At 42.9% G+C, this 115,343-nt stretch carries 116 protein-coding genes, 1 tRNA gene and 1 pseudogene (2 of these 118 cut by a window edge); 33 read left to right on the forward strand and 85 right to left on the reverse strand.

The window, feature by feature from the left end; all coding sequences use genetic code 11:
• The 19 genes from C505_RS0108130 to C505_RS23565 all read right to left on the reverse strand — a co-directional run.
• A protein-coding gene (locus C505_RS0108130; protein WP_211215064.1) for a hypothetical protein crosses the window boundary here: on the reverse strand, positions 1-419 show its 5' portion. The gene continues 238 nt to the left of window position 1, outside the view; the window shows 419 of its 657 coding nt (coding positions 1-419); its start codon is at positions 417-419; its stop codon lies off the left edge, out of view.
• 14 nt (positions 420-433) lie between these two features.
• A complete protein-coding gene (locus C505_RS0108135; protein WP_018692107.1) occupies positions 434-1,009 on the reverse strand; it encodes a hypothetical protein in 576 nt (191 codons plus the stop codon).
• 9 nt (positions 1,010-1,018) lie between these two features.
• Positions 1,019-1,615, reverse strand: a complete 597-nt coding sequence (locus C505_RS0108140) for a hypothetical protein (RefSeq protein ID WP_157368914.1) — start codon at positions 1,613-1,615, stop codon at positions 1,019-1,021.
• Positions 1,616-1,745: 130 nt separating this feature from the next.
• Positions 1,746-2,486, reverse strand: a complete 741-nt coding sequence (locus C505_RS0108145) for a hypothetical protein (protein ID WP_157368916.1) — start codon at positions 2,484-2,486, stop codon at positions 1,746-1,748.
• 79 nt (positions 2,487-2,565) lie between these two features.
• On the reverse strand, positions 2,566-3,852 hold the full coding sequence (locus C505_RS0108150; RefSeq protein WP_018692110.1) for a hypothetical protein: 1,287 nt from the start codon (positions 3,850-3,852) through the stop codon (positions 2,566-2,568).
• Entirely contained in the window at positions 3,849-4,406 is a 558-nt protein-coding gene (locus tag C505_RS0108155) for a hypothetical protein (RefSeq protein WP_018692111.1), read from the reverse strand. Before C505_RS0108155 ends, C505_RS0108150 begins: the two co-directional genes overlap by 4 nt.
• 57 nt (positions 4,407-4,463) lie before the next feature.
• On the reverse strand, positions 4,464-6,419 hold the full coding sequence (locus C505_RS0108160) for a hypothetical protein (RefSeq protein WP_018692112.1): 1,956 nt from the start codon (positions 6,417-6,419) through the stop codon (positions 4,464-4,466).
• Between the two features lie 88 nt (positions 6,420-6,507).
• Positions 6,508-7,437, reverse strand: coding sequence for a hypothetical protein (locus C505_RS0108165; protein WP_018692113.1), 930 nt, complete (start codon positions 7,435-7,437; stop codon positions 6,508-6,510).
• A 19-nt stretch (positions 7,438-7,456) separates the two neighbouring features.
• Positions 7,457-9,271, reverse strand: a complete 1,815-nt coding sequence (locus C505_RS0108170; protein WP_157368918.1) for a hypothetical protein — start codon at positions 9,269-9,271, stop codon at positions 7,457-7,459.
• Between the two features lie 373 nt (positions 9,272-9,644).
• Entirely contained in the window at positions 9,645-10,730 is a 1,086-nt protein-coding gene (alr, locus tag C505_RS0108175; protein ID WP_018692115.1) for an alanine racemase, read from the reverse strand.
• Between the two features lie 5 nt (positions 10,731-10,735).
• Positions 10,736-12,115, reverse strand: coding sequence for a replicative DNA helicase (gene dnaB / locus C505_RS0108180; RefSeq protein ID WP_018692116.1), 1,380 nt, complete (start codon positions 12,113-12,115; stop codon positions 10,736-10,738).
• Positions 12,116-12,264: 149 nt separating this feature from the next.
• A complete protein-coding gene (rplI, locus tag C505_RS0108185) occupies positions 12,265-12,717 on the reverse strand; it encodes a 50S ribosomal protein L9 (protein WP_018692117.1) in 453 nt (150 codons plus the stop codon).
• Between the two features lie 42 nt (positions 12,718-12,759).
• On the reverse strand, positions 12,760-12,987 hold the full coding sequence (gene rpsR / locus C505_RS0108190) for a 30S ribosomal protein S18 (protein ID WP_018692118.1): 228 nt from the start codon (positions 12,985-12,987) through the stop codon (positions 12,760-12,762).
• A gap of 12 nt (positions 12,988-12,999) precedes the next feature.
• Positions 13,000-13,308, reverse strand: coding sequence for a primosomal replication protein N (gene priB, locus C505_RS0108195; RefSeq protein WP_018692119.1), 309 nt, complete (start codon positions 13,306-13,308; stop codon positions 13,000-13,002).
• A gap of 3 nt (positions 13,309-13,311) precedes the next feature.
• On the reverse strand, positions 13,312-13,731 hold the full coding sequence (gene rpsF, locus C505_RS0108200) for a 30S ribosomal protein S6 (protein WP_018692120.1): 420 nt from the start codon (positions 13,729-13,731) through the stop codon (positions 13,312-13,314).
• A gap of 183 nt (positions 13,732-13,914) precedes the next feature.
• Positions 13,915-14,655, reverse strand: a complete 741-nt coding sequence (gene rlmB, locus C505_RS0108205; protein WP_018692121.1) for a 23S rRNA (guanosine(2251)-2'-O)-methyltransferase RlmB — start codon at positions 14,653-14,655, stop codon at positions 13,915-13,917.
• Between the two features lie 3 nt (positions 14,656-14,658).
• Positions 14,659-17,097 carry a ribonuclease R gene (rnr, locus tag C505_RS0108210; RefSeq protein WP_018692122.1) on the reverse strand — a complete coding sequence of 813 codons (2,439 nt, stop codon included), beginning with the start codon at positions 17,095-17,097 and terminating at the stop codon, positions 14,659-14,661.
• An 86-nt stretch (positions 17,098-17,183) separates the two neighbouring features.
• The gene (locus tag C505_RS0108215; RefSeq protein ID WP_018692123.1) at positions 17,184-17,837 is read right to left on the reverse strand and encodes a tetratricopeptide repeat protein; all 654 of its coding nucleotides are present in this window, start codon (positions 17,835-17,837) and stop codon (positions 17,184-17,186) included.
• A gap of 15 nt (positions 17,838-17,852) precedes the next feature.
• Positions 17,853-19,133: a S41 family peptidase gene (locus tag C505_RS23565; RefSeq protein ID WP_018692124.1), complete on the reverse strand. Its 1,281-nt coding sequence runs from the start codon at positions 19,131-19,133 to the stop codon at positions 17,853-17,855.
• Positions 19,134-19,325: 192 nt separating this feature from the next.
• Between C505_RS23565 and C505_RS0108225 the strand changes: the two genes are divergently transcribed.
• A complete protein-coding gene (locus C505_RS0108225; RefSeq protein ID WP_018692125.1) occupies positions 19,326-20,033 on the forward strand; it encodes a substrate-binding periplasmic protein in 708 nt (235 codons plus the stop codon).
• 36 nt (positions 20,034-20,069) lie between these two features.
• Here the strand turns inward: C505_RS0108225 and C505_RS0108230 are convergent, their stop codons facing one another.
• From C505_RS0108230 to C505_RS0108290, 13 genes are all read right to left on the reverse strand, one after another.
• Entirely contained in the window at positions 20,070-21,575 is a 1,506-nt protein-coding gene (locus C505_RS0108230) for a S41 family peptidase (protein WP_018692126.1), read from the reverse strand.
• 184 nt (positions 21,576-21,759) lie between these two features.
• Positions 21,760-23,130 (reverse strand): S41 family peptidase, encoded by a 1,371-nt coding sequence (locus C505_RS0108235; protein ID WP_018692127.1) that lies wholly within the window; start codon positions 23,128-23,130, stop codon positions 21,760-21,762.
• A gap of 141 nt (positions 23,131-23,271) precedes the next feature.
• Complete coding sequence (locus tag C505_RS0108240) at positions 23,272-24,570, reverse strand: adenylosuccinate synthase (protein ID WP_018692128.1); 1,299 nt, start codon at positions 24,568-24,570, stop codon at positions 23,272-23,274.
• A 345-nt stretch (positions 24,571-24,915) separates the two neighbouring features.
• The gene (locus C505_RS0108245; protein ID WP_018692129.1) at positions 24,916-25,122 is read right to left on the reverse strand and encodes a DUF2065 family protein; all 207 of its coding nucleotides are present in this window, start codon (positions 25,120-25,122) and stop codon (positions 24,916-24,918) included.
• A gap of 68 nt (positions 25,123-25,190) precedes the next feature.
• Entirely contained in the window at positions 25,191-26,069 is an 879-nt protein-coding gene (gene hflC / locus C505_RS0108250; RefSeq protein ID WP_026317830.1) for a protease modulator HflC, read from the reverse strand.
• A gap of 10 nt (positions 26,070-26,079) precedes the next feature.
• Entirely contained in the window at positions 26,080-27,240 is a 1,161-nt protein-coding gene (gene hflK, locus C505_RS0108255; RefSeq protein WP_018692131.1) for an FtsH protease activity modulator HflK, read from the reverse strand.
• A 117-nt stretch (positions 27,241-27,357) separates the two neighbouring features.
• Positions 27,358-28,647, reverse strand: a complete 1,290-nt coding sequence (gene hflX / locus C505_RS0108260) for a ribosome rescue GTPase HflX (RefSeq protein ID WP_018692132.1) — start codon at positions 28,645-28,647, stop codon at positions 27,358-27,360.
• 14 nt (positions 28,648-28,661) lie between these two features.
• Entirely contained in the window at positions 28,662-28,934 is a 273-nt protein-coding gene (gene hfq, locus C505_RS0108265; protein WP_018692133.1) for an RNA chaperone Hfq, read from the reverse strand.
• A gap of 79 nt (positions 28,935-29,013) precedes the next feature.
• Positions 29,014-29,904 carry a tRNA (adenosine(37)-N6)-dimethylallyltransferase MiaA gene (gene miaA, locus C505_RS0108270; protein WP_040439634.1) on the reverse strand — a complete coding sequence of 297 codons (891 nt, stop codon included), beginning with the start codon at positions 29,902-29,904 and terminating at the stop codon, positions 29,014-29,016.
• Positions 29,905-29,930: 26 nt separating this feature from the next.
• Positions 29,931-31,733, reverse strand: coding sequence for a DNA mismatch repair endonuclease MutL (gene mutL, locus C505_RS23570; protein ID WP_018692135.1), 1,803 nt, complete (start codon positions 31,731-31,733; stop codon positions 29,931-29,933).
• 38 nt (positions 31,734-31,771) lie between these two features.
• On the reverse strand, positions 31,772-33,079 hold the full coding sequence (locus C505_RS0108280) for an N-acetylmuramoyl-L-alanine amidase (protein ID WP_018692136.1): 1,308 nt from the start codon (positions 33,077-33,079) through the stop codon (positions 31,772-31,774).
• 4 nt (positions 33,080-33,083) lie between these two features.
• The gene (gene tsaE, locus C505_RS0108285) at positions 33,084-33,539 is read right to left on the reverse strand and encodes a tRNA (adenosine(37)-N6)-threonylcarbamoyltransferase complex ATPase subunit type 1 TsaE (RefSeq protein WP_018692137.1); all 456 of its coding nucleotides are present in this window, start codon (positions 33,537-33,539) and stop codon (positions 33,084-33,086) included.
• A complete protein-coding gene (locus tag C505_RS0108290) occupies positions 33,536-35,041 on the reverse strand; it encodes a bifunctional ADP-dependent NAD(P)H-hydrate dehydratase/NAD(P)H-hydrate epimerase (protein WP_018692138.1) in 1,506 nt (501 codons plus the stop codon). Before C505_RS0108290 ends, tsaE begins: the two co-directional genes overlap by 4 nt.
• A 15-nt stretch (positions 35,042-35,056) precedes the next feature.
• Between C505_RS0108290 and queG the strand changes: the two genes are divergently transcribed.
• Complete coding sequence (queG, locus tag C505_RS0108295) at positions 35,057-36,196, forward strand: tRNA epoxyqueuosine(34) reductase QueG (protein WP_018692139.1); 1,140 nt, start codon at positions 35,057-35,059, stop codon at positions 36,194-36,196.
• A 12-nt stretch (positions 36,197-36,208) separates the two neighbouring features.
• Here queG and C505_RS0108300 read toward each other — a convergent pair whose 3' ends face one another.
• The 6 genes from C505_RS0108300 to rpmB all read right to left on the reverse strand — a co-directional run bounded on the left by C505_RS0108300 (position 36,209) and on the right by rpmB (position 41,274).
• Positions 36,209-37,327, reverse strand: coding sequence for a response regulator (locus tag C505_RS0108300; protein ID WP_018692140.1), 1,119 nt, complete (start codon positions 37,325-37,327; stop codon positions 36,209-36,211).
• 56 nt (positions 37,328-37,383) lie between these two features.
• Positions 37,384-39,372 (reverse strand): hybrid sensor histidine kinase/response regulator, encoded by a 1,989-nt coding sequence (locus C505_RS0108305; protein WP_018692141.1) that lies wholly within the window; start codon positions 39,370-39,372, stop codon positions 37,384-37,386.
• A gap of 51 nt (positions 39,373-39,423) precedes the next feature.
• Positions 39,424-40,242 carry a bifunctional DNA-formamidopyrimidine glycosylase/DNA-(apurinic or apyrimidinic site) lyase gene (gene mutM, locus C505_RS0108310; RefSeq protein ID WP_018692142.1) on the reverse strand — a complete coding sequence of 273 codons (819 nt, stop codon included), beginning with the start codon at positions 40,240-40,242 and terminating at the stop codon, positions 39,424-39,426.
• Between the two features lie 3 nt (positions 40,243-40,245).
• The gene (locus C505_RS23575) at positions 40,246-40,734 is read right to left on the reverse strand and encodes a hypothetical protein (protein ID WP_018692143.1); all 489 of its coding nucleotides are present in this window, start codon (positions 40,732-40,734) and stop codon (positions 40,246-40,248) included.
• Positions 40,735-40,870: 136 nt separating this feature from the next.
• The gene (gene rpmG / locus C505_RS0108320) at positions 40,871-41,026 is read right to left on the reverse strand and encodes a 50S ribosomal protein L33 (protein ID WP_018692144.1); all 156 of its coding nucleotides are present in this window, start codon (positions 41,024-41,026) and stop codon (positions 40,871-40,873) included.
• Positions 41,027-41,037: 11 nt separating this feature from the next.
• Positions 41,038-41,274, reverse strand: a complete 237-nt coding sequence (rpmB, locus tag C505_RS0108325) for a 50S ribosomal protein L28 (RefSeq protein ID WP_018692145.1) — start codon at positions 41,272-41,274, stop codon at positions 41,038-41,040.
• 351 nt (positions 41,275-41,625) lie between these two features.
• Between rpmB and coaBC the strand changes: the two genes are divergently transcribed.
• The 3 genes from coaBC to slmA are packed head-to-tail and all read left to right on the forward strand — an operon-like array spanning position 41,626 to position 43,922.
• Complete coding sequence (gene coaBC / locus C505_RS0108330; protein WP_018692146.1) at positions 41,626-42,837, forward strand: bifunctional phosphopantothenoylcysteine decarboxylase/phosphopantothenate--cysteine ligase CoaBC; 1,212 nt, start codon at positions 41,626-41,628, stop codon at positions 42,835-42,837.
• Complete coding sequence (dut, locus tag C505_RS0108335; RefSeq protein WP_018692147.1) at positions 42,834-43,289, forward strand: dUTP diphosphatase; 456 nt, start codon at positions 42,834-42,836, stop codon at positions 43,287-43,289. The genes coaBC and dut overlap by 4 nt, the downstream gene beginning before the upstream one ends.
• Before the next feature lie 45 nt (positions 43,290-43,334).
• A complete protein-coding gene (gene slmA / locus C505_RS0108340) occupies positions 43,335-43,922 on the forward strand; it encodes a nucleoid occlusion factor SlmA (RefSeq protein WP_018692148.1) in 588 nt (195 codons plus the stop codon).
• A gap of 26 nt (positions 43,923-43,948) precedes the next feature.
• On the opposite strand, the pseudogene C505_RS21825 reads toward slmA, so the two are convergent.
• The 3 genes and pseudogenes from C505_RS21825 to rph form a co-directional block, all read right to left on the reverse strand.
• Positions 43,949-44,330: pseudogene (locus C505_RS21825) on the reverse strand (diacylglycerol kinase).
• Positions 44,331-44,352: 22 nt separating this feature from the next.
• Positions 44,353-45,000 carry an orotate phosphoribosyltransferase gene (gene pyrE, locus C505_RS0108350; protein WP_018692149.1) on the reverse strand — a complete coding sequence of 216 codons (648 nt, stop codon included), beginning with the start codon at positions 44,998-45,000 and terminating at the stop codon, positions 44,353-44,355.
• Between the two features lie 9 nt (positions 45,001-45,009).
• On the reverse strand, positions 45,010-45,723 hold the full coding sequence (rph, locus tag C505_RS0108355; RefSeq protein WP_018692150.1) for a ribonuclease PH: 714 nt from the start codon (positions 45,721-45,723) through the stop codon (positions 45,010-45,012).
• Between the two features lie 152 nt (positions 45,724-45,875).
• On the opposite strand from rph, the gene C505_RS0108360 reads away from it, so the two are divergent.
• Positions 45,876-46,739, forward strand: a complete 864-nt coding sequence (locus C505_RS0108360; RefSeq protein WP_018692151.1) for a YicC/YloC family endoribonuclease — start codon at positions 45,876-45,878, stop codon at positions 46,737-46,739.
• Between the two features lie 924 nt (positions 46,740-47,663).
• On the opposite strand, the gene C505_RS0108375 is transcribed toward C505_RS0108360, so the two are convergent.
• Positions 47,664-47,957: a hypothetical protein gene (locus tag C505_RS0108375; protein WP_018692154.1), complete on the reverse strand. Its 294-nt coding sequence runs from the start codon at positions 47,955-47,957 to the stop codon at positions 47,664-47,666.
• A gap of 20 nt (positions 47,958-47,977) precedes the next feature.
• On the reverse strand, positions 47,978-48,421 hold the full coding sequence (locus C505_RS0108380; protein ID WP_018692155.1) for a hypothetical protein: 444 nt from the start codon (positions 48,419-48,421) through the stop codon (positions 47,978-47,980).
• 385 nt (positions 48,422-48,806) lie between these two features.
• On the opposite strand from C505_RS0108380, the gene C505_RS0108385 reads away from it, so the two are divergent.
• On the forward strand, positions 48,807-49,682 hold the full coding sequence (locus C505_RS0108385) for a hypothetical protein (protein WP_018692156.1): 876 nt from the start codon (positions 48,807-48,809) through the stop codon (positions 49,680-49,682).
• A gap of 74 nt (positions 49,683-49,756) precedes the next feature.
• Positions 49,757-50,224 carry a DUF3592 domain-containing protein gene (locus C505_RS0108390; protein WP_018692157.1) on the forward strand — a complete coding sequence of 156 codons (468 nt, stop codon included), beginning with the start codon at positions 49,757-49,759 and terminating at the stop codon, positions 50,222-50,224.
• A 6-nt stretch (positions 50,225-50,230) separates the two neighbouring features.
• Here the strand turns inward: C505_RS0108390 and C505_RS0108395 are convergent, their stop codons facing one another.
• On the reverse strand, positions 50,231-50,599 hold the full coding sequence (locus C505_RS0108395) for a YbaN family protein (RefSeq protein ID WP_018692158.1): 369 nt from the start codon (positions 50,597-50,599) through the stop codon (positions 50,231-50,233).
• Positions 50,600-50,712: 113 nt separating this feature from the next.
• On the opposite strand from C505_RS0108395, the gene C505_RS0108400 reads away from it, so the two are divergent.
• Positions 50,713-50,788: transfer RNA gene (locus tag C505_RS0108400), tRNA-His, on the forward strand.
• Between the two features lie 168 nt (positions 50,789-50,956).
• On the opposite strand, the gene C505_RS0108405 is transcribed toward C505_RS0108400, so the two are convergent.
• Both C505_RS0108405 and yihI read right to left on the reverse strand, forming a co-directional pair.
• Complete coding sequence (locus tag C505_RS0108405; RefSeq protein ID WP_018692159.1) at positions 50,957-51,400, reverse strand: DUF2489 domain-containing protein; 444 nt, start codon at positions 51,398-51,400, stop codon at positions 50,957-50,959.
• 12 nt (positions 51,401-51,412) lie between these two features.
• Positions 51,413-51,970 carry a Der GTPase-activating protein YihI gene (yihI, locus tag C505_RS0108410; RefSeq protein WP_018692160.1) on the reverse strand — a complete coding sequence of 186 codons (558 nt, stop codon included), beginning with the start codon at positions 51,968-51,970 and terminating at the stop codon, positions 51,413-51,415.
• Between the two features lie 249 nt (positions 51,971-52,219).
• Here yihI and C505_RS23580 point away from each other — a divergent pair, with 249 nt between their 5' ends.
• Complete coding sequence (locus tag C505_RS23580; RefSeq protein ID WP_018692161.1) at positions 52,220-56,512, forward strand: methyl-accepting chemotaxis protein; 4,293 nt, start codon at positions 52,220-52,222, stop codon at positions 56,510-56,512.
• A gap of 81 nt (positions 56,513-56,593) precedes the next feature.
• On the opposite strand, the gene C505_RS0108425 is transcribed toward C505_RS23580, so the two are convergent.
• The 5 genes from C505_RS0108425 to C505_RS0108445 all read right to left on the reverse strand — a co-directional run bounded on the left by C505_RS0108425 (position 56,594) and on the right by C505_RS0108445 (position 62,278).
• The gene (locus C505_RS0108425) at positions 56,594-57,007 is read right to left on the reverse strand and encodes a hypothetical protein (protein ID WP_018692162.1); all 414 of its coding nucleotides are present in this window, start codon (positions 57,005-57,007) and stop codon (positions 56,594-56,596) included.
• Positions 57,008-57,123: 116 nt separating this feature from the next.
• Complete coding sequence (locus C505_RS23585) at positions 57,124-58,788, reverse strand: hypothetical protein (protein ID WP_018692163.1); 1,665 nt, start codon at positions 58,786-58,788, stop codon at positions 57,124-57,126.
• 2 nt (positions 58,789-58,790) lie between these two features.
• The gene (locus tag C505_RS0108435) at positions 58,791-59,972 is read right to left on the reverse strand and encodes a c-type cytochrome (protein ID WP_018692164.1); all 1,182 of its coding nucleotides are present in this window, start codon (positions 59,970-59,972) and stop codon (positions 58,791-58,793) included.
• Complete coding sequence (locus C505_RS0108440) at positions 59,969-60,853, reverse strand: hypothetical protein (protein WP_018692165.1); 885 nt, start codon at positions 60,851-60,853, stop codon at positions 59,969-59,971. The genes C505_RS0108435 and C505_RS0108440 overlap by 4 nt, the downstream gene beginning before the upstream one ends.
• A 162-nt stretch (positions 60,854-61,015) precedes the next feature.
• On the reverse strand, positions 61,016-62,278 hold the full coding sequence (locus C505_RS0108445) for a hypothetical protein (RefSeq protein ID WP_018692166.1): 1,263 nt from the start codon (positions 62,276-62,278) through the stop codon (positions 61,016-61,018).
• Between the two features lie 365 nt (positions 62,279-62,643).
• Here C505_RS0108445 and C505_RS0108450 point away from each other — a divergent pair, with 365 nt between their 5' ends.
• Complete coding sequence (locus C505_RS0108450; RefSeq protein WP_026317832.1) at positions 62,644-64,119, forward strand: hypothetical protein; 1,476 nt, start codon at positions 62,644-62,646, stop codon at positions 64,117-64,119.
• Between the two features lie 83 nt (positions 64,120-64,202).
• Here the strand turns inward: C505_RS0108450 and C505_RS0108455 are convergent, their stop codons facing one another.
• Entirely contained in the window at positions 64,203-64,577 is a 375-nt protein-coding gene (locus C505_RS0108455; RefSeq protein ID WP_040439612.1) for a hypothetical protein, read from the reverse strand.
• 320 nt (positions 64,578-64,897) lie between these two features.
• Here C505_RS0108455 and C505_RS0108465 point away from each other — a divergent pair, with 320 nt between their 5' ends.
• Positions 64,898-66,610 (forward strand): alkaline phosphatase D family protein, encoded by a 1,713-nt coding sequence (locus tag C505_RS0108465; RefSeq protein WP_018692170.1) that lies wholly within the window; start codon positions 64,898-64,900, stop codon positions 66,608-66,610.
• A 45-nt stretch (positions 66,611-66,655) separates the two neighbouring features.
• Here C505_RS0108465 and C505_RS0108470 read toward each other — a convergent pair whose 3' ends face one another.
• On the reverse strand, positions 66,656-67,315 hold the full coding sequence (locus tag C505_RS0108470) for a class I SAM-dependent methyltransferase (RefSeq protein WP_018692171.1): 660 nt from the start codon (positions 67,313-67,315) through the stop codon (positions 66,656-66,658).
• Positions 67,316-67,493: 178 nt separating this feature from the next.
• Between C505_RS0108470 and C505_RS21845 the strand changes: the two genes are divergently transcribed.
• Positions 67,494-67,931 carry a MarR family winged helix-turn-helix transcriptional regulator gene (locus tag C505_RS21845; RefSeq protein WP_018692172.1) on the forward strand — a complete coding sequence of 146 codons (438 nt, stop codon included), beginning with the start codon at positions 67,494-67,496 and terminating at the stop codon, positions 67,929-67,931.
• On the opposite strand, the gene C505_RS21850 is transcribed toward C505_RS21845, so the two are convergent.
• Genes C505_RS21850 through C505_RS0108490 form a run of 3 tightly spaced genes read right to left on the reverse strand, consistent with a single transcriptional unit; the run spans position 67,921 to position 71,311 of the window.
• Positions 67,921-69,888, reverse strand: coding sequence for a methyl-accepting chemotaxis protein (locus C505_RS21850; RefSeq protein WP_018692173.1), 1,968 nt, complete (start codon positions 69,886-69,888; stop codon positions 67,921-67,923). The genes C505_RS21845 and C505_RS21850 overlap by 11 nt on opposite strands.
• 12 nt (positions 69,889-69,900) lie before the next feature.
• Positions 69,901-70,776, reverse strand: coding sequence for a 4-hydroxybenzoate octaprenyltransferase (gene ubiA / locus C505_RS0108485; protein ID WP_018692174.1), 876 nt, complete (start codon positions 70,774-70,776; stop codon positions 69,901-69,903).
• A complete protein-coding gene (locus tag C505_RS0108490; RefSeq protein WP_026317833.1) occupies positions 70,763-71,311 on the reverse strand; it encodes a chorismate--pyruvate lyase family protein in 549 nt (182 codons plus the stop codon). Before C505_RS0108490 ends, ubiA begins: the two co-directional genes overlap by 14 nt.
• A gap of 108 nt (positions 71,312-71,419) precedes the next feature.
• Between C505_RS0108490 and C505_RS0108495 the strand changes: the two genes are divergently transcribed.
• The 6 genes from C505_RS0108495 (at position 71,420) to C505_RS0108520 (ending at position 79,230) form a co-directional block, all read left to right on the forward strand.
• The gene (locus C505_RS0108495) at positions 71,420-72,598 is read left to right on the forward strand and encodes an FAD-dependent oxidoreductase (RefSeq protein WP_018692176.1); all 1,179 of its coding nucleotides are present in this window, start codon (positions 71,420-71,422) and stop codon (positions 72,596-72,598) included.
• Positions 72,599-72,632: 34 nt separating this feature from the next.
• Entirely contained in the window at positions 72,633-73,043 is a 411-nt protein-coding gene (locus C505_RS0108500; protein WP_018692177.1) for a flagellar basal body-associated protein FliL, read from the forward strand.
• A gap of 337 nt (positions 73,044-73,380) precedes the next feature.
• The gene (locus tag C505_RS0108505; RefSeq protein ID WP_018692178.1) at positions 73,381-75,357 is read left to right on the forward strand and encodes a hypothetical protein; all 1,977 of its coding nucleotides are present in this window, start codon (positions 73,381-73,383) and stop codon (positions 75,355-75,357) included.
• Positions 75,358-75,526: 169 nt separating this feature from the next.
• On the forward strand, positions 75,527-76,219 hold the full coding sequence (locus tag C505_RS21855) for a queuosine precursor transporter (protein ID WP_018692179.1): 693 nt from the start codon (positions 75,527-75,529) through the stop codon (positions 76,217-76,219).
• A 180-nt stretch (positions 76,220-76,399) separates the two neighbouring features.
• Positions 76,400-78,763, forward strand: coding sequence for an aminotransferase class V-fold PLP-dependent enzyme (locus tag C505_RS0108515; RefSeq protein WP_018692180.1), 2,364 nt, complete (start codon positions 76,400-76,402; stop codon positions 78,761-78,763).
• 119 nt (positions 78,764-78,882) lie between these two features.
• Complete coding sequence (locus tag C505_RS0108520) at positions 78,883-79,230, forward strand: hypothetical protein (RefSeq protein ID WP_018692181.1); 348 nt, start codon at positions 78,883-78,885, stop codon at positions 79,228-79,230.
• Positions 79,231-79,316: 86 nt separating this feature from the next.
• Here C505_RS0108520 and C505_RS0108525 read toward each other — a convergent pair whose 3' ends face one another.
• Positions 79,317-80,123, reverse strand: coding sequence for a DNA polymerase beta superfamily protein (locus tag C505_RS0108525; RefSeq protein ID WP_018692182.1), 807 nt, complete (start codon positions 80,121-80,123; stop codon positions 79,317-79,319).
• 86 nt (positions 80,124-80,209) lie between these two features.
• Between C505_RS0108525 and C505_RS0108530 the strand changes: the two genes are divergently transcribed.
• Positions 80,210-81,142 carry a M61 family metallopeptidase gene (locus C505_RS0108530; RefSeq protein ID WP_018692183.1) on the forward strand — a complete coding sequence of 311 codons (933 nt, stop codon included), beginning with the start codon at positions 80,210-80,212 and terminating at the stop codon, positions 81,140-81,142.
• Between the two features lie 33 nt (positions 81,143-81,175).
• Here C505_RS0108530 and C505_RS21860 read toward each other — a convergent pair whose 3' ends face one another.
• On the reverse strand, positions 81,176-83,476 hold the full coding sequence (locus C505_RS21860; RefSeq protein ID WP_018692184.1) for a S8 family serine peptidase: 2,301 nt from the start codon (positions 83,474-83,476) through the stop codon (positions 81,176-81,178).
• Between the two features lie 90 nt (positions 83,477-83,566).
• Entirely contained in the window at positions 83,567-84,349 is a 783-nt protein-coding gene (locus C505_RS0108540; RefSeq protein WP_018692185.1) for a tryptophan 2,3-dioxygenase, read from the reverse strand.
• A 93-nt stretch (positions 84,350-84,442) separates the two neighbouring features.
• On the opposite strand from C505_RS0108540, the gene C505_RS0108545 reads away from it, so the two are divergent.
• On the forward strand, positions 84,443-85,594 hold the full coding sequence (locus tag C505_RS0108545; RefSeq protein WP_018692186.1) for an aminotransferase class V-fold PLP-dependent enzyme: 1,152 nt from the start codon (positions 84,443-84,445) through the stop codon (positions 85,592-85,594).
• A gap of 369 nt (positions 85,595-85,963) precedes the next feature.
• Here C505_RS0108545 and C505_RS0108550 read toward each other — a convergent pair whose 3' ends face one another.
• The 24 genes from C505_RS0108550 to sctW form a co-directional block, all read right to left on the reverse strand.
• Entirely contained in the window at positions 85,964-86,818 is an 855-nt protein-coding gene (locus C505_RS0108550; protein ID WP_018692187.1) for a DMT family transporter, read from the reverse strand.
• Entirely contained in the window at positions 86,815-87,267 is a 453-nt protein-coding gene (locus tag C505_RS0108555; RefSeq protein WP_018692188.1) for a GNAT family N-acetyltransferase, read from the reverse strand. The genes C505_RS0108550 and C505_RS0108555 overlap by 4 nt, the downstream gene beginning before the upstream one ends.
• Positions 87,268-87,321: 54 nt before the next feature.
• Positions 87,322-87,900 (reverse strand): Crp/Fnr family transcriptional regulator, encoded by a 579-nt coding sequence (locus C505_RS0108560; protein WP_018692189.1) that lies wholly within the window; start codon positions 87,898-87,900, stop codon positions 87,322-87,324.
• 6 nt (positions 87,901-87,906) lie between these two features.
• Positions 87,907-88,530 (reverse strand): HrpE/YscL family type III secretion apparatus protein, encoded by a 624-nt coding sequence (locus C505_RS0108565; protein ID WP_018692190.1) that lies wholly within the window; start codon positions 88,528-88,530, stop codon positions 87,907-87,909.
• Entirely contained in the window at positions 88,509-89,156 is a 648-nt protein-coding gene (locus C505_RS0108570) for a SctK family type III secretion system sorting platform protein (RefSeq protein ID WP_018692191.1), read from the reverse strand. The genes C505_RS0108565 and C505_RS0108570 overlap by 22 nt, the downstream gene beginning before the upstream one ends.
• Complete coding sequence (sctJ, locus tag C505_RS0108575; RefSeq protein ID WP_018692192.1) at positions 89,149-89,919, reverse strand: type III secretion system inner membrane ring lipoprotein SctJ; 771 nt, start codon at positions 89,917-89,919, stop codon at positions 89,149-89,151. Before sctJ ends, C505_RS0108570 begins: the two co-directional genes overlap by 8 nt.
• A gap of 6 nt (positions 89,920-89,925) precedes the next feature.
• The gene (locus C505_RS23590; protein ID WP_018692193.1) at positions 89,926-90,315 is read right to left on the reverse strand and encodes an EscI/YscI/HrpB family type III secretion system inner rod protein; all 390 of its coding nucleotides are present in this window, start codon (positions 90,313-90,315) and stop codon (positions 89,926-89,928) included.
• Positions 90,316-90,318: 3 nt separating this feature from the next.
• The gene (locus C505_RS0108585) at positions 90,319-90,696 is read right to left on the reverse strand and encodes a hypothetical protein (RefSeq protein WP_211215065.1); all 378 of its coding nucleotides are present in this window, start codon (positions 90,694-90,696) and stop codon (positions 90,319-90,321) included.
• 19 nt (positions 90,697-90,715) lie between these two features.
• Positions 90,716-90,937 carry an EscF/YscF/HrpA family type III secretion system needle major subunit gene (locus tag C505_RS0108590; RefSeq protein ID WP_018692195.1) on the reverse strand — a complete coding sequence of 74 codons (222 nt, stop codon included), beginning with the start codon at positions 90,935-90,937 and terminating at the stop codon, positions 90,716-90,718.
• A 13-nt stretch (positions 90,938-90,950) separates the two neighbouring features.
• Complete coding sequence (locus tag C505_RS0108595; protein ID WP_018692196.1) at positions 90,951-91,184, reverse strand: EscE/YscE/SsaE family type III secretion system needle protein co-chaperone; 234 nt, start codon at positions 91,182-91,184, stop codon at positions 90,951-90,953.
• Positions 91,132-92,478, reverse strand: a complete 1,347-nt coding sequence (gene sctD / locus C505_RS0108600) for a type III secretion system inner membrane ring subunit SctD (RefSeq protein ID WP_169337024.1) — start codon at positions 92,476-92,478, stop codon at positions 91,132-91,134. Before sctD ends, C505_RS0108595 begins: the two co-directional genes overlap by 53 nt.
• Before the next feature lie 8 nt (positions 92,479-92,486).
• Positions 92,487-94,136, reverse strand: coding sequence for a type III secretion system outer membrane ring subunit SctC (gene sctC / locus C505_RS0108605; RefSeq protein WP_018692198.1), 1,650 nt, complete (start codon positions 94,134-94,136; stop codon positions 92,487-92,489).
• Positions 94,137-94,150: 14 nt separating this feature from the next.
• Entirely contained in the window at positions 94,151-94,576 is a 426-nt protein-coding gene (locus C505_RS0108610) for a CesT family type III secretion system chaperone (RefSeq protein WP_018692199.1), read from the reverse strand.
• Between the two features lie 8 nt (positions 94,577-94,584).
• Positions 94,585-94,998, reverse strand: coding sequence for an ATP-binding protein (locus tag C505_RS0108615; protein ID WP_026317837.1), 414 nt, complete (start codon positions 94,996-94,998; stop codon positions 94,585-94,587).
• Positions 94,999-95,117: 119 nt separating this feature from the next.
• Positions 95,118-95,552 (reverse strand): hypothetical protein, encoded by a 435-nt coding sequence (locus C505_RS0108620; protein WP_157368920.1) that lies wholly within the window; start codon positions 95,550-95,552, stop codon positions 95,118-95,120.
• Positions 95,515-97,095 (reverse strand): SpoIIE family protein phosphatase, encoded by a 1,581-nt coding sequence (locus C505_RS0108625; RefSeq protein ID WP_018692202.1) that lies wholly within the window; start codon positions 97,093-97,095, stop codon positions 95,515-95,517. The genes C505_RS0108620 and C505_RS0108625 overlap by 38 nt, the downstream gene beginning before the upstream one ends.
• A 234-nt stretch (positions 97,096-97,329) precedes the next feature.
• Positions 97,330-98,109 (reverse strand): hypothetical protein, encoded by a 780-nt coding sequence (locus C505_RS0108630; RefSeq protein ID WP_018692203.1) that lies wholly within the window; start codon positions 98,107-98,109, stop codon positions 97,330-97,332.
• Positions 98,110-98,187: 78 nt separating this feature from the next.
• A complete protein-coding gene (locus C505_RS0108635; RefSeq protein ID WP_018692204.1) occupies positions 98,188-98,796 on the reverse strand; it encodes an RNA polymerase sigma factor in 609 nt (202 codons plus the stop codon).
• Between the two features lie 121 nt (positions 98,797-98,917).
• The gene (gene sctV / locus C505_RS0108640; protein ID WP_018692205.1) at positions 98,918-101,011 is read right to left on the reverse strand and encodes a type III secretion system export apparatus subunit SctV; all 2,094 of its coding nucleotides are present in this window, start codon (positions 101,009-101,011) and stop codon (positions 98,918-98,920) included.
• The gene (gene sctY / locus C505_RS0108645; protein ID WP_018692206.1) at positions 100,992-101,354 is read right to left on the reverse strand and encodes a type III secretion apparatus assembly chaperone SctY; all 363 of its coding nucleotides are present in this window, start codon (positions 101,352-101,354) and stop codon (positions 100,992-100,994) included. The genes sctV and sctY overlap by 20 nt, the downstream gene beginning before the upstream one ends.
• A gap of 3 nt (positions 101,355-101,357) precedes the next feature.
• Positions 101,358-101,747 (reverse strand): type III secretion apparatus assembly protein SctX, encoded by a 390-nt coding sequence (gene sctX / locus C505_RS0108650; RefSeq protein WP_018692207.1) that lies wholly within the window; start codon positions 101,745-101,747, stop codon positions 101,358-101,360.
• An 84-nt stretch (positions 101,748-101,831) separates the two neighbouring features.
• Positions 101,832-102,182, reverse strand: a complete 351-nt coding sequence (locus C505_RS0108655; RefSeq protein WP_018692208.1) for an STAS domain-containing protein — start codon at positions 102,180-102,182, stop codon at positions 101,832-101,834.
• Positions 102,182-102,571 carry a type III secretion system chaperone family protein gene (locus C505_RS0108660; RefSeq protein WP_018692209.1) on the reverse strand — a complete coding sequence of 130 codons (390 nt, stop codon included), beginning with the start codon at positions 102,569-102,571 and terminating at the stop codon, positions 102,182-102,184. The genes C505_RS0108655 and C505_RS0108660 overlap by 1 nt, the downstream gene beginning before the upstream one ends.
• Positions 102,552-103,688, reverse strand: a complete 1,137-nt coding sequence (gene sctW / locus C505_RS0108665; RefSeq protein WP_018692210.1) for a type III secretion system gatekeeper subunit SctW — start codon at positions 103,686-103,688, stop codon at positions 102,552-102,554. Before sctW ends, C505_RS0108660 begins: the two co-directional genes overlap by 20 nt.
• Positions 103,689-103,946: 258 nt before the next feature.
• On the opposite strand from sctW, the gene sctN reads away from it, so the two are divergent.
• The 10 genes from sctN to C505_RS0108715 all read left to right on the forward strand — a co-directional run bounded on the left by sctN (position 103,947) and on the right by C505_RS0108715 (position 112,431).
• A complete protein-coding gene (gene sctN / locus C505_RS0108670; protein ID WP_018692211.1) occupies positions 103,947-105,266 on the forward strand; it encodes a type III secretion system ATPase SctN in 1,320 nt (439 codons plus the stop codon).
• 2 nt (positions 105,267-105,268) lie between these two features.
• Positions 105,269-105,736: a type III secretion system stalk subunit SctO gene (sctO, locus tag C505_RS0108675; protein ID WP_018692212.1), complete on the forward strand. Its 468-nt coding sequence runs from the start codon at positions 105,269-105,271 to the stop codon at positions 105,734-105,736.
• A 67-nt stretch (positions 105,737-105,803) separates the two neighbouring features.
• Entirely contained in the window at positions 105,804-106,424 is a 621-nt protein-coding gene (locus C505_RS0108680) for a type III secretion HpaP family protein (protein WP_018692213.1), read from the forward strand.
• Positions 106,405-107,421 carry a type III secretion system cytoplasmic ring protein SctQ gene (gene sctQ / locus C505_RS23595; protein WP_018692214.1) on the forward strand — a complete coding sequence of 339 codons (1,017 nt, stop codon included), beginning with the start codon at positions 106,405-106,407 and terminating at the stop codon, positions 107,419-107,421. The genes C505_RS0108680 and sctQ overlap by 20 nt, the downstream gene beginning before the upstream one ends.
• Positions 107,418-108,065: a type III secretion system export apparatus subunit SctR gene (gene sctR, locus C505_RS0108690; protein WP_018692215.1), complete on the forward strand. Its 648-nt coding sequence runs from the start codon at positions 107,418-107,420 to the stop codon at positions 108,063-108,065. The genes sctQ and sctR overlap by 4 nt, the downstream gene beginning before the upstream one ends.
• Positions 108,062-108,334, forward strand: coding sequence for a type III secretion system export apparatus subunit SctS (gene sctS, locus C505_RS0108695; RefSeq protein WP_018692216.1), 273 nt, complete (start codon positions 108,062-108,064; stop codon positions 108,332-108,334). Before sctR ends, sctS begins: the two co-directional genes overlap by 4 nt.
• Complete coding sequence (gene sctT / locus C505_RS0108700) at positions 108,335-109,123, forward strand: type III secretion system export apparatus subunit SctT (RefSeq protein ID WP_018692217.1); 789 nt, start codon at positions 108,335-108,337, stop codon at positions 109,121-109,123.
• Between the two features lie 22 nt (positions 109,124-109,145).
• Positions 109,146-110,207, forward strand: coding sequence for a type III secretion system export apparatus subunit SctU (gene sctU / locus C505_RS0108705; RefSeq protein ID WP_018692218.1), 1,062 nt, complete (start codon positions 109,146-109,148; stop codon positions 110,205-110,207).
• A gap of 325 nt (positions 110,208-110,532) precedes the next feature.
• Entirely contained in the window at positions 110,533-111,465 is a 933-nt protein-coding gene (locus C505_RS0108710; protein ID WP_018692219.1) for a lipase family alpha/beta hydrolase, read from the forward strand.
• 3 nt (positions 111,466-111,468) lie between these two features.
• The gene (locus tag C505_RS0108715; protein WP_018692220.1) at positions 111,469-112,431 is read left to right on the forward strand and encodes a lipase secretion chaperone; all 963 of its coding nucleotides are present in this window, start codon (positions 111,469-111,471) and stop codon (positions 112,429-112,431) included.
• A 356-nt stretch (positions 112,432-112,787) separates the two neighbouring features.
• Here the strand turns inward: C505_RS0108715 and C505_RS24280 are convergent, their stop codons facing one another.
• Positions 112,788-113,102 carry a hypothetical protein gene (locus C505_RS24280; RefSeq protein WP_157368922.1) on the reverse strand — a complete coding sequence of 105 codons (315 nt, stop codon included), beginning with the start codon at positions 113,100-113,102 and terminating at the stop codon, positions 112,788-112,790.
• Between the two features lie 147 nt (positions 113,103-113,249).
• Between C505_RS24280 and C505_RS0108730 the strand changes: the two genes are divergently transcribed.
• Positions 113,250-113,858 carry a DUF1287 domain-containing protein gene (locus C505_RS0108730; RefSeq protein ID WP_018692223.1) on the forward strand — a complete coding sequence of 203 codons (609 nt, stop codon included), beginning with the start codon at positions 113,250-113,252 and terminating at the stop codon, positions 113,856-113,858.
• Between the two features lie 99 nt (positions 113,859-113,957).
• Positions 113,958-114,824: a hypothetical protein gene (locus C505_RS0108735; protein WP_018692224.1), complete on the forward strand. Its 867-nt coding sequence runs from the start codon at positions 113,958-113,960 to the stop codon at positions 114,822-114,824.
• 136 nt (positions 114,825-114,960) lie between these two features.
• On the opposite strand, the gene C505_RS21875 is transcribed toward C505_RS0108735, so the two are convergent.
• Positions 114,961-115,343 carry the 3' portion of a GAD-like domain-containing protein gene (locus tag C505_RS21875; RefSeq protein WP_018692225.1) on the reverse strand. Its footprint extends 295 nt past the window's final position, so only the last 383 of its 678 coding nucleotides appear in the window; its start codon lies beyond the right edge, outside the window — the gene reads right to left on this strand; the stop codon is at positions 114,961-114,963.

A 115,343-nucleotide genomic window follows, 5' to 3' on the forward strand; every position in this document is an offset into this window, starting at 1 on the left:
CTACAGGTGACATGGACTGCCACCTCAAAAATAAACCTATTCCCTTTTTGATAACGCCATCTCTTTCCCCCGGGGAGACCATTTCTTGGTGGGTAAGGCATTCCCATCCTTTTTTTGTACTCATGATGACCTTTTCCCTCAACAATGACATCGACATCAAACATGAGTGACTGACCAAAATCTCCACTCATATCAAACTCTGCGGTAAAACCACCTTGTGGTGTCTTATCCATCTCGGCTTGAGTGATCCTTGTCCTTTCACCGGTCACATAAACCGTATGCTGGCTTCCATCAGCAAAAACTGTTGTCGTGGTGAAGATGAGTGAACAAGCGACAGCCAGGGAATAGAGGGTCCTCGCATGCACTGCTACAGAGATGTTCAAGCAGACACTTGCCAATATTTTATTGATTTTATTCATCATTCTTTCCTTATCTAGAATACTTCCAATACATGAACATCCAAGTTGATATTGCTGATGCTGGCCTTTTCACGCTGTGGTTGTCCTGTCGCAACATCTTTAAATTGTGAGGGGATCAATTCCACCTTTAACTTTTTGCAGCGTCCGCCGAAGTTTTTCTTTCCGTCCAGCAAAAAGTTTAATGAACGCCGTTTATTTTTTTCTACTTTGCCCACATCACGAAACGTGTTTGCATTCATCTTTTTATAGACAACAGGTATACCACTACAGCTGACTTTGGTTGCCACCTCAAAGTAGAATTTGCCAGACGGCAACGTGAAACACTTTTTGCCAAATAGTTTGATGCAATGCTTGAGGTACTGATTTTGTCCCATGCCGGAGAGGGCTACATCTACATCAAAAAGCAAGGTTTGGCCATTATCACCTGAAACATTGATATATGTGACATAGCCACCTGACCTGGTTTTCGTCATCTGATGTTGTGTTAATTTCGTGGATTGACCACCAACATAGACTGTTTTCGCAGTCACAGCACCTGAGGTCACGATCAGCGAACTGGCCAAAAGCATTTGGTTCAGTTTTTCTTTCATGACTCGCCTTTAGAACTTTTCTAATACATGAATATCTAGGCTGATAGCATCCAGAACTGTTTTTTCTTTCTGTACGCCATCACGATATAAATCAGCGACCTGGATCGGATTCACTTCAACTTTTATCTGCTGGCATGTTCCACCCATTTTTCGCTCATTATCTAATAGGAATTCCAATGTTCGATTTTTATCGTGGACCAGCTTCCCTCTTCTGTGTTGCTCGTTCAGATTTTTCTTCCCATAGGCAATGGCTTTACCATTACAGCTGATTGCGACTTCAATCTCGTAATAGAACATTCCCGTAGGGACGATGCTGCGACGAATTGGGTTCCAAGGTGTACTGTAATCTGTTTCAACTGTTATCTGATGCTGGTTATGCCCTCTGCCAGAAACTTTCGCATCAATATCAAAAATCAACAGATTCCCAATATCTCCTTCCATATCAATGTATGCTGTGTACCCACCTTGCGTGTTCATCTCCATTTGATCCATCGTCAAACGGGAGGACTGTCCGCCAACATAAATGGTGTCAACGGATTCACCTGCGATTGCTTGGGTGAAAGTCAATGGTGCACTAACCAACATCCCTAACATTAACTTTTTCATCTTATTTTCCTAGTTTCATTATTGTTTAAATGGCTTCCAGAATATGAACATAATCTATTTATTTGAGGCTGCCACAGTACTCTTTGACACCACTTATCCCAAGAGGAGGACACATAACAATTTTTTTCATTTAGAACCGTTCCAATACATGCACATCCAGGTTGAGTGTCGATAACACCGTTCGCTCCAAAGGACGATTGCTAGGCATAGGTCCAATAGGGGGGAATCCAACCAATGTCGGTTGAGCAGGGTTGATTTCGACCTTCAACTGACGACACTTTCCATCTGTTCGTTTCGTGGAATCCAATAGGAAGTTCATTTCACGATCGCGTGGTGTTACCAACTTTCCTACGGTCGTCATTTCGTTTTTATTACGTTTTTCGTAAGCGATAGGAATACCATTACATGTCACACTGACTTCAATTTCAAAACTGAACTTGCCTGTAGGATAAACTTTGCAGTTCCAATATCTTTCATCGAAATCAATGGGACGACGAGCAATTTCAATGGCAGCATCAGCAATTGAGCTTGCAGCTCGTGATAAAGGTAAAAAGTCTGGCCTCGGTCCATGGAATGGCTCTGGTCGCGGATTTATCCTTGGATCAAATCGAGGTCTGCATTTTCTTCGAAATTGATTGCTACCCTTCCCTGCTGTTTTTACATCAATATCAAAAATGAGATCTTCACCAATGTCACCTTCAACATCAATGATTGCGATATGATTCCCTTTGGGATCGCGGGGCAAATCTGCAATTGTTAATCGTGTTGCTTGTCCACCAACATAAACCGTACCTGACGACTCTGTGGCATGGAGTTGAGGCGCCACTGCCAACAGCCCACCAATCAGCCCAATCATCGATTGCTTTTTCATATAATTTTCCTTATTTGGCAATCCTAGATGTGCTGCATCAAACACAACACACCTGTTATTGAATGGCATTTGCCATCCACTATTCCTGATGCGCCAGTCGGGTTGAAGCAACTTCTTCAATTTGGCCTGTCGCGGTATCGAGAAAGTAAACCTTACGGAAATAGTCATCAAATGTGACTTCAACCCATAAACTCGACTCTCCAGTGAAAAATGGCTTGAGAACCGGCCAGAAATCATTGCGAATAATTCCAGGACAGGAATCAGGGTGCCGACTCAAACCATTTCGACAAAGTGTCCAGTTCCCGAAATAGTCAAGCTGTCTCGTGATGCGATTCAGTGGGTATCCATCCAAGAGGTATTGGCGATGTTGTTGGTCAGTGAGCTCATCAATATTGAGTGCAGCAAAGTCATCTTGGATAAATAGTGGTTTTTCTTCGCAACGTGAAGGCAGTGTTTTGATTGGCAGCGTGGATTGATAAAAGTCTTCATCCATTGAAAATCGTAGCTGAACAGGTCGGCATGTATCATTCCATTGTGGGATAAATGCCGATTCAATTTCAGCAGGGATCACCGCTTGTGCCAGTTCAGATACATCTGGTTCTTTGACTCGCCAACGTAACGAAAACCAGCTTCCATCCTTCGCGAAGTCTCCCATCGCTTTTGGAAGCTCGAAATGTATCCCTGCTTTCACGTATGAGCCGAACCCTAACCCGTCATATCCGTAAAATCTTTGAAAGCGCTTTGGTGTAACAGCCATTTTTTCTAGATTCTGGCGTGTTGCAGCAGACATCCAGTCAAATAACTTTTCATGAGTATCCAATTTCAAGTCCGTTGCGTGATAAGTCACACGACTGGGTACAATGCATTCATTCTGGAACTCGATCGTGCTCATATCAATCAGGTTGGATTTATCAATCGCATCATCTTCCCATTCTGCTTTAGGCAATTCGATCAATGCAGACGCATAAGACTCAACAGATGCCAAACGCACAAGGATTTCACCGAGTTCATGTTGAATCAGCTGTTCCTGCTTATCATACCATTGCTGCGCATAAGTCATCTTTAAACCAGACACTTCCCCTTCTTGATAATAAAGTGTGGGATCTTGGTCCAAAATCTGGGCTTGAATTTCTGTACAATCGCTCGGGGACACAACAGAGTCCAGTTCACTTTGCTTCAAGACCAGAATATTGACCATTTCCACAGGGTCGACAGGGTCCGTTGGATCAGTCGGGTCTGTTGAGTCAGCCGAATCCGTTGAATACATCCTCTCAACAGATTGATTTGTCTCTGCAATCACCCGCCCATTCGCAAACAATTGCGTCAATCCAATTAAAAAGGCGGCTTGCCATTGAATGTTCATCATACATCCTTCTCTTTTTCTTGCATCAGTTCCTTCGTTGCTTCGCGGATCAGTGCAGCAAGTGCCATTGCTTCGCGACCCAGCTCACGGGACTTTTCCAATAATAAATCTCTTTCTTTTGCGAGCTGCTCACGCTCATAATCTGTGAGTTGATAGCCCTGCTTCGCAATTTCATTCCGTTGTCGCATTGCATCGCGATAGTTATCCATTTCTGATTCCAGCTGTTTAACTTGAAGACGATAGGCGACAACTTCTTCTGTCAAATGTGGGAATTGCTGGATCACATCGTCAAACTGCTCAGGTTCAGCCTCTGGCTCGGCTTTTTTCTCAACCTTTGCCGTGTCCTGATTTGGTTTCACTGATTTTTTTTGGATCTTTTCTTCTACTGGCTCTTCTTGTTTCGCTTGCTGTGAAACCTGTTTGGACTCTGTTATATGCACTAGCTTTGGAGAATTTTCCGATGCCGGCTGTGTGCTTGATTCAGATGAATAAAATACAACAGTTGTTACGCCGGCAATGACTGCACCGATGGTCAGGGGGAGAATGAACTTTTTCATCTGTTTGATAACCTCTTGAAAGTGGTTGAAGGGTTTCCCCTTCAACCAAGTGATAAGTTATTGACACTGATTTCTATCAGCACAAACTTTCATGTTGATCGTGGATGTACCTTGCTTCATGATCCACGTATCTTTGTTATAGTTCTTGTAGATAGTACCGTAGTGCTCAATGCGAGAAGATGTAGAACCTCTTGCTTTGCTGCCGCCTAGCTCTCCAAGTGATTTCAAAACAACAGAACCAAACTTACAGAACTTTTTCCCTTTACCACACATGTCCATGACACCACTTCCCAATGAAGTGAAGATAGATTTATGTTTGATATCAATCACATCTGGCTTAACTTGTTCGACAGTGAATTCCTTTGCATAAATCGCCAGGAACATCTGCCATAGATCGTCATACATCGCGCGTTCAAATAGCTCTTCTAATTTACGTGCTTCTGCTTGGTTTTGTGATGTTGGCTTCTGAGACAAGGTACACTCCATACCAAAATCATCTTTCAATGTCTGGCGAGTATGATCCCAAGAGCGAGTAGATGAACTAAAGAATCCACGCTTCTTCTTACGACCACGGTCTCTGTAGTAAGAATTAACACGGTCAATATTTAATTCACAACGACCACGAATCCGTCCAGGATATGCATTGTAGTTATACGTCAGGCCAATCGCTTGAGTAAATACATAACGGTTTGGGTGTGGCTCATAATACTGACGCTCCACTTCCATACGCGTTGTTGTATGATCATCATTCGTGATTGTGATCTCTTCAAGCTTCTTGGTAAACTCACCACAACGGCCACGTTTGGTAACATAAAACTCATAAGATCCAGAGCCAAATGACTGGACATCTGTCGTATCGAATGCAATCGTATCGCCGCGTTCTTCACGCTCAAACGGCATATCTTTTTCATTCAAGATCGTATTGCTCATTAACGTATCTGCTGAGACTTCCCAAACGTTCTTTTTATAACGACTCGTAAAGCGCTCTGATTCATCTGCACCATTTAGCAATGTCACACCTGAATTCAAGCGAATATTAAACAGGTCCAATTGCTTAATCGCGTAATTGTGACCTGATCCAAGCAATGCGTTAGAAAGGATCTGGCTTTCGTTGGTATAAATGTTGTAACCTGCTGTCGCACGACCAACAATTTTACCGCTTTCCTTATCGAGCAGTTCCAACTCGAAATCAAGCGCTGTTTTGACAACATCACGCTGCATGTCAAAAATCTTTTGATAAAAATCCGCATCACGTGTGATTAATGCCGCAGCTTCAGAAAAAGTCTTATGCCAAGCTGCAAGAGAAAAGTAATTTGACTTGATCTCGTCCTGCTTCTTTTTCAGTTCTTTTTTCCGCTGAGAAAGCGCTTGTTTCTTAGGGATATAAGTTGAAAGAGCATCTCGAATACATGACTGCATCTTTTCTGGTTCAGTCACGAACATCACTGTACAGTTTGTCACCTGATCCGAGTACTCGTCTTTTGCTGTTTCAAGTTCTTCTTTTACTTCACCCATTTGAGTCGACAAGTCGCCCCAGGCAAGCTCAGCAGCATCATAAGCAACTTTCTTCGCAGCATTTGCTTCGTTCAACTCAGCAAGTTTTTCATAAGAAACCATGATGCGGTCTAAGGTCGACGTATTCTCATACGGGATGGCATATTCGTACTGGAACAAGTTGTTTACATAACGACCTTCTTTCAAAGCCACTTCAAAATCAGGGCCATCTGGCAGGCGATAGGTCCGGTTCGTCATTGTCATCAGGTCAGAACACATTGGACCGGAATCGTCGATCGCATGGTAATAACCATTGATTTCTTTCTCATTCACAGGTGCGACATAAAGCGTTTTTGGCTCTTCATTATCCTGAATAATATCACCAACACCCGCTGGTGTTTGAATGCCCCTCGCATCCAACGGGTTTCCTTTTCTTACATCCGGTAAAGCTGAAGCTGTACCACTTGCTAAAATTGCAGTAATTGCAACACAAAGCGCAGGTTTCATCTGTGTTTTCACAACAAACTTCCTTATAGATAGACCAAATCGGCTATCGGATTATGTTTATTAAGACGTGCTTAACAAAACAAACGTATCGATAGTTATTTTAATGAGATAAATAGTTGTTTACTTTTTGGTAAAGCTCTTCCAGTTCTTTCAGGTCTCCTCCTAATTGAGTGGATTGTGTTCGTAGCCAGGCAATCTGCGAATCAAGCTGATCACGGATCGCCTTCAGGTTATCGGAATTGATTCTGGATTTTTCTTCGATGATGTCGCGAACATCTTTTAAGCCTGCAACGCAGGATTGAGAACTGCTGCCTGCACCACATTGGTTTTCGAGCGTTCTTCTTGATGTCTCAAGCTCAAAAATCATCTGCATAATGCCTTTTTGTGTAATTTCATCAGCCTCAGAAAAGAAGCGCATCAGAAATAACTTGGCCATTTCAATAGAATCAATGATTTGTATGTAGTCAACAGTGGTTTGTGCCTTATCGAGAATTGCTTCAAGCTGTGCATCGATTTTCTTTTGCGAGTCGAACATCAGTGCAAAGAAATGCGGTTCTGGGTAAGCAACAAATGTTTCCGTTTGCATCTTGCAGCCCGGCTTCATCGCTTGAAACCCATACATACCTTGGATCCCATCCAGCACAAATGAAGCTTTCGCATAATCATGCGTGAACGTCGTTGATTGTATTTGGTGCTGACGAGAGGCACCAATCAATCCCTTTTGCTTCACAATGTTCCCTTCTTTCACAGCGTAGGAAAGATTGACCGGACGCAACGACTCACAGACAAAGCTGTATTCAATGTAAGATTTATAAAGCGCCTTTTTAAAATTCATTTCCGTGTTGTTGTTTGCAACTTCCAAGTAGTCTGCTTCAACCGAATTTTGTGTGATAGAACAAGGTGGAATGTAGCGATCACCATTTGCCATCGTTCTTTTTTTACAGGATAGTTTCGCATCAAAAAGCACATCTGCGTAAGAGAAAGGCGCGCAGACAAGCGCCGCCAGTAATGCGACTGACTTCAATTTCATGATAATTTCCTAGGTTGTGTTACAGTTGATCGAGTGTTGCTGTCAAAGCAAGTTGTTTCGAGCGTCCTTGGCTATCCACCAGCCGAACAACCATAGTGATGGTTTTATTATTGGCATGACAGCCAGAATAAGCGGACTGTCGAAATGAAAGAGACAGTGAATTTAGACCATGCGTTCTCCCCACTCCCGCAGGTAACAATGTACCGCTTTGCGTCGACAACTTTGTGATTGTTGGGAAAAGGTCTTGAAGTTGAACAGCCGAGGATGGTGACCAGTACATTCCGTCATAGGCCAGATATTCGACGTAGATCTGTTGTGGGTCATCTGAGAATTGATGAAATTGATTATCCAGTTTCCAGAGTAGCTTTGTCGTTCTATCTTGAAGGAAAAAGTCAGCATGAGAAATGTCTTCGAACTCCTCAGAAAGGTGCTCCATTTGGTCGGCAATTTCCGTATAACGTGCCATGAGTTCTGGCGTGCTACCAATCTCGTAGATTTCTGAAATAACCACGTGCAGCTCTTGTCTTAGTGCATGCAACTCTCTAGGGATCTCGTTTAATCTCGGTGTGATCTGATGCATTTTTTCACACAGTAGAATATCCTGATTATCGAAAGTTCCAAGGTAAGTTTGTGCTTCAATCACTGCATCAGCTTGCGCTTTCATTTGATTAAAATAAGCCTGACCATTTTGATCGTGCTGTAAAAAAGCAACACTGATGACACTTTCAAACCGCTCTAAGTCTCGTCTGTCACGACTGTTGACATAGTGACGAGAAGCTTGGCGGATCATTTCTGAAATTTGAGGAACTGAATACCCAGCGCGTTTATCCATCACCGTATCTTCCAGAAAAACATACTTCAATACCTTCGACTCATCGACGAGCAAATCAAGAGTTTCTTCAAAGTGTGTCAGACGTTGGTCAATACCTTGGAAAAAGCTCGGTGAATCATAACGAATCGTGTTGTAACAGATCTTGTCTATACAGGCATGTAGCGATACATCAACATACTGATTCAATACCTGAGCTTTTGATAATAAGTATGCTTGGCAGTGCGCAGGTAGTTGCGAAACATTATCTGCAAATTTCTTCAAACGTTTATTGAGTGAATTTGCCCTTCCGCGCCCAATTTTTGCAGGATCAGAACGCTTGAGGAATTGCCACATAAAGAGCTGGGTTCGCTTTAAACGTGCAAGCTCGTTCTTCAATTCACTTCGATCACGACCTTTATAAAAGGGAAACTTATCAATTTTTTTATGCAATTCGGTAAAACCAGCATTCATCTGATCTTCCAGATGCAGCCCCAGCGAATAACGGAGGAAGGTTCCAGCCTCAGCAAGTGGGCGTGTCAAACTTTTCGATGAATCAAGAATATCCATACGAAAGTTTGTTTTCTTCACGTTTTCATTGGAGTGAGAAAACCCATTACTGACCGGAAAGCGGATATAACCCTGATATAACTGTTTATACAACGATTGCTGCACAACGTGGTATTCAGATTGGAGCTGGTGGTGGGACAAGAGATCTGAAATATGGATCCATTGACTTCCAGCACGCTGCTGATAACTTGGTGCGTGGTTGAGTAACTCTGAAGTTAAATCGCAAGGGAGTTGCATTTGTGAAAAACATGCAGGCTGAAACGCTGGGTCTGCTGTTGCACATCTGTCTTTGCAGCTATTTTGGTCAAAGTCGTAGTAACAGATTTCCGGGGTATAGTGGGTTAATTGAACTTGTAATGGACAAGTTTGGGCAAAACTCGTTTGAGCAGTCACTGTCAACACAAGCAATGTGCTCAGACGAAAAAGTATTTTCCTTACTCGCGGCTTCAGTAACACAACTTCATCTCCTATCTCTGAAGTGCTTCCATTGTTACATTAAGTTATTCCTCTCAAACACCAGAGGACAGATAAATAACAGCCATTGCACTTATCTAGTACTTAATGAGTATCTAAAAAAGATACTACATGAACTGAACATTCCGTTTAAATACGAATATATAACTATTTTATTGACTTAACATAACTATTTAGAATTAATAAAAATCAATCGGCAATAGATTTAACCTTTAAATTCATTTGGTTACATAAATAAAGGTCATGTTACAGAAACAAGATTTAGTAATAAAAAATATTACGAATGGTCGTATTGAAAGAAACCTATGAGCTGTTGAGTAGAATACAGTGAAAAAAAGGGCGATAGTTTCGCCCTTTAAGATTTGATATAACGAATATCCACCCGTCCGGTGATATTGCATAAAAGCTCGTAGCCAATCGTATTGGCAAAGGTTGCGATTTTTTCAATGGGTAGTTCAGGCCCCCAAAGAATGACTTCATCGCCAACTTTATCTTGGGCATCTGGGCCAAGATCAATACAGATCATATCCATAGAAACACGGCCTGCGAGTGGTACTTCGCGGCCATTCACATACACTGGCGTGCCTGAAGGTGCATGTCTTGGGTAGCCATCACCATAACCAATGGCCACGACAGCAATTTTTGTTTTTTCGTTGCTCTTCCAAGTTGCACCATAACCCACGTATTGACCCGCTTCTACTTCCTTGATTGAGATAATACTTGAAGTCATCCGCATCGCAGGCTCCAGGCCATGTTCAGGCCCACAACACCCTAGCATTGGCGAAACACCATAAAGCATAATGCCAGGGCGAACCCAGTCTCGGTGGGCTTTTGGCCATGCAATCACCCCTGCTGAATTACACAAAGAAAGCTCTGTCGATTTGGTTTCATTGATCTCATCAAACACAGTGATCTGCGCATCAGTCATCTGGGATCCGATATCATCCGCACAAGGGAAATGTGTCATGATACGAATAGGCGCTTTTACATTTGGGCTTTGAGATAGGCTCTGATAAAACTCACTGCACTGGGAAACCGGGATGCCAAGTCGGTTCATTCCTGTATCAACTTTTAACCAGATTTGAATTGCCTCTTCAAGCGCCGCTTCTAAAAACTGACTCAACTGTTCAGGGGAATGGATGACAGATTCTAATTGATATTTGTTGAGTAACGGAAGGTGATCTGGCGTGACAAAGCCTTCCATGAGAACAATGGGTGTCTTTTCTACCCCACCTTCACGCAGTGCAATCGCTTCATCAATTCTTGCGACACCAAATGCATCGGCATGATCTTCCAACGCTTTCGCAACAGGCAGTAAACCATGTCCATACGCATTTGCTTTGAGTACCGCGAGTACATGGCTCTTGGGCGCTAAACGCCTGACGCGCTCTAAATTCAGTTGTAATGACTTGAGTCGAACTTCGGCAGTCGCTGTTTTCATGGAATTTAATATTCATCCTCAAAAGCAGGCCCAGCATAATTATCAAATCGTGAGAACTGGCCTTGGAACGTTAAACGGGCTTTTCCAAGTGGGCCGTTCCGCTGTTTACCGATAATGATTTCAGCTGTTCCTTTATCCGGTGTATCTGAATTGTAGACCTCATCGCGGTAGATAAACATGATCAAATCCGCGTCCTGCTCGATGGAACCTGATTCACGCAGGTCCGAGTTGACAGGTCGTTTATCCGCACGCTGCTCCAATCCACGGTTTAACTGAGACAAAGCGATGACAGGAACGTTCAATTCTTTCGCCAATGCTTTCAAAGATCGAGAAATTTCTGCAATCTCTAAGGTTCTGTTTTCTGTTAAACCCGGGACTGTCATCAGCTGTAGGTAGTCGACCATGATCATACTGATCCCACCATGATCCCGGGCAACACGACGCGCACGTGATCGCACTTCTGTCGGCGTCAAACCTGAGCTGTCATCGATCATCATTTTGCCATTTTCAAGCAATAACCCCATCGTTGAAGAGAGTCTTGCCCAATCCTCATCATCAAGTTTACCTGTCCTGACTTTGGTTTGGTCAATACGTCCAAGGGAGGCAAGCATCCGCATCATGATCTGTTCTGATGGCATTTCCAGAGAAAAAATAAGCACCGGTTTATCATTGGTGAGCGCTGCGTTTTCACACAAGTTCATCGCAAACGTCGTTTTACCCATAGAAGGTCGGGCTGCGACAATGATCAAATCCGATGGCTGCATCCCATTGGTCAGCTTATCAAGATCGGTAAATCCACTCGATACACCTGTGACACCATCATGTGGGCGCTTGTAAAGCTCTTCAATTTTATCAACTGTTTTTTCTAGGATGCTCGTAATCGATTGCGGACCTTCGTTCGAATTTGTTCTTTGTTCTGCAATCTTAAATACTTTACTTTCTGCCAAGTCGAGTAACTCATGACTTGTTCGACCCTGTGGATCGTAACCCGCATCTGCAATTTCGTTTGCAACACCAATCATTTCTCGAACAACAGCACGTTCTCGAACAATCTCCGCGTAGGCGATAATGTTCGCTGCACTTGGTGTATTCTTTGCAATTTCACCGAGATAAGCGAAGCCACCTGCATCTTCAAGATGACCATTGAGTTCAAGTGCTTCTGTGACAGTAATGAGGTCGATTGGATTATTTTTTTCCGTTAATACGGACATCGCATCGAACACATAACGATGTGCGCGATGGTAAAAGTCTTGGCTAACCACGGTCTCTGCGACTCTATCCCATGCCTGGTTATCAAGCATGAGGCCACCGATCACTGATTGTTCGGCTTCCATTGAATGGGGGGGTACTTTAAGCGAGTCCAGCTGTGGATCTTTTTTGGCCATGACGTTCTATATTTTTTGCTGATTGAAACGAAAGCTAACACCTTCAGTCATGCTTTTTCAACCATGGTTTGAAGTCTGTTTTCTATCTTTTTCTTTTACAACGAAAAACACCGCCCAAAAGGACGGTGTTTTCGAAGACTTTTTGCCAATTAAGCTTCTGCGATAACCGCAAGCTTAACTGTAGCAACAACGTCAGAGTGAAGCTGAACGTCGATGTCGTACTCACCCGTTTCACGGATAGTACCAAGCGGAAGACGAACTTCTGCTTTCGTAACTTCAACGCCTGCCGCAGTGATTGCGTCAGCGATGTCACGTGTACCGATAGAGCCGAACAACTTGCCTTCGTCACCCGCTTTAGAAACGATAGTAACGTCTTCAAGTGCACTGACTTTCTCAGCACGTGCTTGCGCCGCTGTTAAAGCGTCTGCAAGTTTTGCTTCAAGTTCAGCACGACGTGCTTCGAACTTTTCTACGTTTGCTTTGGTTGCAGGAACTGCTTTACCTTTAGGGAACAAGAAGTTACGCGCAAAGCCAGCTTTAACGCTTACTTGATCACCTAATCCGCCAAGGTTGGCGATTTTATCTAGAAGAATGACTTCCATTTTGCTACCCCTTATTAACTAGGATGAACTCTCGCCAACTGATTACTTATGTAGATCAGTGTATGACAACAACGATAGGTAACGTGCACGCTTGATCGCACGCGCTAGCTGACGCTGGTATTTAGCGCTTGTGCCAGTGATACGGCTAGGAACAATCTTTCCGCTCTCTGTCACGTAGTTCTTTAGAGTAGCAATATCTTTGTAATCAATCTCTTGTACGCCTTCTGCTGAGAAGCGGCAGAATTTACGACGTCTGAAAAAACGAGCCATTTAACTCTTCTCCTAACTTAACCTTTCGATTTGCTGAGCATGTAAAACCAATTTTGGTTGTTGATTTTTTCCTTCATGACGATGGATAAATCCGACAACCTGGACTTCACTGCCCGCGTTCAATTCACTTGTGATCGGTTGAAATTCAACCCCACTGGCAACCACTTCGATACGCACATACGCTTGACGCTGCATCTGCGCTTCCATCTGCATTGAGCGATGCTCAAGAACAAAATGGCAATGTGGAATTCCTGCGGGACTCTTTGACTGCCTTGGAGACTGCGTCACGTGTCCTTTGAGAACCAGTTGGTTTTCAATCACAAATTACTCTGCTGCCTCTTCAGCTGCAGGCGCTTCTTTTTTCTCTTCGCGGCGCTCGTCACGACGGTCATCGCGGCGATCATCACGACGCTCTTCTCTCTTGCTTTCATCTTTTGCAAGTGGAGATGCTTCAGTCACTGCATTATCTGTACGGATAATGAGGTTACGAAGAACCGCGTCGTTATAACGGAAAGAAGTTTCAAGCTCGTTGATCACCTCAGAAGGTGCTTCAACGTTCATGAGCACGTAGTGTGCTTTATGAAGCTTCTCGATTGGGTAAGCTAGTTGACGACGACCCCAGTCTTCAAGACGGTGAATCGCGCCACCCGCTTCAGTGATAGTGCCAGTGTAACGCTCGATCATACCAGCGACTTGCTCACTTTGGTCCGGGTGAACCATAAATACGATTTCGTAATGACGCATTATTGCTCCTTACGGTTGTTAAGCCTCTTGACTGGACTCAGCCGGATCCGTTTTGAGGCAAGGAACCAACGATAGTGGCTGATAAGGGCGCACATTTTATATGGTTCGAGGAGGGATCACAACTGAAATCAGCCCAAGTAACGAAAGTATGATACTTGGGCCATTTTTTAGTAGAAAAAAGTATTATGAAAGACGCTGGCGAAGCACCTCGAACAAAACAATGCCTGCCGCAACAGAGACGTTTAAGCTGGAGACGCTGCCTTGCATGGGGATCTTCACTAAGTCATCACAGATTTCCCGTGTCAGACGGCGCAGGCCAGTGCCTTCCGCCCCCATCACAATTGCAGTCGGGCCATTAAACTTCGTGGTATACACCGTTTGATCGGTTTCACCCGCTGTTCCTGTGACCCAGATATTTTGCTCTTTTAACCAACGCAACGTTCTTGCTAGATTAGTCACTTGAATCAATGGCACTGTCTGCGCCGCACCACAAGCGACTTTCTCAACGACAGGCGTGATCCGTGCAGATTTATCCTTCGGGACGATCACAGCATGAACACCCGCTGCATCTGCACTCCGTAAACAGGCCCCTAAATTGTGCGGATCTGTCACAGAATCTAGAACCAATAAGAATGGTACATCGACCTGACCTAGAATTTCTTCCAGATCAGACTCAGTCAAAGGTTTTAATGGCTTGACCTTTGCCACCACGCCTTGATGCTGCTCACCACGCGCTTTGTCGTCCAGTGCCTTTCTTTGCATAAACTGAACGGAGACACCAAAGCGGCGACCTTGGTTGATGATTGTGCCGAGCTTTTCATCATCTCGGTTTTTGAGCGCATAGAGCTCAATTAAGCGCTCTGGCGCATGTTTCAGGATCGATTCGACGGCATGCAGCCCAAAAACCAAATCTTGCTGACTCATGAATTAATTACCTTTACTCTTTGTTTCATTGACTCGTTTTCGAGCATTTTTTCCTGGACGCTTCCTTTTCTTCGCCGGTTTTCCTTTTTTCTTTTCTGTGCTGCCCGAACGGCCTTTTTCTGCAGGCTTACGCTTCGTTTTTGACTTCTTTTTCTTTGGCTTTTCGTCTTTGGCCTTACTTCTTGAAGGCTGATCCCTCGATGGGACTTTCCCTTTACGAAGCGCTCTACGCTTTGGCCCCTCACCCTCAACAATTTGATCCGCCGATGATGAAGCCAGAACAAAGTCGATTTTACGTTGTTCAAGATTGACAGAAGCAACGCGGATTTCAACCTTATCACCCATACGGTAAACTTTACGCGTTCGTTCACCGATTAACAGGTGACGCTCGGAATCATAGAGGTAGTAGTCATTTTCCAATGACGTCACATGCACAAGACCATCAATATGCAGATCAGAAATACGCGCAAAGAAGCCGAAATTCGTAACCGAGGAGATCACTGCTTCGAATTCCGTCCCGATATGATCTTGCATATATTCGCACTTCAGCCAATCCGCTACTTCTCGGGTCGCATTATCCGCACGTCGTTCCGTCATCGAACAATGCTGACCTAAGTTGTCCGCTTCTTCAACGGTATAAGCAAATGCGCCTGTGCATTGCTGCTCTTGAGTTTCCAACACCGCTTTAATGGCACGATGTACCACCAAATCTGGATAACGGCGAATTGGCGACGTAAAGTGAGCGTATTCCGTCAATGCCAAACCAAAGTGGCCGATATTCTCTTCTTGATAAACCGCTTGCTTCATCGAGCGCAACAACATGGTTTGAATCAGTTCGATATCTGGACGGGTCGAGACTTTTTCCAGCTCAGTCATCACTTCAAGCGGGGTTGGTTCATCTTGTAATTTTGACTCAACGCCCAATTCACCAAGGAATGCTCGGAAATTCGAGAGCTTTTCTGGATCTGGCGTTTCGTGGACACGATAAAGTCCTGCTGCTTCATGCTTTGTTAAAAAGCGCGCCGCGCAGATATTCGCAAGGATCATACATTCTTCGATGATCATGTGTGCATCATTGCGAACGACAGGCACAATCCGGTCAATTTTTCGGTGTGCATCAAAGATGAAACGCGTTTCAAGCGTTTCGAACTCAATCGCACCCCGCTCATGGCGATTGTGTTTCAATGCTTTAAACATGCCGTGCAACTCATACAATTGAGGCGCTAGGTGGTCATATTCTTGATGTACACGCTTGTCACCTTGTAGAAGTGCGGACACATTTGTATAGGTCATTCTGGCATGAGAGCGCATCACTGCTTCGTAGAAACGATAGCCAGACAACTTGCCCCGCTCACTCACGGTCATCTCACACACTAGGCACAAACGATCGACATCTGGGTTCAAAGAACATAATCCGTTGGATAAGTTCTCAGGCAGCATCGGCACAACCATATCCGGAAAATAAACCGAATTGCCACGATTAATCGCTTCTTTGTCCAATGCTGAGTTTCGCGTGACGTAGCTGCTCACATCCGCAATTGCGACCCTAAGACGCCAGCCGCCGCTACGCTTTCGTTCACAGTAAACCGCATCATCGAAGTCACGGGCATCTTCACCATCAATGGTGATGAGTGGTAAATCTCTGAGATCAACTCGTCCTTCTTTTGCTGACTCGGGCACTTCCTTGCCGAATTTATTCGCCTGCCGAGTCACTGCCGATGGCCATTCATGCGGGATATCATGATTGCGTAGTGCCATTTCGACTTCTAGTCCTGGCGACATATGCTCACCAAGTACTTCCGTGATTTTGCCTACGGCATTGACACGCTTAGAAGGTCGTTGTGTGAGTTCTGCAACAACAACCTGACCATGCTCTGCTTTGCCCTGCTGACCTTGAGGGATAATGATATCCTGACAAATTCGATCATCATCTGGCACGACTACCGCAATCCCATATTCAAGAAAATAGCGTCCGACAACGGCCTCTTTTCGTCCCTCAATCACTTGGACGACTCGGGCTTCTAATTTGCCTTTTCCACGAGAACCCTCCATGACTTTTGCAAGGATCCAATCACCATGAAGGAGTGATTTCATCTCATAATGCGGAATGTAAGCATCACGCTTTTCGCCATCGATATCTAAAAATCCATGGCCATCACGATGTCCGATCACGGACCCCTTCACCAGTCCAGCTTGTTCTGGGATGGCATAGCGCTTTGCACGATTGAAGAAAATTTGCCCATCACGCTCCATCGCACGCAATCGATATCGTAACGCTTCTTGCGCTTCTTCATCATCACCAAGACCAAGTTCTGAGGCAAGTTCAGGAAAATTTGCAGGCTTTAGACGGGATTCCAGGCATTCAAGAATATACTCACGACTGGGGATTGGATTGCCATACTTGGCTTTTTCTCTTTCGTAAAAAGGATCTTTTTTTGACATTAATAATTATAACTTATTCATTTTTAAATCTTTTATAAAGACCGTAGTCTTTATATTCATGTGTTGTGGGCAACGATTGGCATGAATTATACACCTTTTCTGGCTCTTGCCACGACACTTGGGGGCATATTTTGTGCAAGTGACTCTAATAATCGGCGAATTTTTGCATGTAGCTTTTTGTCATCCGTCACTGTGTGAAAGAGCCAGCGGTACACTGCTTCATATTCTCTTGGGCTGCCATGACCTGCTACATAGATTTCAGCAAGGCGAACTCGTGCGGGTAAATTGCCAAGAAAAGCAGCCTCTCTGAGATACATGATCGCACGTTTCAAGTCTTTTTGGACAAGCTTACCTGTGTGATAGTAGCGTCCTAACTGTTCAAGCCCTGCTGGTAACCCTTGCGCAGCAGCCTCTTTCATCAAATACACACCACGCACAACATTTTTTTTGACACAAACACCATACGCCAGCATATCACCATATAAAAACTGATAACTCGGCAGTTTCATGATCGTGGCCCGCGCCTCAATGTCTTGCAGTAATTGACAATCATCATCACGCACACGCTTTAAATGCTTGTTTTCATTAATGAGCTCAATGAGTTCATCCTGCGAGTAGATTTGTACTGCGCCATCTGACGCTTGTACACTCCGCACACATAGAAAAACAATTATCACCAGAAAGAAACATTGAATTTGACGCACCGCAATATCCTCATCAAGTATGCTCATCATGAACATACAAAATATATGCCATTACATCTTATCTACAGTAGTTTTTTGCGATGTGAGATGAGTCAGCGCAGCATTGATGAGAGGATCGCGGCGATCTCCCCAATCTGCAACAATGGACTCTTCAACACGAATATCTGGCGCGATCCCACCTTGATGATAACCGGCCTCATTAAGGGCATTCGTGATCTGGAAATTGATCGAATAAACCATACTGTCGCATATCTGCTGAGGATACATGCCCATAGGCTTACCGCATGTATTCGTACCGACAGTTGTCACTTTGATATGATCTTCAAAAGGCTTCAGTGAGTTGATCACCAATTCACTGGCTGAACATGTTTTTTCTGTCGTCAGAACCACCAATTCTTTGATATTCAACAACGACGAGCCTTTTGCATCAAATAAGATTTCTGTTTGGTGATCCTTCAAGTTTTCATTAAAAGTATATTGTGCGAAACGCTTTCCATGAACCGGAGCTCCTCCAATTTGGGAGGCAAGTATTGCAGCAGCAGAAATAGAGCCACCAGCGTTATAGCGCAAATCTAAGATCAGTTGATCAACACCTGCTAATTGTGCCAACGCAATATCCAAATCCTCATCATTCTCTGCGATAAAAGCATCATAAGCCAAATAGCCAACCTGCTGATCTTCTTCCGAGAAAATCTTTGTCTTTTGGACAGTTTTTAAAGGAAATACGTCTTGCCTGATAATTGCACTAAAATGTCGGCCATCTGGCTTCTCCCACTCCAGATAAAGTTCTTCTTTTTCCAATTGAGATAACAGTGATTCTTCCTGTTCTGGTTCGAAGTATGCTTTAATGGGCTTGTTGTTGACAACAACGATTCGATCACCACGATCCAATGTGACTTGCGCAGCTGGGCTGAAAGGAGAAACCTGAGAAACTTGGAGGTAATCATCACCTTCTTCATGTACCACATAAAAACCAAAACCTGATTCTCGGCCTTCAACAAATTTATCAGTATAAGTCTCGATGGGTGTCACATCGCTAAACACATCTACTGGGTTTCTCAGGGAATAGAGTGTTTCTTGCAATGATTGATCGGGCTGTGCTTGAAATTGCAATGGTAATTCTTGATTCCAATAATAACTGTGTTGCAGATAACGGAAAAGCGCGTCATTGGCTGATGCCTTCGATGAGCAGTTAGCAGCGACTTGCTGAGAAGGAGCCAGTACACTGGCAAAACGCTGTTGCTGAGCATTTTCGTTTTGTTTTGGCGAGTCGTCTTCCTGACCACACCCCGTCAGAAAAAGCATCGCACACAGCATTGCAAACTTATTCATCACTATCCTTGACTCAATCGCCTCAAATAAAACCCCTAATCTAACACTCTTCTGCTTAAAAACAAAACCAAAGCGCACGCTACTTGACGATTGGACTAGTATTATTCATAAGAGTTCTGAACGAATGGGTAAATTTTGCTCCGTTACATATTGAAAGCTTTCATATTTTCATTCTTTTTCTGGGTTTTCTCCTTGGCAGCAAAAGAGATTACGATCAGAGCAGATGAATGGTGCCCCTATAATTGCGTACCCGGGACTCCAAAGCCAGGCGTACTCATTGAAATCGCCAATATTGTATTCGAAGAAGCGGGGCACAAGGTCAAGTACGATACAATGCCCTGGAGTCGTGCCATCGCACTTACACGTCAAGGTAAATTTGATGCGATTGTCGGTGCATATATTGATGATGCACCAGATTTTGTTTTTCCAGGAATTCCTCTTGCTCACGCCATTGATGCATTTTATACACTGCATGGGAGCACATGGACTTACCAAGGTATCGAAAGCTTAAGAACCGCAGAAATTGGCGTCATCAAGGATTATTCATACGGTGAGAAAATGGATGCTTATTTTAAAGAAAGAAAAGGCAAAAGTGTCTGGTATGCAGCTGGCGATACGCCATTAAAAGACCTCATTCGGATGATGGATGCTAAGCGAGTCGACGTTTTAATTGCAAATCGCTGGGTCATTGGGAATCACTTCCAACGCCATAGGATTCAAGCAAACCAATATCGTGAAGCAGGTGTTGTGTCGTTAGAAAATGTCTATATTGCCTTCTCTCCAGTCAAACAGTCATCCAAGATTTATGCAGATATTTTGACGCAAGGCTTGAAAGATTTAAAGAAAACCGGGACCCTAAAGAGGCTACTCACCTCGTATGGGATCCCGAGTTTGGAATAATGAAGCTTATTTCAAGTTAATGAAGAGTTCACTTCATTAAAAACGATAATCCATTGTCATTTTCGGTATCGTTAATGTTGTGTGAGGCTCTGATTCTAGAGTCCTAATACTTGACTCAGCAGGGCAACTTCCATTTTCTAAACGATAAATAGCAGCATTCAGCAATGGATCTCCTTTTTCACCAGAAACTCCCCAATCTGCATGGATAGAGTGGTCGCTATATTTACACGAAGGTGCAAAACCTGTATTCGCATAATTTTCTTCATTGTTCGCATTGACGATACGAGAGTTAATCGCATAAACAACACTGCTACACATAAATTGAGGGATCATTCCAAATGGCTTACCACAGCTTTTGGAACCAACCGTGATGACTTCAATATCAGATGGGTATGCTCTTAACGCATTAATAACGAGTTCACTCGCAGAACATGTGCTGCTTGATGTAAGAACAACCAGTTTTTTCACTGTATCAAGTGTCGTGTGTGTGGTCCCAAACTTTCCATCCGTTGGGTAATTTATATCTTCAAAAACTGATGTTACTTCTTTATTATAAGTAGAAGAAAATGAAGGTTTACCCTTAAGTTGCCCAGCAATCTGTGATATCAGTTGGTTTGCAATTGCAACGGAGCCTCCGCCATTATATCTCAGGTCCAGAACAAGACTCTCAATTTCTTGTCCCCTGAATATCGCAAATGCAGACTCTAGTTCAGATTCTGACACAGACTCAAAAGCATTAAAAACAAGATAGCCGGTTTTTTCCCCGGATTCGTTTACTTCAAGCAACTGAGTTTTAAAAACAGTCTTTATTTCGTAATCCGTTCGAGCTAGATTGCCAACTTTTTCTGAGTCACTGACATCCTTCCATTGAATATTCATATGATTCAGTTTATTGACCCATCCTCTGATGAAGTATGCTTTTAGTGAATCTTGGTATCCTTTCACTTTTTTTAGCTCACCCACAATCTGGCTAATTGTTTTTCCTTGAATGTGGGTGATCTTATCACCTCGAACTAACTTTCCATCTGCTGGTGAACCAGGGAATATCTGACGAACTAACAATTCATCGCCAGTATTAGACATTTGGAAATCAATACCATAGCCACCTTTAAGACCATCGATGTCAGACTTTTTAAACGTTGAATAATCCACTAAAGCACTAAAGTTATCCTTATCTTTTGCGAGCGCTGTTTTACTATTTTTATATGCAATGATTGATGCAAGTGCATCAGACATTGACTTATTTGCATATGAGTTATCTAACTCTTCTGGAAGGTCTTGATTCCAATAATAGCTTTTCTTTAAGTATGCGAGCAGTGTCTTGTTTTTCTCCATTTGTGTAGAACAACTCGGCGTCACATCAAGCTGGTTTCTTAAAAACTTCAATCCATCCGGTACATCAGAATCATCTACAACAACACCATTATTATCCAAGCCTGTTTTACCCGAATTATTTTTATTGGCTTGATCATCCATTGTAGAACCACCCTTACATCCCACTAAACCAAGGGCCAATAAAACAGCTAAAGATACTACACGCATTCAGTCACTCCCAAAAAAGACATCCTAATAAAAAATCACCAGGCATCTTATCAGAAAGCGAATAACAATCAACCAATGTATGTATTTATTGTTAAAAAAACCTCTTTTAAACAGAGATGTTTGGACGGTAGCTTTAAAATGGATTAACAACTTTACCCATAAAGTTCCGTTATCGCTAATAAGATTAATTGAGTTGCCTTGTGATTCGATGCATTGGATGCCCATATGGATAAAATTCGATGGATGTATCTTGTGCTGCTTCTTCAAAACGTCTGAAGTGTCTTGGGGACGTAGAGCAATCATTTGTTTCTAAGTAATTAATGCCTTCTTTGAGCAGCGGATCATTCAAACTGCCCCAATCTGATGTGATCTGATCCGTCACCTTACAAGAGGGCGTTAATCCTTTAAAGAGAAATTCTTCTCCATTATCGTCGTTATTGTTCAAAATAAAGTTAATTGCAAATACAGTTGCACCGCAAAATTGCACGACCTGTTGTCCCACTGGCTTACCACATGTCGAATCGCCGATTAAGGTGGTATTCAGCTCGCCAGGGTAAGCTGAAAGCGCATTCAACACAAGCTCACTGGAAGAGCATGTTGACTTTGTCGATAGGATCACAAGGTCATCAATATTCAAAGTAGCATACTGACCAAGATCGAATTTTGCTTCTTTGTTTTCTTTCGCGCGTAAGTCATTGAATTGCTGTTTATAGAAAATATTGCCTGCTAAGCCAATTCCACCAATACTGGCACTCATCTTGTTGGCTACATCTACAAATCCACCAGAGTTGTATCTCAAATCCAGGATCATTTTTTTGATATTTTTGTCAGCAAATTCTTGAAACACAGGTTTGAGGGATGCATCGGATAAGCCATTAAATGAATTGAAAACCAAATACCCTACATCGCCGACCGTCGAATCAATCACTTGATGATGTAAGACTGGTGTATCCTTCACAGTCGCTGTTTCAAATGTTGCTTCCTTGGTCTCATTTGATGGTGTTCGCCACTTCAATTTGACTGATAATCCTAACTTGCCACTATTTTTAATTTTCGCCCAAGTATTTGTCCCTGATTTGACTTGTGCAAATAGTGTTGCGATCGGAACACCATCAATTTCTGTGATTGTCACGCCGCGTTGTAAACCACCTTTCTCTGCTGGAGAACCGGGAACAACATATCGGACCCGAAATGTATCATTACGCCTGTCTTCGCTATACCCATACCCAAAAAAAGTTTCTCCAAGCAGATTGCCAGAACTGAGTTTCTCTTCTCGTATAAAACTAAATTTATCTTCCGACCATAATAGGGATTTAAATGCGGTTCCCATGGTTGAATGTGCACTGGCATCAAAATTGGAGGGAATTCTCGTATTCCACAAATACTTTTCCTGCATATGCCGTTGTAGGATCTCATTCGCTTCGAGAATTGAGCCACAATTACCAGGAGGTGTTTCCGAGCTGCCAGAAGTGCCACCTGAGGTCGCAACATTATTATTATCAGACCCACAAGCGGCCAGAAAGCTCAATAAAACAAGAATATAAAGATGACGCACGAGATCGTCCTTTTCTGATTTGACTGACTATCAGAATGACCGTCTCTGAAAAAAAATTCAACTATTCATCAATGAAAAGCAGAGGGGATAAATGGGGTAGGACAACTGTGCCACACAAAGCGGCACAGTCTAGATCACAGATTAATCCTGAAAAGGATTGACCAAAATCATGGTCTCATTGCGATCAGGACCCGTTGAAATAATATCAACAGGGACTTCTGTCAGTTCTTCGATGCGCTTGATATAGTCACGCGCTGCCTGAGGCAATGCATCAACATCAGTTACGCCAAACGTGTTCTCAGTCCAACCAGGCATTTCTTCATATACAGGCTGAATGACTTCATAGCCTTCTGCTGCCATTGGTGGTACTTCAAGGATCTCGCCATCTTGTGTTTGATAACCAACACAGATTTTAAGCGTCTCCAAACCATCAAGAACATCCAGTTTTGTCATGCAGAATCCAGTGATACTGTTGATTTGAATTGCACGGCGCATCGCCACAGCATCAAACCAACCTGTACGACGCTTACGTCCCGTCGTTGCACCAAACTCATGCCCTTTCACACCTAGGTGCTGACCGACTTCACAGTCGAGTTCTGTCGGGAATGGACCTGAACCAACACGCGTTGTGTAGGCTTTCACAATACCAAGCACGTAATCTAAGTGACATGGGCCAAAACCACAGCCCGTTGCAACACCACCTGCGGTTGTGTTCGATGAGGTCACATAAGGATAAGTACCATGATCGATATCTAATAAAGTGCCCTGGGCGCCTTCAAATAAGATACGCTCACCCGCACGGCGTGCTTGATCAAGCGTATGCGTCACATCAGCGACCATCTTCTTGAAGATAGGTGCGTAGCTTAGTGCTTCTTCGAGTGTTTTATCAAAATCAACTGGCTCAGCTTTGTAGTACTGAGTCAATGCAAAATTATGATAATCCAAGATCTCTTTGAGTTTTTCCGCAAAAAGTTCTGGGTTAAATAAGTCACCAACACGAAGGCCACGACGTGCAACTTTGTCTTCATACGCTGGACCGATCCCACGACCAGTTGTGCCAATTGCTTTATCGCCACGAGCTTGCTCACGAGCAGCATCCAATGCGACATGATATGGCAGGATCAATGGACAGGCTTCGCTAATGATGAGCTTTTCTTGGACCGCGACCCCGCGAGACTCAAGCATGGTGATCTCTTTCATCAACGCATCTGGTGCGACGACAACACCGTTGCCAATCACACAAGTGACATCTTCACGAAGAATACCTGAAGGGATCAAATGCAGGACTGTTTTCTCACCATCGATGACAAGGGTGTGACCTGCGTTGTGACCGCCCTGATAGCGGACGACATATTTGGCTTTGTCTGTTAATAGATCGACAACTTTACCTTTTCCCTCGTCACCCCACTGCGTGCCGAGGACAACAACATTCTTACTCATGGTTGTTACACTGTCAGTAAATTAGGCGGGGATTCTAACAGAAGATCCTATTCAGGATCATCTGTTTTATTGCATAAATTTAATGCGTGTCATCAAAAAGACGCCAACTTCCTTATTCTGCATGAAATTTATTTTCTCAACCTCACGTCAATTGCCGTGATGAAAAATCACCGTCTAATTTCTTCACTCCGATTAATCAAACGAACAGTTTTAAATATAGAAGCAGAATGAGTAAATAGGTCCTATTGTTCTTTCATTAATGTCGCTGCTGAAAAAGGTGGATTTACGAAAGTTCAACAGACCTTAGGATCTCGGATCTGTATTCATCTGCTTCTTTCTCATGATCTACACTGACAAAAACAGTAACAGGCCCGCTCCCAAAAAAAGCATGGCTCTTCCCATATTTTGCAACTGGGCTGTCTCTAACTCAGCGATCATCTGGATCAATCCGCGCCATTGTTCAGGGAAGAATGCCGGCCCCAGCCCTTCAAGGATTAAAAGGAGTGCAATTGCACCAAGGACAATCTGTATCATGGGTAAGCTCATTTTCATAAAAAAGGCTCCAAACGGAGCCTTTCTGATTCATGATTAATTTCAAAAAACAAAACGTGAAAAAGCGATTATTGCTTTCCTCTTGCGTCTTTCATATAACGGAAGAAATCGCTATCTGGCTCAATCACCATCACATCGCTCTTCGTATTAAAGCTCTTCTTATACGCATCTAAACTGCGGACAAAGCTATAAAACTCTGGGCTCTTTGAAAATGCATCTGCGTATGTTTTGGCTGCAATCGCATCGCCTTCACCACGAAGCGTCAATGAGTCTTTCTGAGCTTGTGCCAGCATCAGCGTGATTTTCTTATCTACACCAGCCTTGATGACCTCCGCTTTTTCGCGGCCTTGTGAGCGGTGTTCTTTTGCAACAACTTCACGCTCTGTTCTCATTCGCTTATAAATAGAGTTACTCACTTCTTCTGGAAGGTTAATTTGCTTCACTCGCACATCGACAATTTCGATACCAAGATCGCCAGAACCCTTCTGAGCCTGCTCCATTGCTTCTTCCATCAGTTCGCTCCGTTCACCAGAGACAATTTCACGGATTGTTCTTGTACCAAACTCCGTCCGTAGTCCGTTGTTCACCTTTTGCTTAAGTAGGCTTTCCGCATTGCCTTTTTGAGCACGTGTTGAAAGATAATATTGCGCAAAGTCGCTCACACGCCACTTCACATAACTATCAACGATTAAGTCTTTTTTCTCTGAAGTAACAAAACGACCAGCCTCGTCATCCAACGTTTGTAATCGAGCATCGATTTTCTCAACACGGTTGATAAATGGAATTTTAAAATGCAACCCAGGCTCAAAGATTTGTGGCTTTTCTGTCGCACCGACACGGAGTACTTTACCAAACTGGATCACAATCCCTCTTTCACCTTCTTTCACAACAAAGATCGAAGATAAGAAAGTTAGTAATACTGCAAATAGGAGGATGAGTGTTTTCATATTCATTTAATTATCTCCCGTCACGATAAGAACTACCACGGCCATAACTCGTCGTCGGCTTCGTATTCACCCCTGAAGTTGGTGCATACTGTGGCTGCATTGTGTGGGAATCATGTCTTAACATCTGAGAATTTGAAGTCGCATTACCGCGCTGAATAATTTTATCCAACGGCAAATACATCATGTTACCACCGTTTTTGGTATCAACCAGCACCTTTGAGGAATTCGACATCACCGATTCCATCGTTTCCAGATATAAGCGCTGGCGCGTCACTTCCGGTGCTGCGGTGTATTCAGGTAGCAGCTTGCTAAAGCGTGCCACTTCACCCTGAGCCTCCAGGATCACACGGCCTTTATACGCTTCTGCTTCTTCAAGAATACGTTTGACACGTCCACGTGCTTTTGGTTCTTTCTCGCGCTGATATGCTTCTGCTTCACGAATAAAGCGCTCTTCATCTTCCTGGGCCGCAATCGCATCATCGAATGCATCTTTGACTGGCTCTGGAGGACGTGCGTCTTTAAAGTTCACATCAAGAATTTGTAAACCAAGTTGATAAGGCTCGATAATACTTTCAAGTTCTTTCCAGGTTTTTTGGCGAATATCTTCACGGCCGGTCGTCAAGATTTGATCCATCGTCGAGTGACCAATCACATAACGCAGGGCACTATCAATCGCCTCGCGAAGGGAATTATCTGCATCCGTCACATTAAACTTATAGGCTTTCGCATCAAGGACTTTATATTGGACTTCCATCGCAACATGAACGACATTCTCGTCCTGTGTCAACATATCGCCTTTCGCCATTTTATCAAGAACAGATTCTGTATCGATCGAAATGACTGTGTCGATAAAAGTAGGCTTCCAGTGAAGGCCCGCGTCGACAAGGGTATTGAATTCTCCAAATCTTAATACAACGCCTTTCTCACGTTCTTTAATCGTGTAAAAACCGCTAATACCCCAGCTGATTAAGCCAATAATTAGAAGTAGCGTCAGGCCGACACCACTAAATGAAGTGTTTCTTTTGTTTCCGCCACCGAAAACACCACCAAATTTATCACCCAGCCCCTTAAAAATTTCATCGAGGTCTGGTGGTCCCTGGTCTTTATCGTTTCTTTGTTTCCAAGGATCGTTATTCTTGCCGTTTTGATTTCCCGGCTCATTCCAAGCCATAGTTAACTCCACTCAACGGAAAATGAATGATTTTCAAAAGCTTATTATTAACGCTATGTTTCACACAGACATGAATCTTCGTTCATGCGATGAAACATTGACCCCAAAATAACAGGCTTATGACTGTGAAATAAAAGTCTCGATTTCCGGCCCGTTTTTCTTGACAAGTTTCTGCCACTCCCGCGACTGTAAACGAACATCCAAGAGCCAGGAGCCATCTTCCTCAAAACTTTCTTTATGAATGCAATTTAACTGATACAGAGCTCCCACAACATGCCCGAATCTGGGCGGGATTTTCAAATGGTAGTTGACCATCTGATGCCCCAGTAATTCAGAAATTGCTTCCAAGAGTAATGAACACCCTGCGCCCGTTTTCGCAGATAGCCATACTCTTATCGGAATCCCATATTCATTACGATCAATATGAGGTTCATATTCTTCAACCGCATCAACCTTATTAAAAACTTGCAGTTGAGGCAATTCATTCGCTTCAATTTCTTCTAAAACAAGCTCCACTTGCTCAACATTTTCTTTGCATTGCTCATCGGAAGCGTCGATAACATGCAATTGTAAATCTGCTTCTTTTGCTTCTTGAAGCGTCGCTTTAAACGCTGCGACAAGATCATGCGGCAAGTGACGGATAAAGCCAACCGTATCTGCTAAAATGGCAGTGCCTATATCCTGTAACTCAACTTTTCTCAGCGTTGGATCCAATGTTGCAAATAGCTGATCCGCAGCGTAAATTTCAGAGTGGGTAAGTTGGTTAAATAAGGTGGACTTTCCCGCATTGGTATAGCCCACCAAAGAAATCGTCGGAATTTCCGCGCGATCTCTAGCACGACGGCTTTGCTCCCGTTGCCGTTGAACTTTTTCCAGACGTTTTGTGATGGATTTGATCCGGCCACGTAAAAGTCGCCTGTCTGTTTCTAACTGGGTTTCACCCGGGCCTCGTAAACCAATCCCACCTTTTTGCCTTTCGAGGTGAGTCCACCCTCGAACAAGGCGAGTTGAAAGGTGTCGCAATTGCGCTAGTTCAACTTGCAACTTCCCTTCATGGGTTCGGGCCCGCTGAGCAAATATATCAAGAATCAACCCTGTTCTGTCTATCACGCGACATTTACAGAGTGTTTCTATATTCCTTTCCTGCGAGGGAGATAAAGCATGATTGAAGATAATAATATCCGCCTCATAATGCCGAACAACCTCTGCAAGCTCATCAGCCTTACCCCGCCCAACAAAATATTTGCTGTCAGGTGAAGACCGTGAAGCAGTCAGCACAAAAAGTTCTGTTGCACCAGCAGAAGATACGAGCATTTTTAGCTCATCTAAATCTTCCCTATCGTTTTCATCCGGGAAATCAACATGCACAAGAATTGCACGTTCCCCAGCTTCATACCGCTCAAACAACGAAACGTCCCCTGTTACATACCGCCAGATTGACCTTCTTGGTCGTAAGAACCACCGTTACCAGAACCTTGCTGATGATGTGACACTGCGCGAGAAGGAACAACAGTTGAAATCGCATGCTTATATACCATTTGACTCACTGTGTTCTTTAATAAGATCACAAACTGATCAAAAGACTCAATCTGCCCCTGAAGTTTGATTCCGTTTACTAAATAAATTGAAACGGGAATACGCTCACGACGAAGCGCGTTTAAAAATGGATCTTGTAATGATTGGCCTTTTGCCATCTCCGGATTCCTTGTTGTTATATTTTCAATTAAACCAGTTAATTGAATCTTCTATTGTCTAAAAAAACTACCTTGCCTTTTAGCTTAGCGAAGATAGAATGCGTTTCAAGTTTTCACTGTTTCCTGTCTCAAGACGTTGCAGTTCGGGCCATCCACGCAACCAGGTCATCTGCCTTTTTGCAAGCTGGCGCGTTGCCACAACTCCTCGATAGACCATTTCTTCATAGTCAAGTTCACCCTGAAGATAGTCCCACATTTGCCGATAGCCGACACAACGTATTGAGGGTAAGTCTGCATGTAAATCACCCCGTTGAAGTAATTGTTGAACTTCAGCTTCAAAGCCTTGTTCCAACATGCAGTGAAAACGTTGTTCAATTCTTTCATGGAGTTCTGACTTTTCTTTTGGAGCAATCGAAAACTGCAAGAATGAATAAGGTAATGGCGCGGCTTTTTGAGCTGTCAATTCGGTCATGCTCTGACCTGTAATTCGAAAGACTTCAAGCGCACGATTGATCCGCTGTGGATCATTTGGGTGAATCCGCTGTGCTGAAAAGGGATCCACACGTTTTAATTCATCATGCAAAGCAGACCATCCCTTTTCCTTCGCTTCTGCTTCTAATACAGCACGTATTGCCGAGTCTGCGGAAGGAAGCGGGGATATTCCATCGACCAAAGATTTGAAGTACAACATTGTACCACCAACCAATAACGGAATTTTACCCCGTTTATGAAAATCGTCGATTAAATTCAGCGCATCTTTGCGAAAATCTGCCGCAGAATATGCTTCTGCAGGGTCAATAATATCAATCAAGTGATGTTGCGCTGCAGATTGCTCTTCTGGCGTTGGTTTTGCAGTACCGATATCCATACCGCGATAGACCAATGCCGAATCCACACTAATGATCTCCGTATCCAACGCTTGTGCAAGTTCAATCGCCAGCGCTGTTTTCCCTGAAGCGGTCGGTCCCATCAGGCAAATTACAGGAAGTGCTTGACTCAAGCGATCACCTCTTCAGCAAATGTTGACTGAATCAATGTTTTCATATCTACCTTACGGCCACATTGTTGATAGGCCTGTTTAAAATCTTCTGGTACGAGTGTCTGTAGCCAGTGTTCAAGTTGCGTTTTCTTGAGCTGGCGATGTTTTAGCATCCAGAAACCAATCCAATCCACCAGTGATGTTTGGTCGGTCTCCTGCATTGCCCACGCCAGCAATCCAGCACCAAAGTCTGATAAATCCCCACCGGAAATACAAGCAGGAACCCGTTTCAACAAGATATGGGACTGCCCGGTTTCAATTTCAATACCTAGTTGACGGAATAGGGTTTGACTTGTATCGAGTGATTCAATCTCGATGTCAGTCATTGCTATTTTTACAGGTAGTAATAAAGGACGAGATTTAACTACCTTATCATCTCTAGTTGCCTCTTGTCTGAACTTTTGCTGAAGCACTCGTAATCCATCCACAAGCCATAACTCACCATCAAATGTACAAAGCAGATACCGATCTTTAAGTAACATTAAACCTTGAACATATTCCTGCTCAACCACAGCACTTGTCACCACATTTTCATTCAATGCTTCCAACGCTTGTTGATACTTTTCTGGCTGAAAATCTCGTTTGGATTGATAACCCGAGCCTGACGAATAGCCTCCGCCACTTTGATATGAAGTTGACTGAAAGCCAGTTTGGGGTTGTGAATGTGCCTTTAATTGAACTGATGGCTGAAAACCTTGTTCAATATTCGTAACACCTGGTGTTTCATCTACCATCGCTTCTTGATTGAATTGCAAGTGGCCAGACATTTGCTCCAGCACGCTTTGTACCGTTTGCACAATTAAATCATGGATCAACCTTGCTTCATGAAATCGAACTTCGTGTTTTGCAGGATGTACATTCACATCCACATCACTTGGAGGCAAATTCACAAATAGAACAAAATTCGGTTGGATCCCAGCAGAAAGGTATCCATCAAAACCCTGACGGATGGCATGGGCGATCACTTTATCACGCATCATTCGGCCATTCACATAGGCATACTGAATATCACCAGTATTACCACAGTAATCCGGCGCAAGAAGCCAGCCCGATAATTCAATACCATGATATTCCTTTGAAAACCTGATTGCATGCTGTGCAAAAGTAGAACCACAAATACTGGACAAACGCTTTTGAATTTGCGTTTCATCAATCCCCTGACGAAGTTGATGAATTGTTTTGCCGTTATGGGTCAGGACAATTGAAACATCATGACGAGCTAGTGCAATGCGCTTAATCAATTCATCAATATGCTGGAATTCGGTTTTCTCGGACTTCAGAAATTTCCGTCTTGCTGGCGTATTAAAAAATAAATCGCTGACTTCAATGGTTGTGCCAACTGGGTGAGCTGATGGCTTCACAATCACATCCATATCTCGACCTTCTGCATAGGCCTGCCATGCTTCAGACTGTTCGGCTGTTTTGGATGTGAGTGCCAACCTGGAAACAGAGCTAATACTCGCTAATGCCTCCCCTCGAAAACCAAGGCTCAAAATCTTTTCCAAGTCGTCTAGACAACTCAGCTTGCTGGTCGCATGCCTGCTCAGGGCTAAAGTGAGTTCATTTTTAGCAATACCAAAACCGTTGTCTCGAACACGAATGAGCTTAATGCCCCCTTTTTCGATATCAATCTGAATCCGAGTCGCACCTGCATCAAGGCTGTTTTCAACAAGCTCTTTGACAACTGATGCTGGCCGCTCAACGACTTCGCCCGCAGCAATCTGGTTGGCGAGTCTGGCTGGTAACACTTGTATAGGCATGGTGATCCAATCTTTGTTGTTCTTGTTATATGACGGAGTTATGAATGCGGGATATCCAGAACCTGGCCGATGTACAGTAAATCAGATTTCAGGTTATTTGCATGCTTAATCTTGCCAACAGAAACGTTATAACGTTGTGCTAATTTCGATAAAGACTCACCAGAGCGAACTTTATGCTGACGTAATTTCAGCTTGGTTAAAAGTGTACCCGCCGGCGGCGACTTGATAAAATAACGCTGAATCGATTGATTAATGGCCCCCGCCAAACGATATTGGTATTTTCTTGATGCAAGGTTTTTGGCTTCTCTTGGATTTGACATAAACCCTATTTCCACCAAAATCGAAGGAATATCCGGTGACTTCAATACAGCAAGGCTTGCAGCTTGTGGCTTACGGTTATGCAGCCTTGTCACTCCTTTGAGAGACTTTAAGACTTCATCCGCAACTTCATAACTAGTCGTAATCGAGTGATCCATCGACATATCCAACAAAGTGCGCGCAAGGTATTTTTCATTTTGTGTGTCTTTAATGACTTCTGCGGCACCACCGAGCAGTTCCGAGTGCTTTTCTCGTTGCTCAATCCACTTACCAATCTCAGAGTTCGCACGGCGAAGGGATAGCACCCAGACAGCAGCCCCACGAGGTTGAGGTGATGTGAACGCATCCGCATGAATAGATACAAAAAGGTCCGCTTTGCGTTTTCTCGCAATATCTGTCCGCCGATTCAAGTTCACATAATAATCACCTGTTCGGACCATGAAGGCTTCAAAGCCTTTTTGTTGATTGAGTAATGCTGTTAGACGTTTCGCAACGGAAAGCGTCACTCTTTTTTCATAAACACCATTATGACCAATAGAACCAGGGTCTTCACCACCATGTCCTGCATCAATGGCAATGATAACATTTCGCTCGGTATCCATACCTCGCGTGATCACTTCCTCAGGCGCTTCTTTCATGAAGTCAACGACTAGACGATCGCCGTACGGCGCAGTCGGTGCGAGCGCAAATACAATCGGTTGTACAACTTCTTTCAGATCGAAAACAACGCGCGTTGAGCCTTTGTATTTTGGTTTACTATACCGCACGCGTTTGATGAGATCGCTTGAGTTCTTTAATTTTTCCAGGGCAGTTTTATCCACCGTTGATTTAAAATCAACAACAAAACGCTCAGGATTTTTTAAGGAAAAATAACTGAACTTCGGGGTTTCCTTCATATCGAAAACAACCCGTGTTCGCTCTGGAGACGGCCACATCCGCACAGACTTGATTGCATTTGCAGCCCAAGCCGAAGAAATAAAGTTAAGCGTCAATAGCCCTATTATTGTTAGCCAACCACGTCCACTCATAAGATCAATTCAATTTTTTTATGACTTCCAAACCACGCGCTGTTTTTGCCTCAATATCAGCAACGCGTTTTTCCCCTTGATAATTCATCGTCACCATGAGATCGGGTTGCGGGATCAAATCCCCCCCTTTATCCGGCCACTCCAGCAGACACAGATTACCTGGCTCGAAATAATCCCGGATCCCCATAAATTCTAGTTCATCTGGGTCAGCAAGACGATATAAATCAAAATGATAGATTTGAAGTCCTTGAATGTCATAAGGTTCGACCAGTGTATATGTTGGGCTTTTGACAGCCCCCACGTGACCTAACCCTTGGATAAACCCACGAGATAATGTTGTTTTACCTGCACCCAAGTCACCATACAGAAAAATGACAATTCCTGACTGACATGCCGAGGAGAGTTGCTTTCCAAGGGCAACGGTTGCCGTTTCATTTTCAAGATACTTCTCAAATTTCATCTTGCCGATTCCGGATTGACTAACTGTCTTAAATAAGGAAATAAATCTGACGCGATCATACCGCGCTGTCCCTGGCTAGACGCCAAATCAGCCGCAGCTCCGTGCAAATATACACCAAGTGCTGCTGCATCTTCCAGTGGCATTCCTTGACCAACAAATGCACCAATAATCCCTGAAAGAACATCCCCCATCCCGGCTGTTGCCATACCTGGATTTCCACTGTGATTGACCAGACATTGGCTTTCACTTGCAATGATTGAACCCGCACCTTTAAGCACAGTCACCGCTTGGTGCTGTTGCTGTAGTTGCTTCGCAGCAGAAAATCGATCGGATTCAACATCCTGGGTGGATTTTTTCAGCAATCGAGCCGCTTCACCTGGGTGTGGCGTGATCACGGTATTTCGTAATTTTACGGGCTCTGGTGCAAAAGCGATCAAGTTTAACGCATCTGCGTCCATGACGCGATACTTATCGAGATCTAATATCTGCCTTAAAATAGAAATTGCCCAGTTATCTTGGCCCAGCCCTGGTCCAACAACGATCACATCCGCTGCTTCAAGTAATGCGGTTGCTTCTTCTCCATCTTCAATCCCTTGTACCATCAACTCTGGTCGGCTACTCACGACAGCCGCAATATTATCTGGATGAGTAAGAACAGAAACCAAACCAGCCCCACATCGAAGTGCAGACTCTGCTGCTAAACGGATAGCGCCAGGCATCCCTTTATTTCCACCGACCAGAACAACTTTCCCACACATCCCTTTGTGATAAAACTTTGCTCTAGGTTTGAGTTGTTGGATCAATTGCTCTGCATTCGAGAACTGTGCAGAAGATTCGACTTGTTTTTCAAAGGTTTTGTTCAATCCAAGTCCTGCAAAATAGATCTGTCCAGAATAATGTGGACCAAAACCGGTGACCAAACCTCGCTTCAACGCAATAAATGTGACCGTCATATCCGCTTCCACTGCATCCGGCATCGGCTGCCCACAATTGGCATTCAACCCCGATGGTACATCAACTGAGATGATCATTCGGCCACTCGTATTCATCCGTTCAATACATTGCAAATGTTCTTCTCGAAGATCCCCTGTCAGCCCAGTACCAAGCAATGCATCAATAATCATGGCATCAGAGTCCCATTTTTGTGGGAATTGTTGGCTTTCTTTCCCCCCTGCAACCAGCCATGCATCTCGAGCTTGCTTTGCTTCACCTTTTATTTTTTCTACATCGCCCGTTTGGATCACCTCGACCATCCGTCCAGCTGAATCCAAGCAACGTGCGACAACATACCCATCCCCACCATTATTCCCAGTGCCACAAATTACATAAAATAATGTGTTTTCATGAGCATGCATTAATGCACAGTCCACAACTGCCTGCCCAGCAAGCACCATAAGTGGATACATTTGGATATCAACCAAGGCCGCAACATCCGCTTCGTTTTCTCGAATTTGTTCTGCTCGATACAGCTTCCGTGGTAAATTAGTTGTAATTGTTTTCATGTAGGTCCTGATCCGATGCCGTCTTCAGACATTAATTATCACCAATTAGCCCAAGACATCAAACAGTGGGGTCATTCTCTGGGGTTCCAGCAGGTAGGCATTGCGGATATTGACTTGACGAAGCATGAGGCACAACTACAAAAGTGGCTGGATAAAGGGTATCACGGCAACATGGATTACATGGCTGCTCATGGTATGAAGCGTGCCCGCCCAAACGAACTTGTCCCTGGGACTGTCCGTGTGATTAGTGTTCGAATGGATTATCTTCCTCCAGATGCGGGATTTGCCCAAAACCTTAAAGATAAAAGCAAGGGTTACATCAGCCGTTATGCACTTGGTCGCGACTATCATAAAATGCTGCGTAACCGTTTAAAAAAACTCGCGCAGAAAATAGAATCCCAAGTTGGAGCACTCGGCTATCGACCATTTGTGGATTCAGCACCTGTTTTGGAGAGACAACTTGCAGACAAAGCTGGGCTTGGGTGGACAGGAAAACACTCTTTGTTGATCCACCCTAACGCCGGTTCCTGGTTCTTTTTGGGTGAATTATTTATTGATCTCCCACTCCCAGTTGATCAACCCATCGAAGAAAAGTGCGGCGCTTGTGTGGCTTGCCTAAAAATATGCCCCACGCAAGCAATTGTGGAACCTTACGTTGTCGATGCAAGGCGCTGTATCAGTTATTTGACGATTGAGCTCAAAGAGGCAATTCCTGAGTCGCTCAGACCCCTTATCGGAAACAGAATTTATGGTTGCGATGATTGTCAGCTGATTTGCCCTTGGAACCGCTATGCCCAGATCACCGATGAAAATGACTTTCATCCAAGACAACATTTATCACAACAAGATCTACTCACCTTATTTGCCTGGAATGAAGAAGCGTTTCTTCAACGTACGGAAGGATCACCTATCCGAAGAATTGGCCATGAGCGTTGGCTTAGAAATATCGCGACAGCGCTTGGAAATGCACCTTATGATGAAGCAATCATCAATGCACTCGTCCAATCGTCTGGACAGTACTCATCGATGGTCCAAGAACACATATCTTGGGCGCTGAAGCAACAGCAGGATAAAAAACAATTGGCTACTTTACCTGATCGCAAAAACCAACGTCTTGTCCGAACCATCGAAAAGGGGTTACCTCGCGATGCTTAACCTTGACTGGCGTTACGTGAGTTTACTCAGCAACTCTTCAATATGGTAAAAGGCAGCTTTCACATCCAATAACATGTCTTCCTTTCCTAACGCTTGCTGGATGGTCTCATCCAATGTTTTGACGATATAAAGCTCCTGATCTTCATCCAGTCCCATGCCCGGAATATGCTGATCAAAGTCGCGCTGTAATTTACTAAACACTTCTACGTTCTGTGCATGAGATTGGTTGATCATCATGACCAGATCTTCAAATCTATCTTTGATTTTATGAACGGTGTCTTCCAGAAGTTCCTGTTTTCTATCTAGGCGAGCACTTGTATCTAATGAAATTAATGTTTGCTCAGTGACACCGACCAAAAAACAAACATGATCTCTCAGTCGTCCAACTTTCACCGGATCATTCATCGGTAAATTCAACATTAAGAGACTGACATTTGTGTAATTGATTAACAACCTGGGTGCAAACTCATAGATACGACCTTTGTGGCGCATCATTGAAAGTAATTCCACAACGATCGGTGAGCAGGCTCCGTCCAGTGAATAATTCGTTTCTTCACCATGAATACGAAATTGGATATTGGATTTGATCCCGAATGAATTGAGGGTTTGCATCAATGCCTGTGCTAATTGCTCCGGGCTTTCGATTTCATGGCAGTGCTCAACAAACTGAATTACCACCCCCATTTCACTGGAGTTTGCCATTGCATTGAATGCAGTTTCTGTCGCTGTTGTTACTTGCTCTTCTAGGGATAAGCGCTTGTCGATCATATTGAACAGGCCATTTAACTTCGCTTTTAATTCCTCCTTCGCAAATGGCTTAACAATATAATCATCAGCACCAGCTTCGTAACCTTGTATCCTTTCATCTAAATTGCCTCTGGCGGATACAAACATGACGGGAATATCACTCGTCTTTGGGTTGTCTTTGAGTTTTCGACAGACCTCATAGCCATCCATTTCCGGCATACTCACGTCCAATAAAATGACCTCTGGCGTATTCAGCTCAAGATGCTTCAAACAGGCTTCACCACTATCTACGCACTGTAGCTCATATTGATCAGATAAGATCTCTCCCATGATCTCGAGGTTGAATGGTTCATCATCCACAGCAAGTACACGATTCTTTTCCATAATATCCTCTGTAAGAAAACCCTTTTTCGGTACACACTATCTTAGTCTATTCTCTTTCAACCTGCTTCTTGGACCTGTACCTCTTTTTTGGGGAGTACAAAGGTGAATGTCGCGCCTTTATGCTCGTTATTGGTTGCAAAGATTTTTCCGTGGTGCAGCTGAATCAACTCCTTACAAATGGATAGACCCAACCCAGTCCCACCAGCCCCTTGATTGGTCTTACTGCTTTGCACAAATTTATCAAAAACCTGGTCCAGCTCTTTCTCAGGAATCCCCACACCTTCATCAATCACACGGATACACAATGAATCACGATCTCGACCGTAGCACCGAATATAACTGTCTTGAATTTCGATTTTGATAATTCCGTGATTCGGAGAAAACTTAATCGCATTCCCAATCAGGTTTCTTAGAATGAGCTGAATATGCTCCTGATCACACCAGACTTTATCGTCCGATGCTTTTTGAGTCAGAATGAGCTGGATTTCTTTTTCTTTCGCCAATGCCATAAATTCTGATTCTGTCTGACGGATCACTTCTGTCAAAGGATAATAGCCTGGGTAGAATGGAAACTTCCCAGCTTCCAACTTGGATAAGTCCAATAAGTTATTCAGAAGAACAAGCAATCGATTACCACTTGTCGTGATCCGGGAAAGGTATCGCTGCATATTTTCCCGATCTAATTCAGGATCCGTCGTACTATCATGAGCAAATCGAGCAAAGCTCAAAATGGAATGCATGGGTGTGCGTAGCTCATGGGACATATTGGCGAGAAATTCCGATTTACTTCGGTTCGCTTGTTCCGCCGCTTCTTTTGCATGTTCCAATGCTTGTGTTCTCTGCTGTACCTTCTCTTCAAGAGAAAAGTTTTGTTCAGTCAACAACTGCTCTCTGTACTTGATTTCTGAAATATCCCGCACTATCCCAGCAAAGTAATAGCGCCCGTGATAATCGACCCGATTACAAGATAAAGACATCACCGTTTCCACCCCAGAAGTGTGCAGCGTTTGTATTTCACAACTAAACTGTTGCTCTCCTTTGAGTTGACGGATTTGTTGTAGCAATGTCTTGAATGAACAACGAGATAACAATTTTCGGATTGAACAAAAAACAAGGGATTCTCTCGATAAACCAAAAATGTATTCGCAAGAAACATTCGCCTCCGTAATACACCCTTTATCATCAACGAGGACGATTCCATCTGGCGTATTATCGAAGATCACGCGAAGCAGGATATCTTTTTCAACCAGTGTATCGACCGTTGTTTGTAATCGCTCAACCAATGCTTGATTTTGCTGCTTCAACATTTCTGTTTGCCAAAGCCGATGAATTGATTGCAACAGCACATTTTGATCAATTGGCTTTTTCAACACATCAGACACACCAAGCCGGATGGTTTCAATGAGAGAATCATGACTCTCACGGCTGGTCAGTAAAATACACTGACAATCTGGATACTGAGTTTTTACGAGACGAAAAGCTTCCAAGCCATCGAGTTCTTTCATATGAAAGTCACAAATGAAAATATCATCAGGAGATTGATGCCGAAGTGTTTCTTCCAAGCTGGCCAAATCATGGATAGAAGTGACTTGGATCCCAACATCAATTAAACATTGCTCTATGGGTGCCAATCGTTCCTGCACATCATCCATAAGGAGTATTTTTGGTAAGAGGAAGGCCTCAATTTCCTCAGGCAAAACAATGAGGTTCTGGATCACATCCAAAATCTCCTTATTGCTCAGTGATGGATAGATCACACTCGAGTCAGGAAATACACCAGATAAATTCGTGATATGGGCCTGGGATGATTGTTCTGGTAGCAACAAAATGATCTGATACTGCTGACTGGCCTGTCGGAGTTCTTCTGCAAGTGCTGGGTTGATCATATGATCCACCGCAACAAGCTGATAAGGTGTCAGAGAGGGGACTTTTTCCATCTGGCGATGGTTCATCAGGGTCACTTGAAAGCCCTGTAATTCGAGTAAATGTTTTAGACGCATCGCGAGTAAAGATGCGTTATCCAAAATCAGGACTTGAACATCCATTGCGCTATTCTCTTATGCCTAACCTTTTAGAGAATAGCTTAGCAGGTTGGCTTATTTATATTGTGTCTGGCATTTATCACAAAAAACCGTATTTCTTTGTCCAATCGTCTTTCCTTGTAAGTTGGTTCCGCACTGATAGCATGGCTCTCCTTTACGGCCATAGGCATTCAATTCCTGTGCAAAATACCCTGGATTGCCATCTGCTTTTGTAAAGTCTTTGAGCGTTGTGCCCCCTTGCTGGATTGCAAAAGCGAGTGTTTCTTTAATCTTGTGTACCAATACCACTAATTTTTCTTGGGGGACTTGCGCAACGATTGATTCTGGATGAATGTTTGCCTTAAACAGAGCCTCTGTGGCGTAAATATTACCAACACCAACTACGACTTTATTATCCATGATGAATGGCTTGATTTTCGTCTTACGGCCCTGCACTTTTTGGCATAGATAATCCGGATTGAAATCGTCAGTCAACGGCTCAGGACCTAGCTGAACAAGCAGGTCATGTATTTCGTTCTGTGCCTGCCACAAAAATGCACCGAATCGTCTGGTATCATTGAATCGGACAACTTTTCCTGTCTCCATGACTAAATCAACATGATCATGTTTTTCAATCGGTGTTGATGCATCGACAACTCGCAGCTTGCCTGACATCCCCAGATGAAGGATCCCTGTTCCTTTTTTGGTTTGAATTAATAAATATTTTGCTCGACGTTCAACCGAAATGACAGTCTGACCGATCATTTGACGAACATCGTCTGGTATCATCCATCGCAGTTGCGGTTGGCGGATCACAATATCAGTAATTTGGTGGTTTAATACATGAGGGCGAATGCCCATACAGGTTACTTCAACTTCTGGTAATTCAGGCATGATTTATTCTTTTAAAAGTAGAGAGTCGACGTCATCAGGCATTAAGCGCAACCATCGCTCGGTTTGTGCATCGTATATATAGGTGTTCTGTGCGATTCGATAGACATACAATTGATAGCCATCTGTACGACCCGCTAACCAGGCAACCACCACTTGATCCGGATCCGAGCGATCCAAAAGTTCTGACGGTAATTCGCCTTTAACCATGACAACACCAGATATTGACTGCCAAGCCGTGGTCAGTTGATGTAGCTCTGCCTCTGAGGTGTCCTTTCGCCCAGGCTGAATGCGCCATGCTTTGCCTATGCGTTCAATGCTATATGGCGGTAATTCAAGCGTCAGGAGCATGCTCTCTTCTGGAAGTAGTTGCTGGCTTTGAGGTTCACTTTCGAAGCTAAGCATTCGATGATGGAGTCCATTAAATAAAAAAATCATGATCAACATCGAAAAAATCAGAACATTATTCCAACCTTGCCGACTCAAACGCAGCATCTTCGAGCACCTATGAAAATACGAAAGAAAAGTTAGTGGGGAGTATATCGAATTTTTGATGGGGTTTCTGTAGGACTTAAGGAAATTCTCTGGGATCAAAAAACCCGGCAGAAGCCGGGCTTTTTTTGCAGAAATCTTATTTGATTTTTGCTTCTTTGAAAATCACGTGTTTACGAACCTTAGGGTCGAACTTTTTGATTTCCATTTTTTCTGGCATCGTACGCTTGTTCTTCGTCGTTGTGTAGAAGAAACCAGTTCCAGCTGTAGATACTAAACGGATCTTATCACGCATGGTTCAGTTCCTTATACTTTCTCACCGCGAGCGCGGATTTCAACTAATACTGCATCGATACCTTTTTTATCGATGATACGCATACCTTTAGTAGAGGTACGAAGTTTTACAAAACGGTTTTCACTTTCAACCCAAAAACGGTGTGTTTTTAGGTTTGGAAGGAAACGACGCTTTGTAGCGTTGTTCGCGTGCGAACGGTTGTTACCAACTGTTGGACGCTTGCCAGTTACTTGGCATACTCTTGACATGTCATTTCTCCAAATTACTTCTGCTCGAGCAATTCTTCACCCTTTGGCCAGTTCGTGCCCCGGGAATAAGATAGAAAGGGCGCAATTTATACACGATATTCAGCCAAAAAGCAAGAAATAAAACGATGCTCATCTGCGCCTCAGGTGCGCTATTTTACTCCGTTTTCCTGATTTTTCACTTGTTTATTTCAACAAAGATAAATCTCGTTGAAATTTCGTGGAATTATTTTGATCAAGCATAGCTTATCCTACGAACAATTTATCACCTTTGCACAAGACGATTTATCGCTATCCTCCCTCAGTGAATCCACGTAGAATAGTCAGCAGATCCGATACGATGAGTAACGACTGATGGCAGGCTTACACGGTAAAAAAATCATTCTCGGTATTTCTGGCGGAATTGCCGCTTATAAATGCGCAGAACTCACCAGACGACTCAAAGAACAAGGTGCACAAGTGCGCGTTGTGATGACCAATGGCGCAAAGGCATTCATTACACCACTCACCATGCAAGCTGTCTCTGGAGAGCCTGTCAGTGATGATTTGCTCGACCCCGCAGCGGAGGCAGCCATGGGGCATATTGAGTTGGCAAAATGGGCCGACTTGATATTAATCGCACCTGCTTCTGCGGATGTCATTGCAAGAGTGGCTCACGGCTTTGCCAACGATTTGCTATCAACGCTTGTTCTGGCAACGGACGCACCTGTTGCACTCGCACCCGCCATGAATCAGCAGATGTATAAAGCACCAGCTACGCAAACAAATCTTGATCTACTCAATACGAGAGGTTTTTTGCTCTGGGGGCCGAATGCCGGTGACCAAGCTTGTGGTGATGTAGGCCCTGGCAGGATGAAAGAACCTCATGAACTACTCCATGAAATCCAACAACATTTTCAACCGAGTGCACAACCCCTGGCTGGTATTTCTGTTTGCATCACAGCAGGCCCAACACGTGAGGCGCTTGATCCTGTCCGTTACATTACTAACCATAGCTCTGGCAAGATGGGTTTTGCACTAGCCAAAGCGGCTGCGGATTTAGGTGCAAAGGTTGACTTAATTGCAGGCCCCGTTCAACTTCCAACACCAGCCAATGTGACACGTGTGAATGTTCAGAGTGCTTGTGAAATGTATAAAGCAGCCCTTGAGCAAGCACAACAGAGTGATATTTTTATCGGCTGCGCTGCGGTTGCGGATTATCGCGCCGCTGATGTTCAGTCACAAAAAATTAAAAAATCCTCTGACACACTATCGATTGAGCTTGTGAAAAACCCAGACATTATCACAGAGGTTGCCGCTTTAACCAGCAAACGTCCCTACACCATTGGGTTTGCCGCAGAAACACAAGATGTCGCACAGTATGCGAAAGATAAGCTCAAGCGCAAAAATCTTGATTTAATATGTGCAAATAATGTGGCAATTCAAGGACAAGGCTTTAACGCCGACGAAAATGCACTCACGATCTATTGGCAGGATGGCGAAGAAGATTTACCATTAGCGGCTAAATCGACCCTGGCGCAAACATTGATCGCGTTTATTTATCAGAAATACCAGCAGACAACATGAAACAAATCGAAATTAAAATTTTGGACGACAAAGTCGGCACACAAATCCCACTTCCTACTTATGCGACTGAAGGCAGTGCAGGTATGGACCTTCGCGCATGTCTTGATGAAGCAGTAAATATTGCCCCTGGAGAAACACAGCTTATCCCGACAGGTATTGCGATGTACATTCGTGATCCACAACTTTGCGCAACAATTTTACCGCGCTCAGGGCTTGGTCATAAGCATGGCATTGTCTTGGGTAATTTAGTGGGTTTGATTGATTCCGACTACCAGGGCCAATTGATGGTCTCTGTGTGGAACCGAGGAGATAAAACATTTGAGATCCAGCCGGGCGAACGTATCGCACAAATGGTGATCCTACCTGTCGTACAAGCCAGTTTTTCAGTCGTTGATGATTTTGAAATAACCGACCGTGGTGAAGGTGGGTTCGGACACTCAGGGCGCACATAATCTGCGTACAAACAGGATCACGAACATTAGCCGTAAGGAACAAACATGCCAGCAACACGCCGTAGCAACCGAAAAGAAGAAATTCTCCAGTGCCTCGCACATATGTTGGAGACCAGTCCTGGGCAGCGCATTACGACGGCGCGTCTAGCATCCGAAGTCGGTGTTTCGGAAGCAGCGCTCTATCGTCATTTTCCCAGCAAAGCCAGGATGTTTGAAGGATTGATTGAATTTATTGAGGATGCCCTTTTATCCAGAATTAATATGATCCTTCAAGAAGAAAAGCAGACGCTACCGCGTATCCAAAAGATCATGCATTTGATTTTGGCATTTGCTGAGAAAAACCCAGGGATCACACGTATTCTGACTGGAGATGCGCTGATGGGAGAACAGGAACGTCTGCGAGAGCGAATTGTACAACTATTCGAAAAACTCGAAACACAGTTAAAGCAGGTCTTACGGGAAAGAAAACTACGCGAAGGCAAAGGGTTTGAACTAGAAGAAAGTGCACTTGCCAACCTTCTATTGGCTTATATTGAAGGGCGAATCAATCAATTTGTCCGTTCAAACTTTCAAAAAAAGCCAACAGAATTATTCGACCAACACTGGGAATGCATGCATCAACAATGGCTATAAAGCCATTGTTGCATTCATCATATCGTCTAAAAATACGCAATAATTGACGCTGCCCAAACCACACCTGCAAGAACAAGAGACAACGATACTGCCTGCCGCTGACCCCATATCTTTTGCTTGACCAGACAACGGGTGTTGCTCCGTACTGACACGGTCAGTGAGCGCTTCAATCGCAGAATTCAATAATTCAACGATCAACACCACCAAGAGCGTCGTAATCAGGCCAGCCCAATGCAGTACGGATTGCGCCAATACAAAAGAAAAGGGAAAGAAGATCGCTGCAAGGAGCAATTCTTGGCGAAATGCGGCTTCTTGTTGAAAAGCCGTACTCAGTCCTTTCCAGCTGCAATATGTTGCTCGAGCAATTCGCTGTAAGCCCTTCCCATTTGGTTTAAAACTAACGCTCATATTCCTGGCATCTGTACGATTCTTAAATGGAAATTCCAAACTGATCGCGATAGGCTTTCACAGATTCAAGATGTGTTTGATGTGTGTCACTCTTCTCAAGGTAAGACACCAAGTCCGTTAAAGTAATGATAGAAACAACTTGTGTTGCAAAATCACGTTCAATCTCCTGAATTGCCGATAGCTCAGCTTGACCTTTTTCCTGACGATCCAATGCAATCAATACACCCGCTAACGTCGCATCATTATTCTGGATCAGCGTCATGGACTCGCGAATTGCTGTGCCAGCTGTGATCACATCATCCACCAGCATAATACGACCATCTAGCCCATGCCCTACTAAATGACCACCTTCACCGTGGTCTTTCTTTTCTTTACGATTAAAGCAGTATGGCACATCTTGATCATGATGATCAGCTAAAGCAACAGCAGTTGTTGTCGCAATCGGGATCCCTTTATAAGCTGGACCAAATAGAACATCATACTGGATCCCTGCATCAACCAAAGCAGATGCATAAAAACGACCCAATTTTGCAAGATCTCGCCCCGTATTAAACAAACCTGCATTGAAGAAATAAGGACTCTTACGGCCAGACTTCAAAGTAAATTCACCAAACTTAAGCACCTCTTTTTCAAGGGCGAATTCGATAAATGCTTTTTGATAATCTTTCATGATTTGCCCTTATGCGAGAACTTGTTTCTGGATATCGATGATTTCACGAATGGAATCTTGTGCCAATGACAGCATATCTTGTAGTTCTTCGTAGGAGAAAGGCTCGCCTTCAGCTGTCCCTTGAACTTCGATGAACTTGCCCGTCTCTGTCATGATCACGTTCATGTCTGTTTCTGCCTCAGAGTCTTCAACATACTCTAAATCAGAAATTGGCGTGTCGTTATAAATACCCACAGAAACCGCCGCGATCAGGTGCTTGAGTGGGTTATTATTGATAATCCCTTTTTTACGCATGTAGCTCAGGGCATCCACTAGCGCAACACATGCTCCAGTGATTGAAGCTGTACGAGTGCCCCCATCAGCCTGGATCACATCACAGTCGATCGTAATCGTGTTCTCTCCCATTGCGCTCAAGTTGACCGCTGCACGAAGTGAACGTGCGATCAGGCGTTGAATTTCCATGGTACGTCCCCCCTGTTTACCTTTCGCAGCCTCACGTTGGCAACGGGTATGGGTTGAGCGTGGCAGCATTCCGTATTCAGCCGTGATCCAGCCTTTTCCTGCTCCCTTCATAAAGCGAGGGACACCTTCTTCAACCGTTGCTGTACATAGTACTTTGGTATTCCCAAATTCAACTAAAACCGATCCTTCCGCATGAAGTGTGTAATTACGGGTGATCGTGATTGGGCGGATTTGGTTTGGCGTTCTTCCACTAGGGCGCATGAAAAGTCCTCAATGTCTCGTTAAATTCTGGGCGATAGTATAAAGAGTTGAAGACTTTCTCGCTATCAGCTTTTTTGAAAATCCCATTCCTGGATTTATCCCGGCCACATTTCGGTTATAATGCAGGTTCTAGCGTCCAATGAGAAAGAACAATGATTTATAGCATGACCGCATATGCGCGTAATGAGCGCAAAGGGGAATGGGGAAGCGCCGTTTGGGAAATTCGTTCCGTCAATCAGCGTTATCTGGAGACTTTCATCCGACTACCAGAACAATTCCGAGCGCTTGAACCAGTTATTCGCGAACGTATTCGTAAAAAACTTCAGCGTGGTAAAGTTGAAGTCAACTTAAAGTTTCACGAAAACCCAGCCGCGGTTGGCGAGCTACAAATCAATCAATCTCTTGCAAATCAACTTATTCATGCAGCCCAGTGGGTCAAATCACAGACCAACGAAGGTCAACTCGATCCATTGGAAGTCCTCCGTTGGCCTGGTGTGATGGAAGCTGAAGAACAGGATATGGACAGCATTCAAAGCGAACTCCTATCTGGCTTTGAAACCGCATGTGACGACTTTTTGCAAGCACGAGCAAGCGAAGGTCAAACGCTAGCGGATCTGATTCAACAGCGACTTACAACCATCACAGAGCAAGCAGTAATCGTCCGTGGCGAAATGCCAACGATTATGCAATGGCAAAGAGATAAACTCACGACAAGACTGGAAGAGCTTAAAACTGAAATCGACCAAACACGTCTAGAGCAAGAACTGGTATATCTCGCCCAAAAAGTCGATGTCGCAGAAGAGCTGGACCGTTTAGATTCCCATGTGAAAGAAACCGGAAAAATCCTCAAAAAAGGCGGCGCATGCGGCCGACGCCTTGACTTCATGATGCAAGAGTTCAACCGAGAAGCAAATACCCTCGCCTCAAAGTCTATCTCAGCAACAGTGACTGCGGCAGCGGTTGAGTTGAAGGTCTTGATTGAGCAAATGCGTGAACAGATCCAAAATATCGAGTAAGCAAATTCGCCGATCTTAATCCTTCCAATATTTTACCTAAAACCCCGACTTTTCGGGGTTTTTTACATTTTACTCCGTTGATTACTGGAATTTGAATGTCCTGACCAAAGTAATTTCCAAGCGGCTGCATTTGTGGAAGTTGAAAACTTTCGTTCTGATGTGCACCCTGACAAAATCTACATACCCTAATTTGCTCCTGATATGTGGCTTTAATTATGAATACCCCCGCAATTATTAGGAATACTACAAGTGATCCAATCAATATATACGACAATAAATAGTCAACTTTTCGAGCATATTTTCTGGCTAACCAAACCGTCGGTAGTTTTTCAATATTCATTTTAACGGCCATATAGTTGCGACAGAGTACGCTGAGCACCTCAGTCCAATTCCTTTATCCCAATCTTGTGTTACTCCATTTTCTTCACTAATTTTCTTATCAAGAAACTTTGCAGAAATTTTGATGTGTAAAACAATACAAACCATGAAAATTAATAGAAGTGCGATACAGATTACCGCACTTAGAAAGTCTTCTTGAGGTACTGTATTATCCATACCAGAAGCGTTATAAAACAAAGAAATACAGAGCTGCTAACCCTGAAAATGAAATCATCATCATGATCACAAGCATAAGGGCAAAAAAGTAATCTTTTGCGAGCATATTTCACGGCGTATTTGTTGTCAGGAAATAGAGGGTGATCAGCTAGTCTTTTGAAAACGAGAGCCATAGCGAGATTAATCAACACGACACCGAGACCGCCTTCCCAGCTTGATACGATTACACCTTCCTCATCATTGACTTTCTGCCTCAAATATCTAATTGATATTTGTGAAAAAAGGATAATAAATATTCCCCATAAAAGAGTGACGCCACCAAAAGAGAAAAGGGCATAGCTTCTTATTGCAGCTCATAATTTTCCATCGCTAATCCCACCAACTAGTACTGCTACTCGCATTATAAACTTCCTCCGCAAGAGCTTTACCAGCTATGTCCCCGGCTTTACTGGCAGCAAATCCTGCAACCAAACTACCGACAATTATGATTCCCCATCCGACAGGCTTTAATGCGACCACAGCACCTAAAGCTGCACCAGCTGAAACAACCGCACCTCCAGCACCAATACCAAATAGGGCGCCTACTGCAAAACCAGTCGTTTCTTTCACAGCTCTCTTCTGCCAGTCAGCACCAGCTTCTTTGTCTTTCAGAACATTCGTCACTCTCAGACCTGCATCAATGACTAAAGCCCCTTTGCCAAGATTCGAAACAGTTTTACTGAGTCTACTGAGCTTTTGTACATCTTTTCAAAAGCACCTGCTCCGGCACCAAACACACCAACGCTATCACCTTGCCAGTTACTTTGCACATAAGGCCAAACACTGTCTTCAAGAAAATCAGCAAGTGCCAGCGCATTTTCTGTTCCGCCACAACATTCGATGAGGCTAATGAATCCTCTGCGATCTTCCGGACTAAAGTTTTGCAAAGAGCGCATCACCCATGTTTGTTCTTGAGATAAAGCACCAAACGCACTGTTGTATTCTGGTCGGCAAATGTAAGCCGTCCCAGGCATGATCATATCACCTGTAATATGTGGATTATCTATGCGAAATAAACTGATTTCTTCTGGTGTAGAACAAGGTAGAGGGGATAAGCGTCTTTCGATGAGCAATTCTGCGGCTGCCATTGTCATTCTCCTTTATATAGCATTCCTAGTGAGAGGCAGAATTATACCCCAGAGCAATTAACAATCTAATCAAATATTTGTCTTAAGAGAATTGTTTTTATTAACTTTTTTATGAGAATTTTGATTCATTTGAAGCGTTATTTGTGAGGATGTGGAAACTCCCCTTCCTCGCAATCAGGTATCCTTACATCGCAGATCCCAGCAGAGTTTCTCTACGATGATTCTATCACCCGATGCTTTCTACCCATATTGGCCAAATTTTCTGGTTGTTTATACAAGTTGGTTCAGCCATCATTCAGGGATCTCATTATAAAATACGTAACGTGTGAAGTTGCAAGCCATCCATTAAGTTGGTCAAACTTCGTTCAAGGAAATAGAGGTGCTCATGTCTTTTCGGTCAATTTTTTTAGCTGCTTCCGTTGTGTTGAATGTTATTTTAATCCTTCAGCTATTTTCGCAACCCATGGATTTAACTGCACCACAGGAAACACAAGGAAATTTCATTGAGGAAAAAGCATCGGCCTTACAAACCTCAACAGCAAACAGCGAATCCGCACCTCCTCTGCAATGCCCACAAAAGGATATTGCTCAAACAACTGACAATCATCAAGCGGATAGCGATCATGATGAATTTGATGGTTTTCTCTCCGATCCAGATATGCTGGAAGGCTATAAAAATCAAATTAGAAATAGCTTAAAAATCAATTATCTAAGGTTTTTTGAAAACAATCAGCTTTCTGAGCGCCAAAAAGCCGCCCTGTTAGATCTGCTTACAGCACGAGATAGTATAGGTCTAGAAGGCCCAATGGACGATGCATTAATGGATCAGGAACTAGAACGGCTAAAAATGGAGATGGATTTAGTACTTGGACCTGAGTTAAGTGCACAATTAAAGTCATTTGAAGAGCTCCAGAGTGCACAATGGTTTACAGTCAACTTGCGTCATATGCTCAGTGATACAAATAAACACTTTACCGTTGATAAAGAACGTCAGTTAGCAAACATTTACCTCGAGGTAGAGAAAAAGTACATCCGCAGTGAGCAAAATAGCGACAATAACTTCTCTGAGTTATCAATCACAGAACAGAAAAAGCGGATTGACCAAATGCATCATGAATTACAAACCCGAGCTGGGCAGATCCTCAATCAAGAAGAACGTCGCGCACTTGGTTATCTGATTGAACAACAACAGCTCGACTGGCAGTTAGCCATGAAAATGGATGAGTCGAACGAAAGCCAAGAAGAAGCGAATGAGCATTAATACACAACCATTCTCCCCGATATAGTCACCACAAAAATGAGTATACTTTGATTATTTATGGTGGAAATGCTCATATGGGTGTCAGGCGTTATATTTTCGGATTTCTATTTGCAGCTGTACCACTGGTCATACTCTGGTTGGTCGTGATCCAACCTCTTATACAAACCATGGAAGCTCAAGATTGGCCTGCTGTTACTTGTATTATCGTCCAAAATGATATGAAAGTGGAATATGGCTCCGAAGGCGATGAACTCTATAGCTTAGAATTACGGTACGAATATGAGCACAACAACATCAAATACCAGGGAAACAGATATGACTTTATCGAAGCAGCAATCAGTGCATCATCTGATTACGAGTCAATCGAAGCAATTATCGAAGAATATCCGCCCGGGAGCCAATCAATGTGTTTTTTAGACCCACTAAACCCACAAGAAGCGGTGTTAAATCCTGAAATTCGATGGGGAAAATTCTTGATTATCACCGCGTTTTGTTCTGTCTTTCTCGTCGTTGCTGCGCTTATTATCAAATTTGGAAAATAAATACCTTTAAGTGGGTCGCTCTGAAGGGCGTGTCCAAATAAACCAAGTCACCCCGACCATGATCATGATGATCACTAGTTTGATATAAATAGAAAATGTTCCCCAAATCATCGGATAACTGATAAACAACACCATTGTACTGGTTGAAAGCATCTTCGTTTTTCGTTTGATCACACCATATCGCTGCCAATCAATGATAATTGGCCCAAATAGACGGTGTGCCAGCAACCATTCATGTACTCGCTCGGAAGAACGAGAAAAACAAACTGCAGCTAACAATACAAACGGGGTTGTTGGTAACAAAGGCAGAAAAATACCAATAAAACCCAGTCCCAGGCTTATCCAGCCGCTGATAAAATAAAATACGCGTCCCATGTCTCTAACCACATAGCTATTCTTTTTTAATGATATCAGTAAAAAAGTACTTTTCTAATCCGTAAAAATTCTATAGAATCCACCACCTGCTTGTTGCAGGTTTCTTATCGATGGTGGCTGTAGCTCAGTTGGTAGAGTCCCGGATTGTGATTCCGGTTGTCGCGGGTTCAAGTCCCGTCAGCCACCCCAGATTTCCCTCGCTTAAATTAATTCCCTAAGATTCGTATCTTCCTAGATCCTTACATGTTTCTGAATACTTCTTACAACCTTTGCCCAAGGTCCACCAAAACTGCCATCTATGGATGCACTTACCTGTGCTTGTTTATTCAATAACGTCAATCTAGATTGTCTTCAATGCTACCCTTCCAGTTGAATCAGCAGCTTGTCCAGATCTTGATTAATCTGCAATGCTAGATCCTTCTCAGCTTGCAAACGGGTTTCGTCCATTTGACGAATTTCTTTCTTTGGATATTTTTTGCGAGCAGTATGTGTCGGCATATCCTTCACCACATCATACATCTGAAAAATACCCGGATAGGTTGCCTGATAATTTGGTTTTGGTGACTCAATTAAATGATCCAATAAGACCCAAATCCGCAAACAGCCCTCCGACGATTCACACTGTGCCTGTTGCATGGCTTTGGCAATCGTCGTGATACTTTCTATCAGTGTCGCATTTCGCGCTTTTGCCGCAGCCGCTTGTTGATCATTTTGTTGCTTTAACTGCATGAGCAAGCGGCCTGCGTAAAATGCCAGTCCTGCAATGATCAATAAACCAAGTGAACCCAATATCCACAACATGCATGAACTCCGTTACTTTTTATCGTCATCCAACCACTCAGACCATTCATCCTGAGAGTTTTCTAAGAAATCATCCAATGCATTTTCTGTATCATCCTCATCGTCTTCTTCCTCAATGCCCAGAATATCCATCAATTCCTGATGACGCTTTACTTGGCGCTGGAAGTACTTCGCATCTTTACCTTGCAAAACTTCTCCAGAATCCTGACGATCCATCAAATCCAGTAATCGCATATCCGATTCGATCATTTCCAGTTCTTTCTCTGGTGGCAAGTCTGGCGTATTGTCGACTTTTTTCAAGACAACCTGAGGCTGAAAATCAACATGCTTTTCTTCCTGAACAGCTTGCAAAGCAATCGGCTTTTTACTGCCATGACGTTTATCATTTACGGATTGCTGATTATTTTTCGTATCAACATTCGCTTCAAAAGCGCTGTTACGAGACCCAGAATTCAACCCCTTACGCTTTTTTACGCGCTTTTGCTCTTTCGCCTGCTGATCGAGTTGTTGGCGAGATACCTTCGGCGCAATCCCAATACCGGGCTTACGCGTTTTCTTATGTCGAGTCATAATTTCGTACTACTTAGCTAAACTGTCCGCTATTTTACCTGAACCTGACAATAAATTCGTCTATTTTTCTCACAGCGTTTATCATCAAATTTCCAATCATAAAATGGCTATTTTTATCTCACACTATTTCATTCGCTCAATTACATAAGCTCAACTAAAATATTGACAAATGACCGTACCTGATACAAGAACTTTGCACATCATTACCCGTCGAGCGGTCTCACGAGTCTTTAGGATGAGAGAAATAACATGAAATTCTTCACCAACTTGAAACTTCGGTGGAAACTCGCAGCCATTGCAATATTCCCCGTACTCTGCCTTTTATTCTTTGCAAAAATCATTATTGTGAAAGACCAACAGTTAAAGAAAGAAAGTCTGATTGTGAAAGAAGTTGCGGCATACGCAATCAATGCAAGTTCACTCGTCCATGAGTTGCAAAAAGAAAGAGGATATACAGCAGGTTTTTTAGGTACACAAGGAAAGAAGTTTCGACAAGAGCTACTTGAGCAAAGAAACACTGTGAATGAAAAAAAGCAGAATTTGCTCCAGTTTTTGAAGACGTTTGATAGAACACAAGCGGGGGATTACCTGAATAAGCAGTTGAATATCGCAGAAAAGATGTTGCGCCAACTCCCTCAAAAAAGGAAAGAAATATCAAACTTACAAATATCAGGAAAAGAGGCTCTGGGATATTTTACCAAAATGAATTTGCAGTTTCTTTATTCAATCAAACAGCTGCCTAAGATCACGTCAATTGCAAAGCTGAGCAATGAAGCAACTGCTTATGTCAACTTCCTCAATAGCAAAGAAAGATCAGGTATTGAACGTGCCGTTCTCACTAACGTTTTTTCTAAAGACAGTATTGATAAAAGTACTTTTAATCGAGTGATTTCTCTATCGACAATACAAGATGTGTATCTCAATGTATTCAGAACTCTCGCATCCAAAAAACAAATCGCATTTTACGACGAGATCATGACAGGTACACCAATCATAGAAACCAAAAGAATGCGTGAAGTTATTGAAAGTGATACTCGTCGAAGTAACTTTGGGATTGACCCAGAATACTGGTTTCAATTACAAACCCAGAAAATTAATTTGCTTAAAAAGGTTGAAGACAGACTCTCTGAAGATCTCGAAAAGCTTGCAGCTCAAATTCACGAAGACATTTCTACTGAGCTTTATAACTCTTGGGTCATGACCATACTCTCACTTTTGGTAACCGTAGCCTTTATCTACTTTATCCAACGTCAAATCAGCGTCCCAATTTCCCGCGCGGTAGAAGTCTCAAGAGCGATCTCTGATGGAGCACTAGACAATCATATTGTCATTAAGTCAAATGATGAAGCAGGCCAACTACTCACCGCATTGCAAGAAATGCAAAGCAAGCTCAAAGAACAAATCGAGACAGAGCGAAAACAATCTGCAGAAAACAATCGTATTCGTCAAGCTCTGGATAATGTCACTGCAAACGTCATGTTAGCGGATGAAAAGCTCAATATTATGTATATGAACGACATGGTCAAAGACATGTTCCAGAGGAATGAGTCTCAGTTCCAGAAAGATCTGCCGCAATTTAGCGCGAAAAAGCTCATGGGTACAAATATTGATACTTTCCATAAAGATCCAAGTTATCAGCGTGGCATGCTCAGGGACTTGAAAGATACACATATCGCTGAGATCACCATTGGTGGGCGCATTCTAAAAATCATCGCAAACCCTGTCCTTGGTGAAAATAAAGAACGTCTTGGTACGGTTGTGGAATGGATTGACCTCACAGAGCAACGTGATGCGGAGCAACAGGTTGAACAAGTCATTAATGCTGCCAGTGCGGGCAAACTAGATGTCCGATTGGATACAGCAAGATTTGAAGGTTTTATGCACACCCTAGCAATGGATATTAATAAATTGCTGGATGCAATCGTTGGACCAATCACTGTTGCCGCAAATAACATAGAACAGATTGCGAGAGGAGATATTCCGGGTCCTATCACTGAAGATTACCAAGGGGACTTCAATCACTTAAAGAATAACTTAAATACTTGTATTGATGCGATTAACCAATTGGTTTCTGACACAAACAGACTTGTAGATGGTGCAATTGCAGGTAACCTCTCCGTGAGAGCCGATGCTGATAAACATCAGGGCGACTTTAAAAAAGTCGTCGATGGCATGAATAATACATTGGATGCTGTCATCAACCCTCTCAATGTCGCCGCATCTTATGTTGATCGCATCTCTCAAGGTGATATTCCAGAGCTGATTACAGATACCTATCAAGGTGACTTTAACCTCATTAAAAATAACCTCAACACATGTATCCAAGCGATTAACCAACTGGTCTCTGATGCGGATGGCCTCTCCGCTGCTGCTATCAAAGGCGAATTGTCTGCACGGGCTGATGCCACTGTTCACCAAGGCGACTTCCGGAAAATTGTCGAAGGGGTCAACCATACATTAGATGCCGTCGTTGGACCACTAAACGTTGCTGCGAACTATGTTGATAGAATTGCCAAAGGTGACATTCCTGAGCCAATTACAGATGAATACCGTGGTGAATTCAATCAGATTAAAAATAACCTGAATACCTGTATTTCTGCCATTAACCTGCTGGTCTCCGATGCAAATCAGCTCTCGGAAAGTGCAATCCGTGGTGAGCTATCTACTCGTACTGATGCTGATCAACATAAGGGCGAGTTTCGTAAAATTGTGGAAGGTGTCAACCATACATTAGATGCCGTCGTTGGACCACTAACCGTTGCTGCAAACTATGTTGACCGCATCTCCAAAGGAGATATTCCTGAGTCAATCACCGATGAGTATCAGGGTGAATTCAACTTACTCAAACGCAACCTCAATACCTGTATCGAAGCTGTAAACTTGCTTGTTGATGACTCAAACCAACTCGTCGAAGCCGCAGTGGCCGGAAAGCTTTCATTCCGTGCAGAGAGTTCGCGTCACCAGGGTGAATTCCGCAGTATTGTTGAAGGGGTCAATGAAACACTAGATGCGGTCATCAACCCACTCAACGTCGCAGCGTCTTATGTTGATCGCATTGCTAAAGGTGATATTCCTGCACCCATCACAGATCAATACCAAGGCGACTTCAATCAACTCAAAGATAACCTCAACACTTGTATTGCTGCAATCAACCTCCTGGTTTCAGATGCAAATCAACTCTCCGAAGCTGCGGTTGCTGGTGCGTTGTCAACACGAGCAGATGGACAAAAACACCAAGGGGACTTCCGCCGGATTATCGAAGGGGTCAACCATACCTTAGATGCCGTTATTAACCCACTCAATGTCGCAGCTTCTTACGTCGAACGGATTTCTCGCGGGGATATTCCAGAGCAAATCGTTGATGCATATCACGGTGAGTTTAATCAAATCAAAGATAACTTAAATACTTGTATTCAAGCAGTCAATCTCTTGGTCACAGATGCAAATCTCCTCGCCAACTCAGCAGTCTTAGGACAATTAGATACCCGAGCCGATGTGACTTCACACCAAGGTGATTTCCGCCGAATTGTTGAAGGGGTGAATAGTGCACTCGACGCCATGGTCGCACCAATCAATGAAACAAAAGATGTCATGACCGCCTTATCACAAGGTGACCTGACATGCTTTGTTCATGGAGACTTCAAAGGCGACTTTGCGGTACTCAGAGACTCAGTGAATCGCAGTATTCAAAATCTTCAAGATCTCGTCAGAAAAGTTTTCTCATCCGCGCGCTTGATTGATGAATCCTCCAACGAAATCGCCAGTGGTGTGTTAAACCTCAGCCAACGAACGGAAGAGCAAGCATCTTCACTGGAAGAAACGTCTTCATCCATGGAAGAAATGTCATCAACCGTCAATCAGAATGCTGAGAATGCAAAAGTTGCTAGTGAACTTGCGCAAGCAGCACAAGATAAAGCCAGAGTGGGTGGTGATGTTGTTGGCAAAGCAGAAAGCAGCATGTCAGAAATCAATGATTCCAGTAAGAAAATAGCAGACATCATTGTGGTCATTGATGAAATCGCATTCCAGACGAATCTCCTTGCGCTGAATGCAGCAGTCGAGGCTGCAAGAGCAGGTGAACAAGGCCGCGGCTTTGCCGTTGTCGCAGGGGAAGTGAGAAGCCTGGCGCAACGATCCGCAGAAGCAGCGAAGGAAATCAATGACTTAATCCGAGAAAGTGTCGGTAAAGTCGAAGACGGTTCGAATCTGGTCAATGAATCAGGCGCGACACTCAAAGAAATTGTTGAAGCTGTCGAGAAATCCACAAAAATGATCGCCGACATTTCAACTGCCTCCACAGAGCAAAGTGCTGGCATTGAGCAAGTGAAAAAAGCCGTGATGCAAATGGACGATATGACCCAGCAAAATGCAGCACTTGTTGAGGAAGCGTCAGCCAATAGTGAGTCGATGGCAGAGCAAGCGAAGACGATGATGGCGTTGTTATCCAGCTTTAAAGTCACGGATAACAGTGCGAGTACACACTCAAGAATCAGCACCGACTCTAACAACACATTCGATCGCACAGCCGCCGTCGTTTCTTAACTTCAATACAGCCAGTCACCTGCGTTGTGGCTGGCTGTAATGGCCAAGAAAACTCATTGGATCGAAAATAAAGATAGTGATTTAACGCTGGCAGTAATAAGCTTTATTCTTCCACTTGGACATGTATTGATAAATACAGTTTCCTTCAAGATAAAAAGTGACAACGTCATTCGACTCATTATTGAATTGAAAAAAGTCTCGACCTGATTTACTGACTTGCAGTGGGATCCACTCAGTGACAACGGGTTCGCCATCCACCACGACATGATTTCGATAACCTTTTTCAGAAAATTCATAAATCACAGACCCAAATGCAGACTGAAATGATTGCCGTTCTGCATCAGGAATATCTGGATTTTGCAGCAAAGATTCCATCGACTTTCTCTCGTGGGATTTCCACTGCCCTATCCAAAAGTCAGCAGGTGTGGGTTCACTGGTTTTTTCGCACCCAGCAAGTGGCACTATCCCAATACATATCAGCGCAATGCGTAGCATATTTAAGTGATAACAATCTTCTATACATGAATACAAGCCTAGCCTGATTCTTCATGCACCGCTATGCATCCATGCTATAGCAGTGCAGATCATTGTCTCTGAAAAATCAACAAGTCCTAGTTTACATATTCGCGACATGCGGGTGATGAGAGATCAAAACTTAACTGCCCACCAATTGAACCACGAACACAATCGATCGACATATATGTTGATGCATTCACCTGCTCCACACCACGTAATGTGATATGCATAATTTCAAGCGGTGAATTTAACATCCGCCAGTAATTCGCTTTCAACAGAAAGTAGAGATCCGAAGGGATCGGCCTTGGCGGCTCTGGATCACAGAAAATCGGTGCGCGCACTTCCAACGCGTTATCATCTGTACGCATCAGACAATCGCAACGACGTGCGGCTTCATCCATGGCCATCAAACGATCATCACATGGATTAAAAGGAGGAACGCAATCGACTGCCATTGTGCCAACACCATCATAAGGACGCATACAAGGGATATCACGCTCAATCAATGCCTTGCTGATCGTCAATAGCCCATTGATAGGTAATGTTATGTCCATCGGCAATTCCGGTGTTGGGCGTTCAACATGGCGCATTCGATCATCATTTGGGAGTAGACGATCAATTCTACCTGCGTCACGTCCCCACTTTCGACGAAGCGTATCTGGATCGAGTGGAACATAAGGTACAACTGGATTGATAGGATCCGCTCTCTGCACCATATCCCGGATAGGCATTGGACGAGGCTTAATTGGGACAAAAAGCGCTTTCCGCAGATTCTGAATCAGCTCAAATTGAACACGGTTCTTCTGTCTTGTGCTTTGTGGCAACTGAGATAATTCGCCATTCGATTGAAAATAAAGAATTGCGAGTCCCTTTCTTCCATTGATCGCATCATTTAAAAGCGAGTCAATCAAGCTGGAACGAACCTGCCAACGTGTGTTTCTCACTCGGCTGATGAGATAGCTAAGCACATCCGGCCAATAAATAGTCACTCTTGCATCTTTGAGCGTCGTATTCGTTTGGAGGGTCCAATCCGTGATCACTTGGATCTGTGCATCCCAGTTTGAAGCCGTATCCAATAGATTTTGCACGACATCATCCCAACCCGGCATTGTCTTTGCGGTAAAAGGAATGATTTGATTAACAGCACCACCTGATGGCGTCATCGCATGGAAATTCATGAAGAAATCTAACTCGCGCCATTGACCATCTGAGTCCACAGCACGACAAATCGGAATGTCCATATTTCCCCGAGGCCCCGTCCAAGACTCCAATTCACAGTTTGCACTCAGCAATCCGTCGTTCCCGACTTTAAACCCTGATAATAAAAATTGTGAATCTGCACTGGTCGCTTTTGCGGGTCGAATGATAAAACCTTTCTGCTGTGCTTCCTGATTAAGCGCAGAAATATGGCCCGCAATCCCTGCAGTAGAAAATTCACCAGAGAAGCTCAAACTGTTCATTCCATTCATTGGCCCATCGGTTAGGGTATAGTGGTCGACACCAAATTGAGGACGTCCTTGTACTGGCCTGATCCCACCCATTTTGGGAATATACCAAATTAAGTTATCCTGATTTGAGTCCGCAAAAAGATGAAATTGCCTTTGGCGATCTACACTAAACAGCCCCATCACATTTCTTACTTGGGGGCTGACAGGGTTCGCAGAAGATGGGAGTGCACTCATAAAAAGTCCGAGTAAAGCTAGCTTCAATAAAAAAGCCGCTGCGCTGAACTTCGCGCTATATTCCTGTAACGTATTCATAGTCAATCCTGATTGCTTCGTTTTTTCATCACAACCTGTGTTTTTTCTTGCTCATTTGCACATAACAACACGCCATTCGGATCGACACAGCCTGACTTTAGCCATCGACCAACCATTTTCACGAAAGGAGCAGGAAGCGGATCACCAGTCATCGGCATCCCTGGCTTTTTTGCACCAATCCCAAATTGCGCTTCATAACGTCGTGTCGCCAAGCGAAAGTACAACTCTTCTGGGTTTCCTTGTTGTAACCAACGTTTTAAGCCACGATGGCTCGTATCAAACTGCGTCTGTGCTCGCCCTTCGATTTCATGACAATGGACACACCCTCCATCTCGCCAAAAACGCCCCCAAATATACTGCTTAGCAACTTTTGGAATGGGTTTTGAAGAAAGTGCTTCCCAATCTTTCTGAACCAGCGCAACAGCCTTATCCAGCTTCATCTCCTGCGTTTTTCTTCGTGATTGAAAGTACGCCCGAAGTGATGCCGCATCCTTTTTAGAAATATGAAAGGTCGGCATTTGCCTTTGCTCGGGCGATGCACTTGGACGGACGACTTTTCCATTTACATACTGATGAATCCAATCAGCGGAAAATAAACTCATCGCAACCGCGTTGTATCCACTCATTTGACTTGTCATATGGCAAGATTTGCAAGTGCTCTCAAAGATATGTTTTCCCTGCTGAATAGAGGATTTCGTATCGCCAAGAAGCCACTGTTCAAACTGATTCAGATCCATCTTTGATAGCTCCGGGTAAGCCATCATCTGGGGTGCCTGACATTTGTCTTGTTGATCACATTTGCCATGCGGACGCTGTAAATATGCTAACAATGAGTCTGTCGACACACGCGCAGGTTGTCCCGGCTGGGAAATTGGCCATTTCGGGGTTGTATGGTAGGGTAAAGGCGACTTACCAAGTTGCTGAAGCTTTTTCTTTCGAACAGGCAGTCCGTAAAAGCGCTTATCGACAATCCCTTTTCCGTAAGCAACAGCAATCTCGTTGATTTCCTGATGACAGCCAAAACACTGAGCATCAGACCATTTTCCAAAGCCAGTGGGGTAAGTTTCCTTAACAACGTCCCTTGTTTCAGTGTGGCAACCACTGCATTCTTCCAGCGTGCCAGAGAACTGATAAGGACTTGGTGACAAGGCAATACCAGCACTCAGTGCAAGTAAAAAAATCATTCAGTACCCATATTCATCTCAACGATCACTTCACCATCTTGTGGCGGCTCGATGACATAGAGCTGATCTGCCATAGCCTGCTCAAGAGAAGCCTCTCCATCGGTGGATAGCTGAAAAAGATCCATAAATTTCTTCCATGAAGGGTAATCTAACGGTGTACTTGCATCCGTGTCGTCCCGGTATAAAGCTGTTGGAAATTGGCTGGAATAGAAAGCAATTTCATAAGGCTGTCCTACGAGCTTTTGTTGCTCTTGATCAACCGTCAAAGCGCCTTTTTCAATCAACTGGCCTGCAATTCTTGGCAAGTCCATATACACTGCTGGAAGGTTTGGCTTTGCAATTTTATACTGAATTTTAAATGCTTGATGTGTCTGTAAATATTCAACCAGTTCCTCTTCATCACCCTGTTGCCCTTCCTGGTACTTTATCGCCAATGAACAAAGTCCGGGATAATTTCCTCGTGTGACCCGCGTGCTGTAATACATTCTCATTTGCGTCAATTTATCAATCAACGCCTGTCTCGGTTCACATAAAATGGCATCTTCTGGCAGAACATTTTCACGTTGATCATAAACGCTGTTATCACGAACAAAGTCGTTATACACAGAGCTATCGTGACTGGCAGGATAAGCACGCAATGTCACACGACGGATCCCCCAACCAGCATTACTGGGACCAACGATTTTTTGCTGAATATCACGATACCAGAACACACCTCGATTTGAGGTGGTTTCTTTTAAGGGCGCGAAGACAAGATGTTCATTTGAAACTGCCTGATTAAAGTCGATGTCATTTAAGGTGAGTCTTGCAGCATTTGCTTCAAATCCAATTGCCGCTACCTGAGTAAAGAGTAATGCCGCTATTGTTGTTTTTATTTTCATGGTGTTCCTCCATAACAATCACAAAGTATTGTCACACCTTAGTCTGCGTCCCCATACGCAGGACCATTGACGGGTGCGCCTAACGCTATTTTTGATTCAAAAAAGGCACTTTGGGAGAGTGCCTTTTACAGATTAACCCTATGTTGGAAGGTAGAAGGGCTCTTATTCCATGCCAGCGAGCTGACGACATGCTTCAGAGTCAACATCCCAAGTGACTGATGTACCAAAGCCACCAAGAACACACTGAACCGTCATGTTCGTGCTTGCATTGTGAACACTGCTACCTGGATTCCAAGAAACGTAACGCGTTTCGTTGCGCTTGAAGATCAGCTTCTCGTAGTTTGCACGGAGTGTGAACATCGCCGTCGCTTCAGTATCAACACGCCCCAACTGCGACTGACCATAGTCACGCATTTCGTTAAATAGCTCGTTTCTCATTTCCTGATAAACAGCATCAACGACATTATCGAATTGCTCATCATTGATTGGCTCAGGCTTGTATGTACCATCATCATGGAGATATTCAACTGTGATACCTGATTCACCATTCTGGTTATCGAGCAAGCGACGGAAGAATGTCTGGACTTCGATATCAACACACGCATTATTGTGGATACCAAAGTAAGTACTTGCTTGTTCAAACGTACGTGACCAGTTGATATTGATCCGAGCGACACGTGTTTTACGTAACGTTGTAAGTTCCCATTCTGTCACAGCCTGGAAGTTTGCATCCCAGTTTGATCCCGTTTCCATCAGGTCTTGAATTGGGAATACCCACTCTGGCATGGTGACACCTTGGAATGGAATATTCTGAGATACAGAACTAGAACCCCGAGGTGTTGTTGCACGGAACTTATACATAAAGTCCGTAGACACACGCTCACCATCATTGTTTAGTGCTGTACAGACAGGGATTTGCACTTCACCATTTGGCCCTGTCCATGTTTCTGTATGACATTCCGTATCAATGCGGCCATTATTACCAACAACCAAATCCGTCAAAAGGAACTTTGTCGTTGCCTTTGCAGCAGTCGCAGGAGAAACTCTCAACCCTTTCGCTTGGGCTTCACGCTCTAATTGACGTAAGTCACCGATACCACCTGTTGTATCAAACGCACCACCAAAGTGAACAAGATCTTGACCTGCAAGGAAGCCAGTCCAAGGTGCACGAGAATACACAGAGAAGCGAGGGCGAGGGTTACCTGTATTAACACCCGTTAACGCGATCTGACCTACTTTCGGCACATACCAGACCAAGTCACGATGATCACTATCCGCATATATATTAAACGCCCGTTGCATGTCCACAGAGAACTGGCTAGCCATGTCTCTTTCAGATGGATCAAGTGGGGCAGAATAAGCGGTGAATGGAACAAGTGCAGCAACAGCAATAGACAATAAAGTTTTATTTGGCAGAGATTTCATAATCACTCCGTTGAGTTGTGATATTTTCAGTTATGTTTACACATGGAACCTCTTTTGTGCGAAAACCATCCTAATTCAGTTCATAATAAAGTCAATCATCCCAAATAGTTACAAGATTTTTTCAATTAATGATTTTTAATTAATTTACGACCTAAAAATACCGTCAAAACCCCCTTTCAATCCTACGAATGGCGGAGTCTAAGAGCTTTTTGAAAAAATCTTTATGAAATTTTCATGATTTGAATCAAAATGACTCTTTATCCGTTTCCATTCTTTATATGGATTGATTTTTTTGGATGTTTTGTTCAAGATATCAGCGCTCCCGCACAAATCTCTCAAAATCCAAACCAATAAAAGGTAGTGTGATGAAACATAACCGATTTAACCTCTCCCTTGTGATGAGCACAGTCCTTCTTGCCAGCTGTGGTGGTGATAATAATGATACTCAGATCAAACCCGGTGCATTGACTGTTCAAGCAACTGGTTCGCTTCCGTTTGCTGTTGAATTAGAGCTTGGCAACGAAACAAAGACTCTCACTTCAGGAAAAACAACGTTCTCGGAGTCTAACGGGCAAACACCACGCATTAAGTCAGTTGCAGGCCCTCAAGAATGTGAACTGCGTCCTGCTGCGAATAATACTGTTGATATTCGCTGTGATGAATACGTTGTTGCTTACAGTAAGGTACAACCACAACAAATTGCGAATAACCAGCGGGTGACAAAGACACAAGCCGTTTCAATTGACCAGGTGAACAGTAGAGAGGATCAGGTCGATGGTAGCTCACTCACCTTCTTCGATGATCGGATCTGGTTTAGTGGCAATATCAATGCTTATCAAGGCTTAATCAGGAATGGGCGATTGAGCACGCTCGATCCAACACAACAAAAGTTTATTGATTATTTTGTCAATGGAAATGTATTGTACGGCCTCAGTGCGAGTAATGGCGTCTTTCAATTGAAAAAAGACGAAGAAGTTTGGACCAATGTGATTTCTGATAAAACCCCATCAGCTTCCAAGTTTTACCCAAGCGGTGGCAAGCTTGCTTATGTTCAAAAAAATGGTACCAACTTTTTCCTAAAACAATTTAACCCTGACACTCAAACGACACTTCAAGTGCCGAGCGAAGCAATTCCAAATACGAAAACACTTTCTGATCTGGGACCAGTCACACTAAACACTGATGGCGGAATCCAACGTCAAGTCTTACTCTCGGTCAATCAGTCCAACGAATGGTCTATACAGGCTATTTTTGGTGGTAAATTCAATAATCTGACTTTCGCTGAGCCGCTGAACAGAAGCTATACGGTTTGGAATGAGACGACTCTGCTCTCAACCAATGTCAATGGTGCAAATCATGTTCATTTCCTGAAAATGACGTCAAGCCCAAATACATTGAGTTGGGAGAAGTTTAACAAGGAAGAAAATATCCGATTTGTGGGTGGTAGCGATCAACTTCTTATTCTCACGGATGAAGATTTTCAAGACAGAACCATCTTGAAGTCGCTCTATGTCACCAATGAGGATAAACTCACCGCAGCCAAGATCGCTCAACATACTGGCGTCGCGGAAGATCAACTCCATGTTCAACTCCACAAAAGAGAAACAGCAAACGACACTTATCCAGCTTCTCCCATCAAAAGCATGCATGGTTGGATGTTATTCTTTGCAGGTGATCTTGCAAATGGTCAAGCTTGGCTTACGGACGGTAAGCTGGAAAAGATGCGTAAAATGGGTAACCCAAGAACCTGGTCTGAATTCAAACATTTGAAGATCGTCGCGACAGGGAAAGAAGTTGTGGTTGTCACCGATAATAACGAGCAGATAGTTGCACAAAAATAGCTTTGAAAAAAAAGCCAGATCCCGGCGGTTTCATGATGAGACCGTCGGATATATCCCAGCGAAACTTTATTCAAGGAAGAGATTTATAAAAATGGCGTAACCTTCACTTTCCAGGAAACCTGGTCACCATTAAAACGGCTGCCTTCTTGCTCTGACACTTCACCAAATGTCAGCTCAAATTGTGGCAAGTTCATGAAGAATTCATTACCATCTTTTTTAAGGATCAGCCAACCATCTACTTTGACTTTTCCTGTATCCGTTTTCTTCACTTTATATTTGACGAACCGCTGGTGATCTTTCGTTAAAGCAACCGTTTGTGAATCTCCATCAGCAATCACCACTGTTTCTGGGCCAAAGCGTTCCTCGCCAACTTTTAAAGTTGTGGTCAGGTTGAAATCTTTTGCGCTGACAACAGTACTGATTAACGCAGCGCCAATCACACATAGTTTTTTGAACATATCGAGATCCCACCAAAATAACACTCATCCTATCGAAGCGATGTCCTTCCTACAATGAGACCAATGGCTGAAATCACAGTTCCTTTGACAAAGAACAAACACATATTTATCACTTCAATCAGAAATAATCATGAAATTAAGTGCCTGAAAAACATTCAAAAAAAGGCAACAAAAATATCAATTACGATTCATACTTATTTGGCAACTTAGGCACTTTTGCGTCTCTCGATGGCAATTTAGTGGGATCAAAGAACCACCAAGTCACCCATTACTTATCGTTGTGTTAGATGCACTGTTCACAGAGCTAGCAAGGAAAAATAATGAAAAAAAACCTCTCACGCCGTGACATGTTGAAGTTGATGGGTATTGGCATGACCACGCCATTTACATTACAAGCAATGACAAAATCCAGCCCCTATGCCGACTATTGGTGGCAAGCAGCACCCGAAGATTTAAATACCTCACTATCCGAGGCTTTTTATCCCTGGGGGATTGCTTCTGGTGATCCAACACCAACAGGGGTTATCTTGTGGACTCGCTTGAACCCACAAATCGTTAAACCGAATCACCTCGTACTCTTTCAAATCTCCGAAGATGAACACTTTCAAGACGTCATGCTCAATGCACAAATCGCTTCATCAGATATTAGTGTCGACAATGACTTTACCATCCGGATCGATTTGAATGGCTTGCTGAGCCCGAATAAGTTTTTCTTCTATCGATTTATCTATGATGGTGTGCCAAGCGAAACCGGACGTTGCCGTACCTTGCCTTATGCAACACAGTCCATTGAATCCATGAAGTTTGCTGTTGCAACCTGTCAGGATTTTACGACAGGCTATTACAATGCTTATACGAAAATTGCAGATGAAGATGTGGATTTTGTCCTTCATCAGGGTGATTTTATTTATGAATATGAAAAATTTGGTGGATTTGAACATGCGATTAAACGCCCCTTGAGCATGCCAAGTGGCCATAAGAAAGCACAGACTATTGAAGATTTTCGTTATGTCTATAGAACCTACCGTAGCGATAAACAGTTGCAAAAAGCGATGGCTCGACATACCTGGATCCTGATTTGGGACGATCACGAAACGGCAAATGACTGCTTTTGGGATTACGAAAATGACACACTTGGCTTACCCGAAAGCGATGGACGAGCAGGACTGGCACCGGATGAAAAAGAACAACTGAAGCGAGATGCACAAAAAGCTTGGTTCGAATATGTTCCAGCCCGAGTTCACTTCGATGAACGTGCTCATCACCCCCATGATGCTCTCAAGATCTACCGCAACTTCCAGTTTGGTGACTTAATTGATTTATTCGTTACCGACAGCCGCACCTATCGAACAGAGCCGCCCTGCCAAAGAGGTTCTATTCCTGATCGCCTGAGTTGCCGTGATTATCTCAATGAAGGATATACGATGCTCGGCCATGAACAGCGTGACTGGCTACTGGATGGCATCACAGGTTCAAATGCCACCTGGAAGCTTTGGGGTAACCAAACAATGCATGCACAACTCGCAATGACATTGTTAGGCCACCAATGGCTCTATCCAAACCTGGATCAGTGGGATGGGTTTCAGCATGAGCGCAAATATCTCATGCAGAAAATCAAAGATGCGGATGTTGATAACTTTGTCGTGCTCACGGGCGACTTTCATTCATCCATGCTGTCTTACCTGAAAATCGACTATAGCAATATCTTTAATTGGGATCGCCGAAATCTTGTTGGCATTGAATTGATGACTCCTTCGATTACATCACCACACCTCGATGACATGGTCAAAGAAGTCTCAAACCTGGATATCCGTCTAAAGTCGCTGGTCGGTGGGACCATTCGATTGAATAACCCGCACATTAAGCACTTTACCAGCTCATTTTATGGCTACGCGAAACTGACAATTCATCGTGACCATCTGCAATGGGATGTCTATAGCATTGATAAATTTGTTGAAAATCACACTCAATACAGAACCCTGGAAGCTTCCTATACTTACGATCCCCAAAGGATGTGGCTGAGAAAAAACTAAAAGTGAAAGCAGCAAGCAATCATGCTTGCTGTCCTTTGTACAATCTCAGGCTGATGATGTTGCCAGTTTTGCCTCAAAGATATTGAGGACCAAGTCATGTTTACGGAACACAGATGATATGACTGAATCGAAATGTGCTTCTTGAAGAATTCGAGTAATTTCCACAGGGTCTTTGAGTAATTGGTTCGACTGTGATTGCTGCTCTTCTGTAAACTCCAATTCTTGAAATGCTTCGCTATTTTTAAAGTCCATCTCATCCCAATTTTCGTCAATGATCACAAAGCGGCCACCAGGTTTTAAAACCCGCTTTATCTCAGCAAGTCCTTCCGAAACATTTTGCCAATGATGAAAAGTACTGACAGCAATCGCCAAATCGACTGTTTGATGTTCAAGTGGTATCAGCTCAGAGCCCGCTGTATAAAGCTCAGGCAATGGCTGCGTATCAACCAAAGACTGAGTCGCTAATTCGATCATTCGTGGTGTTGGATCGATACCAACAATACGCCCGTGAGGGACTGCTTTTGCAAATTCACCGAGGACAGTACCGCTTCCGCATCCGATATCTAAAATGCAGTCATGTTGTGTTGGGCGACAAATTCCCACGATTTCGTGGTGTACCGGACAGTCGCCAAAGTGCTTCACATACCAGTCCGCTGTTTTCTTATTCCAGAGTGCCTGTGAGGATTCTTGCATTTGTTCAGTCATCATTTATCTCCAACCAAATATGTTAGTTTGTCTAACTATATTTAAATTCACCGTGACGGTCAAGATGATTTTTTATTCAATTCATTACTGGTTGGTGATGGCTGTTCAACGTTTTGTACATTGACATTTCACACGTAGCCTTTACCATCAATACGAATAGAAACCAATAAATGACTATATGAACGTAAGTGAGCAGCTACTTCTTTTGCATCGTTTGTTAAATAAAAGTTGGAATGCCGAAGAACTTGATTTGAGCTATAACGAATTCGAATATTTACACTGTATTCATGTTGCAGAACAAGTCGATCCTGACGAATATGATATGCAACATGACGACAGTACACATTTGTCATCACTTGCAAATGATCTACAAGTCAAAAAATCATCTGTTAGCGTCATGCTGAATAAATTGGAAAAACGAGGGCTAACCCAACGAGTGACTTGTCGTTATGATGCGCGTGCTCAACACATCCTGACGACAGAAAAAGGACGTGAATATCTGGCAAAAGCGGCACAATCCATTTATGAAACGAAAGAACAGCAGCTAAAGCAAAAGCTGGAGCCTCAGGAGTTTGAACAACTCAACCAATTGCTTCACAAAGTACTTAATACTTAAAGTAAACCATATCCTGCTCAAGTCGATCCGCAGCGCTGGACACTTTACCCGCTGAGTTTCCGGTTTCTTGAGCACCTTCCTGTGTTTTTTCAGCAATCAAGTTGATATCTTCTATCTTGCTGGCGACATCTGTCGTCAGGCCCACTTGTTCTGTTGCCGCCGTCGAGATTTGACGATTCATCTCACTAATTGTGTCAATCACGCCTTGAATATTTGAAAGTGCTGAATGGACACAATCGGTTTCTTTGACACTGTTTTCCATCTTATCCACACTCTGCATCATACTGAGTTGGGTTTTCGATGTGGCTTCTTGAAGGTTTCGAATGGTTTTATGAATTTGTTCTGTTTGTTGCTGGGTTCTTTGGGCTAATGTCCTGACTTCATCAGCGACAACCGCAAAGCCTCGTCCCTGCTCACCTGCACGGGCTGCTTCTATCGCAGCATTCAGTGCTAAAAGATTTGTTTGTTCAGCAATATCGTTAATGGCAGAAGAAACCATTCCGATATCTTGTGTATCCTGAACAAGCTGCGCCAGAGAGTCTTTCGATTGCAGTAACTCATCCTGCAAATGTGTCATCAATTGCTGAAGCTTTTCAACCAGTCGGCTACCATCTCCAGCTTGATTCAACGCTTCTGAAACAGACTCAGCAGCAGTTCCGACCGCAGATTCTATTTCTCCAGCGGATTGTGTGATCTGACTCATGGAATGGTGAATATCAACAGCACGCTCTTTTTGCTCAGTGACGTCTTCAACCGTTTGTCCCGTCACATCCACCAGCTGCGTTGCTGAGTGATTTAAAACTTTGATCGCTTCGTTAACTTCACCAACCAGCTTTTTCAAGCGGCAGGCCATATGATTAACATGATCCGCAATGTCGTTCATTTCGTCTCGACCACGCACTTCCACGCGCACAGTGAGGTCGCCTTGATCGATATCTTTTACAGCCTTTTTTAAGCGCTGTATATTACCAACAATTGAAAAGTACATCCCTAGAAATAGATATAAAGCAATAAAAACAAATAAGAAGGATAAAGAGAACGCCAACCAACTGATCTTATTCGCATAGTCAATTCGGAATTGTAGCTGCTGCTTTAACGTTGGTTGTAACTGCATCATGAACGATTCAACAATTTGGATCACATGATCACCTTTAGCCATCAGCGTCTTCGCATTTACTTTGATTTCATCCGCTTTCAAGAAGTTAGCAACGATGAACTTGTGCAATGCAAACAGCTCTTTTTTCGCATCCTGCCAAGGTTTATTGAGCACCTGCTTCACCGCTGGACTATTTTCCATCGCGGTTTCAATCGCGGAATCCAAGCGTTCGATTCTATCTGGAAAAAGTTCAGCATCTTTGAGCAGCTGCTTATACAACTCAGACTCAAACTCTCCTTTGGCTGCAAGAGCTACACTCGCCATTTGTACATTTGCGAGTTGCATGAGCAGCTCAGGTCCTTCAGAAACCAGCGTTCGGATCAGATAATTGGTATGCAGCTCCAAATCTAATGATAAATTTGAATAATTTGCAATGTAGGCGAGTCCTTTAAACATGCCACGAAAAGTTTTTTGATAGTTTCCTTGCACAGGCATATCAATTTGTGGCGCATGATGTGGCTTTTGTTTGGACCATGAATTCATCGACTGATTCAGTTCACTGATTTTCTGTTCAATTTGGCTTTTTTTGCTTGAAACAGAAACACCTTCTCTTTGGGCTGCTGCATTAATTTGTTCAGTGGTTACCATCGACAATATCTGCCAAAATTCAGCCACATGAACCAAACCATCCATTTCTTCATCAGTAAAATCAATGGTCTCACGGAGTTGAAGATAGAGTAGGTTTTGAATAACGATAAGAGGAACAATAAAAACAGCACTGATCAAAACAAATTTTATAGAGTATTTCAGGTTGCCTAATAGTGACGTTGCGGGACTCGTCAAATGTTGTAACCAGCGCATGATTGCCTCAGCTTAATTCATCAGATAATGTCCTATCATCCCTCCTGCTACCGCGGCACCGACCCAGTGATTGTTTAAAAACGCCTGAAAACAGGGCTGCCGTTCCCGCTCCCAGGTGAGTTTGTGTTGGTAAATCATCAATGTCAGCGCAACAAGAAGACCTATGTAATAAATAGCAGAAAATTCAAATTTTTGGCCGATATTTACCATGGAAATAAGAAAGAGTATCTGACATATACCAATTGCTAACTTATCGAGTCGACCAAAGAAGATGGCTGTTGAACGGATGCCTATTTTTAGATCATCTTCCCGATCCGTCATTGCATATTGTGTGTCATAGGCAACCACCCAAATCAGATTTGTAATGAATAGTTGCCAGGCAACCCATGGCAATTCAGTTTGGATGGCTAGAAATGCCATTGGGATCCCCCAGCTAAACGCAGCCCCTAATACAACCTGAGGGAAATGCGTATACCGCTTCATTAACGGATAAGTTGCCGCCAGACCAAGCGCAATAAAACTAAACAAGATCGTCTGTAAATTTAAAAAGAGAACCAACACAAAAGAAACTAGGATCAGCAGGAAAAACAACTGAAGAGCTTCTATCGGCTCAGCCCGACCACTGGCAAGCGGACGTGCTTTCGTTCGTTCCACTGCACCATCAAAATTTCGATCAAAGTAATCATTGATGACACAGCCCGCAGAGCGCATAAAGAAAACACCAAAACTGAATATCAGCAACATGGATACATCTGGGTGCCCATCAGATGCGAGCCAGAGCGCCCACCAAGTCGGCCACAGCAACAAATACGTCCCAATTGGTTTATCAGCACGCATCATTTGAGAATAGGCAGTGCGATTCTGCCAGGTCAGTTTAATCGCATTCATATGCAAAGGATCCAGGAAGAAAGACTTCTGTCACTATCATCGGTGATTGTTTTAGTTCAAATACTGAGCGTCTTGCCCACAGTGGTTCTGGTTGTAAGTTTTGGCCTTGGAGCATAAGATGAGACGCACAGATTTGAGCAATTTCAAATGGATGTCGAATGAGCTGAGGATCCTGAAAAATGACTTCCCCAAGTGGCAATTCACCAAGTGTCTCCAGTGCCAAGTCTATCGTGGATAAAGTCTGTAAAGGAAAAATACTCTGAGCAAAAACTTGTGCATGTTGATCACACTTCAATATCACTTCTCGGATCATCGCATGCTCATCACTTAAACCCAATCTCGTTTGCTGATCAGGAGTCAGAATACAGTCTCGCGTTAATTTGAGATCAATCGAAAACTGTTCACACTGCGCTTTGAGTTTCTTCGTTAAAGACCCTTTATCCAATAGCCAAGACATCAGGTGAGCCGGCAATGACAGATCATCAGATTTTTGCCAAGATTGCGCCATTATTGTGGATATTGCTTCGCTGATCATGTCTCTACCATCTATACAACTTGTTGTCACACCATCAAGTGCATTATGATAGCAAACTCCAACGGCAGGATCGTCAAGAATTTAATCTAAAAAGGAGTACCCTACGAGATGCATGCAGATATCCTCATTATTGGTAGTGGTTTGGCTGGATATACATTAGCCAAAGAAATCCGGCGTCTCTCTCAAGACATTTCAATCTATATTCTTACACAGGATGATGGTGCTTTTTACTCAAAGCCTCTACTCTCTAATAGCTTTTCAAAACACAAATCCGCCGAGTCCCTTGCGATTAAATCAGCAGAAATGATGGCTGAAGAACTCGATGCCACTGTACTCCCAAAAGAAACTGTCCTATCCATCGATCGTCAGCGCAAATCAATCTCAACATCCTCTCAAACGATAACTTACCAGTCTCTTGTGCTTGCTTTAGGCGCTTCCCCTCGTCAGCTATCTTTACCTGAAGCGATATCAGATATGACATATTCAGTAAATGATCTAGAGGATTTCGCGGCGTTTCAGAAACAACTAGAAGATTGCAAAGCACCACTTGTGATCGGTTCAGGACTTGTCGGTTGTGAATTCACGAATGATCTGATTAAAACGGGTTACGCACTCAACGTTGTCAGCATGGATAACTATCCACTCCAACAGCTTGTACCAGAAAAAGTCGGTCATCGTTTACAATCTCAACTCGAATCAGAAGGTGCTCATTTTCATTTCAATACAAGAATCACATCTGCAAGAAAAGAAAATCAGCAAACCATCGTTTCTCTAGAGTCAGGTACTGAGCTACCTTGTGATCTTGTCCTTTCCGCTGCCGGACTCCTTCCCAGAACAGAGATTGCCAAAAAAGCAGATTTATCTGTCAATCATGGTATTGTCGTCGATACCTTGCTCCAAACATCCGAACCGGATATCTATGCCTTCGGAGATTGTGCAGAAATCAACGGATACGTCATGATGTATATCGAACCCATATTCTTAAGTGCAAAAGCATTAGCGAAAACGCTGACGGGTACACCAACGCACGTTTCATTCCCGGCAATGCCTGTCTTGATCAAAACACCATCTCTTCCTTTAGTCTGCCACCCTCCCCTTCCTTCTTGTGAGGGAAAATGGCAATTTGAAGAGCAAGGTAACGATATCCGTGCTATGTTCTACGATACGGGTAAGCAATTGAAAGGGTTCGCTTTAACGGGTTCCTTTGTGAGAGAACGAATGAAACTCGCAAAATCTCTACCAGGTGTTTTCGCCACACCCGAAAACAGCGCTGGAAACGGCAACTAGACCTAGCTATGATAATTCTAAACGGATTCAATGCATGAGTGTCATGAAACTTCTGATACGTTCATTAATTGCGCTATGCTTAGCGATGACAATTTTTCCCTGCCATGCAGATAAGGAAAAAAAGAATTACGCCTATTTTGGGTTTGAGCCAGATATCATTACCAACTATATCAACAATAAACCAAAACCAGGCTTCATTCGTGTCACCGCAGAACTCATGCTAGAAGACCTTTCCTACCTGCCTGTGGTCGAACATCATTCCCCATTACTTCGCGATGCTATCGTTGATATTTTAAGCAAAGAGACTGAGGACAAAGTCAAATCGCTCGTGGGTAGAGAAAAAATCCGCAAGAAATGTGTCGAGCGCGTCCAAAAACTCATGAAGGAAGAGACAGGCACCAAAATGATCAAAGATATTTTATTTACCAAATATCTTTATCATTAAAAATCTTCTATATAGTTATTTGGATTAAAATAATTAATCTTAATCTATTCAATCGAATATAAAGCCTCTTTTTCTTGTAATGGAGTAAATCTTCACAGCAAAGAATGATCAACATTTGATCACAAAATTAAAAAATAAAAGAAACAAAGAGTCTGATTAGATAACTCTGTGAAACATCATATTAGAATAAAATATTTTCTTTAAAAACAATCTTTTTTTATTTGAATAATATAAAATCACAATTGATCACTTTTCAAACAAATTATCCCGTGTTAGCCTCCCGCAACTTCGATCAAATATCGATCAATTTCCGAAGCAAACATTCTGAGACGTTAACATGCTAAACAAACTCACATTTGCATTTTTAATAATGCCCATCCTGATGATCACTGGATGTGGTGGCTCAAATAACAACACATCAAATAAGAGCACCACAGCTGGAGTCAAACCAGAAATAAAACAACCAGCACCGAACAATACGGATAGTACAGATAAAAAAAATCCGAATAACAAAGACAATCAAACTGAGTCTAACCAAGAGAAAGAAGTGGAGAAAGATTACTTTGTTCGTGTTTATTCGCATTTCTTCCAGACAGCAGTCGTTGAAATCGACTTCGATCAAAACAATACAATTGAAGAAAACGAAACATCGCCAGTGGCGCAGCAAGTCGCAGCTTTCAAATACACAACAAATGGAGCGCTTGAAGCACTGAAAAATAACTTTATTCAGGTTCAATTCTCGCAACCAAATGATAGTGTAGATGCTGACTATATTCAGCATATGACTTTATTTGCTAATCCAGGAAAACAGCTGGTTACACCACTCACCACTTTCCAAGTATTACAAACGAGTCTTGCGACTGATAAAAGCTTTGCCTTTCCTGAAGAATTTTCTCTGATGCTTGATGTTGATTACATAGCGCTTATCAAACAAGCGAAAGCCGATCTCGTCACAGCACTTACTGCAAGAGATACAGTGCGTATTGAGGCATTGCGCAAACAGCTTGACCAAGCGCAGTTGTTACAGGCAATTGCAATGAATATCGAACTTAACCTTTCAGAAGCAGATATTCTAATACTAAAAAGCAATCATTTGGAAAGGTATGAGCCATTATTTATTAAAATGAAAATGATTGGTGATGCTGTCATTCATAAAGCCGCAGAACTCAAAGCGGATCCGCTAAGAAATGTTGACTATTCGAACATCTATGCAAGATTTATCAACCCAAGCAATATCATCACAAAAATGATTGATACGGACGATCTAGATGATTTTCAAAGTCAAATCAATGCTTGGGCGAATCGCTATCATCTTGATACAGAAACCCTAAATACGAAACAACTTTCTGAATTCACCCTGAGCAATGCCCAGTCGCTGACAGAAAATCTTGTCAATTATCCCATTGAAGCTTTTGAGTTTGAAATGATCAACACGATTGCTGAAAAGATGCAAGTGGTTTATCAGGAGCGACCGGGAAGACTTGCACCGGTTTTCACACCTATTTCTCCAGAAGATCAGGCGCCGATTTTATCCGAGCTCTCTCATAAGGCGAAAACTTGGATCTGTGGCTCTGACTGTCAAACACAAGCGCTGAAAGCCTACCGTGATGAAGACCTGATTATTTTTATGAATCAGCATCGCGATATGCTCATCATCGAGTTTCACAATACCAATGATCAGCTGATTTATTTTGCAAAAACATGTATCGAAGACAAGCCAGAGAATTGTCCAACCGGACTCATCGAAGATCAATACTTGATCACACGTGAGGATTTTACGTGGCATGTACCAGTGCACGACAATATAGAACCATTTGAAGCTTATGCAGCACAAGTTGTTGGTCAACTCGACTATACCGTCAACTTAAAGGTTAATTTTAAGGAAACGTCTTCCGCTCTGGAAAAAGTGGTATTTACTCAAACCCAAAATGTCCCTGCGAATCAAGGACTCAGTATTCAATACAAATTAACAGAGACCTTTGCAGATGTAATGGTTCTGGAAGGCTCTACGATTCGTGCTGCTGTCATGAAGTATCAACAAGGTACACATGATATTCATCATCGTTATTATGATAGTTTAGATTTTGATGCACGTTATTTCGCTGACAAGCACCAAATCAATTTATTGAATATTCACTTTTTTGATCGTGCAAAACGCTTTGGTGTTCGAATCTTCACACAAAACGAAGATACACTGACGCAGCGATTCCCTATCTTGTTTGGCCATAAGCGCCTTGGTGAGGTATTCGTTGAAGATGGCGTATACAAAATATCTTACACAGGCTATCAAGAACCTCTGTTCTCACAAGAGTAATTTTCACTCAAGCGACAGTGAATGTTCAATGGCGGTTGCAAGGATGCAACCGAAATTTAAAGCAAATAGCATTTATTTATTATTTTAAGTGTGTTTTTCTTTTTTATTAATTATTTAGAATGAATAATGATATCCTCTCCGGCGCAAAAAATATAAAAAGGAGAGCATATTGAATACCCAAATCAACACTCAGGAAACACCCCCTTACAATACCACGACGCTGACCGAGCATCCACAAACCAAAGCATTCACCGTCTATGCAACATTGGTTGGACTATTAAGTGCAATCTTGCTCAGTAGTAACTTCACAGGGCTCAAGCCAACCGAGTTATTTGGCACAGGTTTGATTATTCCCACTGCCCTGATATTTTACCCGCTGACTTATATCATCAATGATGTGATTACTGAGTTCTTTGGTCTGAGCATGGCACGCCGAGCAATTTTTATTGCATTTGCAGCCAACATATTTTTCTGTGGCGTGATCCTCTTTGCATTGCAAGTCACTCCCATTTCTCATTGGGATCTGGATGAACAATATACCGTGATCGGTGAGTCTGTTCTGAGCGTATTTCTTGCATCGATGGTTGCTTATCTCGTCAGTGAGCACCTCAATGCAACGTTGCTCCACAAAATTAAGATTCTCACCAATAGCCGTTGGCTGTATTTACGTGTTTTAGGAAGTACTTTACCAAGTACAATCATCGACAGTGTGATCTTCTGTACTATCGCATTTTGGACATTATTGGGGCCAGAAATTGTGATGGTTATGATCGTATCGCAAATTATTGTCAAAACTATTTATACATTGCTCACGATTCCAATGACCTATGGTGCACATCGTGTCATGCGAAAGGTCCTATAAGACGAAGGTGTGTTCTTTTGAGCACACCGTCACTACATGTGAACGATCCTAGCCTTTTGTATTGATTTTCCTATTATGGGTACCAAAACTTGCCAAATTGAGCGATCCTAGCCTACGTAACATATAACAGACTGAAATAACTTATAACCTAATTGCATAATTGCGGAGCGAGGTATATCAATGACCTATATCAATCCAGCAAATGAGCAAACCCATGAAGTCTATTTGGATGCCAATGCTACAACCCCAGTGCTTCCTTGTGCGGCAAGAGCCGCAGCAGAAGCAATGGCGACGGATTTCGGAAACCCTTCAAGCAGTCATGTCACTGGTCTTAAGGCAAAACACCTTCTCGAAACGACCCGTGGACTGATTAGTGATTACATTGGAGGAGCTGCTGGCCATTTGATTTTTATCAGTGGCGCAACAGAGGGAATACAAACATCAATTCTTTCAGCCTTAAACCAAGGTAACTCTTATCCAGATACATCTCAGAAACCATGTTTGATGTATGGTGCAACAGAGCATAAAGCAGTCCCTAGAACTTTGAAACATTGGAATCAGATCTTAGGATTCCATGCTGACGTTTTAGAAATCCCGGTGGATCAAAACGGCCAGCTTGATCTGACATTTATCGAAAAGCATATGCCTCATTGCCACATGATTTGTACGATGGCTGTGAATAATGAAACAGGTGCCTATCAAGATCTCGACAAATTAGAATCAGTGATCCGAGCAGGGAATCCAAATGCGCTTTGGTTAGTTGACTGCGTACAAGCACTCGGTAAATTGAAGTTGGATCTTGCATCTACAAGCATTGATTATGCTGTTTTTAGTGGGCACAAACTTTATGCACCAAAAGGGATCGGCATACTTTATCAGCGTAAAACAGCACCATTCACTCCCTGTATTGCGGGGGGCGGACAAGAAGAGGGCCGCCGTTCTGGGACTGAAAATCTACCAGGTGTCGCTGCACTTGGCGCAATTTTTCGAACACTTCTAGACCCTGAAGACACCACATTTCACCCCGATAAGAAGCTCCACGCGTATCGTCATCAATTGGCCGAAACCCTAAAACAGGCATTTCCAACACTTGTATTCAATCAAGACTTTCAGCTCTCGATCCCGACGACGTTGAACTTTTCCGTCAAAGGATTCTCCAGTAAAGAAATGATCGACTTATTTGATGCAGCAGATATTCGAGTCAGTTCGGGTTCAGCCTGTAGCTCGAAAGTCACTCGTAGCTTCGTTCTCGATGCAATGGGAATTGAAGCATGGCGGAGTGAATCAGCGATCCGCATGTCCTTTGGTCCTGCCTCAACACAAGCCGAGATTGACTTTGCCTGTCAGCGAATTCAAAAAGCATCCGATGCATTAAAGGCGGCTTGCCCTTTTATCTCTGACCGCGCCTATATTGAAGAAACACATGGTGTCGATGGATTAATCCAATTGAAGTATGGGGGGAGTTGCTCGTGGTTGCTCGTTGATCAACATGCCCGTGATTGTGTCATTGTCGAACCAATTGAAGAACTCAGCCCACGATTAGAAGCTATTATTCGCCACCAGCAGCTCACCGTTCATGCGATTTTAGATACCCACAGTCATGCTGATCATACCTCCTGTGCTGAAAAGCTCTCAGAGATCTTATCCGATCACATACCGACTCATATCGATTTACAAAAGGATCATCTTGGTTGGCCTGAAACGCACACAGAACAAGTGGTACTCTCCAATGATATCAGTGTCCCTACGCTAAAAGTCGGACGTTACCATCTTGCCCGAGTTTCCACGCCAGGACATACACAGGATAGCCAAACATATCTTGTATCCAGCCAAATAGAAAACCGATGGAAAAAAGAGGATATTGCTTACGCTTTTGTCGGTGATACGATTCTCATTAATGCACTCGGACGAAGCAACTTTCAATGCAGCTCCACAGCATCAATGTATCGTTCTTTATTACAGCTTAGAGCCATTTTAGATGATGAAACATTGCTCTGTTGCGCACATGATTATCAAAATGAATTCGTCACCAACCTCAAAACCGAGCAATGCCATAACCCTTTACTCCAAAAGATTTTTCAGCACCCACCGATGTCTCTTGAACATTTCATTGTGCAAAAACAACGTATTGATGCACAACTCATTGATCAGGAAGGTGAAGAAATCATGTGTGGCCAATACACTGGCATGATAGCCGATTCACCCATGCGACAATTAACGGGTGAACAAGTTCTCGATGAATATGGTGATCAGTGCTTACTCATTGATATACGTGAGCCTTATGAAATCTCTTTATATCAAGAGTCACATCCGCTCATAGAACAAATTGAAAGAGTAAATATCCCCCTCACGAAGCTGACACAATTCATTGGGGATTATCAAAGCCAGCCAGAACTGCAACATCGGCCGCTTATTTTCATTTGCCGTAGTGGCAATCGCAGTGCACTGGCTGCTAGCACACTCAGGCGGCTTGGCTATCACAATTCTGCCCATATCATGGGCGGTTATGCATTAAACGAAGAAAGCCTGACTCAGGTTGCATGATGTTTCCAAGCGCCATATCATGATGGCGCTTCTTCTTTCATGGCTTAGGCTTGTCGTATGAAAACGGTTTGACTAAACTCTACCTCCCAAATTTGTCGTATTATTGAGTCGTTTTTAACATGGAAAAAATAAAATATAACTTGTCATGCTTATTTATCTTCCTTTTCATCTCGATTACTCTGCCTGCTCAGGCCAATCAAAAAATCATTGAAGCCCTTCAATTTGGCTCTGACTATATTAATCCGCAACTCTCTCCAGATGGGAAGCATCTTGCTGTTCAGTATTTAGATGAAGGTGAATATAAGCTCGTTATTCTCAGCACTAAAGATTTTCAGGTGAAAGTAAATCTATACGGACGTTCCAGCCTGAGTGTGGGTGATTTTCACTGGATATCGAATAATTCATGCGAAACGCTTAAAAACTGCTCTAGAGCAACAGAACCACTCTTTGGAGTAGTATTATCGTAGTCGTGAAGGGCATGGATTCCGGGATCACGACAATCGAGTGGAACACTTCAGCCAAGTTATTGCTTTTATTAAGAAAAATATTTAGGTCAAAACTCATCTAATCGAGGGGATGTATAGCCGACCTTTGAGTGAGCTATCACATCACGAAAAACTTCATTCCAGTAGGTTTTATCCAAGCGCTCACAATGTGGTGGGCGCGCATTTTCTAACACGACAAAGTTTTCTTCCATAAATCGAAGGACATCCTTATCTTCAAAAGTAGTGGGCTCTGAACTATCTTTTATTCGCATCACCTGATGCTTCATCGCTTCAATCTTTTGAAAGCAATCTGGATTATCAGGGTATACTAACTCTTCTAATAGCTGATCAAAGTTCATTGTTGGCATCATATGGTGCCGGGCTATCCAAAAAGCACATAACTGAGACCAGATTACCTCAATTTGTGATTGAATTGTCACCGTTTCAACCTCATCAAATTGCCTTGCTCTTTTGAGGTAAGCTGAAAATGCGTGAGCGGGATCAAAACCTTCTCCTATGTGCAGTTGGAGCCATTGACCAAAATAATCCGGTCCAAGTTGGTGATTAGAAGCCAAACACTCCAATACATTCAGATCACTTTTTGCAGCCATGTAGAGCGCTTTTTGAATATCAATCCCATGGAAATGTAATGACTCAGTTTCTTGAATTTCCATTTTTTGTGCTTCGGGGAACACTTGGTAATACCAGGTCGGTGCATGGGTATAAAGGAATGTCACATGTAATGGCTGTTCCGGCTGACCATATCCCCAGGCACGTGGCCCAACCTCAGCCGCTAACAGGATCTGAATCTCCAAATCATACGCTAGCTGATCCAAGCTTTGGATGATATCCGTCTCCTTCAACATCTCTGGCATATTGGATTCCTTTAATCACAACCCACACTTTAATCGTATATCTTGCGTCTAAATTTTCACGTAAATTTTTCGATGAAATTGTCATAATGAAAAGATACCAGGTGATATCACTGCTCTTAAAATCAATGAAAACTCACTTCATATGCTTGCCATTTCTGTTGCTGCCTTTTCTGATATATTCAGTTCAGGCTAAAATTCCTCAAGTAGAGTTTCGATTCGAGGGCGCGTTTGAAAAACCACAAAAAAACAAGCTACGTCAGTGGCTTCGGCATGAGCTCAAGACGGTTCAGCAAGGTGTGGGGTTCTTTCCAGAGCAGCAGATTTTTTTCTTGATTAAACGCGCAACACATAACCGAGAGCCTGTTCCCTGGGCATATGTTGAAAGAGCTCAGCCCCCAGGAGTGATTTTCTATGTCTCTCCTACTTTTTCAATGCAAGCATTCTTGAACGATTGGACAGCGGTTCACGAAATCAGTCATTTATTGATCCCCTATCCGGGCCAATCTGGGACCTGGTTCACGGAAGGACTCGCAACTTATTATCAAAATGTACTCCACGCGAGAAGCGGTATCTTAAGTCCAAAACAAGCATGGCAGAAAATTCAGTCAGGATTTCGTAGAGGATTGGCTCAAACGAAAAAACAAAAAAGTGATTTTTTACAAGCCAATCAACACATGCATACTTCTCGAAGTTATATGCGTGTCTACTGGACAGGCACTGCATTTTTCCTCGAAGCAGACTTTCGATTACGAACACAAACACCAGACTGGACGCTCGATCTTGTCCTCAAGGAATTGAATACTTGTTGTCGTCATCAAAGAAAAGTTTGGTCAACAGAACTGCTTATCCATCATTTTGACCAGATCTCTCATACAAAGATTTTTTCATCACAATGGCAAGCATTCAAACAAATGAAAGGGTTCCCAGATGTAGAAAAGTGGTTACTTCTTCAAGATATTTCTCATAGAAAGCAGGAACCAACTCGGGTAATTTCGGCAATATTCGCCCCCCAGAAATGACCAGAGGGGCAAATAAAACATATGTGATAAATCTTATTCAAATGCCGTCACAAAGTCCAAGTACCAATGGTTGAGTTGTCCGTCATTCATCACATCGGTATCTGAGACTTCCAAGACCCATATCCCTTCAACAGGTTCGCCATTCATCTGGCTTAAATGACGCATATCAATCTGTAGGTCTTTTGCTAGACCACCACTGTTTTCTTGAAGTACAACGCGTGTTCCTTGTGGTGAAGTTAAGGTAACGACCAAATCATTCCGCCAGCTATGACTGATATCGACACTCACATGCAGAGAACGGATCACCCCACGCTCTGGGACAGGAATTTCACTGCGGATTGTTGATTTATCCGGTAGTGGTTGAGCAACAGCATTACCCAATGAGAATTTTTGAATGGGAGTGAGGGATCCCGCAGGGACGGCTCTTGGAAGAAATTGCCAACGCTTCAGCATCCCTTCTCCAAATGGTGATGTATCAATCACTTTTAAGCCCCAAATCCCTGCGGTATTCATTCCTCGTAATTCTGGCAACAGGTATCGCTTTTGAATATTACTTTTGATCCCACCTGTTTTTTCATGCAGTGTGATCGCTTCACCGTCTGGTGTAATTAATTGAACAATCAATTCACCCCGCCATAAATGAGCGATATCGACTTCAACTTCAGCATCCCAGATTTCTGCATTCAGTGTAATCGGTAATTCTGCAACCAACCCATGTGGGTCATTGTCAGGAATAGGTTTTTCTGGTGTATGAACAAAGTGGAATGGGCGCGTCCCTTTTGGCAATACTTCCAATATCAATGTCCGCTCAACAGTTAAGTCGCCGCTTTCTCCCACCACCATCAATGTATAGTTATCAACAGGGACAGAGTCATTCACTGTAAATTTAATCTTCGTTTGCTCACCCTCACGCAACCTTGCATCATCCAGTGTCGCCGTCACACCATCAGGAATATGCAAGATTGTTAACTTTGCTTCTCCTGACCAGTCAAATAATGAGCGCAAAGATAATGTCATTGCACTGTTTGACCCTTGCGCAATCGCATGAATATCGTCAGAAAAGTCGATCACAAAGCTTGGTATTGGATCCGCATATTCTAATGCGCGTGCAAGATTTAATCGGCGCCCTTCAGGAACCTTATCGAAAAGATGCGTGAGCTTTTCCGTAGAGTCGTAAAATCGAGAAATCAGCGCTTCTGCGGTCAGATCTGGCTTTCGTGCTAACATTAACGCGAATGTTCCCGTCACCATTGGCGCAGCCATGGATGTCCCACTTAAGCTTGCATAACTATCTCCAGGAACAGTGGAGTAAATCCCTGAGCCAGGTGCTGCGACATCAACCGTGACCTGTCCGTAATTAGAGAAGCTCGACAATTGATCAAGACGATCGGTTGATGCAACACTCACTATGTTTTCTAAGTCATATCCTGATGGAAAATGAATCGTTTGATCTGTATTTCGCCCATCATTCCCCGCAGAAGCAACAAAAATAATATCTGCCTCTGCAGCACGTTGTATCGCTTCTTTGAGCGTTTGGCTATCTCCACCACCACCCCAACTGGCATTAATCACGCGAATCGGCTGGCCATTGGCTTTGAGTGCGATCATATAATCTAAACACTTCACTGCATCCGCCACAGATCCAAACCCGCTACTCCCGATAAAGCTGCAACCTACCATCTGCGTTTGCCAGTTTACCCCAACAATGCCTTTTTCGTTGTTGCCAGTAGCACCAATAATCCCCGCAACATGGGTTCCGTGACGATTTGTATCCATTGGATCAGCAGTATTTTTTAATGCGCTGATCCCGTAAATATCATCAACATAACCGTTTTCATCATCATCGATTTGGTTATTGGGAATTTCATTTGGGTTTACCCAAATATTCGGCGCAAGATCTTCATGCCGATAATCAATACCCGAATCAATGATTCCGATGATGACATTTCGACTGCCTTGATGGATCGCCCAAGCGCCAGGTGCATCAATATCCGCACCCACAATACCGCCCGCGGAGCCATCGTTTTGGAAAGCCCATAAGCGATGAAAGTCGGGATCATTGGGAACATCTTCCTGCTTTAATAGATAGTTTGGCTCGACATAAGCCACATTAGGCTGTTTTTGATAGTATTGAATCAGCGCCTGCACCGATTGCGTTGATGATGCTTTCACAACTTTTAATGTCGATGAAAGCGATGAGCGTTTCGCTACCGCCAACGGTGCAGGCGAATGATAACGGACGATCACTGAATCAATCACTGGCTCTGGTGGATCATTTGTTGCTGCAAAGACAAGAGATGGCAAGCAGGCCAACGCAAAGAGACTTATTTTCATGTGTATACCTTAGTTTTTATATTGGGTACTTTGAGGATCACACGTTAATGATAATAAGTCTCACTTGCAACAATTTGTTAGAACTGCCTTTTAAAATTGACTACGGATTGTCCATAAATCTGAGAACAAAGGTTGAAAGAGCGTCGTCTTCAAATATTCCGCTCCTGCTGAGCCACCTGTACCAGATTTACTGCCTATCGTGCGTTGGACCATTTTGACATGTCGGTAGCGCCACTCCTGCAACCCTTCATCTAAATCAACCAGTGACTCACATAAGCCAGCCAGATCAGAATGATGCCGATAAACATCCAGTAATAAAGCTTGTAATTCAACACTTTCCTTCGTTGGTTCATCAATTGGCGCTTCAATTACTTCCGCAGGGATTGCAAAACCCCTTTGTAAAAGCATGCCTAAAAACTCTCGCCAAAGGCTTGGTGCCTGCAAACGCTTTTCTAATTTTGCTAAAATTTCTGGCTCTTCTTTGAACTGAGTCATAAATCGACGGTCTTTTTTTCCTAGGAAATATTCCAGCTCTCGAAACTGATAGGACTGAAAGCCACTTGAATTAGATAAAAACTTGCGGAATGAAAGAAACTCAAGTGGGGTCATCGTATCCAAAATATCGACCTGATTGACCATCGTTTTGAGAATTTTAAGCATTCGTTTCAGCGTATGCTGTGCTTGATTCAGCCGATTTTCTCCCAATAGATGAACCAACTTGCTGCCTTCATGAAGCAACTGCTGGAACCAAAGTTCATAAACTTGGTGAATTGTAATAAAAAGCAATTCATCATGCTCTGGTCCATCAGAAAGACAATGTTGCAAAGAAATCAGTTCATCGACTTTGAGGTAACTCGCGTAGGTAACATTCATGGTTTTTTCTTCTAGTTATTGTAAAGGATCTGGTTGTTTTTCCGTCATTTGCTATGATGGCTTGACTAAAAAATATAATAATCGGGAACAACCATGTACCGCCAGTACTACCAACGTTTTTTATCTGCAAACAAAGATGTACAACATTTTTCCTGTCACAGCCATCACTATTGGCCGGATGTAACACGAGATGGCATGCTAGAGTATTGGGATGATTGTGCCAAATATGTAGACGAAAAATGGAGCCATTTTTTTCAGCATAAAATTCCCCAAACACAAAGGCTGATCGCAGAAAACCTGAATATATCAAATCCAAGCCAAATCACCTTTGCCCCCAATACGCATGAGTTTGTTTTTCGTCTGCTTTCTTGTCTTGATCTCAGAAAACCGCAACGGATCATTACAACCGACAGTGAATTTCATACTTTTCAGCGCCAAATAAAGCGACTCAATGAATGGGAAAATATCGAAGTGATAGCAGTACCTCAGTCACCTGTTGAGACTTTCGAATCTCGATTTTGTGAAGCCTTACATGAAGACGCTGACTTGGTTTTCTTTTCGCATGTTTTCTTTAATTCCGGCCATATTTGTGGTGATCTTGACAAGATCGTTAACCACGTCAAAAACTCGGACACGATTGTTGCCATTGATGGCTACCACGGATTTATGGCAATCCCAACAGATTTAGGCAGCATTGAAAACCGTGTATTTTATATTGCTGGCGGCTATAAATATGCTCAAGGTGGTGAAGGTTGCTGCTTTATTACTGTTCCTACAAACTGTGCGCTCAGACCTTTGTATACAGGCTGGTTTGCTGAATTCAATGCACTCGCTGCACCACGTTCTGATCAGGTCGCCTATAGTTCATCTGGATATCGGTTTGCTGGAGCAACAATGGATTATTCTGCAATCTACAGGCTTCATGCGGTTTTATCGCTGTTTAAAAAAGAAGGGATCAGTGTGTCGCAAATTCACGAATTTATTCAGCAGCGACAACAACTGTTTTTAGCACATATTGATACATTGGATCATCCCTACCTCAACCGCCAATCACTGCTTTTCCAATCAGCAATGGATCATGGCCATTTCCTCACATTTGTTCTGCCATCTGTTGAGATTGCCGATCAGCTACAGCAGCAGTTAAATACACATATGATCCAGACGGACTGCCGTGGAGATAGACTTCGTTTTGGTTTCGCACTGTATCATGATGGGGATTATGATCTTCGACAAGCATTTAGCTAATTCCCTGACTAAGCTAAGTGAGGGAATTGTCCCAACTCGCCAAGAAATGTTTCGATGATAAAACGGTATGGTTCTCCTTGATGTTGAACCAGGTTGAGCTGTACTGTTTCACCATTAGCCTGAGAAAAACACTCATATTTTTTTGCAAAACTAGTTCACACATTTCTTCGATAGCCCTATTCTCTGGCACAGGGAGGTAGATCCACGAACTCGCCAAAAGCGTTAAACCGATACTTGTGACCTGGGTCAGATCCAAACGGTAATCAAAGAAGAGCACCTACGTAAGAATGGCAACAATGGGATCAATATCACAAACAGGAAAACCTATGATGAATCATGATAAAACTAGCTACACAGCTATTTCACTACTTAGCTTTTATAAAACAGATGCTTCATAGGCAACATGGGTAAGATAATCATTGCAATACCAAGCCAAGTCAGTGCATCAGGAACTTCATCGAAGCCAATCACACCAATGAGCGCAACGAAGATCAGCCCGGTGTACTCCGCAATTGATATATGAGTCGCAGGCGCACGTCGATACGCCGCTACAGCGCTACCATGGTAACCCAACGTAAATAATGAGCTGAGTACAATCAACATCAGTATGCTGATATCCATGGGCTGCCAATAATACACGGCTAAGCCAAGTGATACAGGGAGTGAGAGTAAACTCGTCCAAAAAAGCGTCGTAACAACGGGCTGACTTTGTGGGATCTTCTTAGAACAGACATGAAACAATGCCAAAGTCGTTGCACAGCCAAGTGCAAATAAAGCCGCCCAATGAAACTGAGATGGGCGTAATACAATGATAACTCCCATAAACCCAAAGAGTGTACCGAAAACCTTTGTCCAAGGAGGGCGTTCACCAAGAAATAAGAATGACAATGGGATCATGAGTAGCGGGGCGGCGTAAAAAATGGCATTCGCAGTCGCAAGGGATAAATAAGTCAACGCAACGACCATACAGCAGCTTCCAATAATCACCAGATGTGCGCGGAATAACGTGATTTTTAAATTCCCGACGGCTCGGGCTGGAGCACTGTTTTTCTTCCAGATAGGAAATAAAAGCAGTACACAAATGCACTGTCGGAAAAAAATATATTGGAATGGGGATATTTCTCCCCCCATCATTTTTACGGCAACATCAGAAAAAGAAGCGAAAATATTGCCAATCACGAGGATCAGCATGGCTATCTGAACTGGTGAAAGCAAGCCACTCATGATTGATGCAGCCGCATATCCACATGTGGGATCCCATCTTCAAGGTATACATCGGTAAATGCTTCGAATCCAAAAGATTGATAGAAATTCAATAAATATTCCTGTGCTGCAATTTCAATATCGACACCAGGCCAAAACAACTCACATTGTCTGATCGCTTCGCGCATCAACGCCTGCCCTGCTCCCGAGCCTCTCGCATCTGGCGATGTAACTACTCGTCCAATACTCGCTTTCTCAAATACACTTCCAGGTGGCATCAGTCGCGCATAAGCAACCAGCTTGTCCTGTTCATACCCACAAAGGTGATAAACACTCGTGAGTTGATCGCGATTGTCTAAGTCTGAAAATGGACAATCTTGTTCAACAATAAAAACATCCACTCTGAGTTTCAGTAGATCATATAACTGGTGCGTCGTCAGCTGACTAAATGGAAGGCATTGCCAATTCATGAAAGCGTCTCCGTTAAATAAAAACGACTTTACAGACATTGCGGAACTACCGCATTAACCTTTGTTAAGCTGGCTACGTTTTTTGATTCGGCTTAAGCTGATTGGTGTGATCCCAAGATAAGATGCGATTTGATAATCTGCCACTTGTTTTTCAAGTTCAGGATATCGTTGGCAAAATTGTTGATATCGTTCTTCGGGTGAATGAAGCAACATAAAGCGCTCTTTAAACTCTTTATGTAACAATTGTTGTTCTACGATATGACACCAAACACGGGGAAGATGCGCGCGCCATTGATGCAATTCATCCACAGATACTTTAAATAAAGTACTCTCAGATAAGGATTCTAGTTGGAATAATGCTGGTTGTGACTTTAACAAGCTTTCAAAACCAATCAGGAAGTCGTTTTCCCAATAAAACTCTTTGATGAATTGCTTTCCATGATCGGTGAAATAACTCGCCTGACACACACCTTCAATGAGAAAAAATACATGTGTCAGCGACTCTCCCTGGCGGATCAGACATGTTTTCGCTGGTATCTGTATTTGCTCCGATTGCTGGAGTATTTCGTTTGCTGTATCTCGATCATGCCCGAACGCTTGTAACATGGATAGAAGGGATTGTTCGGGCATCATGGCCAATTACTTTTTACTGGCGAAGTTTTTTTCCAGTGCTTTTTGCAGCGCTTCGAGTTGTGTTTGCACTGTTGCATCAACAAGACCAATATCTGTTTCCAGAATACAACCCTGATCTCGAATGCGCGGGTCACCTTCCACATGTGCAAAACTCACAGATGGATACTCTGATAAGATCATATGCAATTGTTCTTGTACAGAGGAGACATTTTCAGGAGCGACCCGGAACTTCACTTGTTTTTCATCACCAATCGTTCGAAGCGCTTGCTTGATGATCTGACGAGAGACATCCGCGACATCCAACTCACCCAAAATCTGGCGCATTCCATCAATGACCAGATCAACCATTCGCTGTTCGACGGATGCAAAGAAATTGATAGTTTGGCTAATCACAGCGATCTGCTGCTCAGCAATTTCTATCTGGCTTTTTAAAAGGCCTTCCTGATAGCCACGTTCTTTTTCTTTTTCAAAAATCGAAGCGGCTTCATCTTCCAGTGCTTGTTTTCTTTCCTGCGTTTTCACAAGCAAATCGTGTAACTCATGAAAAGTATCGAACTGCTCAGAAGAAAGGATTTTGGTTTCTTGTGAAAGCGTTGCTGCTTCACTATTTAGTTGTATAACGCGTACCATTGCCCAAGTGATCCTTTAGTCAATCGTTGAAGTTGCTGCAACAGAGCAGGCCCATTGACCTGAATTTTTCCTGTATAGACAACTGCTTTTTCATACCATGTTGCTGGGAGCTTCAAAATAAATCGAGACACAATACTATCAGGTAAATGCGATAGGGATTTGATGATAGCCGCATAGATGACCGCTATCATGCACTCAGCATCATCTGGTGAGTCACCTGCTAATTCGAATGCAGGTTCAATACCCATCGGGGAGAAAGCAGCACGGTGCATCGCAAATTGGTAGGCATCCTGACCCAGTAATTCCAGTGCTTGATTAAGCTTTTCTCGGTCGATCGTTTGTCTTAATGTCTCGTGGAAAACAGTCGCTGCTGCATATTGCAGCAATTGCTGGACAACTTCCTTTGGCATCAGCAGAATAGGTTCAATCTCAGGTGTTGTCACATCCTGCCATTGCCCAAGGTGGGGATACAACTCCTGAAGATATTCTGACAGTGTGAACCTTCCCGCAGGCTCATTAAGAAGCCGATGCAGCATATCTGCATGAGGAAGTCGATCCCACCATGTGTCATGAACAATGGTCGGATCAATTCGATGAAACTCAAGAAGTTGGGTTAACTTAAGCATTTACTTGTGTACTGAGTTCCGTGGATTCTTTTTTCTTCTGCTTAAACTGTAAGAACAGAAAGACATTCGCTGCAATGGAGAGTAAGGTGATCAAGCTCCACACAATCACCATCCACCAAAAACGACCTTCAGAGTCTGGCGCTATTTTTAAGTTCATGACGTTGACATAGTTTGGCTCTTCCATGCGATTATCAAATTCATGCAGCGGGAATAACGCAACGGAGACTTGTTCGTAGTTCAATCCTTCAATCGCATTGCTGACCATTAATTTAATTTTGGGGATTTGGTCCTCAAGGGAAATTTCCGGTAAATGCTTGATGAATACAGATGCAGAAGGTGCAACCTTATCTTGGTTCTTCGCTTCTTCCGGAAGGACAATGTGCACACGTGCTTTTGTTACCCCATCGATCGCATTCAGTGTTGCTGATAGATCCTGAGACAATGCATAATTGAATCGTGCACGCTCTTCTGTCGGCGAAGAAATAAGGCCCTCTTTTGGGAATATATCACCTAGGCTTTTAAAATTATCGCGAGGAAAACCATGACGTTTGAGAACTTCGATTGCGGCTGCCACCTGCTGTTCTTCAACGAATAACGTCACTTTCTTTTCTTTCGGTTCGAGTGTTTTATCCACAGAAAAGCCGCCCTGCAAAAGGATGGCATACATTTCATTCCCTTCTTTCTGCTCCAGTCCGGAGTAGAGTTCTGTTTTACAGCCTGCTAGTAGAAAAAGCAGGCTGATAAGCACAAAAATGCGTTTCATTACTTACTATTGACTCTTCAGTAGTGTATCTAGGTTCTGTGTTGATTTGCCAGCTGTTTTCGCCATCAACTCTTGTGTCATTCCCAATTTTTGCACTTCAAGTTGAAGTTTAAGCAATTCTTGATGTGACATTGTCTCAGTTGCAGCCACTGACTCATTAATGGAAGTAGTATGGTTGTTCATGCCAGCCTTCAGGTCCGACAGTCCTTCCAGAATTTTATCTCCCATACCAGGTTCTGGCGTTTCCTGCACCTTGACTTCAACCACTGTTGGATCATTTTCTTCCATTAAATTGGTGAATTGATTCGCATCAGCTTCATTAACCGGCTTTACAGGTTCATGAATACTATTCGTCAAACTTTCATGGACTGCCTGAGCAACTTTGGATTCAACCATGGTCTACCCCTCCCGTTGTGATACCTCATCAGATAGTGATTTCGATAATTCAACGATTGCTTCATCTTCCGCATTCAGCGCTTTATCAATATGATCATGGCACTGATCCCACTCTTCCAACATCATATGCGCCATAGACTGTAACGCATGAATGAAGCCGCTATCATGAGGATCATCTGTATGGATCTGCTGTAATAACCCTAACGCGGCTTCAGCTTGCCCAAGCTCTAATAAAAGTAAGACCCGCATGATTGAAGGCGCAATATTCGTTTCACGATTTTGCTCAATACAAGCGGATATGACCTCAACCGAAGCCGCATCCTTTTGTCCAGCAGCAATAAAGCCAATCTCTGCGAGCGTCTGTAAATGTTCTCTGCTCATTTCCATCGCAATGATTCACCTATATTTTTTGGATTATTCCAGAAATCAGATCTCCGAGCCTTTTTAGTATTGAACTTTGTAGCTCTAGCGCTTGTGTATACTCACCCATCGCTTTTTGGAACAAAATCAAGTTGCCTGGTTTGCTAAAGTCCATCTGTGAGGCATCTGTCACCTTCTGCTCAGCTGCATTGGAGTTATCAGCCAGTTTTTGTGTCATGGCATCTAGGTTTACATTCGTCATATCGTATCTCCCACTACGTCTTGTGATGATTCTGCCAGCAATTTTCAATCACTTGAATTGCGGCTTCGACTGCTTTCAAATCAACTTGTAACGTTTCAAACTCTTGTGGTGTTACACCTCGATCCATCTTTTGTTTCAGCTGGCCATATAAAGCGCTGAGTTCATCCTTTTTCTGACGAATGAACTCGCCAGTATTATCTTGGGCTATCTTCTGCTGCAAATTGGTCAGAAACACTTTTTCTGTCATTTTGTGATCTCATGTTGATGGTGATGAGCTCATCACCCTTCTTTAAAGTCACTTTATCAAGAGAAATGCTCTCTACAATAAAATCCGTATTGAGCCATCCTCCTTCGGTAATCTTTAAACCTTCTTTTGTGATGATATAGGGCACACGCCCTAAGCTTACACCACGGATCCCAAGTGCGTCTTTACTCAAAGGGACGACCGAAAAACCTAATTCAGGTGGCGTATTGTATTCCTTTCTATATAGCTTCAATAATGCAATACGATCCACTCTTGCGATAGCAACCCCCTCACTTTGGATCATGATCTTGCCTTCTTCAGGAAGGATCCGATTACCCTCTAGACCGAGTGTTTCCAGTTGCTCTTTCAACCAAGTTGTACGTTGTTCCAACGTTTCAAACTTCGCATGAATATTTTTAACTCCCTTAATATCTCGCTTGAGCTTTAGGAGCAAGCGTTTTGCCTCTGCTTGATCCCCAATATACCCATGCAAAATAAAGTCACCGAGTTCGTCACCTCTTGTGACTTTAATTCCGTGATTGTCTGTTGCTCCTAGTAAGTAACGAATATTCTGTAAAAGTTGCGAATTTATTTTAACATCTAAACTAACGGGCTTTCTTTGTTGTAAACTCAAACGCTGAAGAGAACGATAATCTTCCTCTCTTTCTACATAACCGACAACCACACTTTTTTGATTAACCTCTTTAACAATTAGACCCTTCCATTTCGGATCCGATGTTAATAACGTCTGTAAAGTCGGCTCATTTGATACTTTATGTTGTGATTCCTGAGTTGAGAATATTTCAAAAAACCCAATAGATAGTATGAGTAAAATACAGCCAATTGTAATATTAATTGCAATCTTTCTTTTTGACTTGGAGCTAACTTGTTCAATTTCAGCTTCTTCATCCTTCCCTTCATCTGAGGACTCTTTGTTATCGATCTCAGGTCTTTGCGGTTCTGGTATGCTGATCTCTGGCCACTCCTGGTCTGCTTGCCCAGCAGCAAAAGCAAAATCACCCACTGCAATGACATCATAAGCCTTTAAGGTGTATTCCTCATCTGAACAAAGCTGACCATTGATGAAAACTTCCGAATTCTCTGCCAAATTTTTTAAGCTAAATATTGCTACATCAAAATTTAGTTCAAATTGGCTATCAGCAACACTGTCGTCACTAATAACTATATCACTGTCTATAGAGCGCCCAAGCGTATACTCCCCTGTTGTTAGGCGAAGCTCTGCTCCTTTATGTTTACCAGAAAGGATTTTAATTAAAACAAGTGCTTGAAACGGCACACCCTGCATTATTGCTCCAAAATTTTCAAACGTTCTGCGTCGTTCAGATATTGCGTTTCATTTGGGATATGCATCTCTGAACTGACAAGTCTCGGTGTAATAAGAAACAACCGTACCATATTTACGTGATTTGTACTCGTATTTCTGAATAATGCACCGACTAAAGGCAACTCACCTAATATAGGCACATGGTTTTCAGACTCGGTTTTAGAGTCGAAGTAATAGCCTCCAATCAGTAAACTTTGCTTTGGTCGGACAACTGATTGTGTCGTGATCATGGTATTACTGATAATGGGTAGCTCATCAACTTTATCTACTTCACGATTGCCATCTTCAATATGAATATCTAAACGTATCGCCTGCCCCTCATCCTGTTGGATGTGTGGTGTCACTTTAACCACGGTCCCAACAGAAACTTCTTCCAAAGCGACTTCCCGCTCCCCAGTTAATTTGACGAAAAAGGTACTGCTACTATCCAATACAGCTTCTTCATTATCGAGTGTTAAAACAGAAGGACGAGAGCTGATGGTCGCTTTTCCTTCTTCCGCAAGCAGATTAATTCGAGCAAGAAAGTAACTCCGGGTATTACCCAACACACTTGAGAAACCAAGCCAGTCGCCACTCATAATACTGAGTTGCCCAGGTTTTCCTTTCACTTCTGATGGATTTTCACCGAATCTGAAGCTGCCATCATTCCCGTAAGTTTCCCAATTAATCCCCAGTTCTTCTAAGTTGTCTGCCCGGATATTGATAATTGAGACATTCACTTCAACTTGCTTCGTAGGCTGGTCTAGTTGCTCAATCATCGAAGCATAGAGCTTTAAACGCTCTTTCGTGTCTCCAATGATCACTGAGTTCATTCTTGGATCGGCCTGAATAAAAGAAGTAACAGGCTGTATCTGAGCTTTCTCCTTCATCGGAGTAGGATTTTGTACATCAGCTCCTTTTGCCTTTTCTCCATTGTGCACTTGACCTAATGCTAACAAGTTATGAGGTTTCGTATCTGGTGAACTGATAGCCGGTGCTGGCCTCGTAGCCTGCTTTAGTAGACTTGCGATACCTGGGATCAAGCGTTCTCCACCACGATATTTAACTTTCTTATCATCAGCAAAAGCATACTTTAATGGGAATACTTGAATGCTAAACCGACTTTGTTCATCACGGCTGACTTCATTATCTAGTAATTTTGAAGTTTCATTGACCAGTTCGATGAATCGAGGCGGACCAGAAATGAAAACCAAACCTTTTTCTTCGATCGCTGTCCAGTGATTTCGTTTATCCCACCAGGGTAGAAGACTCAGTAACTGGTGTAACTCTGATGGCTTAAAATACTTCAGATGTAATACCAGGTTGGCAACTTCATCCGCACGATAAAAATACAGCGCATAACCGTCGAAGTACCAGCTTAAATTTGAAATCGATGAAAGTTGTTTTAAAAACTTGACCGCACTTTGTCTTGGGAATTCACCATTAATTTTAGAGTCAAGCTTTTCACTGACAATGGCTGGAACACCAATACTGGCTGCAAAGTCTGATACGATTGTTTGAAGGGTTTCATCACGCGCTATCAAACCATATGGTTTTGATTCCCACTGATTAGCAAAAGCTTCGCTCGCAGAAAAAATAATAAAAAGAAGTAACGCCCAAAGGTACTTCATGTTTTCTCCTAGGGTTATGGTCGAATCATCATCGCTGGTACAACAGCTTGCGGCTGAAAACTTTCAACTGATTTAAACTGTTCGACAACATTGACGAACCGATTTAAATTTTCACAGAAGTCATCGAGCTGCATTTGACCAATTTCAAGGCTTGAAGCTGCATGTAGATATGGTGTTTCTTTATCGAGATATAAACAAACTGGGAAATATTCTGTTGCGGCAAGAACCTGACGAGCACAGAGCTTTAGTGTCTCTCCACGGTCATTTTCATCTTCTGGCAAGAGGATGACATCAACAGAAAAATAGAGTAAGTTTCCATGCTGAAATACACTCACTTCCGTATCATCGACTTGAATTATCCAACGGCCATCATCATTAGATAATTCAGTATCATATTCTTGGCTAAAATCTCTCATCAATAAAGTCAGTTGGTTTGCCATAAGTACCCTTAAATACGTTTGGTCATCGTCACAATATTACGATCATTTGCGCGACTGTAGTGGATATCATCCACCATTTTTGTGGCAAGAAATATACCTAAACCACCAGCATCACGCTCTTCTAGAGAAGCATTGATATCCGGTGTGTTTTGACCTAGTGGGTTAAAAGGGATTCCCGCATCAACAATCGTGACTTCCAAACTGTTATCTTGTTTCTTATCGCACGCAAGTTCAATCTCACCTGGGGGAGGTTGATAGGCGTAACAGATAATATTAACAAGTATTTCTTCCAAAGCGAGTTCCAGTTGCAGGCGCTTTTCATCATCAACACCAAGCTGGTCAGCAAACTTTCCAGCATACTCCAGTAAAGTATGGAGATTATCCATCTTGGCACTACAACTCAATTTCTTCTGTACTGGCATTTGCCTTATAACCCCTTCACGCTCAGAACATAATAATGGCGTAATATCTTATTGAATGAGTAACAGCATCTCATGAATAGTTGCATACTTTTTCAAGAGTAGGTTTCGAACAACGGCACCTACTCCTCAGTATGGGGCACAATTCGCCAATGTTCATCCTGATATATCCAAGGATACCACTGTCGAAAACAGCGCCGTGTGTGATTATCCACTTCATTACCATGATGTGATGTACACAACTGAATGTTTGTCCATAACATTTTGTCAACCTGACGCACTTTCACAACTTTCACTTGATAAGTGATATTTTCTTTTTTTGAATTTTCTAAATTCAGTATGTTCACTGTACGTCCATGTGGTTGAACAACGCATTGATGATATTCCGGCATTCTTGCATCCAATTGGAATAGCATCAAAGCACATGACTTTATTTGAGACATTGCTATCTGATAGTCCGTTTTGTCCATCAGGCTTGTTGAATGACAACCAGATATTAAACACAGCACAAATACAAATTTAATCGTTCGCGTTCGCCGCCTTAGATACTTCATCATATGCTTCTCCAGGCCACGGACAACCAATGTCATAGTCAGACTCTTGATTATGATAATCAAACAGTAACATTGTAATATCGTCACTTTGCTTTGCTTCACCACTAAAGTCTTTCAACTGACTCAATAATGAGTCCAATGTAGCACAAGCAGAACCATGGTAGTCGCGGTAGAAATCTACCAGTGCATCTTCTCCAAATAACTCTTGTTTTTCATTGAGTGCTTCCGTCACACCGTCGGTGTAAACTAATAACGAATCGCCCGGTAAGAAGTTGATCACATGGTCTGATAAATGCGGATCCGGGTCGACCCCTAAAGCAATATTTCCATGATTTGGCAGCTCCAGCACTTCTCTTTGCTTATTTCTGTATAATGGTGGGTTATGGCCAGCATTGCAGTAAGTCAGCGTACCGTCTTTTAAATTGATGTGACCCATAAACATAGTCACGAAAACACAGTGTTTATTCTTTTCACAAAGTTTGCGATTCACAGCTTCTAGGATCTCTGCTGGGCTCATATTCGGGTCTGCCAAAGATTGACATAGCGTCATCGTGATACCCATATACAAAGCTGCGGGTACACCTTTATCTGCAACATCCCCGACAACAAAGAGAATGTGATCCTCACTAACACATAATATATCGTAAAAATCACCACCAACATGCCGAGCCGGACTTAAATGAGAGCTGATATCGATCAACTCGTGAGACTGGCTCATATCCTTATCTTGCAACATGCTCATTTGGATACTACGTGCGATTCGTAGCTCGCTATCAATTGCCTGCTTACTGGACAACGTTTTGTTTAAGTTGTCGATATAGCGGATGATTTTCTTTTCCAGCGTGATAAAGGATTGAGCAAGAGTGACGACCTCATCCTGCTGGCTGGAACGGATCAACTCATTAATTTCTTTTTCTTTAGATAGCGGCCGACTAAAGTCATGCTGGGTCAACGCTTCAGCAAATTCATTTAGTTTTGTGAGTGGACGAGAAATATGCTGAATAAAGATATAGCACAGACCAACGGCAATGAAGAATAATCCAGCGCCAAGTAAGATTTGCTGTACAACCATTCCTTGTGCATGACGTTTTATTGGATCGACATCTAAGCCAATATGAACACGCCCTAAACGACCTTCATCAATATCTGCTGTTACATCATATAAATGTGGGTGGTCTTCATGCTCCAGTTGGACGAGTTCGCCACCAATATTATTGCGAATAATTGCCTCAATTACATCAGGTAATTCGTCGTCAAAAGTGTGAATAAGAATTTTATCTTGAGGTGTCGTGATCACCACATAGCTGACACCATTAATGGTGTTTTTGTATTGTGTGGCAGTCATCATAAGATCAGAAAGTTCTTGATTTACGATGAAGTTGTCAGCTGCATTTGCTAACCCTGTAGCTAATGCACGCCCTTTATCTTCATATTCTGACAATAATGTACTATACAGCGCCCAACCATTAAATCCTGAACGAATGATCGTAAATGAAAGAAATATAAAACCAATAAAGAGAAACGCTTTCTTAAACAATCTAGACATAGATCTTCACTAGGCCCTCTGATATTTCGGCTTACAGAAAACAACTCTGTTCCTGTAACTCATTGAATCCCATAAGTTTACTAAATATTTGTACTTTCTAACTTACTTAGGATAACAAATTACACGCTTTCAAATAAATAGCTACTCGAAAAAAGCCCAAAAAGCGCTCAAATATTGTAGAGTTTCAGTTTTTAGAAGTTTCTCTGTGATACCGGATAACAGATTGCCTATGACTTAAACTCGAAGCATAGCCGTATTGTGACTAGGCATTTCCTGTTCAAATACATGCACTGCCTTATTTTGTACGCTTGTAGATGAGTCTGTGACTTCTTTTACTCTCCCTGCGACCTCTTTAGCAGGTAACCCCTTCGATGTCGTCATCATTGAAGAAGCGAAGTCAGTAATTGACTCATCTTTACCTTGAATTAGGGAAAACGCAATTGATGCAAAGTCAATTCTTTTAGTCACAAACTCTGCTAAATTTGCAGACGCAAGCTCATCAAGTCCCTCTCGTTGGAATAATTGCTCTAGCGCAGTGGTTAGTTCCGCATCAGAAGTTGCATTGAGTCCTGATGAGATCTTAAAAGCGTTATCTACAGTGTCAAGGTTTCTGGATGAGGCATCAACACTTGCTTCATTCATATCAAAGGAGCGCCAATTCATCTGATGAAGACCAAGAGCATCTGGCTTAGATTCATTATATAACTGATGAAGCACGCCGATGGATTGCTGTACTTGCGCAGGGATCAAGCCGCTTTCAGATAAACGCTCACTTGCTTCTTTTGGATCGATAGAACTATTGAGATCTCTGTCTAGTTCCGCAACTGCAACGACCGACATTGCACCACTATTTGGTGATGAGAGTGTTGGTACAAATACATCTTTTGTATTATCACTCGCGTAATGTTGTTCAAACTGTGTCGTATTGTTTGGCTTATCTGCCTTTGGTCTTTCAATTGGCTCAATATTTGGACTTGGATTTACATTAAAGCGCCTATCAATTCCAGAAACCATATTCTATACCTTCTCTACTATTGAATACTTTTATCTAATAACTGAGTAACACCAACTCAAGAAAGGTTGCAAAAAAAATCAAAGTTCAAATGAATCCCCCAATGTTTGCCGTAAGTGCTTCCTTGCTCGGAATAAACGACTTTTAAGATTACATACACTTACATTGAGTTGTTGTGCTGCATCTTCATAAGATAAATTCTCAATACACGTGAGGACAAGTGCTTCTCTTAGCTTATGGGGTAGTTGTTCTATCGCATCCGCAACAGCGGCCATTTTTTGATCGCTCGAAATACTTTCTTCAGGTGCTTCATCACCTTCCATGATTGCGAGCTCATCTTCTGTTCCGAAGTCATATTTATATTGTGCGGAACGATTGAAATGATTTCTAGTTAAATTTAATGCGATTCCGAGGACCCAGGTTGAAAAATTAGACTTATGTTGAAAGGATCCAATACTTTTTTGAACTTGAACCAATGTGTCCTGAACGAGATCTTCAACATCTTCTCTATGCTTTACACGTTGTTGGATGAATGAAAAAATTCTTGATTGATATTGTTGTAGAAGGCGGTTCAATGCCACTTGATCGCCCTCAACCGCAGCCTGAATTAAGACATCAGGAGATTGTCCTCCTGCTGTTTTGCGAGGATGGGAAGGAGTGGAAGAAGCCACAACTTCATCTGATTGCATGAAAATCTCCTTTATAGGTAAACTCAACGACATATTTACCTGCTCAGATACACATAGGCACGAAAGTCAACTAACCCCAAACAAAGGCTTATCGACTTCCGCCCTCGAAATCCTTATTTGATCATAATCCAATTTTTCCTAATGGTTGGATTGTAATCTCTTGAGTTAATTCCTGATGTGAAAGAACTGAAAGTTCATATATTTCCATCTCAAGTAATTTCCGAACATATCGACGAATATCCATTGATGCCAGTAATACTGGTTTCGATGACATATCACCCAAGTTTCCAACGGTTTGCTTTACAGCAAGAACAAATTGATTCGTCGTTGAGGGATCGAGTGCAAGATAAGCTCCCGACGACGTCTGTCTTATTCCATTCCTAATCATATCTTCGGTTGTGTGATCGAGTAAATAAGCAGGTAGTATATTCTGTCCGTTACTAAATTTGTAACTAATTTGACGACGCAAGCTCCCTCGAATATATTCCACCAACATTACGGTGTCTTTTTCTTTCGGTCCCCATTCAACCAAAGACTCCAAAATTGCACGTAAGTTTCTTATCGAAATATCTTCAGAAACAAGCCGTTGAAAAATTTCTGTAATCTTTTGTAATGGCACAACGCGTTGTGCTTCACGTGTTAATTCACTAAACTTACCTTCCATTTTCTCCATTAGGTAACGCGTTTCTTGTATACCAATAAAGTCTTCAGAGTATTTTTTCAAGACCAGAGATAAGTGATAAGACAGCATTTGTACCGGAGTTAAATAGCTAACCGCAGCACGATCCAGCATTGCTTGCTGGTCCATACTCACCCAATGGCATTGATGCGCAGGAAATGCTTTACTATCCGCTTGTTGATTGACGTCCAAAACAGAAAGTGATTGTTGTTGACCAATGACAAGTAAACTTTCCGGACGGAAACGCCCTCTTGCAATCGGAATTTCATGCAGCATAATCACATATTCGTCGGCCATTAATTGATGATTAAAGCGCAAGTGCATTCCTGGAAATGGGACGCCAAGATCTAAGTAAAGGGCACGTCGAACACGAAACAGTTCATCATTTAATTGCTGACGACTCAAATAAGCTTCACAGTCTATAGAAACATCTATCATGAGCGGAACAGTCATTGAAAACTCATCAGCTTCTTCAATCGCTCCTGTTTTTTGGCCTGCTTGGCTTGCAGGGGCCATTGCAGGCATATCATCAGGCATATCCACATCAATATTGGATGCGCCTTCCTGGCGAAGAAGGTAAAAACCCGTTCCTCCTGCCAGAAGTGCAAGAGATATAAAAGTAATTTTAGGGAAACCAGGGATCATCGCAAAGAAGAATAAAATGGCACCACCAATCAGCAACGCCTTTGGTTTTGATAATAACTGGCCTCCAATATCCGAACCAAGATCCTGGGAGTCTTCCTGTGTCACACGTGTAACGATAAATCCGGCAGTGATTGAAATGAGTAGTGCAGGGATCTGCGAGATCAAACCATCACCAATGGTCAGGATTGTATAAATTTCCAGTGCCTCTCCTGCTGATAAACCACGCTGTGTGATACCGATACTAATTCCACCAATGATATTCACAAGGATAATGATCAAGCCAGCTATCGCATCTCCTTTTACGAACTTCATTGCTCCGTCCATCGAGCCGTATAGCTGACTTTCTTTTTCAATCACATTCCGGCGTTTGCGAGCTTCTTCCATATCGATAACGCCCGCACGCATATCACCATCAATACTCATTTGCTTACCTGGCATCGCATCCAGTGAGAAGCGAGCACTTACTTCAGCAACACGTTCTGAGCCTTTGGTAATCACTAAGAATTGAACGATAGTGATAATTAAGAAAATAACGATACCAACGATCAGATTACCCCCAACAACGAAGTTACCGAATGTCGTGACAATTTGTCCCGCATCTGCTTGAAGGAGAATCAGCCGGGTTGTCGTAATGGATAACGCTAAACGAAATAGTGTGGTTAAGAGCAAAACCGCAGGGAAAGAGGAAAACTCCAACGGCGTCGTAATATAGACGGCCAACATGAGCAGGATGACAGATAGCCCCATGTTGGTTCCAATGAGAACGTCAACCAATGCCGTAGGCAATGGCAGGATCATCATAAAGACGATTGCAATCAACAAGATTGCGAGAATAATGTCTTTTCTTTGACTCAATCGTGAGGCAAAGGAATTAACTACCTGTAAGCTCATCAATACTCCGCATTCTAACAAATCGCTTTAAAGAAATAGCCGCAAGATCTTTTTCATCCCGAGCGAGATGGATCCGGCTTTCCAACAAGTGAATAAATGGCCAGTGATCTTCTGAGAACTCCGGCAGCTGACGGATCTGGTGAACAATTTTATATGCCTGATCCACATCGTTCGTCTTAAGATAAACAAATGCCAACATCCGCAAGCACTCTAAATCATCCGTTTGCAGGTGACGCAATGCTTCTAATAATGTTTTTGCGTCTTCCACCTTATCCACTTGCAGATATAAGTGGCTTACCAATTTCATCCAATCCGAGCACCAGGAGCGGGGTGTCAAAGCCATGAATTACCCCTTTACTAATAACTGTCGGTAGCTGTGCAATATATGCTGGTTTTGTTGTAAGTCTTCAACCAATCCTCGGGCTTTCTCGAATAGTGTCTTTTGATTTTCATCAAGTGCTTGAGACTTTCCCTCATCCAGCCATTCTAGCGTTGCAACCATGGACTGATGGAAGTTAGATGGTGTTGCTTGACGAAGAGAAGCTAAAGTAGGAACTAAACTTTTCATCAGTTCTTGGTCTTGTGGGTTTAGAGGAAATAAATCCGCCAGATGATTACTGACAGCCTCCCCACTTGGTTCAAAGCTTTTTTCTTCAGGATAAAGCGATGGCATTCCATCAGTTTCTGTATACTGAATACCTCTGCTCGTCTGGGGAGCTATTCTGATATCACTCATGCTCAACGCTACCTTATTGGGCCCAACTCATACAATTAAGCACATATTTCATCTCTGAAGTATGTGCTGCTTTTTGTTTAATCTCTAGGAAAGGTTTAACTCGCCTTTTGCTATATCAATGGAGTCATATAATTTCAAAAAGCGTTGAAACCCAGTCATCTCAATTACGGAACGAACTGTTGAGCTCGCATTCGCAATCACTAAATTTCCAGCTCGCGCATTCAAATCTTTCACTGCCATTAAAAGAACACGTAATCCTGCACTACTAATATATTCTAGGTCATCACACGCAAGTATTATTTTACGCTCCCCTTGGTCGATTGACTCTGTCAATTCATTACTTAATTTTTCCGAAGATGTTGCATCTAAGCGTCCATTCAAAGAAACAACCATACAATTACCATCTTTATTTAGATTAATTTCTAATAAGCCCATTAGCCCTCTTCCAAGTTCTCAAAACACTGATTCATGCGAGATATGACATTCTCTAACATCGGCAGTGTTACGTCCAGCCTCGACAACAATACGGTCAAAGTTAGGCCATCCTGTCCATGCCATCCTGGCATAAGCATAGGGTGTGGATTTTGATGAAAATGACTTTGGTATAACATTTGTTCCAGATGGGTGATACTTTGATACGCAGGTTGGGGATCACGTAACGTAATCGCCAACCCTGTATCTACAATCTCAAATGTCATTTGTCTTCCAGTTTCAAACATTAAAGTTTGATTGTGGAAGTCATCTTCGATAGACAAACCTATCGTTGCAAAGTACTTTTTTACTGTTTCCTGCAGCATGTGTCTATCATGATCCGTCATACTCATCTTCTTCTTCATATATAGCTACGTCCAAAGCATCTTGAATCGTTTGTATTATTTGCATCCGAGCATCCAGATCATTAAATACCTTATGCTCAGGTAACTCTCTAAACATTTCTTTTAGCTCTTGAGTAAAGAGTACCTCTGCTGTTTTATTCGTGCCACAAAATGGGCGAGCATAATCACGCACACGGTCTTCCGATAACCACTGTTGCCCAAGTAAAGAAACTGTCGCGTTCATCAATTCCAAGCCGTCTTTTTGTGGCAAGTTCAGCTCTGCTGACTGGATCCGACCAATCACTCGATCACATCGCTCATGCATTCCTTTCAGTAATCTTACTGTTGTTAAATCTGTCACAACAGCTTGTAATTTCTCTTTACTCATTGATGGGCCATTCGAAGACATATCAGCACTTAAACCTTTTAGTAAGAAATCAACTGCTGATTCGAACTTCTCTTTCCCATATTCTGAATAAATTCGTTTATAGGTATCAACAAAACCACCATAATCCAATACAGAATCACGATAGAAAGAACGCAGGGACTCTGCAGTACCTAATGGATTTTCTGCCTTTTCAAATGCAGCACCAACATCAACGACATTAATACCAGCCTTAACTGCACTTTCTTCAGCAGCTAGCAGGTTTTCTTTTGCCTTTCGAATTGTTTGTGCTGTTACCTCATCACCTTTGTTTTTCAGCGTTTTTTCTAGCGCTTCAAGCGCTGCAAACTGATCACTCGGGTCATTCGAAAAGTTTTTTACCCAATCTAATATCTGTCGGGCGTTAGAATTCTTCTGTTGTTGCAGCTCTTTGACAAACTGCGCAAGCTTTTGTTGCTTTTCTCGACCTGCAACCTGCTTCAAATAGAACTCGACCTGTTCTACCATCTTGTTTTTTGCATGACCTGACTTTAACTCGCGTTTACCAAATTCTTTTTCAGCTGTTTCGCTCATTTTCATCGTCAGCTCTTCGCTTGCCGATTCAATGAGCGAACGGGTATTCACATGCTGTGTTACCGTCTGATTATTGAGTACACCAGAATTTTGTTTTGCAGCTTTATCCGCATCGACATGGTTGGACTGAGATTGTCCACCGCCAACGGTATGTAATAAGTCACCCATTGTCTTCACCAACTCCTCAGGCCTAGTCTGACAATCACTTAGTGCAGTGGTTACGCCATCAAGCCATTTATTAAAAATTACACTTACTGATGGGTAACGTATCAATAAATTTAGTTGCACTTTGCCCTTTTTTTTTCTGAAAATAGAAAATATCGAAAAGGTAGTAGACAAAATCCCCACCTTACTCTGTATAATTTTAAGACCAACGCATTATTGATGCTGATGGTAAGAATTACTTTTTCACACTTCAGGAGTTCTATGGAGCATCTAAACTATATCCCGGAAATTATCGCTCAGACAATTGAAAGCACTCGGCTATTAAAAGCTCGAGGCCGAGTGACACGAGTCGTCGGAACCATCATTAAAGCATCTGTACCCGGTGTACAGATCGGTGAGTTTTGTTATTTACAAAACCCGGGAGAATCCGAGCAACGGCTTGCAGAAGTCGTTGGCTTTTCACAACGCGATGCACTATTGACACCAATCGGTGACATGTTAGGGATCTCTTCCAACACACTCGTGATCCCTTCTGGACATGCCCATCAAGTTGGGGTAGGTCCCAATTTACTTGGTCGAGTTCTTGATGGTATGGGTAACCCAATGGATTCCAACGAGAAAGGTCCACTAACTGTAGAAACGCATTATCCTGTGTATGCTGAAGCTCCTGACCCTGTCACAAGAAAAGTCATCGATCAACCAATTGGCCTTGGTGTCAAAGCGATTGATGGTATCCTAACATGTGGAGAAGGGCAACGCCTTGGTATTTTCGCTGCCGCGGGCGGTGGTAAAAGTACCCTGCTTGGCATGTTAGTCAAAGGGTCGGATGCAGATGTGATTGTCATTGCACTGATTGGTGAGCGTGGCCGTGAAGTTCGAGAGTTCATTGAACACGAACTTGGTCCAGAAGGCATGAAAAAGTCTGTTCTCGTCGTAGCAACATCCGATAAAAGCTCAATGGAACGTGCTAAAGCGGCTTATGTTGCGACAGCAATTGGCGAGTATTTTCGTGACCAGGGCAAAAAAGTATTGCTACTGATGGACTCAGTCACTCGATTTGCTCGTGCACTGCGTGAAATTGGCCTTGCAGCTGGCGAGCCGCCCACACGTCGTGGTTATCCACCTTCTGTATTCGCAACATTACCCAAGCTGATGGAACGAACAGGTAACAATGACAAAGGCTCTATCACAGCACTGTACACAGTCCTCGTCGAAGGTGATGATATGACAGAACCAGTTGCTGACGAAACCCGTTCAATTCTTGATGGGCATATAATTCTATCCCGCCAACTGGCAGCTCAAAACCATTACCCTGCAATTGATATCATGGCCAGTGCCAGCCGTGTAATGAATGCAATTGTAGAGCAAGATCATCTTGCCGCATGTGGTCGCTTACGAACGATGATTGCAAAATACAAAGAGAATGAACTACTGATTAAAATCGGCGAATACAAGCGTGGCGCAGACCCTGAAGCTGATGAGGCCATCCAGAAAATAGACGCGATTAATCAATTCCTTCGCCAAGGGGTAAACGAAAGGTTCAGCTTTGATGAAACGATACAGCAGTTGCTTAGGATCTGATCATGTATAAGCAGATCCAGGACATTAAAAAGAGAAAGCTGGATACTTGTCGCCAGGCAGTTAAATCCTGCCAGCACAATCTGCACCTCGCAAATATTAAACTTGAAGAGTCGAAAAAAGCACTAGAAGACTATAAAATTTGGTGTAAAGAGGAAGAAAAACGTCGTTATGCTGAGCTCATCGATCAACATGTGAGTTCACCGGAGTTAGAGCAATTCAACCAGTCCGTTGCTCTCATGTACAGTAAAGCGGCGGAGTATGAACAAGCGATTGTCAATGCTGAAAAAGAAAAGTCAGACACGTTTAAAAAGCTCCAAGCAGCCGAAAAAGAATTGGGTCATGCACAAAAACAAGTTGAAAAATTTGACCTACTAGAAGAAGAGCATCAGAAGATATTGAAGGAACAAGCAAAGGTTGACGAAGATCAGGCTATGGATGAATTTCTGGATAGTTATCGAAAACGGGAGTGAGTTATGTAACTTTCGTTCTTCGATAGTTACTAACTTTCAAATATGACGTATAGAGTGAGTTTATTGAATGAAGTCTCCATCATCCCAGAGTATTTCAACTGCTCAACCTGCAACAAATACTGATGCAGCGCAAAGTCGTGCTAAAAAACCTGCTGAGCAGAGTGACGTCAAACGCTTTGAAAAAGAGCTTGAAAACAAAAAAAAACAACCTGGTGAAGAAAGCAAGGGGGATAAAAAGGAATTTACTCCAACGGAACTGTTACAGATGCAGCTCACCGGCGGACCTCATCAACAAACGTCTGTTGAAAAAGTCACACCACAAGCTGAAAAAGCAGGTCTTACAGTTAAACTTCCCAGTGATTATGTTCAGCAAGTCGTCAGTCATATTCGCGCAGGCGTTTCTGAGCTCAGTAAACAACCTGTACTTGAATTAAAATTTCAGCAAGACTTATTGCCAGAAACAACACTAATGATGCGTAAGGATAGTGGTGTTCTATCGCTACAATTCCAAACTGCATCGCCACATTCATTACAAATGATCCAGGCAATGCAAGGACAGCTGAGTAGTTCTCTGACGTCCTTACAGCAAATCACAAAAGTAAAAATAAATATCGAACCGGTCGCGAGTGCAAAATCTGCTGACGCGGACCAGCACTCACGGGAGCAACATGGACATTCATCCAATTAACTTAAAACAAATTCATCCGGTCAGTGCGCAACTGAATAATCTGATCACACGTTTAAACCGGCAGCTGACCTTTTCCGATCAGCAGCAAGCGTCATATCAGCTAGCCATTCGAGGATTCGAAACAAGCCAACCCACCAATAATGCAATGCTCTGGCAGGTCTCTGGTGGTCATGGCCGCATGGAAATAGAAATAGAAAAGCGACTGACTGATGTGCTCTTTTCTCCCCTGACAAATACAGAACAATATCAGCTTCTTCCGAATGCACTTCGAAAAGGCGTTTCTCGATCTGTGTTTGAACCTTGGGTACAGTTATGCAGCGAACGACTCGGAACAAGCGAACTAAAGGTTTCACCGCGTAAAGCGTCTGAACACAACCCAGACCTGGAATATTCACTCCATTTTCAAATCAAACTTGAGCATACCAGTGGTTGTTTCACACTTCATGTGGATGAAGATGCCCTACAATGGGTGACTGAATTACTAAAATACTGGCCGAACAGAGCTGCAAACTCAGCAGCAACACTTCCATTTCCAATGCAAATTCGCATCGGGAATACCAGCCTCTCTCAAGGGGAGCTGAAACGCCTCAAATCTTCAGATATTTTGCTCATTGAGCAAGCTTTCTATACGCCGAACGAACCCCAAGCTGTGTTATATGCAAAACAGCGGGCCATTGGCTTAGTTTCTATTCACAATAATCAACTGCGCTGGATCAATACAATGACAACTGACAACATAGACCCGACCCAAGAAGGTGAGACAATGACTTCAATTGATGAGCTTCCGGTCGAGGTGCAATTTGATTTGGGTCAAAAAACAATGACACTGCAACAACTGCAAGCACTCCAGCAAGGCGAAATCCTTTCGCTAGAACTCCCAGCCGATGCACCTGTCACAATCCGTGCAAACGGAAAGTCAGTTGGTCAGGCTGAGCTAGTTCAGGTCGGTGATCGACTGGCTGCGCGGATCGTTCAGTGGTCATTGGAGGACGAATGAATTTACCTGATCCGTTTTACCTGATCCTAGCGCTATCTTTGATGGCGCTAGTCCCGTTTTTAGCGGTGATGTTAACATCATTCGTCAAAATTGTTGTCGTTTTGTCCTTACTTCGAAATGCTTTGGGTGTTCAGCAGATCCCACCCAATATGGCATTACATGGCTTAGCGATTATTCTGAGTATTTATATCATGGCACCTGTCGGTTACGCGATTGCAGATATCGTGACCGCCAATCCAGTACAATGGGATGATCCCGCTGCACTCAAGGAAATACTCATTCAGGCAGCAGAGCCTCTTCGAGAGTTTCTCAGTAAATATTCAAGCGAGGAAGAACGTCAGTTTTTCCTACATACTGCACAAAAACTCTGGCCTGAAGAAATGGCAAATTCCGTCGATGGTGATCATTTTCTGATCCTTATTCCAACATTTGTCGTCAGTGAATTAACTAGCGCATTCGAAATCGGCTTTTTACTTTATTTGCCATTTATTGTCATTGATTTAATCGTTTCAAATATCCTGTTAGCAATGGGAATGATGATGGTGTCGCCGATGACTATCTCTTTGCCATTTAAACTCCTCCTGTTCGTATTGCTCGACGGGTGGGCGAAACTCATTCACGGCTTGGTGTTATCGTATCAATGAACGAAGCAGAAATTATTCATCTTACTGAAAAAGCGCTGTTACTGGTGTTGGTGCTTTCTTTGCCTCCCATCATCGCAGCGTCCGCTGTTGGTACACTGGTCAGCTTGATCCAAGCACTGACACAGATCCAAGAACAGACGCTCTCATTCGCGATTAAACTAATTGCGGTGACGATCACGATTTTCCTGACAGCCCGATGGCTCGGGGTCGAACTGTACAATTACAGTGAGATTATTTTCGATCAAATATCGAAGATATCCGGGGGATAGATGTTCTTTAAAGAGTTTGAGCACGCCATCATTACATTTGCTTTCCTCGTTCCTCGAGTGTTAGCAGCATTTACTGTCCTGCCTTTTTTAGGAAAGTCAATGCTCGGGGGTGCGATGACACGAAATGGTGTCGCGTTTGCGCTGATCATCTTCATGTTTCCAGTCGCGAATCATCAAATTGAGCAAATCACACACCTTTCACCCACGATGCTCTCATTAGTCTTATTTAAAGAAATTTTAATTGGTATCTTGTTTGGTTATATTGCCGCCATCCCATTCTGGGCTATTGAGTCAGTCGGTTTTTTTATTGATAACCAAAGGGGAGCAACCATGGCATCCAGCATGAATCCTCTCTCCGGCTCACAAACATCACCGCTTGGGATCTTGTTAGTCCAAGTCGTGGTCACCATCTTTTTTGTCGGGGGGAGCTTCTTATTCTTACTTGGTGCTATTTATCAAAGTTATATCGTTTGGCCCATCTTTAGCCCATTTCCACAATTCAATGATGGAGCGGCTTTGTTGATGCTTGGACAACTTGATTACATCATGTCTGCTGCTGTTTTACTGGGTGGACCGATCATCATAGCCATGTTTTTATCTGAATTTGGCTTGGCACTGATTAGTCGATTTGCACCGCAACTGAATGTATTTTTCCTAGCAATGCCGATTAAAAGTGCGATCGCTGGGTTTCTTCTGATTTTTTATTTGAAATTTTTGTTAGTGCAATGGCAAAAAACTTCCGAGCTTGGACCTGGGCTCATTGAGATTTTACAAGGCTGGCTGGTCTAAGAGTAAGAAGTGAGAATGTATTATGAGTGAAAAAACCGAACAACCCACCCCTAAGAAGCTGCGAGATGCCCGTAAAAAAGGACAAGTCGCGCACAGTAAAGAGGTCGTTTCTGCCGCTTTGATCATCGCGATCGTCGGCTACTTTATGGCGTTTGGCTCATATATTGTCGAGCAAATTAAGGCAATTATCATTTTACCGACCTTATTCATCAATGCGCCATTTGATCTCGCACTCAAAGAGGTGATGGAAGGCATGGGGAATGCCTTGATTGCGATTGTTCTTCCATTGATTGGCATGGTTATGGTTGTTGGGATCATCTCTAATTTCGCCCAAGTTGGGCCATTACTTTCTTTCGAATCTGTCAAACCAGAGTTGAAAAAGCTCGACCCCATTCAAGGGGCCAAGAAAATATTTTCGATGAAAAACTTTGTCGAATTTCTCAAGTCTGTCATAAAGATTTTGTTACTTTCAATCTTGATTTACATCTCTATCCGTGCACATTTGGGGGAATTGTTCAACTTATCCACATGCGGTGAACAATGCTACCTCCCCATGATGGGCAAATTGATTATGGAGATCATGATCTATACGATTTTTGCGTTCGTGATCATTGCTGTCGCTGATCTGGTTTTTCAGCAGAAGCAGCATACGAAACAGCTGATGATGTCCAAAGATGAGATCAAGCAAGAATATAAAGAATCGGAAGGGAACCCAGAAATCAAAGGTAAACGAAAGCAATTCCACCAGGAACTCATGCAAGGCGGTGGCGGTGTAGCTGCGGGTGTGAAGAACAGTGACGCGATTGTCGCCAATCCAACCCATGTCGCCATCGGCATTCGTTATAACAAAGATGAAGCACCTTTACCAAAAATCACTGTCAAAGGACAGGATACACTTGCGAAACGGATCAAAGAACTCGCACGAGAGTATGATATCCCGATTATTGAGAATGTCCCATTAGCGCGCGGATTGCTCGCTCAAACCGAAATTGACGATTATATTCCCAGCGAATTTCTTGAGCCTGTCGCCGAAGTATTGAAGTGGGCGAAGAAGCTCAAAGAACAACAAGATAACTCACACTAAAGAATGAATTCACCTCCCTAAGTTGTGAATATGACTGACATATTCATGCAACATTTTGCACCAAAATGGGCTTTTTATGCCCCAAAATGAAACATTTCTGAATAAATATCATTGACTTTGTCTAATATTCAGCTAGTTTGATCCCTTAGCGCTCAGACTTTTATCTAGAGCGTGGAAAATAAAAGCGATAAAAATATTTCTGAATCAGGAAAATAGAGGCCAGTTGTCAGCCGTCTATCGTGGGGACGATAGTGACTGAATCTCAACAATAAATCCTGACAGAACATCAACACAACAAAAACAACAGGGTTAAACAGGTGATCACATGAAGAAGAGTCTTTCTGTACTCTTTGGGATTCTTGCGCTTGTTTGTTCGTCATTCGGTCATGCGGATGACTATACACAGACAAAATATCCCATCGTCCTCGTTCACGGCGTATTCGGTTTTGATAGTATCCTCGGTGCCGATTACTTCTATAAAATTCCTTATGAAATTCAGCGTAGTGCCGCAGGGCAAAAAGTCTTTGTTGCTTCAGTCTCTGCCGCGAACTCCCATGAAGTACGTGGTGCACAACTTGCTGAGTATGTTGAAGAAGTCCTCGCCATTACACAGGCAGAAAAAGTCAACTTGATTGGCCATAGCCAAGGTGGACCAACATCGCGATATGTGGCTAGTATGTATCCTGAAATGATTGCATCGGTCACCACCGTTGGCGGTGTGAACTGGGGATCACCTGTTGCGGATGTAATCCGAAAAATACCAACCAACAGCTTACCAGAAACAGTCATCGCAGCTGTCGCAAATGGTGTTGGAAAATTAATCCGATTCCTTTCCGGCTCTTCAAGCGAGTTACCGATTGACTCCGTGAATGCGCTTAACTCATTGACAACCCCAGGTACGCTGGCGTTTAATCAAAGATACCCTGAAGGCGTACCAGAAAGATATTGTGGCGAAAAACAGGCGCTTGCAGAAAATAATGTTTACTATTTCTCTTGGAGTGGTGCCACTGAATTCACGAATGTCTTTGATCCAATAGACTATGTGTTTAAAGTCACAGGACTTGCATTTAATGGTGAACCAAATGATGGCTTAGTTTCTGCCTGTAGCTCACATTTGGGTTATGTTATCAACGATAGTTACGATATCAACCATCTCGACCAAATCAATCACTCATTCGGAATGTCTGATCTGTTTGAAACGGACCCGATAACTATCTATCGCAATCATGCAAATCGTCTCAAGAATTACGGGTTGTAAGCTATGCGAAAGCGGATTTATCTTGGGGCTACTCTTAGTAGCCTCCTGCTATGCGGGTGGCTGTGGACGGAACAACCTGATGCAAGTGTGAATCGGCCTGAACAGGAAATTAAGCCACAGTCCATCACACAAAGAGAACAATTAAAATCCCAGCATAAGGTCAACATGGATGGTGCAGTCCAAATGGATGCATTTCGAAAACTGGTGATTAATCGCCAGCTAAAAGACTTTTTTGATCATCTCATTTCTTTATCGGATCCACATGATCTGAGTCACATCAAAAAGCTACTCTCGGAATATGTCACACGCCATCAACTTTCCCCCAAAGCCGCATATCGCTTAAAAAAGCTGTTTGATCAATACCTGAATTATAAGCATGATTTAGCCTCCTACCATCAACACCCAGTCATTGGCACCGAGCAAAACCTTCGAATGATTGCTGATCAACTTGATCAAATTAAACAATTACGAATGCAACATTTTTCACCTGAAGTCTATGCCGCATTTTTTAAAGAGGACGACGAATATGATCGCTATGCCTTAGAGCGACTAAGACTTGCTCAGGATCCCAGCCTTGGCCCCTCGCAAAAACGGGAACTACTCACACAGCATATCGAAAAACTCCCAGAAGATATGCGTAAAGCCATTCAACCTTCCCGCCAAATGGCCAACTTGCATGAACACATGAAAGGTTCCAATTTTGATAATAATATTGATGAAATTGAAGACCAATATGGTGTCCAGGCCACAGCTCGCTTGCAACAACTTCATAAAAAACGAGCAAACTGGCAATCCCGGGTAAAAGCTATCCACCAACAAATTCAAAAAACGCAATCGAGTGACTATTTGAGTGAATTAGAGAAACAAGAGCAGATCCAGGCACTCAAAAAAGAGCAATTCACAGCAAAAGAAATGCGTAAGCTTGATGTTTATCTGAGGAATTGGGAGCAACTTGGTAAGTCTTAACCCTTTTCAAGTTCACGCATAATGACAAATCAGTGAAAGTTCCACATGATATAAATATAAATGGTGGTTCTTATCAATTTTCATCCATTTCATTCTCCTTTGGCTCTATGCATTTGAATCACATTCTATTTGGGAAGAAACCGATGACGAATAAAAATTCATTGCTTCACAGTCCATTCATCTTCCGTTCAACTTCATTCAGGTAGAATCCACCAAGTTTTTCTGAATCGTTATGTCGCTTCAGTTGTGTATCATGGGTTGTCGTTATGCTTAAAATAAATATAGTCCCACAGCTTGTTGATTTTCAAAGAATCCGCCTCCTTTGGCTTTTTTCATTAATTCCATGTGTTTATCTCTCAATTTCTAATATTATCGCAGCTGGTGATCGCGCTTTCACGTTCGAAGAACAGAGCATGCTTCTCCTTTTTGTCATGTCTACGATTGGCTGTCTTTGTTACATATTTAGCTTGCGTTTTCTCAACCAAAAGATATGGTTTTTGATTTTTATGGGTGCGGTGTTCGTCGTGATCCGGATGATGATCATTGGCTTGAAGCTGCTGGAATTCCCTTCTTTTGAATCTGGTTTTCAGTTCTTTGCCAGCATCATTATCAGTAACTGTAGCTGCGTGATGCTTTACCTTTACACATTCGAGTCTGATAGTCTCTGGCACAATCCATCTTAATCATTTTCACCCTGTATCTTCAACGACTCCTTTACCTTCTGAAAACGTGAAGTCCGAGTTTGCTTCGTATGAAACATTTGTGTTGCGTCGCTGTCCAATACTTCGATTTGGCAATGCGATAAAGTGAGGATAACCATGCGTAAAATATTCATATTTTTATTGGCATTACCCAACACTGTATTTGCAGGCTCGTTTGAAAAAGAAATTGTGCAAGCAGCTTATGAGCGCACAAAACATCAGGTTCGTTATGATGGTACCTATCTTAAAATCCCCTATCCGAATGGTGATGTGCCCAAGAATATCGGTGTCTGCACTGATGTGGTGATCCGAACCTACCGCCAATTGGGCATCGATCTACAAAAGCTGGTCCATGAAGATATGCGAGCAAACTTTTCTGCATACTCATCCAAGCAGATTTGGGGGCTAAAAAAACCAGATACCAATATCGACCATCGCTGTGTCCGAAACTTACAGGTTTTCTTTCAACGACATGGACAATCACTCAAGGTGTCGCAATCTTCACAAGATTATCACCCTGGCGATCTCGTTACCTGGATGCTTCCCGGTAACTTGCCTCATATCGGAATCATCACGAGCCAACATGACCCAATCACGGGTACTCCTTTAGTCGTACATAATGTCGAGCAAGGGCCAAAGCTGGAAAACTTCTTGTTCAATTACCCAATCACTGGACATTACACATTCAATCCGACTGAAGTGTCTCAACCGAAAAAAATCAAATAAAAACAATTCACTCTTTCATCCTATTTTATCAAAAAGATGAAACTCACTTCCTTTTCATGTTACTTAAAAGGAAACAAGGAAAATAAAATCAGGTGATTTATGAGTGTTCCAAATTCAATCCAAAATACAATGATTTCCCCAAGCAGCCAGCAAATGGGAGTGCAACATCATTCTACCAATCCAACAATGGTCCGGGTTGATCTTACTGAATTACCTCACGGCCATCAGATTGATGCAACTCAGCCAAAACATGTCATGGGGCTAGATCTAGCAACTAAAGAACTCTATGATTTCGACGAAGTACAGTATGATGATGCAGTTTATTCAGATGATGATGAGCAACAGAACTTTGGCGACTTTATGGCTCAGTTCAAGCAAGGAAAGAAAGGTAGTGTTGACTCCATAAGTGCGATGAGTGAAATCAGCAAAGGCTCTCCTCTAGAAGCAGCACAAGGAGCCTTTGAAAAACTCCAGCAGGAACTACCGAAGGTGCCATATTTACTGGTTGGTAGTTTGGCAGCAGCGCAATATGGCGGTATTCGTGCACCTGAAGACGTGGATGTCATCGTTCCTAAAATGGATCACCTGAATCAGATCGATACAAAAATGAGTAAAGATGATGATTCCGCTTTTGATAATTACTCTTACAAAAGCCAGACCATTAAAATGAAAACCGTCAGTGATGGCACCCGCGTAGATATTGGCACCAGTGCAATGTACTTTGCCACTGATGGCTCTGGAAACATTCAAGGAGAAGATTACTCAACTGGCATGGCAACGAAAGAGCTACTGCTTGCAGCTTACCTAGTCAGATTTGATGAAGACGGTAAGCAAGACGAAGCACAAATCAGAAGCATCATCGACTACAATGATATGCAAAAAGATGATTTAAAAGATATTCTCGTCAAGCTTGATGGCCAGCAGCACAAAATTGCCACTGAACGCTGGAATACTTTCTTCGATTAATCCATGACGAAAGGAGCACAATCTGCTCCTTACTGATGTCACTTATGTCGCGTACTTTGAGTGTACTCGCTCAGGCTTAAGCTGACAGTTACCCACTTTCGAAGGTGACTGTCCGTTTAGATTTGAGTGAGTACAGCTATTCAAGATCACCGAGATCGAATGAGCCAACATCATCTGGCATTGCCAAGACATTCGGTCGCTCTCCCATTTGCTGGAGAATCGCTAAATGAGGCATGATCTCTAGCTTTTGCAGGTTATCCACGCTATGGCTGCCTCCCATGCACAGTGCTGGCACAAACCCATAGACTTCGTTTGCTTGAAGCGGCCCAAGTTTTTCGAGTGCTTGATGAAACAACAACGCTTCCTGTTCATCCGTCAAATCAAAGTGTTCTGGATCGGATGCTAGAAAGAACGATCCCATCGCCTGGTCTTGTGGCTTGGGTGAATCTTCGTATTGTTTAATTTCATCCGCAAAAATGTGATTCATTGGACAGGAGATCTCAAGCGTGCGATGACTTT

The sequence above is a fragment of the Algicola sagamiensis DSM 14643 genome, assembly GCF_000374485.1.
GTDB lineage: Bacteria > Pseudomonadota > Gammaproteobacteria > Enterobacterales > Alteromonadaceae > Algicola > Algicola sagamiensis.

Coding starts and splice junctions, on each gene's coding strand:
- C505_RS0108135 (WP_018692107.1), bottom strand. CDS start 1,009: ATGAAAGAAAAACTGAACCAAATGCTTTTGGCCAGTTCGCTGATCGTG.
- C505_RS0108140 (WP_157368914.1), bottom strand. CDS start 1,615: ATGAAAAAGTTAATGTTAGGGATGTTGGTTAGTGCACCATTGACTTTC.
- C505_RS0108145 (WP_157368916.1), bottom strand. CDS start 2,486: ATGAAAAAGCAATCGATGATTGGGCTGATTGGTGGGCTGTTGGCAGTG.
- C505_RS0108150 (WP_018692110.1), bottom strand. CDS start 3,852: ATGATGAACATTCAATGGCAAGCCGCCTTTTTAATTGGATTGACGCAA.
- C505_RS0108155 (WP_018692111.1), bottom strand. CDS start 4,406: ATGAAAAAGTTCATTCTCCCCCTGACCATCGGTGCAGTCATTGCCGGC.
- C505_RS0108165 (WP_018692113.1), bottom strand. CDS start 7,437: ATGAAATTGAAGTCAGTCGCATTACTGGCGGCGCTTGTCTGCGCGCCT.
- alr (WP_018692115.1), bottom strand. CDS start 10,730: ATGAAAACAGCGACTGCCGAAGTTCGACTCAAGTCATTACAACTGAAT.
- dnaB (WP_018692116.1), bottom strand. CDS start 12,115: ATGGCCAAAAAAGATCCACAGCTGGACTCGCTTAAAGTACCCCCCCAT.
- rplI (WP_018692117.1), bottom strand. CDS start 12,717: ATGGAAGTCATTCTTCTAGATAAAATCGCCAACCTTGGCGGATTAGGT.
- rpsR (WP_018692118.1), bottom strand. CDS start 12,987: ATGGCTCGTTTTTTCAGACGTCGTAAATTCTGCCGCTTCTCAGCAGAA.
- rpsF (WP_018692120.1), bottom strand. CDS start 13,731: ATGCGTCATTACGAAATCGTATTTATGGTTCACCCGGACCAAAGTGAG.
- rlmB (WP_018692121.1), bottom strand. CDS start 14,655: ATGAGTCAGCAAGATTTGGTTTTTGGGCTGCATGCCGTCGAATCGATC.
- rnr (WP_018692122.1), bottom strand. CDS start 17,097: ATGTCAAAAAAAGATCCTTTTTACGAAAGAGAAAAAGCCAAGTATGGC.
- C505_RS0108215 (WP_018692123.1), bottom strand. CDS start 17,837: ATGTTCATGATGAGCATACTTGATGAGGATATTGCGGTGCGTCAAATT.
- C505_RS23565 (WP_018692124.1), bottom strand. CDS start 19,133: ATGAATAAGTTTGCAATGCTGTGTGCGATGCTTTTTCTGACGGGGTGT.
- C505_RS0108230 (WP_018692126.1), bottom strand. CDS start 21,575: ATGCGTGTAGTATCTTTAGCTGTTTTATTGGCCCTTGGTTTAGTGGGA.
- C505_RS0108240 (WP_018692128.1), bottom strand. CDS start 24,570: ATGAGTAAGAATGTTGTTGTCCTCGGCACGCAGTGGGGTGACGAGGGA.
- C505_RS0108245 (WP_018692129.1), bottom strand. CDS start 25,122: ATGAAAATGAGCTTACCCATGATACAGATTGTCCTTGGTGCAATTGCA.
- hflC (WP_026317830.1), bottom strand. CDS start 26,069: ATGAAAACACTCATCCTCCTATTTGCAGTATTACTAACTTTCTTATCT.
- hflK (WP_018692131.1), bottom strand. CDS start 27,240: ATGGCTTGGAATGAGCCGGGAAATCAAAACGGCAAGAATAACGATCCT.
- hfq (WP_018692133.1), bottom strand. CDS start 28,934: ATGGCAAAAGGCCAATCATTACAAGATCCATTTTTAAACGCGCTTCGT.
- miaA (WP_040439634.1), bottom strand. CDS start 29,904: ATGGGACCGACCGCTTCAGGGAAAACAGCGCTGGCGATTGAACTTGCA.
- mutL (WP_018692135.1), bottom strand. CDS start 31,733: ATGCCTATACAAGTGTTACCAGCCAGACTCGCCAACCAGATTGCTGCG.
- C505_RS0108280 (WP_018692136.1), bottom strand. CDS start 33,079: ATGAGTGGACGTGGTTGGCTAACAATAATAGGGCTATTGACGCTTAAC.
- tsaE (WP_018692137.1), bottom strand. CDS start 33,539: ATGAAATTTGAGAAGTATCTTGAAAATGAAACGGCAACCGTTGCCCTT.
- C505_RS0108290 (WP_018692138.1), bottom strand. CDS start 35,041: ATGAAAACAATTACAACTAATTTACCACGGAAGCTGTATCGAGCAGAA.
- queG (WP_018692139.1), top strand. CDS start 35,057: ATGCCGTCTTCAGACATTAATTATCACCAATTAGCCCAAGACATCAAA.
- C505_RS0108300 (WP_018692140.1), bottom strand. CDS start 37,327: ATGGAAAAGAATCGTGTACTTGCTGTGGATGATGAACCATTCAACCTC.
- C505_RS0108305 (WP_018692141.1), bottom strand. CDS start 39,372: ATGGATGTTCAAGTCCTGATTTTGGATAACGCATCTTTACTCGCGATG.
- mutM (WP_018692142.1), bottom strand. CDS start 40,242: ATGCCTGAATTACCAGAAGTTGAAGTAACCTGTATGGGCATTCGCCCT.
- C505_RS23575 (WP_018692143.1), bottom strand. CDS start 40,734: ATGCTGCGTTTGAGTCGGCAAGGTTGGAATAATGTTCTGATTTTTTCG.
- rpmG (WP_018692144.1), bottom strand. CDS start 41,026: ATGCGTGATAAGATCCGTTTAGTATCTACAGCTGGAACTGGTTTCTTC.
- rpmB (WP_018692145.1), bottom strand. CDS start 41,274: ATGTCAAGAGTATGCCAAGTAACTGGCAAGCGTCCAACAGTTGGTAAC.
- coaBC (WP_018692146.1), top strand. CDS start 41,626: ATGGCAGGCTTACACGGTAAAAAAATCATTCTCGGTATTTCTGGCGGA.
- dut (WP_018692147.1), top strand. CDS start 42,834: ATGAAACAAATCGAAATTAAAATTTTGGACGACAAAGTCGGCACACAA.
- slmA (WP_018692148.1), top strand. CDS start 43,335: ATGCCAGCAACACGCCGTAGCAACCGAAAAGAAGAAATTCTCCAGTGC.
- pyrE (WP_018692149.1), bottom strand. CDS start 45,000: ATGAAAGATTATCAAAAAGCATTTATCGAATTCGCCCTTGAAAAAGAG.
- rph (WP_018692150.1), bottom strand. CDS start 45,723: ATGCGCCCTAGTGGAAGAACGCCAAACCAAATCCGCCCAATCACGATC.
- C505_RS0108360 (WP_018692151.1), top strand. CDS start 45,876: ATGATTTATAGCATGACCGCATATGCGCGTAATGAGCGCAAAGGGGAA.
- C505_RS0108380 (WP_018692155.1), bottom strand. CDS start 48,421: ATGGCAGCCGCAGAATTGCTCATCGAAAGACGCTTATCCCCTCTACCT.
- C505_RS0108385 (WP_018692156.1), top strand. CDS start 48,807: ATGTCTTTTCGGTCAATTTTTTTAGCTGCTTCCGTTGTGTTGAATGTT.
- C505_RS0108390 (WP_018692157.1), top strand. CDS start 49,757: ATGGGTGTCAGGCGTTATATTTTCGGATTTCTATTTGCAGCTGTACCA.
- C505_RS0108395 (WP_018692158.1), bottom strand. CDS start 50,599: ATGGGACGCGTATTTTATTTTATCAGCGGCTGGATAAGCCTGGGACTG.
- C505_RS0108405 (WP_018692159.1), bottom strand. CDS start 51,400: ATGTTGTGGATATTGGGTTCACTTGGTTTATTGATCATTGCAGGACTG.
- yihI (WP_018692160.1), bottom strand. CDS start 51,970: ATGACTCGACATAAGAAAACGCGTAAGCCCGGTATTGGGATTGCGCCG.
- C505_RS23580 (WP_018692161.1), top strand. CDS start 52,220: ATGAAATTCTTCACCAACTTGAAACTTCGGTGGAAACTCGCAGCCATT.
- C505_RS0108425 (WP_018692162.1), bottom strand. CDS start 57,007: ATGCTACGCATTGCGCTGATATGTATTGGGATAGTGCCACTTGCTGGG.
- C505_RS23585 (WP_018692163.1), bottom strand. CDS start 58,788: ATGAATACGTTACAGGAATATAGCGCGAAGTTCAGCGCAGCGGCTTTT.
- C505_RS0108435 (WP_018692164.1), bottom strand. CDS start 59,972: ATGATTTTTTTACTTGCACTGAGTGCTGGTATTGCCTTGTCACCAAGT.
- C505_RS0108440 (WP_018692165.1), bottom strand. CDS start 60,853: ATGAAAATAAAAACAACAATAGCGGCATTACTCTTTACTCAGGTAGCG.
- C505_RS0108445 (WP_018692166.1), bottom strand. CDS start 62,278: ATGAAATCTCTGCCAAATAAAACTTTATTGTCTATTGCTGTTGCTGCA.
- C505_RS0108450 (WP_026317832.1), top strand. CDS start 62,644: ATGAAACATAACCGATTTAACCTCTCCCTTGTGATGAGCACAGTCCTT.
- C505_RS0108455 (WP_040439612.1), bottom strand. CDS start 64,577: ATGTTCAAAAAACTATGTGTGATTGGCGCTGCGTTAATCAGTACTGTT.
- C505_RS0108465 (WP_018692170.1), top strand. CDS start 64,898: ATGAAAAAAAACCTCTCACGCCGTGACATGTTGAAGTTGATGGGTATT.
- C505_RS0108470 (WP_018692171.1), bottom strand. CDS start 67,315: ATGACTGAACAAATGCAAGAATCCTCACAGGCACTCTGGAATAAGAAA.
- C505_RS21845 (WP_018692172.1), top strand. CDS start 67,494: ATGAACGTAAGTGAGCAGCTACTTCTTTTGCATCGTTTGTTAAATAAA.
- C505_RS21850 (WP_018692173.1), bottom strand. CDS start 69,888: ATGCGCTGGTTACAACATTTGACGAGTCCCGCAACGTCACTATTAGGC.
- ubiA (WP_018692174.1), bottom strand. CDS start 70,776: ATGAATGCGATTAAACTGACCTGGCAGAATCGCACTGCCTATTCTCAA.
- C505_RS0108490 (WP_026317833.1), bottom strand. CDS start 71,311: ATGATCAGCGAAGCAATATCCACAATAATGGCGCAATCTTGGCAAAAA.
- C505_RS0108495 (WP_018692176.1), top strand. CDS start 71,420: ATGCATGCAGATATCCTCATTATTGGTAGTGGTTTGGCTGGATATACA.
- C505_RS0108500 (WP_018692177.1), top strand. CDS start 72,633: ATGAGTGTCATGAAACTTCTGATACGTTCATTAATTGCGCTATGCTTA.
- C505_RS0108505 (WP_018692178.1), top strand. CDS start 73,381: ATGCTAAACAAACTCACATTTGCATTTTTAATAATGCCCATCCTGATG.
- C505_RS0108515 (WP_018692180.1), top strand. CDS start 76,400: ATGACCTATATCAATCCAGCAAATGAGCAAACCCATGAAGTCTATTTG.
- C505_RS0108520 (WP_018692181.1), top strand. CDS start 78,883: ATGGAAAAAATAAAATATAACTTGTCATGCTTATTTATCTTCCTTTTC.
- C505_RS0108525 (WP_018692182.1), bottom strand. CDS start 80,123: ATGCCAGAGATGTTGAAGGAGACGGATATCATCCAAAGCTTGGATCAG.
- C505_RS0108530 (WP_018692183.1), top strand. CDS start 80,210: ATGAAAAGATACCAGGTGATATCACTGCTCTTAAAATCAATGAAAACT.
- C505_RS21860 (WP_018692184.1), bottom strand. CDS start 83,476: ATGAAAATAAGTCTCTTTGCGTTGGCCTGCTTGCCATCTCTTGTCTTT.
- C505_RS0108540 (WP_018692185.1), bottom strand. CDS start 84,349: ATGAATGTTACCTACGCGAGTTACCTCAAAGTCGATGAACTGATTTCT.
- C505_RS0108545 (WP_018692186.1), top strand. CDS start 84,443: ATGTACCGCCAGTACTACCAACGTTTTTTATCTGCAAACAAAGATGTA.
- C505_RS0108550 (WP_018692187.1), bottom strand. CDS start 86,818: ATGAGTGGCTTGCTTTCACCAGTTCAGATAGCCATGCTGATCCTCGTG.
- C505_RS0108555 (WP_018692188.1), bottom strand. CDS start 87,267: ATGAATTGGCAATGCCTTCCATTTAGTCAGCTGACGACGCACCAGTTA.
- C505_RS0108560 (WP_018692189.1), bottom strand. CDS start 87,900: ATGATGCCCGAACAATCCCTTCTATCCATGTTACAAGCGTTCGGGCAT.
- C505_RS0108565 (WP_018692190.1), bottom strand. CDS start 88,530: ATGGTACGCGTTATACAACTAAATAGTGAAGCAGCAACGCTTTCACAA.
- C505_RS0108570 (WP_018692191.1), bottom strand. CDS start 89,156: ATGCTTAAGTTAACCCAACTTCTTGAGTTTCATCGAATTGATCCGACC.
- sctJ (WP_018692192.1), bottom strand. CDS start 89,919: ATGAAACGCATTTTTGTGCTTATCAGCCTGCTTTTTCTACTAGCAGGC.
- C505_RS23590 (WP_018692193.1), bottom strand. CDS start 90,315: ATGGTTGAATCCAAAGTTGCTCAGGCAGTCCATGAAAGTTTGACGAAT.
- C505_RS0108585 (WP_211215065.1), bottom strand. CDS start 90,696: ATGAGCAGAGAACATTTACAGACGCTCGCAGAGATTGGCTTTATTGCT.
- C505_RS0108590 (WP_018692195.1), bottom strand. CDS start 90,937: ATGACGAATGTAAACCTAGATGCCATGACACAAAAACTGGCTGATAAC.
- C505_RS0108595 (WP_018692196.1), bottom strand. CDS start 91,184: ATGACAGAAAAAGTGTTTCTGACCAATTTGCAGCAGAAGATAGCCCAA.
- sctC (WP_018692198.1), bottom strand. CDS start 94,136: ATGAAGTACCTTTGGGCGTTACTTCTTTTTATTATTTTTTCTGCGAGC.
- C505_RS0108610 (WP_018692199.1), bottom strand. CDS start 94,576: ATGGCAAACCAACTGACTTTATTGATGAGAGATTTTAGCCAAGAATAT.
- C505_RS0108615 (WP_026317837.1), bottom strand. CDS start 94,998: ATGCCAGTACAGAAGAAATTGAGTTGTAGTGCCAAGATGGATAATCTC.
- C505_RS0108620 (WP_157368920.1), bottom strand. CDS start 95,552: ATGATGAAGTATCTAAGGCGGCGAACGCGAACGATTAAATTTGTATTT.
- C505_RS0108625 (WP_018692202.1), bottom strand. CDS start 97,095: ATGTCTAGATTGTTTAAGAAAGCGTTTCTCTTTATTGGTTTTATATTT.
- C505_RS0108630 (WP_018692203.1), bottom strand. CDS start 98,109: ATGGTTTCTGGAATTGATAGGCGCTTTAATGTAAATCCAAGTCCAAAT.
- C505_RS0108635 (WP_018692204.1), bottom strand. CDS start 98,796: ATGCAATCAGATGAAGTTGTGGCTTCTTCCACTCCTTCCCATCCTCGC.
- sctV (WP_018692205.1), bottom strand. CDS start 101,011: ATGAGCTTACAGGTAGTTAATTCCTTTGCCTCACGATTGAGTCAAAGA.
- sctY (WP_018692206.1), bottom strand. CDS start 101,354: ATGGCTTTGACACCCCGCTCCTGGTGCTCGGATTGGATGAAATTGGTA.
- sctX (WP_018692207.1), bottom strand. CDS start 101,747: ATGAGTGATATCAGAATAGCTCCCCAGACGAGCAGAGGTATTCAGTAT.
- C505_RS0108655 (WP_018692208.1), bottom strand. CDS start 102,182: ATGGGCTTATTAGAAATTAATCTAAATAAAGATGGTAATTGTATGGTT.
- C505_RS0108660 (WP_018692209.1), bottom strand. CDS start 102,571: ATGAGTATGACGGATCATGATAGACACATGCTGCAGGAAACAGTAAAA.
- sctW (WP_018692210.1), bottom strand. CDS start 103,688: ATGGGTGACTTATTACATACCGTTGGCGGTGGACAATCTCAGTCCAAC.
- sctN (WP_018692211.1), top strand. CDS start 103,947: ATGGAGCATCTAAACTATATCCCGGAAATTATCGCTCAGACAATTGAA.
- sctO (WP_018692212.1), top strand. CDS start 105,269: ATGTATAAGCAGATCCAGGACATTAAAAAGAGAAAGCTGGATACTTGT.
- C505_RS0108680 (WP_018692213.1), top strand. CDS start 105,804: ATGAAGTCTCCATCATCCCAGAGTATTTCAACTGCTCAACCTGCAACA.
- sctQ (WP_018692214.1), top strand. CDS start 106,405: ATGGACATTCATCCAATTAACTTAAAACAAATTCATCCGGTCAGTGCG.
- sctR (WP_018692215.1), top strand. CDS start 107,418: ATGAATTTACCTGATCCGTTTTACCTGATCCTAGCGCTATCTTTGATG.
- sctS (WP_018692216.1), top strand. CDS start 108,062: ATGAACGAAGCAGAAATTATTCATCTTACTGAAAAAGCGCTGTTACTG.
- sctT (WP_018692217.1), top strand. CDS start 108,335: ATGTTCTTTAAAGAGTTTGAGCACGCCATCATTACATTTGCTTTCCTC.
- sctU (WP_018692218.1), top strand. CDS start 109,146: ATGAGTGAAAAAACCGAACAACCCACCCCTAAGAAGCTGCGAGATGCC.
- C505_RS0108710 (WP_018692219.1), top strand. CDS start 110,533: ATGAAGAAGAGTCTTTCTGTACTCTTTGGGATTCTTGCGCTTGTTTGT.
- C505_RS0108715 (WP_018692220.1), top strand. CDS start 111,469: ATGCGAAAGCGGATTTATCTTGGGGCTACTCTTAGTAGCCTCCTGCTA.
- C505_RS0108730 (WP_018692223.1), top strand. CDS start 113,250: ATGCGTAAAATATTCATATTTTTATTGGCATTACCCAACACTGTATTT.
- C505_RS0108735 (WP_018692224.1), top strand. CDS start 113,958: ATGAGTGTTCCAAATTCAATCCAAAATACAATGATTTCCCCAAGCAGC.